The 114667-nt window shown below is 63.4% G+C and carries 100 protein-coding genes and 1 pseudogene (1 of these 101 cut by a window edge); 46 read left to right on the plus strand and 55 right to left on the minus strand.

The genetic code is table 11. From position 1 onward, the window contains the following. The 4 genes from dnaA to NOX35_RS00020 all read left to right on the plus strand — a co-directional run bounded on the left by dnaA (position 1) and on the right by NOX35_RS00020 (position 5924). Complete coding sequence (dnaA, locus tag NOX35_RS00005; protein ID WP_003064795.1) at positions 1–1407, plus strand: chromosomal replication initiator protein DnaA; 1407 nt, start codon at positions 1–3, stop codon at positions 1405–1407. 182 nt (positions 1408–1589) lie between these two features. Continuing rightward, on the plus strand, positions 1590–2711 hold the full coding sequence (dnaN, locus tag NOX35_RS00010; RefSeq protein WP_003064798.1) for a DNA polymerase III subunit beta: 1122 nt from the start codon (positions 1590–1592) through the stop codon (positions 2709–2711). Positions 2712–2859: 148 nt separating this feature from the next. After that, positions 2860–5427: a DNA topoisomerase (ATP-hydrolyzing) subunit B gene (gene gyrB, locus NOX35_RS00015; RefSeq protein ID WP_256495300.1), complete on the plus strand. Its 2568-nt coding sequence runs from the start codon at positions 2860–2862 to the stop codon at positions 5425–5427. A gap of 26 nt (positions 5428–5453) precedes the next feature. Beyond that, on the plus strand, positions 5454–5924 hold the full coding sequence (locus NOX35_RS00020; RefSeq protein ID WP_256495302.1) for a MarR family winged helix-turn-helix transcriptional regulator: 471 nt from the start codon (positions 5454–5456) through the stop codon (positions 5922–5924). Positions 5925–5938: 14 nt separating this feature from the next. Here NOX35_RS00020 and NOX35_RS00025 read toward each other — a convergent pair whose 3' ends face one another. The 14 genes from NOX35_RS00025 to NOX35_RS00090 all read right to left on the minus strand — a co-directional run bounded on the left by NOX35_RS00025 (position 5939) and on the right by NOX35_RS00090 (position 22466). Next, entirely contained in the window at positions 5939–6928 is a 990-nt protein-coding gene (locus NOX35_RS00025) for a tripartite tricarboxylate transporter substrate binding protein (protein ID WP_256495303.1), read from the minus strand. Between the two features lie 22 nt (positions 6929–6950). Beyond that, positions 6951–7679 carry an SDR family oxidoreductase gene (locus tag NOX35_RS00030; RefSeq protein ID WP_256496967.1) on the minus strand — a complete coding sequence of 243 codons (729 nt, stop codon included), beginning with the start codon at positions 7677–7679 and terminating at the stop codon, positions 6951–6953. Next, entirely contained in the window at positions 7676–8482 is an 807-nt protein-coding gene (locus NOX35_RS00035) for a cyclase family protein (RefSeq protein ID WP_256495305.1), read from the minus strand. Before NOX35_RS00035 ends, NOX35_RS00030 begins: the two co-directional genes overlap by 4 nt. Position 8483: 1 nt before the next feature. Next, entirely contained in the window at positions 8484–9737 is a 1254-nt protein-coding gene (locus NOX35_RS00040; protein ID WP_256495310.1) for an SDR family NAD(P)-dependent oxidoreductase, read from the minus strand. A gap of 88 nt (positions 9738–9825) precedes the next feature. Continuing rightward, entirely contained in the window at positions 9826–11004 is a 1179-nt protein-coding gene (locus tag NOX35_RS00045; protein ID WP_256495311.1) for a thiolase family protein, read from the minus strand. A gap of 2 nt (positions 11005–11006) precedes the next feature. Continuing rightward, entirely contained in the window at positions 11007–11984 is a 978-nt protein-coding gene (locus NOX35_RS00050; RefSeq protein ID WP_182285125.1) for a tripartite tricarboxylate transporter substrate binding protein, read from the minus strand. Positions 11985–12000: 16 nt separating this feature from the next. Beyond that, entirely contained in the window at positions 12001–13590 is a 1590-nt protein-coding gene (locus NOX35_RS00055) for an ATP-dependent acyl-CoA ligase (RefSeq protein ID WP_256495313.1), read from the minus strand. 8 nt (positions 13591–13598) lie between these two features. Further along, entirely contained in the window at positions 13599–14087 is a 489-nt protein-coding gene (locus NOX35_RS00060) for an aromatic-ring-hydroxylating dioxygenase subunit beta (protein ID WP_182285127.1), read from the minus strand. Then, positions 14084–15427, minus strand: coding sequence for an aromatic ring-hydroxylating dioxygenase subunit alpha (locus NOX35_RS00065; protein WP_256495315.1), 1344 nt, complete (start codon positions 15425–15427; stop codon positions 14084–14086). Before NOX35_RS00065 ends, NOX35_RS00060 begins: the two co-directional genes overlap by 4 nt. Before the next feature lie 10 nt (positions 15428–15437). Further along, positions 15438–16409 carry a tripartite tricarboxylate transporter substrate binding protein gene (locus tag NOX35_RS00070; protein WP_256495316.1) on the minus strand — a complete coding sequence of 324 codons (972 nt, stop codon included), beginning with the start codon at positions 16407–16409 and terminating at the stop codon, positions 15438–15440. Between the two features lie 55 nt (positions 16410–16464). After that, positions 16465–17454 (minus strand): PDR/VanB family oxidoreductase, encoded by a 990-nt coding sequence (locus tag NOX35_RS00075; RefSeq protein WP_256495317.1) that lies wholly within the window; start codon positions 17452–17454, stop codon positions 16465–16467. 12 nt (positions 17455–17466) lie between these two features. After that, complete coding sequence (locus tag NOX35_RS00080) at positions 17467–18966, minus strand: indolepyruvate oxidoreductase subunit beta family protein (protein ID WP_256495318.1); 1500 nt, start codon at positions 18964–18966, stop codon at positions 17467–17469. 7 nt (positions 18967–18973) lie between these two features. Next, positions 18974–21139, minus strand: coding sequence for an indolepyruvate ferredoxin oxidoreductase subunit alpha (locus NOX35_RS00085; RefSeq protein ID WP_182285132.1), 2166 nt, complete (start codon positions 21137–21139; stop codon positions 18974–18976). Between the two features lie 709 nt (positions 21140–21848). After that, positions 21849–22466 carry a glutathione S-transferase family protein gene (locus NOX35_RS00090; RefSeq protein ID WP_053284041.1) on the minus strand — a complete coding sequence of 206 codons (618 nt, stop codon included), beginning with the start codon at positions 22464–22466 and terminating at the stop codon, positions 21849–21851. A gap of 155 nt (positions 22467–22621) precedes the next feature. On the opposite strand from NOX35_RS00090, the gene NOX35_RS00095 reads away from it, so the two are divergent. After that, positions 22622–23029, plus strand: a complete 408-nt coding sequence (locus tag NOX35_RS00095) for a YkgJ family cysteine cluster protein (RefSeq protein ID WP_003065319.1) — start codon at positions 22622–22624, stop codon at positions 23027–23029. Between the two features lie 18 nt (positions 23030–23047). Here the strand turns inward: NOX35_RS00095 and NOX35_RS00100 are convergent, their stop codons facing one another. The 5 genes from NOX35_RS00100 to NOX35_RS00120 all read right to left on the minus strand — a co-directional run bounded on the left by NOX35_RS00100 (position 23048) and on the right by NOX35_RS00120 (position 30842). Then, positions 23048–24445, minus strand: coding sequence for a HAMP domain-containing sensor histidine kinase (locus tag NOX35_RS00100; protein ID WP_182285145.1), 1398 nt, complete (start codon positions 24443–24445; stop codon positions 23048–23050). Continuing rightward, positions 24445–25149 carry a response regulator transcription factor gene (locus NOX35_RS00105; RefSeq protein WP_003065317.1) on the minus strand — a complete coding sequence of 235 codons (705 nt, stop codon included), beginning with the start codon at positions 25147–25149 and terminating at the stop codon, positions 24445–24447. The genes NOX35_RS00100 and NOX35_RS00105 overlap by 1 nt, the downstream gene beginning before the upstream one ends. A gap of 122 nt (positions 25150–25271) precedes the next feature. Then, positions 25272–26567 (minus strand): TolC family protein, encoded by a 1296-nt coding sequence (locus tag NOX35_RS00110; RefSeq protein ID WP_182285146.1) that lies wholly within the window; start codon positions 26565–26567, stop codon positions 25272–25274. Beyond that, the gene (locus NOX35_RS00115; protein ID WP_256495320.1) at positions 26545–29658 is read right to left on the minus strand and encodes an efflux RND transporter permease subunit; all 3114 of its coding nucleotides are present in this window, start codon (positions 29656–29658) and stop codon (positions 26545–26547) included. Before NOX35_RS00115 ends, NOX35_RS00110 begins: the two co-directional genes overlap by 23 nt. Positions 29659–29678: 20 nt before the next feature. Continuing rightward, complete coding sequence (locus tag NOX35_RS00120; protein WP_256495321.1) at positions 29679–30842, minus strand: efflux RND transporter periplasmic adaptor subunit; 1164 nt, start codon at positions 30840–30842, stop codon at positions 29679–29681. Positions 30843–31866: 1024 nt separating this feature from the next. On the opposite strand from NOX35_RS00120, the gene dinG reads away from it, so the two are divergent. Beyond that, positions 31867–34038: an ATP-dependent DNA helicase DinG gene (gene dinG / locus NOX35_RS00125; protein WP_182285149.1), complete on the plus strand. Its 2172-nt coding sequence runs from the start codon at positions 31867–31869 to the stop codon at positions 34036–34038. A gap of 151 nt (positions 34039–34189) precedes the next feature. Here dinG and NOX35_RS00130 read toward each other — a convergent pair whose 3' ends face one another. From NOX35_RS00130 to NOX35_RS00140, 3 genes are all read right to left on the minus strand, one after another. Then, positions 34190–34321: a hypothetical protein gene (locus NOX35_RS00130; protein ID WP_256495323.1), complete on the minus strand. Its 132-nt coding sequence runs from the start codon at positions 34319–34321 to the stop codon at positions 34190–34192. Positions 34322–35510: 1189 nt separating this feature from the next. Continuing rightward, positions 35511–36074, minus strand: coding sequence for an acyloxyacyl hydrolase (locus NOX35_RS00135; protein WP_182285150.1), 564 nt, complete (start codon positions 36072–36074; stop codon positions 35511–35513). 217 nt (positions 36075–36291) lie between these two features. After that, positions 36292–36846 carry a Spy/CpxP family protein refolding chaperone gene (locus NOX35_RS00140; protein WP_182285151.1) on the minus strand — a complete coding sequence of 185 codons (555 nt, stop codon included), beginning with the start codon at positions 36844–36846 and terminating at the stop codon, positions 36292–36294. A gap of 261 nt (positions 36847–37107) precedes the next feature. On the opposite strand from NOX35_RS00140, the gene NOX35_RS00145 reads away from it, so the two are divergent. Next, entirely contained in the window at positions 37108–38145 is a 1038-nt protein-coding gene (locus NOX35_RS00145) for a recombination-associated protein RdgC (RefSeq protein ID WP_182285152.1), read from the plus strand. Positions 38146–38309: 164 nt separating this feature from the next. On the opposite strand, the gene NOX35_RS00150 is transcribed toward NOX35_RS00145, so the two are convergent. The 3 genes from NOX35_RS00150 to NOX35_RS00160 all read right to left on the minus strand — a co-directional run bounded on the left by NOX35_RS00150 (position 38310) and on the right by NOX35_RS00160 (position 40454). Then, complete coding sequence (locus tag NOX35_RS00150; RefSeq protein WP_034374932.1) at positions 38310–39497, minus strand: acetyl-CoA C-acyltransferase family protein; 1188 nt, start codon at positions 39495–39497, stop codon at positions 38310–38312. A gap of 179 nt (positions 39498–39676) precedes the next feature. Then, complete coding sequence (cueR, locus tag NOX35_RS00155) at positions 39677–40183, minus strand: Cu(I)-responsive transcriptional regulator (RefSeq protein ID WP_182285153.1); 507 nt, start codon at positions 40181–40183, stop codon at positions 39677–39679. A 76-nt stretch (positions 40184–40259) separates the two neighbouring features. Continuing rightward, complete coding sequence (locus NOX35_RS00160; protein ID WP_012836553.1) at positions 40260–40454, minus strand: heavy-metal-associated domain-containing protein; 195 nt, start codon at positions 40452–40454, stop codon at positions 40260–40262. Between the two features lie 272 nt (positions 40455–40726). Between NOX35_RS00160 and NOX35_RS00165 the strand changes: the two genes are divergently transcribed. Next, entirely contained in the window at positions 40727–42415 is a 1689-nt protein-coding gene (locus NOX35_RS00165; protein WP_182285154.1) for a methyl-accepting chemotaxis protein, read from the plus strand. Positions 42416–42548: 133 nt separating this feature from the next. Here NOX35_RS00165 and NOX35_RS00170 read toward each other — a convergent pair whose 3' ends face one another. From NOX35_RS00170 to NOX35_RS00180, 3 genes are all read right to left on the minus strand, one after another. Next, a complete protein-coding gene (locus tag NOX35_RS00170; protein ID WP_256495326.1) occupies positions 42549–43667 on the minus strand; it encodes an alkene reductase in 1119 nt (372 codons plus the stop codon). Between the two features lie 434 nt (positions 43668–44101). Then, positions 44102–44710 carry a glutathione transferase GstA gene (gstA, locus tag NOX35_RS00175; protein WP_179627309.1) on the minus strand — a complete coding sequence of 203 codons (609 nt, stop codon included), beginning with the start codon at positions 44708–44710 and terminating at the stop codon, positions 44102–44104. 105 nt (positions 44711–44815) lie between these two features. Further along, a complete protein-coding gene (locus NOX35_RS00180; protein ID WP_003065289.1) occupies positions 44816–45391 on the minus strand; it encodes an NADPH-dependent FMN reductase in 576 nt (191 codons plus the stop codon). Between the two features lie 256 nt (positions 45392–45647). Between NOX35_RS00180 and mnmG the strand changes: the two genes are divergently transcribed. The 7 genes from mnmG (at position 45648) to NOX35_RS00215 (ending at position 51877) form a co-directional block, all read left to right on the plus strand. Beyond that, on the plus strand, positions 45648–47612 hold the full coding sequence (gene mnmG, locus NOX35_RS00185) for a tRNA uridine-5-carboxymethylaminomethyl(34) synthesis enzyme MnmG (RefSeq protein ID WP_256495328.1): 1965 nt from the start codon (positions 45648–45650) through the stop codon (positions 47610–47612). Next, positions 47609–48271 carry a 16S rRNA (guanine(527)-N(7))-methyltransferase RsmG gene (gene rsmG / locus NOX35_RS00190; RefSeq protein ID WP_256495329.1) on the plus strand — a complete coding sequence of 221 codons (663 nt, stop codon included), beginning with the start codon at positions 47609–47611 and terminating at the stop codon, positions 48269–48271. Before mnmG ends, rsmG begins: the two co-directional genes overlap by 4 nt. A 143-nt stretch (positions 48272–48414) precedes the next feature. Continuing rightward, the gene (locus NOX35_RS00195) at positions 48415–49026 is read left to right on the plus strand and encodes a LysE family translocator (RefSeq protein WP_256495335.1); all 612 of its coding nucleotides are present in this window, start codon (positions 48415–48417) and stop codon (positions 49024–49026) included. Between the two features lie 12 nt (positions 49027–49038). Further along, on the plus strand, positions 49039–49809 hold the full coding sequence (locus NOX35_RS00200; protein ID WP_003059963.1) for a ParA family protein: 771 nt from the start codon (positions 49039–49041) through the stop codon (positions 49807–49809). 45 nt (positions 49810–49854) lie between these two features. Beyond that, positions 49855–50403 carry an alpha/beta hydrolase gene (locus NOX35_RS00205; protein WP_182285158.1) on the plus strand — a complete coding sequence of 183 codons (549 nt, stop codon included), beginning with the start codon at positions 49855–49857 and terminating at the stop codon, positions 50401–50403. Positions 50404–50418: 15 nt separating this feature from the next. Next, positions 50419–51348 carry a ParB/RepB/Spo0J family partition protein gene (locus tag NOX35_RS00210; RefSeq protein ID WP_003072066.1) on the plus strand — a complete coding sequence of 310 codons (930 nt, stop codon included), beginning with the start codon at positions 50419–50421 and terminating at the stop codon, positions 51346–51348. Then, positions 51335–51877, plus strand: a complete 543-nt coding sequence (locus NOX35_RS00215; protein WP_182285159.1) for a GNAT family N-acetyltransferase — start codon at positions 51335–51337, stop codon at positions 51875–51877. The genes NOX35_RS00210 and NOX35_RS00215 overlap by 14 nt, the downstream gene beginning before the upstream one ends. A 54-nt stretch (positions 51878–51931) precedes the next feature. On the opposite strand, the gene NOX35_RS00220 is transcribed toward NOX35_RS00215, so the two are convergent. The 3 genes from NOX35_RS00220 to NOX35_RS00230 all read right to left on the minus strand — a co-directional run bounded on the left by NOX35_RS00220 (position 51932) and on the right by NOX35_RS00230 (position 55736). Next, on the minus strand, positions 51932–52705 hold the full coding sequence (locus NOX35_RS00220) for a class II aldolase/adducin family protein (protein WP_182285160.1): 774 nt from the start codon (positions 52703–52705) through the stop codon (positions 51932–51934). A gap of 252 nt (positions 52706–52957) precedes the next feature. Then, positions 52958–54244, minus strand: a complete 1287-nt coding sequence (locus NOX35_RS00225; RefSeq protein WP_256495336.1) for a M20/M25/M40 family metallo-hydrolase — start codon at positions 54242–54244, stop codon at positions 52958–52960. 214 nt (positions 54245–54458) lie between these two features. Continuing rightward, a complete protein-coding gene (locus NOX35_RS00230; protein ID WP_182285162.1) occupies positions 54459–55736 on the minus strand; it encodes an MFS transporter in 1278 nt (425 codons plus the stop codon). Positions 55737–55814: 78 nt separating this feature from the next. Between NOX35_RS00230 and NOX35_RS00235 the strand changes: the two genes are divergently transcribed. The 5 genes from NOX35_RS00235 (at position 55815) to NOX35_RS00255 (ending at position 59647) form a co-directional block, all read left to right on the plus strand. Continuing rightward, complete coding sequence (locus NOX35_RS00235; RefSeq protein ID WP_256495337.1) at positions 55815–56696, plus strand: helix-turn-helix domain-containing protein; 882 nt, start codon at positions 55815–55817, stop codon at positions 56694–56696. Positions 56697–56814: 118 nt separating this feature from the next. Beyond that, the gene (locus NOX35_RS00240; RefSeq protein ID WP_182285163.1) at positions 56815–57375 is read left to right on the plus strand and encodes an RNA polymerase sigma factor; all 561 of its coding nucleotides are present in this window, start codon (positions 56815–56817) and stop codon (positions 57373–57375) included. After that, positions 57372–57959, plus strand: a complete 588-nt coding sequence (locus tag NOX35_RS00245; protein WP_182285164.1) for a hypothetical protein — start codon at positions 57372–57374, stop codon at positions 57957–57959. Before NOX35_RS00240 ends, NOX35_RS00245 begins: the two co-directional genes overlap by 4 nt. Before the next feature lie 48 nt (positions 57960–58007). Continuing rightward, positions 58008–59219, plus strand: a complete 1212-nt coding sequence (locus tag NOX35_RS00250) for a sulfite oxidase (RefSeq protein ID WP_182285165.1) — start codon at positions 58008–58010, stop codon at positions 59217–59219. Between the two features lie 92 nt (positions 59220–59311). Then, a complete protein-coding gene (locus NOX35_RS00255; protein ID WP_182285166.1) occupies positions 59312–59647 on the plus strand; it encodes a cytochrome c in 336 nt (111 codons plus the stop codon). Positions 59648–59653: 6 nt separating this feature from the next. Here the strand turns inward: NOX35_RS00255 and NOX35_RS00260 are convergent, their stop codons facing one another. Beyond that, positions 59654–60406, minus strand: a complete 753-nt coding sequence (locus NOX35_RS00260; protein WP_256495339.1) for a class I SAM-dependent methyltransferase — start codon at positions 60404–60406, stop codon at positions 59654–59656. A gap of 197 nt (positions 60407–60603) precedes the next feature. Between NOX35_RS00260 and NOX35_RS00265 the strand changes: the two genes are divergently transcribed. Together NOX35_RS00265 and NOX35_RS00270 are read left to right on the plus strand one after the other, a co-directional pair. Then, on the plus strand, positions 60604–61206 hold the full coding sequence (locus NOX35_RS00265) for a tetratricopeptide repeat protein (RefSeq protein ID WP_003065258.1): 603 nt from the start codon (positions 60604–60606) through the stop codon (positions 61204–61206). A 46-nt stretch (positions 61207–61252) separates the two neighbouring features. Continuing rightward, positions 61253–62080 carry a hypothetical protein gene (locus NOX35_RS00270; protein ID WP_046461752.1) on the plus strand — a complete coding sequence of 276 codons (828 nt, stop codon included), beginning with the start codon at positions 61253–61255 and terminating at the stop codon, positions 62078–62080. A gap of 88 nt (positions 62081–62168) precedes the next feature. Here the strand turns inward: NOX35_RS00270 and NOX35_RS00275 are convergent, their stop codons facing one another. Further along, positions 62169–63596, minus strand: coding sequence for an FAD-binding oxidoreductase (locus NOX35_RS00275; protein ID WP_182285168.1), 1428 nt, complete (start codon positions 63594–63596; stop codon positions 62169–62171). A 299-nt stretch (positions 63597–63895) separates the two neighbouring features. On the opposite strand from NOX35_RS00275, the gene NOX35_RS00280 reads away from it, so the two are divergent. Together NOX35_RS00280 and NOX35_RS00285 are read left to right on the plus strand one after the other, a co-directional pair. After that, positions 63896–64894 (plus strand): tripartite tricarboxylate transporter substrate binding protein, encoded by a 999-nt coding sequence (locus NOX35_RS00280; protein WP_256495342.1) that lies wholly within the window; start codon positions 63896–63898, stop codon positions 64892–64894. A gap of 15 nt (positions 64895–64909) precedes the next feature. After that, positions 64910–65881: a BMP family protein gene (locus tag NOX35_RS00285; RefSeq protein ID WP_256495344.1), complete on the plus strand. Its 972-nt coding sequence runs from the start codon at positions 64910–64912 to the stop codon at positions 65879–65881. A gap of 24 nt (positions 65882–65905) precedes the next feature. Here the strand turns inward: NOX35_RS00285 and NOX35_RS00290 are convergent, their stop codons facing one another. Further along, on the minus strand, positions 65906–66274 hold the full coding sequence (locus tag NOX35_RS00290; RefSeq protein WP_182285171.1) for an EF-hand domain-containing protein: 369 nt from the start codon (positions 66272–66274) through the stop codon (positions 65906–65908). A gap of 186 nt (positions 66275–66460) precedes the next feature. Here NOX35_RS00290 and NOX35_RS00295 point away from each other — a divergent pair, with 186 nt between their 5' ends. Next, positions 66461–67027: a cob(I)yrinic acid a,c-diamide adenosyltransferase gene (locus NOX35_RS00295; RefSeq protein ID WP_182285172.1), complete on the plus strand. Its 567-nt coding sequence runs from the start codon at positions 66461–66463 to the stop codon at positions 67025–67027. 21 nt (positions 67028–67048) lie between these two features. Beyond that, positions 67049–67957, plus strand: coding sequence for a LysR substrate-binding domain-containing protein (locus NOX35_RS00300; protein ID WP_256495345.1), 909 nt, complete (start codon positions 67049–67051; stop codon positions 67955–67957). A gap of 12 nt (positions 67958–67969) precedes the next feature. On the opposite strand, the gene NOX35_RS00305 is transcribed toward NOX35_RS00300, so the two are convergent. Beyond that, positions 67970–69193, minus strand: coding sequence for a D-amino acid dehydrogenase (locus NOX35_RS00305; protein WP_256496968.1), 1224 nt, complete (start codon positions 69191–69193; stop codon positions 67970–67972). 270 nt (positions 69194–69463) lie between these two features. Between NOX35_RS00305 and NOX35_RS00310 the strand changes: the two genes are divergently transcribed. Next, entirely contained in the window at positions 69464–70345 is an 882-nt protein-coding gene (locus NOX35_RS00310; RefSeq protein ID WP_256495347.1) for an amino acid ABC transporter substrate-binding protein, read from the plus strand. A 1-nt stretch (position 70346) separates the two neighbouring features. Then, a complete protein-coding gene (locus tag NOX35_RS00315; protein WP_182285174.1) occupies positions 70347–71075 on the plus strand; it encodes an aspartate/glutamate racemase family protein in 729 nt (242 codons plus the stop codon). Between the two features lie 130 nt (positions 71076–71205). On the opposite strand, the gene NOX35_RS00320 is transcribed toward NOX35_RS00315, so the two are convergent. The 4 genes from NOX35_RS00320 to boxC all read right to left on the minus strand — a co-directional run bounded on the left by NOX35_RS00320 (position 71206) and on the right by boxC (position 76631). Then, positions 71206–71808, minus strand: a complete 603-nt coding sequence (locus NOX35_RS00320) for an HD domain-containing protein (RefSeq protein WP_182285175.1) — start codon at positions 71806–71808, stop codon at positions 71206–71208. Positions 71809–71948: 140 nt separating this feature from the next. Further along, positions 71949–73250 (minus strand): benzoyl-CoA 2,3-epoxidase subunit BoxA, encoded by a 1302-nt coding sequence (boxA, locus tag NOX35_RS00325; protein WP_256495348.1) that lies wholly within the window; start codon positions 73248–73250, stop codon positions 71949–71951. 120 nt (positions 73251–73370) lie between these two features. Continuing rightward, positions 73371–74798: a benzoyl-CoA 2,3-epoxidase subunit BoxB gene (boxB, locus tag NOX35_RS00330; protein WP_182285177.1), complete on the minus strand. Its 1428-nt coding sequence runs from the start codon at positions 74796–74798 to the stop codon at positions 73371–73373. A gap of 174 nt (positions 74799–74972) precedes the next feature. Beyond that, a complete protein-coding gene (gene boxC, locus NOX35_RS00335; RefSeq protein WP_256495349.1) occupies positions 74973–76631 on the minus strand; it encodes a 2,3-epoxybenzoyl-CoA dihydrolase in 1659 nt (552 codons plus the stop codon). A 304-nt stretch (positions 76632–76935) separates the two neighbouring features. On the opposite strand from boxC, the gene NOX35_RS00340 reads away from it, so the two are divergent. Continuing rightward, on the plus strand, positions 76936–78135 hold the full coding sequence (locus NOX35_RS00340; protein WP_256495350.1) for a threonine ammonia-lyase: 1200 nt from the start codon (positions 76936–76938) through the stop codon (positions 78133–78135). A 21-nt stretch (positions 78136–78156) separates the two neighbouring features. Here NOX35_RS00340 and NOX35_RS00345 read toward each other — a convergent pair whose 3' ends face one another. Beyond that, positions 78157–78927, minus strand: coding sequence for a slipin family protein (locus NOX35_RS00345; protein WP_003065227.1), 771 nt, complete (start codon positions 78925–78927; stop codon positions 78157–78159). Positions 78928–79231: 304 nt separating this feature from the next. On the opposite strand from NOX35_RS00345, the gene NOX35_RS00350 reads away from it, so the two are divergent. Further along, entirely contained in the window at positions 79232–79369 is a 138-nt protein-coding gene (locus NOX35_RS00350; RefSeq protein WP_003059912.1) for a hypothetical protein, read from the plus strand. A gap of 321 nt (positions 79370–79690) precedes the next feature. Continuing rightward, a complete protein-coding gene (locus tag NOX35_RS00355; RefSeq protein ID WP_182285180.1) occupies positions 79691–81547 on the plus strand; it encodes a phosphoenolpyruvate carboxykinase (GTP) in 1857 nt (618 codons plus the stop codon). Between the two features lie 189 nt (positions 81548–81736). Here NOX35_RS00355 and NOX35_RS00360 read toward each other — a convergent pair whose 3' ends face one another. Continuing rightward, positions 81737–82165 (minus strand): hypothetical protein, encoded by a 429-nt coding sequence (locus tag NOX35_RS00360; RefSeq protein WP_003065220.1) that lies wholly within the window; start codon positions 82163–82165, stop codon positions 81737–81739. 135 nt (positions 82166–82300) lie between these two features. Here NOX35_RS00360 and NOX35_RS00365 point away from each other — a divergent pair, with 135 nt between their 5' ends. Genes NOX35_RS00365 through NOX35_RS00375 form a run of 3 tightly spaced genes read left to right on the plus strand, consistent with a single transcriptional unit; the run spans position 82301 to position 84625 of the window. Continuing rightward, complete coding sequence (locus tag NOX35_RS00365) at positions 82301–83281, plus strand: LysR family transcriptional regulator (RefSeq protein ID WP_182285181.1); 981 nt, start codon at positions 82301–82303, stop codon at positions 83279–83281. A 13-nt stretch (positions 83282–83294) separates the two neighbouring features. After that, a complete protein-coding gene (locus NOX35_RS00370; RefSeq protein WP_012836586.1) occupies positions 83295–84173 on the plus strand; it encodes a metallophosphoesterase in 879 nt (292 codons plus the stop codon). A gap of 29 nt (positions 84174–84202) precedes the next feature. After that, positions 84203–84625 carry a universal stress protein gene (locus NOX35_RS00375; RefSeq protein ID WP_003065214.1) on the plus strand — a complete coding sequence of 141 codons (423 nt, stop codon included), beginning with the start codon at positions 84203–84205 and terminating at the stop codon, positions 84623–84625. A 161-nt stretch (positions 84626–84786) separates the two neighbouring features. Here NOX35_RS00375 and NOX35_RS00380 read toward each other — a convergent pair whose 3' ends face one another. Further along, a complete protein-coding gene (locus NOX35_RS00380; protein ID WP_256495353.1) occupies positions 84787–85701 on the minus strand; it encodes a LysR family transcriptional regulator ArgP in 915 nt (304 codons plus the stop codon). Between the two features lie 42 nt (positions 85702–85743). Between NOX35_RS00380 and NOX35_RS00385 the strand changes: the two genes are divergently transcribed. The 6 genes from NOX35_RS00385 to gorA all read left to right on the plus strand — a co-directional run bounded on the left by NOX35_RS00385 (position 85744) and on the right by gorA (position 91657). Then, on the plus strand, positions 85744–87120 hold the full coding sequence (locus NOX35_RS00385; RefSeq protein WP_256495354.1) for a D-amino acid dehydrogenase: 1377 nt from the start codon (positions 85744–85746) through the stop codon (positions 87118–87120). 119 nt (positions 87121–87239) lie between these two features. Further along, a complete protein-coding gene (hpaR, locus tag NOX35_RS00390) occupies positions 87240–87731 on the plus strand; it encodes a homoprotocatechuate degradation operon regulator HpaR (RefSeq protein WP_182285184.1) in 492 nt (163 codons plus the stop codon). Positions 87732–87757: 26 nt separating this feature from the next. Then, positions 87758–88399, plus strand: coding sequence for a PolC-type DNA polymerase III (locus NOX35_RS00395; protein ID WP_182285185.1), 642 nt, complete (start codon positions 87758–87760; stop codon positions 88397–88399). A 196-nt stretch (positions 88400–88595) separates the two neighbouring features. Next, entirely contained in the window at positions 88596–89120 is a 525-nt protein-coding gene (locus NOX35_RS00400) for a flavin reductase family protein (RefSeq protein ID WP_182285186.1), read from the plus strand. A gap of 131 nt (positions 89121–89251) precedes the next feature. Next, positions 89252–90163, plus strand: a complete 912-nt coding sequence (locus NOX35_RS00405; protein WP_256495357.1) for a TauD/TfdA family dioxygenase — start codon at positions 89252–89254, stop codon at positions 90161–90163. 129 nt (positions 90164–90292) lie between these two features. Next, the gene (gene gorA, locus NOX35_RS00410; RefSeq protein WP_256495358.1) at positions 90293–91657 is read left to right on the plus strand and encodes a glutathione-disulfide reductase; all 1365 of its coding nucleotides are present in this window, start codon (positions 90293–90295) and stop codon (positions 91655–91657) included. A 121-nt stretch (positions 91658–91778) separates the two neighbouring features. On the opposite strand, the gene minE is transcribed toward gorA, so the two are convergent. From minE to minC, 3 genes are read right to left on the minus strand one after another with little or no spacing between them, the layout of a single operon-like run. Continuing rightward, on the minus strand, positions 91779–92045 hold the full coding sequence (minE, locus tag NOX35_RS00415; RefSeq protein ID WP_003071985.1) for a cell division topological specificity factor MinE: 267 nt from the start codon (positions 92043–92045) through the stop codon (positions 91779–91781). A gap of 5 nt (positions 92046–92050) precedes the next feature. Then, positions 92051–92863 carry a septum site-determining protein MinD gene (minD, locus tag NOX35_RS00420; RefSeq protein WP_003069672.1) on the minus strand — a complete coding sequence of 271 codons (813 nt, stop codon included), beginning with the start codon at positions 92861–92863 and terminating at the stop codon, positions 92051–92053. Between the two features lie 58 nt (positions 92864–92921). Next, positions 92922–93656: a septum site-determining protein MinC gene (gene minC, locus NOX35_RS00425; RefSeq protein WP_182285189.1), complete on the minus strand. Its 735-nt coding sequence runs from the start codon at positions 93654–93656 to the stop codon at positions 92922–92924. Positions 93657–93805: 149 nt separating this feature from the next. On the opposite strand from minC, the gene NOX35_RS00430 reads away from it, so the two are divergent. Next, positions 93806–94555: an enoyl-CoA hydratase/isomerase family protein gene (locus NOX35_RS00430; protein WP_256495360.1), complete on the plus strand. Its 750-nt coding sequence runs from the start codon at positions 93806–93808 to the stop codon at positions 94553–94555. Positions 94556–94626: 71 nt separating this feature from the next. Here the strand turns inward: NOX35_RS00430 and NOX35_RS00435 are convergent, their stop codons facing one another. Further along, on the minus strand, positions 94627–96813 hold the full coding sequence (locus NOX35_RS00435; protein ID WP_256495361.1) for an acetoacetate--CoA ligase: 2187 nt from the start codon (positions 96811–96813) through the stop codon (positions 94627–94629). A gap of 174 nt (positions 96814–96987) precedes the next feature. On the opposite strand from NOX35_RS00435, the gene NOX35_RS00440 reads away from it, so the two are divergent. From NOX35_RS00440 to NOX35_RS00455, 4 genes and pseudogenes are all read left to right on the plus strand, one after another. Further along, positions 96988–98898: a radical SAM protein gene (locus NOX35_RS00440; protein WP_182285192.1), complete on the plus strand. Its 1911-nt coding sequence runs from the start codon at positions 96988–96990 to the stop codon at positions 98896–98898. A gap of 232 nt (positions 98899–99130) precedes the next feature. Then, positions 99131–100453, plus strand: a complete 1323-nt coding sequence (locus tag NOX35_RS00445; RefSeq protein ID WP_256495362.1) for a solute carrier family 23 protein — start codon at positions 99131–99133, stop codon at positions 100451–100453. A gap of 237 nt (positions 100454–100690) precedes the next feature. Further along, entirely contained in the window at positions 100691–102205 is a 1515-nt protein-coding gene (locus NOX35_RS00450; protein ID WP_256495363.1) for an acetyl-CoA hydrolase/transferase family protein, read from the plus strand. A 212-nt stretch (positions 102206–102417) separates the two neighbouring features. Next, positions 102418–102818 (plus strand): annotated as a pseudogene (locus NOX35_RS00455) (hotdog fold thioesterase). Positions 102819–103586: 768 nt separating this feature from the next. On the opposite strand, the gene NOX35_RS00460 reads toward NOX35_RS00455, so the two are convergent. The 7 genes from NOX35_RS00460 to NOX35_RS00490 form a co-directional block, all read right to left on the minus strand. Continuing rightward, on the minus strand, positions 103587–104288 hold the full coding sequence (locus NOX35_RS00460; protein ID WP_182287054.1) for an ABC transporter ATP-binding protein: 702 nt from the start codon (positions 104286–104288) through the stop codon (positions 103587–103589). 142 nt (positions 104289–104430) lie between these two features. Then, positions 104431–105201 carry an ABC transporter ATP-binding protein gene (locus NOX35_RS00465; protein WP_182285196.1) on the minus strand — a complete coding sequence of 257 codons (771 nt, stop codon included), beginning with the start codon at positions 105199–105201 and terminating at the stop codon, positions 104431–104433. Continuing rightward, a complete protein-coding gene (locus tag NOX35_RS00470) occupies positions 105194–106288 on the minus strand; it encodes a branched-chain amino acid ABC transporter permease (RefSeq protein WP_256495367.1) in 1095 nt (364 codons plus the stop codon). Before NOX35_RS00470 ends, NOX35_RS00465 begins: the two co-directional genes overlap by 8 nt. Positions 106289–106290: 2 nt before the next feature. After that, complete coding sequence (locus NOX35_RS00475; RefSeq protein ID WP_003071963.1) at positions 106291–107163, minus strand: branched-chain amino acid ABC transporter permease; 873 nt, start codon at positions 107161–107163, stop codon at positions 106291–106293. A 154-nt stretch (positions 107164–107317) separates the two neighbouring features. Further along, positions 107318–108481: an ABC transporter substrate-binding protein gene (locus tag NOX35_RS00480; protein WP_182285198.1), complete on the minus strand. Its 1164-nt coding sequence runs from the start codon at positions 108479–108481 to the stop codon at positions 107318–107320. Positions 108482–108671: 190 nt separating this feature from the next. Then, a complete protein-coding gene (locus tag NOX35_RS00485; RefSeq protein ID WP_256495368.1) occupies positions 108672–110234 on the minus strand; it encodes a benzoate-CoA ligase family protein in 1563 nt (520 codons plus the stop codon). Positions 110235–110237: 3 nt separating this feature from the next. Then, the gene (locus NOX35_RS00490; RefSeq protein ID WP_256495369.1) at positions 110238–111800 is read right to left on the minus strand and encodes a 3,4-dehydroadipyl-CoA semialdehyde dehydrogenase; all 1563 of its coding nucleotides are present in this window, start codon (positions 111798–111800) and stop codon (positions 110238–110240) included. Between the two features lie 167 nt (positions 111801–111967). Between NOX35_RS00490 and NOX35_RS00495 the strand changes: the two genes are divergently transcribed. Then, positions 111968–112870 carry a helix-turn-helix transcriptional regulator gene (locus tag NOX35_RS00495; RefSeq protein WP_256495371.1) on the plus strand — a complete coding sequence of 301 codons (903 nt, stop codon included), beginning with the start codon at positions 111968–111970 and terminating at the stop codon, positions 112868–112870. 6 nt (positions 112871–112876) lie between these two features. Here NOX35_RS00495 and NOX35_RS00500 read toward each other — a convergent pair whose 3' ends face one another. Next, positions 112877–114553 carry an acyl-CoA dehydrogenase family protein gene (locus tag NOX35_RS00500; RefSeq protein ID WP_256495372.1) on the minus strand — a complete coding sequence of 559 codons (1677 nt, stop codon included), beginning with the start codon at positions 114551–114553 and terminating at the stop codon, positions 112877–112879. A 95-nt stretch (positions 114554–114648) separates the two neighbouring features. Continuing rightward, positions 114649–114667, minus strand: partial view of a M48 family metallopeptidase gene (locus tag NOX35_RS00505; protein WP_182285203.1) — the 3' portion only. 815 nt of this gene lie beyond the right edge of the window; only the last 19 of its 834 coding nucleotides appear in the window; the start codon falls outside the window, past its right edge; its stop codon occupies positions 114649–114651.

Genomic DNA, 114667 nt, shown 5'->3' on the forward strand with positions numbered 1-114667 from the left:
ATGACAGAGGAACCAACCAATGATGCAGGCCAGGCCCTGTGGCAGGTCTGCGTTGAGCAACTGGGTCAGGAGCTGCCAGAGCAGCAATTCAACACCTGGATCAAGCCGCTGACGGCACTCGTTGCAGAAGATTTTTCCAAGGTCACCGTCTATGTGGCCAACCGCTTCAAGCTGGACTGGATCCGTGCCCAGTATGCGGGTCGCATCTCCGCCATGCTGGAGTCGCTCTACGGCCAACCCGTCACTCTTGAGTTAGCACTTGCTCAGCGCGAAAGCGTTGTGCGTACTTATGTGCGCCCTCCGTCGTCGACACAGCAGGCTGCACCGCAGACGCACAATGTCGCTGTGCCCACCGTCACCAGCGAAGAGGCCAGCGCACCGGTATTCCGCACCCGGCTGAATCCGGCTCTCACCTTCGAGACGCTGGTCGAAGGTACGGCCAACCGCATGGCGCGCTCGGCCGCCATGCATGTGGCAGGCTCGCCCGGTCATCTCTACAACCCGCTGTTCATCTACGGCGGTGTCGGTCTCGGCAAGACCCACCTGGTGCATGCTGTGGGTAACCAGCTGCTCAAGGACAAGCCCGACGCCAAGATTCTCTACATCCATGCCGAGCAGTTCGTCTCGGATGTGGTCAAGGCCTACCAGCGCCGCACCTTCGACGAGTTCAAGGAACGCTACCACTCGCTCGACCTGCTGCTGATCGACGATGTGCAGTTCTTCGCCAACAAGGACCGCACGCAGGAAGAGTTCTTCAATGCCTTCGAGGCCCTGCTGGCCAAGAAGAGCCATATCGTGATGACGTCCGACACCTATCCCAAGGGTCTGGCCAATATTCACGAGCGCCTGGTCTCGCGCTTCGATTCGGGCCTGACGGTGGCCATCGAGCCGCCCGAGCTGGAAATGCGCGTGGCGATTCTGATCAACAAGGCCCGCGCCGAGAACGCCGACATGCCCGAGGAAGTCGCCTTCTTCGTGGCCAAGAACGTGCGCTCCAACGTGCGTGAGCTCGAAGGCGCGCTGCGCAAGATCCTGGCCTATTCGCGCTTCAACCAGAAGGAAGTGTCGATCCAGCTGGCCCGCGAGGCGCTGCGCGATCTGCTCAGTATTCAGAACCGCCAGATTTCTGTGGAAAACATCCAGAAGACGGTGGCTGACTACTACAAGATCAAGGTGGCCGACATGTACAGCAAGAAGCGCCCGGCCAGCATTGCCCGGCCGCGCCAGATTGCCATGTACCTAGCCAAGGAGCTGACGCAGAAAAGCCTGCCCGAGATCGGCGAGCTGTTCGGCGGCCGCGACCACACCACGGTGCTGCACGCCGTACGCAAGATTGCGGGCGAGCGCCAGACCAACACCGAGTTGAACCAGCAGCTGCATGTGCTGGAACAAACGCTCAAGGGTTAAGAGCGTGTTCACGATCTCCTCGCGCCGACGTAGAGACCTTGAGCACGCTCTAAAAAACTCCCACATGAATGTCACTCACACAGGGCAAAATGGGGAATTCACGCGGCATGAGGGAGCGTCCGCCCTGCCCTGCGGACGCCGCCGCGTCAAAACATATGCGCACTTAAATCACTGAGGTTGACATGATCGTCCTGAAAGCCACACAAGACAAAGTTCTCGCGGTCCTGCAATCGGTGGCCGGCATTGTCGAGCGCCGCCACACGCTGCCCATTCTGGCCAATGTGCTGATCAAGAAGACGGGCAATGCGCTGCAGCTGACAACCAGCGACCTGGAAATCCAGATCCGCACCACGGCCGAGCTGGGCGGCGACGCCGGCGACTTCACCACCACCATCGGTGCCCGCAAGCTGATCGACATCCTGAAGACCATGCCCGGCGACCAGACCGTGAGCCTGGAGACGCAGCAGTCCAAGATGATTCTCAAGGGCGGCAAGAGCCGCTTCACGCTGCAGACCCTGCCCGCCGAAGACTTCCCGCTGGTGCAGGAATCGGCCGCCTTCGGTCCCGCCTTCAGCGTGCCGCAGAAGGTGCTCAAGGACCTGCTGGGCCAGGTCTCCTTTGCCATGGCCGTGCAGGACATCCGCTACTACCTGAACGGCATTCTGTTCGTCGCCGAAGGCAACACCCTGAGCCTGGTGGCCACCGACGGCCACCGCCTGGCCTGGGCCAGCGCCACGCTGGATGTGGAAGTGCCCATCAAGCAGGAAGTGATTCTGCCGCGCAAGACCGTGCTGGAGCTGCAGCGCCTGCTGTCGGACGCCAGCGGCGAGAACCAGCCCGTCATCGAGATGCAGTTTGCCAACAACCAGGCCAAGTTCACCTTTGGCGGCATGGAGTTCGTGACCAAGCTGGTCGAAGGCAAGTTCCCCGACTACAACCGCGTCATCCCGCGCAACCACACCAACAGCGTGACTCTGGGCCGCGCCCCGCTGCTGGCATCGCTGCAGCGCACGGCCATCATGACCAGCGACAAGTTCAAGGGCGTGCGTCTGTCGGTCGAACCCGGCACCCTGCGCGTGGCGTCGAACAACGCCGAGCAGGAAGAGGCCATGGACGAACTCGATATCGACTACGGTGGCGACACCATCGAGATCGGCTTCAACGTGACCTACCTGATCGATGTGCTCACCAATATGAGCCAGGACATGGTCAAGATCGATCTGCAGGACGGCAACAGCTCGGCGCTGGTCACCATCCCCGAGAACGAAAGCTTCAAGTACGTCGTGATGCCCATGCGCATCTGAGTGAACCGAACGCAGCCAGCCATTTCATTGCCTGAAATAACAGGAGCAGCTACTGCTCGTCCTGTAATGATTTCAGGCAAGTATTCATTTGAAAGTTATGCAGGTCAGGCACCAACAGCTCCTGACCTTGTAGCAGCAAGGTAATTTCATGACCGAAGAGAACAAGCCAGACACCCAGACCGCCGCAGATGCAGGCGGCTATGGCGAAGGCGCAATCCAGATCCTGGAAGGCCTGGAAGCCGTGCGCAAGCGCCCAGGCATGTACATCGGTGACACCTCGGACGGCACCGGTCTGCACCACCTGGTCTTCGAGGTCGTGGACAACTCCATCGACGAAGCGCTGGCCGGCTACTGCGACGACATTCTGGTCACCATCCATGCCGACGGCTCGCTGTCCGTCATCGACAACGGCCGCGGCATTCCCACCGGCGTGAAGATGGACGACAAGCACGAGCCCAAGCGCTCGGCTGCCGAAATCGCGCTGACCGAGCTGCACGCCGGCGGCAAGTTCAACCAGAACAGCTACAAGGTCTCGGGCGGTCTGCACGGCGTGGGCGTGTCCTGCGTGAACGCGCTGTCCGTCTGGCTCAAGCTCACCGTCAGCCGCGACGGCCGACGCCACGAAATCGACTTCTCGCGCGGCTTTGTGCAAAACCGCCTGATCGAAGTCGTGGACGGCGCCGAAGTCTCGCCCATGCGCGTGGTCGGCGCCAGCGACAAGCGCGGCACCAAGGTGCACTTTCTGCCCGACCAGGAGATCTTCAAGGAGAACTTCGAGTTCCGCTACGAGATTCTGGCCAAGCGCCTGCGCGAGCTGTCCTTCCTGAACAACGGCGTGCGCATCCGCTTGAAGGACGAGCGCGACGGCAAGGAAGACGATTTCTCGGGCGCCGGCGGCGTCAAGGGCTTTGTGCAGTTCATCAACGGCACCAAGAAGGTTCTGCACCCCACCACCTTCCATGCCAACGGCTCGCGCCCTGCGGAAACCTATGGCGGCATTCCCGGCACCGAAATCGGTGTCGAAGTGTCCATGCAGTGGAACGACAGCTATGCCGAGCAGGTGCTGTGCTTCACCAACAACATTCCCCAGCGTGACGGCGGCACCCATCTGACCGGCCTGCGCGCCGCCATGACCCGCGTGATCGGCAAATACATCGCCGACAACGAAATGGCCAAGAAGGCCAAGGTCGAAGTCTCCGGCGACGACATGCGCGAAGGCCTGTGCGCCGTGCTCAGCGTGAAAGTGCCCGAGCCCAAGTTCTCCAGCCAGACCAAGGACAAGCTGGTCAGCTCGGAAGTGCGCGCGCCCGTGGAAGACATCGTGGCCAAGAGCCTGACCGACTTCCTCGAAGAAAACCCCAACGACGCCAAGATCCTGTGCGGCAAGATCATCGAGGCAGCCCGCGCCCGCGAAGCCGCGCGCAAGGCCCGCGAAATGACGCGCCGCAAGGGCGTGCTGGACGGCATGGGCCTGCCCGGCAAGCTGGCCGACTGCCAGGAAAAAGATCCTGCGCTGTGCGAAATCTACATCGTCGAGGGTGACTCCGCCGGCGGCTCTGCCAAGCAGGGTCGCGACCGTAAATTCCAGGCCATCCTGCCGCTGCGCGGCAAGATCCTGAACGTGGAAAAGGCCCGCTACGAAAAGCTGCTGTCCAGCCAGGAAATCATCACCCTGATCACCGCCCTGGGCACCGGCATCGGCAAGGTCAGCGAAGACTCGGGCAAGAGCAGCAGCGACGACTACAACCCCGACAAGCTGCGCTACCACCGCATCATCATCATGACCGATGCGGACGTGGACGGCGCCCACATCCGTACCCTGCTGCTGACCTTCTTCTACCGCCAGATGCCCGACCTGGTCGAGCGCGGCCATATCTACATCGCCCAGCCGCCGCTGTACAAGGTCAAGAACGGCAAGGAAGAGCTCTACCTCAAGGACGGCCCGGCCCTCAACAAATACCTGCTCAAGATCGCGCTGAACCATGCCAGCGTGAACACCGGCGGCGACAGTCCGCGCACCGTGGAAGGCGAAGAGCTGGCCAAGCTGGCCAACATGCACCTGGCCGCCGAAACCGTCATCGAGCGCCTGTCCAACTTCATGGATGCCGAAGCCCTGCGCGCCATTGCCGACGGCGTGCAGATCAAGCTCGACACCATCGAGGAAGCCCAGGAGTGCGCCCCGATTCTGGAAGCCAAGCTGCGCGAGCTGACCACCACCGGCGTGCCCGCCGATGTGACGGCCGAGATCGACCCCAACAGCGAGCACCCCATCCTGCGCATCAGCCGCCATCACCACGGCAATATCAAGAGCTCCATCCTGACCCAGGAGTTCGTGCGCAGCCATGACTACGCCGCCCTGTCCGACGAAGCGCAGAACTTCGTCGGCCTGCTGGGCGAAGGCGCCAAGGTCACACGCGGCGAAGGCGAGAAGGCCAAGACCGAAAAGGTCGGCGACTTCCGTCAGGCCATGGCCTGGCTGATCTCCGAAGCCGAGCGCACCACGGGCCGCCAGCGCTACAAGGGTCTGGGTGAAATGAACCCCGAGCAGCTGTGGGAAACCACCATGGACCCCAACGTCCGCAGCCTGCTGCAGGTCAAGATCGGCGACGCCATCGAGGCCGACCGCGTCTTCACCATGCTCATGGGCGACGAGGTCGAACCGCGCCGCAACTTCATCGAAGACAACGCGCTGCGGGCGGGGAATATCGACGTGTGATGTCCTCGGGCGACGTGGGTACCAGTATGGATCAGGATTCGCAGGAGGCGCATGCACTGCCTCCCATGCCTTTTGTTGAAGACTATCTGCCGGCGCTGCTAGCGCAGGCCAGCAAGCTAATTTCAGCTGAATTCCATACCGTGGTCGAGGCCGAGGGCTTCTCAATCACCGAGTGGCGAATCCTCGCCTCGCTGACAGGCACCTCCGGCATCAGCACCGGCCGCCTGGCGCAGATCTCGGTCAGCAAGCAACCAACCGTCACACGCCTTCTTGATCGCATGGAAGCCAAGGGCTATGTGGAGCGCTTCGCGCACGACACCGACCGGCGCCTCACCATGGTGCGTATTGCGCCAGCCGGCCAGACTATTGTGGCCGACCTGATCCGCAAGGCCAAGGAGCACGAGCTGCGAGTGCTGCAGCCCTTCGGCCTCAAGCGCGCCGAAGCGCTCAAGGTCACGCTACGGCGCATCATCGAACTACACCTGCCTCCGGGCTGAGAGGCGGATTCACTTCAATCCGCCTTGATGCCCTGCGTCCTCACGATGGGACCGAACAACGCCGCTTCCTCGCCGACCATGGCCGTCAGTTCAGCTGGCGACAGCGTCATTGGTTCGGCTCCGACCTCTGCAAACCGGGCTTTGATGACAGGCTGCGCGAGCAGCCTGTTCAGTTCGCGGTTCATGCGCATCACATGGGCCGCCGGCATCGCTGCTGGCGCATAGACCGCAAACGGCGTGTCCACGTAGACTTTGCCAAAACCCGCCTCCTCAATCGTGGACACATCGGCAGCATAGGATGGCCGGCGTCGGCTTGCCACGGCCAGCAGCTTGAGCTTGCCGGCCTTTACGCTGGGAAATACCGTGCCCGGCACCAGCGCATAGTCGACCTGGCCGGCCATCACGCTTTGGATTGCCGGCGCTGCCCCCCGATAGGGAATGTGCGCCGCGGAGATGCCCGCCGCCTGCTTGAACAGCTCACCGCCCACATGCGGCGTGGTGCCGTTGCCGGCAGATCCGTAGCTGAGCTTGCCGGGGTTGGCCTTCGCATAGGCCACGAATTCGGCCAACGTGTCCGGCGCCAGCGTCGGCCGCGTCACCAAAAACAACTGGGTATTGGCCAGTAGCGCCACATGCTGCAGGTCCTTAGCAGGCTGGATCGGCATACGCTCGAACATCAACGGATTGACCGATTCCAGCGTGGTCACGTTGACCAGGAAGGTGCGTCCATCGCTGCCGTTGCGTGCCACCTCCACTGCGGCGACATTACCGCTGGCACCGCTACGGTTGTCGATAATCACAGGCTGACCCAGCGCTTCGCTCAGTTGAGGCACCAGCAGGCGCATCAGCACATCAGCCAACCCTCCCGGAGGAAAAGCCACAACAAAGCGTACGGGCTTGCCGGGCCAGGCAGCCTGGGCCAGCGCCGGAGTGCCGACCATGGTCATGGCCCCCGCCAAGGCCAGCAGATCTCGGCGGCGCGGATAGTGAAAACGTGAGGCCATCAATATGCTCCTGGAAATGGTCCTACAGCGCCAGGCTGCCGATGCTGGTGCCGCCGCAGACGTAGAGCACCTGGCCGGTCACGAAGCTGTTGGCCGCATCGGCAAAGAAGCCGACGGCGCGCGCCACGTCGGCCGACTCGCCTAGCCGGCGTACGGGCACCGAGGCGGCGAGCTGGCGCTCGCGGTCGCTGCCCTGCTCCACCACGTCGTAGAACATGTCGGTGCGGATGGGCCCCGGCGCGACCACGTTGACGGTGATGCCCTCGGGCGCCAGCTCCAGCGCCCAGGTACGCGCCATGCCCTGCATGCCGGCCTTGGTGGCCGAGTAGCTGGTGCGCGTGGCCAGGCCCAGCGCGGCGCGCGAGGACAGCAGCACGACGCGGCCGAACCGACGCGCGCGCATGGCCGGCAGCGCCGCCTGCAGCATCTGCACAGCGCAGCCCAGGTGCAGGTCGACCAGCGCATCCAGGTCGCCGAGCTTGACCTCGGGCAGCAGCGCGGCGCGGATCACACCGGCGTTGTGCACGATGGTGGTGACCTCGTGCCGCCGCACCATGGCCTGCACGGCCTCGGCCGTGGCGGCGCGGTCGGCCAGGTCGACCTCGATACTGTGCAGCCGGGGGTGGTCGATCTCGGTGCGCCGCCGCGCCAGCGAGACGACTTCGTAGCCCTGCTCCAGCAGTTGTTCACAGATGACCTTTCCGATGCCGGCGCTGCCGCCCGTCACCGCCGCAACCTTGTTGGGTTTCATGTCTTTCCCTCCACCAGTGCCAGCACGCGCAGCGGGCTGCCGCTGCCGTTCTCGATCTTCAGCGGTGCCGCCACCACCAGCGCGCCGGTGGGCGGCAACTGGTCGAGATTGGTAAGGCACTGCAGGCCGTACTTGCCGGCGCCGTGCATCAGCGAATGGCAGGGGTACGGCGGGCGCAGGTGGTAGCCCTGGCCGGCGTCCGTGCCTATGGATTCGGTGCCGAAGCCCAGCACGCCGCGCTGCTCGACCAGGAAGCGCACGGCCTCTGTGTCCGGCCCCGGCGTGTGCTGGCCGCTGGCGTCGAAGTTCTGGAAGGCCTCGGCATCGCGCGCCTGCGACCAGCGCCGCGCCCAGTCGGTGCGCATCAGCACCCAGTGGCCCTCGGGGATGCGGCCGTGCGCGGCCTCGAAGCGCTCGATGTCGGCCACGCCCATCAGGTAGTCGGGGTCGGCCGACGCCTGGGCGCTGCAGTCGATCACGCAGGCCGGCGCGATGAAGTGCTGCGGCGGGATGTTGTCCACCGCGTTGTTGGGCAGGTCGCGGCCCGAGATCCAGTGGATGGGCGCGTCGAAGTGCGTGCCCGTGTGCTCGCCGCAGGAGAAGTTGTTCCAGTACCAGCCGGGGCCGCGCTCGTCGTAGGCCGAGATCTGCTCGATGCGGAAGGGCTGGCACTGGCCCATCTCGGGCGGCAGCGCGATGGCGGGGAAGTCCGGGCTCAGCGTCTGCGTCAGGTCGACGATGCGGATGCGGCCAGTGGCGATGGCAAGCGCCATGCCGCCGAGGAGTTCGAGGGGGGTCTGCATGTCAATATCCTCCGGCGGCGATTTCGCGCTCCAGTACCTTGGGGTTGTGGCGCCAGCGTTCCAGCCATTCCTGGGCAACGTCGCCGGGGTAGATGTCTTCCACGCCGTCCTTCAGCGCCTTCACGATGGCCGAGGCCAGCGCGGCCGGCGCCAGCTTCGGCGGCGGCAGGTTCTGGTTCCATTCGTCGTCGATGGGGCCGGGAAAGACGTTGACCACGCGGATGCCCGCGGGCCGCATCTCGGCGCGCAGGCACTGCGCCAGCGACAGCGCCGCAGCCTTGGAGGCCGAGAAGGTGCCGTGGGGCGGGAAGTTGGCCAGCGCATAGATCGACAGCAGGTTGACCCAGGCCGTGGCATGCGTAGCGCCGTCGGCCGCGCGGCCCTTGAGCCCCGGGCCGAAGCACTGCGCCAGCCGCAGCAGGCCGATGTAGTTGACCTCCATCTCGGCCTTGGCCACGTCGGTGCCGCGCCGCGCCGCGATGCCGAAGCCGCGGTGCAGCTCGGCGGTGTTGACCACGATGTCGACCTTGCCGCCGATCTGGCCGGCCAGGGTGCTGACCGAGCGCTCGTCGGTCACGTCCAGCGGCACCAGCGCGACCTGCGGCAGGGCTGCCAGCTCCGCCAGGCCCGGTAGCTTTTTCCAGGGCTCGGCGTGGCCCACCCAGACGAGGTCGGCACCGGCCTTGACCATGGCATGGGCCACGGCCTGGCCGGTGGCGGACTTGCCGTCCGTCACCAGCACCTTGCGGTACTTGGGGTCGCTGGCCATCTCGCGCAGCATGGGGTCGTCAGCCATGTTCTCCGTTCCTTTCTCGGGGTATCCGATCAGCACCGCCTGGCCGGCGCGGTCGAGCCGCGCGCCGACACGCACGCGCGCCGGGGCCTCGCCCACCTCGCCATGCAGGTGCACCATGACGCTGGGGCCTGCGTCGAGCCGCACCATGCCCAGGCGCCAGGGCAGGCGCTCGCGGAAATACAGGTCGTTGCTGTGGGCCAGCGTGGTCATGGCCAGCAGCTCGCCTGCGCCGCTTTGCGGCCGCCACGGCAGATCGGGCGACAGGCAGCGGTGGCAGGCCTCGCGCGGCGGGTATTGCACGGCACCGCAGTCGGCGCAGACCTGCAGCGCGAAGCGGCCTTCGGCCGCCGCAGCGGTGAGGCCCAGCGCCACACGGCCGCGCGCGGCTGGCGGCAGGTTGATCTGCGGGGTGCGCAGCACCGGGTTCTTGCGCGGGGGCTTGATGAAGGGCATGGTCATGGCGCCTCCGCCGGGCCGCCCCAAGGAGAGCGCCGCACCCCCTCGTGGGGCAGCGACCACACGGAGTGGGGAGCGTGGGGGTCATTTTTCATTCGCTTGTCTCCAGGATCACCGCCCCAGTGCACAGGCAGCGGTCGTAGGTCACCATGCCGAGGCCTCCCACCAACCCGGTGCGCGCGCCCGCCACGCCGCGCTCGCCGGCCTGGCCGGTGAGCTGGCGCAGAGTCTCCGTCATGCCGAGAAAGCCGCCGGCCGCACCCGCCTGGCCGCAGGAGAGCTGGCCGCCGCTGGTGTTGTGCGGAAAGTCGCCGGCATGGGTCAGGTCGTGCTCGCGCACGAAGGCCGGGCCCTCGCCCTTGTCGCAGAAGCCCAGGTCCTCTATCTGCATCATCGCGATCACCGGGTAGTCGTCGTAGGTCTGCAGCAGGTCGATGTCCTGCGGCGCGAAGCCGGCCTGGGCATACAGATCGGCGCAGTCCACGCGCCAGCCGCCGCGCAGCATCACCGGGTCGTCGGCATAGGCGTTGTGGCGCTCGATCGCGCCGCGCAGCAGCACGTGAGGCAGCCCCAGGTCGCGCGCTCGCTCGGGCGCCATCACCAGGAAGGCCTCGGCGCCGGCGCAGGGCATGACGCAGTCGAACAGGTGTATGGGATCGGAGATCGGCCGCGCCGCCATGTACTCATCGAGAGTCAGCGGCTTCTTGAACAGTGCGTTGGGGTTGCGCAGCGCGTTCGCCCGCTGGGCCACCGCGATGCGGCCGAAATCCTCGCGCTGCGCGCCGTAGCGGCGCATATAGCTCGCGGTGATGAAGGCGAACATGGAGTTCGGCCCACCTGCGCCGTAGGGGTAGCTCGCGTCGCGGGCGAAGTCGCTGAACGCGCCCAGCGTCTGGCGGAACGAATCCACATGGTTGGTGTCGGCCGCCACGCAGGCCACCACCTCGGCGTCACCGCACTGCACGGCGCGGGCCGCGCGCCGCAGCGCCATCACGCCCGAGGCGCCGCCGGTGGGGATGTGGTCCAGCCAGCGCGGCGACAGGCCCAGGTGCTGGGTCACGCCCACGGCCGTGTCGGGCGCCAGCGAGAAGCTGCTGACCGTGAGGCCGTCGATCTGCTCCTTGGCCAGCCCGCTGCCCTGCAGCAGGCCACGCACGGCCTGGCCCAGGAACCAGTGCGCGCCCCGGATGGAGTAGCGCTCGTAGGGCACGGTGACGGGCACGGCCAGCGCCACGCCCTCGTAGCCCCTGCGTCGGATGTATGCGGTCATGTTCAGTCCAGCCTGATGCCGGCCGCGCGGATGATGCGACCGAATTTCTGGGTGTCGCCCTGGATGGTCTGCGCGAACTGCTCGGGTGTGCCGGCCACCACCGTCATGCCCACGCCGGACAACAGCTCGCGCGTCTGCGGCATCTGCAGGATGCTGGCCAATTCCTGGTGCAGCTTGGCTATGACGGGCTGGGGCGTGCCGGCCGGCACCACGAAGCCGATCCAGGTCAGCAGATCGACGCCGGGAACGCCGGATTCGGCCAGCGTGGGGACGTCGGGCAGCAGCGGGTTGCGCTGCGCGCTAGTCACCGCCAGCGCCCGCACCTTGCCGCCCTTGATGTAGGGCATGGCCGGGCCCAGCGCATCGAAGATCAGCGGCACCTGGCCGCCCACCGTATCCGTCATCGCTGGCGCGCCGCCCTTGTAGGGCACGGCCAGCAGGTCCGCGCCGGTGGCGCTCTTGAAGACCTCACCCGCCACCTGCGCCGGCATGGCGCCATGCGCATAGGCCAGCTTGCCGGGCTGTGCGCGCGCCGCCACCAGCAACTCGGACACCGTGCGCGCACTGACCGACGGGTGCGCCGCCAGCACCATGGGCATGGTGATGGCCAGCGTCACCGGCGCGAAGCTCCTGGCCGGGTCGTAGGGCAGCTTGCCGTACAGGCTCTGGTTCATGGCCAGCGTGGAATCGATGGCCACGAACAGCGTGTAGCCGTCGGGCGCCGCCTTGGCGGCCGCCTCGGCAGCGATGATGGTGTTGCCGCCGGGCTTGTTGTCCACCATGACGGGCACCTTCCAGCGCTCACCGAGGCGCGCCGCCACGGCGCGGGCCACCAGGTCGCTGCCGCCGCCGGGCGGAAAGGGCACGATGATGCGGATAGGCTTGCCGGGATAGGCATCCTGCGCCGCCACGCCGCAGACCAGGCAGGCGCTGCACAGCAGCAGGGCCAAAGATCGTTTCAGGAAGGGCAAAACTCGCATGGAAGCTCCTTCGGGGTCAGCGCTTGAGCTGGATGCCGGCCGCATCGCGGTCCCAGGTCTGCTCGGTGATGCCGCGCTCGCGCAGCTTGAACTTCTGCACCTTGCCGTTCTCGGTGGCGGGCAGCACGGCCATGAATTCGAGGTAGCGCGGCACCGCGAAATACGCCATGCGCGGCTCGCAGAAACGCACCAGATCCACCGGATCCAGCGCGGCGCCTTCGCGCGGCACGATGGCGGCCATGACCTCGTCCTCGGCCAGCTCGCTCTTCACCGGAAACACCGCCGCCACGGCCACGGCCGGGTGGCTGAGCAGCACCTGCTCCACTTCGTAGGATGAAATGTTCTCGCCGCGGCGGCGGATAGCGTCCTTGAGCCGGTCGAGGAAGGTGAAGAAGCCGTCGGCATCGCGCACCACGCGGTCGCCCGTGTGGAACCACAGGTTGCGCCAGGCTTCCACGGTCTTGTCTGCCATGCCGAAATAGCCGGTGGCGAAGGCGAAAGGCTCGTCGGCGCGCAGCAGCAGCTCGCCGGGCGTGCCAGTCGGCACGTCCTCGTCGTGCTCGTCGGCCACCCGGGCGGTGAAGCCCGGCACGATGCGGCCCATGCTGCCGGGGCGCTGCTCGGCATCAAGGCCGATGACGAAGTTGCTCTCGGTGGAGCCATAGCCGTCGAGCAGGCGCATGCCGAAGCGCTCGCTGAACTGCGCATGGAAGCGCGGCGGCACGCCGGGCGCCAATGCAATGCGCACACGGTGCGCGCGGTCGTGCGGCGTCGCGTCCTTGGACAGCAGGATGGGCACCATCGCGCCCAGCACATAGGTGGCCGTGGCCTGGTGCCGCACCAGCGCGGCCCAGAAGCCCGAGGCCGAGAAGCGTTTCTCGACCACCAGCGTGGAGCCGGTCAGCAGCGCCTGGAAGAAGGCGTTCATCGCGTTGGTGTGGAACAGCGGCAGCGTGGTCAGCAGCACCTCGCCATCACCCAACTCCAGCAGCTCGGCGGTATGCCGGCCCCACCAGTAGAACTGCGCATGCGGGCAGCACACGCCCTTCGAGAGACCCGTCGTGCCCGAGGTGTAGAGGATGGCCAGCGTGTCACCAGGCTGCACTGATGCGGCATCCACCAGCGCATCGCCCGGCGCAGGGAAAGGCTCGGTGCCGGGTTCCTGCGGCGCGTCTATGCGCCATACGCGCTCCAGTGGCAGACCATCACGGTCTTCCAACCCGCGCAGCGCCGCCAGCCCTTCGGCCTCGGCCACGAACAGCCGGGCGCCCGAGTTGGCCAGGATGTGCCGCAGCGTGGCACCGCGCGCGGCGGTGTTGACCGGCACGGTGACGGCGCCGATCCAGGCGCAGCCCAGGAAGACCTGCAGGAACTCGGCACGGTTGCCGCACATCAGCGCCACGCGGTCGCCGGCACGGATGCCGGCGGCCTGCAGCACCGCGCCCATAGCCTGGGCGGTGCGCAGCGCGTCGGCGTAGCGCCAGCGGGCATCGCCTGCGACGAGCAGCGTGCGCTCCGCAAATCGCTGGCACTGGTGCGCCAGCATCGCCGGCAGCGTACGTCCTGCGGGCGCGAAGGTTTCTATGGCGGAAATGGCAGCAGGCATCGCGGGCCTCACATGAAGAGTTGCATGTTGCCGAAAGCGGCATCGCAGTTCACCAGGTCCACGCGCTTGAGCCGCATACGCAGCGCGCCGTCGGCCTGCCGCACCAGCTCGTGGCTGGCCCAGCCGGCGTACAGCGTCTGCTCGTCCTGGCGTGTCTCGATGTAGTGGAACGCCGTGCGGCAGGTATAGGTGCCGGCCGCATCGTCGCGCGCCGTCACGCGTGGCGTCTGCAGCAGGTGGTGGCAGCGGCTGATGGGCTGCTGCGAGAAGGTGCGCGCGCCGCGAAGGCGCTCTATGCGCACCTGCAGCAGCAGCCGGTCCTCGTACAGCAGCGAGGCATGCAGCCGCGGATCGGTCTGGCCGTGGGCCAGCGGCATCCAGTAGTGGCCGTCCTCGGTGAACAGGGCCAGCCAGTCGCCCCAGCGCTGCTCGTCGAGCAGGGCCGCCTCGTCGAGCACGAAGTCGATGAGCTGCGGGTCGGTGGGTACGTTGCTCATGCCTGGGCTCCTTCGCGCATGCCGGCCGTCATGAAACGCGCCCAGGCACGCATCTGACTGCGCATCTGCCATTCGTTGGTGCCATTGGTCACGGCCCCTTCCTGCCCGTCTTCCCGGGCCTTTTCGGCGGGATCGAACAGCCGGCCCACGTTCACCCATTGCGAGCCGCGCGAGGCCAGGCCCTGCTGGGCGCGCTCGTACATCTCCAGGTCGTCGTGGCCGACCACCGAGGTGGGCGCATTGACCAGGCGGTTGTACATCAGCGTGCGCTCCAGCAGCAGGTCCGGCGCGCCCACGAGGCGGAAGGTCCAGCTCTCCACCAGCGTGCGATCGGCCGCCAGCGGGCGGAAGATGCGCAGCGTCTGGATAGGGCCCTTGACCATGATGTTGGGGAAGTACACGGTGTTGTGGCGCACGTCGCTCAGGATGGCGTTGGCGCGCTCCTCGCCATAGGTGGCGACCATGCTCTCCCGGTAGCCGGGCGCGGGCGAATAGGCCGCGTGGATGGAGTCGCTGACGCCGGTGTGGCCGTGGCCGTTTGGCCAGACGCGGATGCCCATGTTCTCGAAGAACTCGTAGGGATTTACGAAAGGCGCGAACAGCTCCACCGCCATGGGCTTGGGCGTGCCCTCCGGCGCGCTCTCCCAGACCTTGACGGCCGTGCCGGCCGAGGACTCGTGCGCGACCATGGGGTGGCAGGTGTCGGTCTGGTTGTCGACCAGCATCTTCCAGTTGCAGCGGTGCAGGTAGCGCATCACGCCGCCGGCCACCTCGAGCTGACCCTCGGGGGAGCGGTCGACCATGTTGTCCAACGTGGACAGCGAAGGGCCGAAGAATTCCTCGAAGCCCATGCCCTCGGGGCTCAGCCGGCAGAAGACGAAGTCGCGGTACACCTGCACCGCGCCCACGGCGGCCAGGCCCTTGCTGGCCTCGCAGCTTTCCAGGCCGGTGTTCTCGTAGCCCTTCTTCAGCGGGATGGACAACAGCTGGCCGTCGGTGCGGTAGGTCCAGGCGTGGTAGGGGCAGCGGAAAAACTTGCCCGTGCTGCCGCAGCCATCGGGCGCCACCTTCACTCCCTTGTGCGCGCAGCGGTTGTACAACACCTTGATGCTCTGGTCGGTGTGGCGCACCATGACCACTGGCTGGTCTCCCACGGTGGTCGCGAAATAGTCCCCCGGCTGGGGCACCTGGCTGGCGTGGCCGACGTAGATCCAGGTGTTGGTGAACAGTTGCTCCATCTCCAGCGCAAAGATCTCGGGATGGATGTAGCAGTCCTTGTGCACTTCGGTGTCGCGCACCAGGGCGCGGATGGCTGCCGGGTTGTCGCGGTATTCGGACATTGCGCCTCCCTCAGTCCAGCTTGATGTTGGCTTCGCGCACCACGCGGCCCCAGCGCTCGCGCTCCTGGGCCGCGAAGCGGGCCAGCTCCTGCGGCGTGCCGGGCAGCGGCTCGATGCCCAGCGTCTGCATGCGGGCGCGGATGTCGGTGGAGTTCAGCACGTCCACCAGGTGCTTGTTCAGCGTCTTCACCGTCGCGGCGCTGACGCCGGCAGGCGCCACCAGTGCCTGCCAGGCCGAGGCCTCGAAGCCGGACAGGCCCTGCTCGGACAGCGTGGGGATGTCAGGCATGGTAGCCAGGCGCTTGGCGCTGGCCACGCCGATGGCACGCACTTTGCCGGAGGTGATGAAGGCGCCGCCGCTGGAGGTGTCGACGAACATGAAGGGCAGCTGCCCGCCAACCACGTCGGCGATGGCCGGCGCGGCGCCGCGGTAGGGGACATGCGTCAGCGTCAGGCCAATCTGCTGGCGGAACAGCTCAGTCGCCAGGTGGTGCGGGCTGCCGGTGCCGGGGCTACCGTAGCTCATGCCCGCAGGATCGCTGCGCACCCAGGCCAGGAAGTCCTTGAGGTTACGGGGCTTGGCGTTCGGATGCACGACCAGCACGAGCGGGAAGCGGGCGATGGTGCCCACCGGCGCGAAGTCCTTCTCCGCGTTGTAGGTCAGCTTGCTGTAGAGGAAAGGGTTGGCGGCGATCACGGCCGAGTCCCCGGTGAACACCATGTGCTCGGCATCGCGCGACTTGGCCACGTAGTCGCCCGCGATGTTCGAGCCAGCGCCGGGCTTGTTGATGACGATGATGGACTGGCCCATAGACCGGCTCATGGCTTCGGCCAGCATGCGCGCCACGGCGTCGGAGCCACCGCCAGGAGCGTAGCCGACCACCCATTCGATGGGCTTGCCATCGGCCAGGGCCAGCGAGGGCGCCACGGCCATCGGCAGCAGAGAAAGCACTTGGCGACGGGACAGCATGGTGGATTTCATCGCGGGACTCCTGGAAGCGGGTCGGTGGGGAGGAAGGAAAGGAAAGGGCGCGGGCTCAGAGGTCGAGCACCAGCCGCGCACTGCGGGCGCGCGAGACACAGATCTGCATCACCTTGCCGCCGGCGCGCTCGGCGGCGCTGAGCACGGCATCGCGGTGGTCGATCTCGCCCTCGATCACCCCTGCGGCACAGACGCCGCATTCGCCGCGCTTGCAGTCGAACAGCGGGTCGCAGCCGTGCTCGATCAGGCAGTCGAGGATGGACTGGCTTGCCGGCACCCTGAGCTGCTTGCCACTCTGCGCCAGCACCAGGTCGATGGCCTGGTCGCCCACGGCTGCGACCGGCGCGGTGAACAGCTCGAAATGCACGCGCTCGCGCGGCCAGCCGCGCGCATCGGTGGCCGCCAGCACGGCGTCGAGCATCACGCGGGGGCCGCAGACGTAGAGCTGGTCCTCGCCGGCGCAGCCGTCCAGCAGCGCCGCCACGTCCAGCGGCGCGCCCTGGTCTTCGTCGGCGTGCAGGGCCAGCGACTCGCCCAATAGGACCTGCAGCTCTGGCAGGAAGGCCATCAGCCCCCGACTGCGGCCCGCATACAGCATGCGCACCGGCAGGCCGGCGGCACGGCGTGCAGCCGCCATGCTGGCCAGCGGCGTGATGCCGATGCCGCAGGCCACCAGCACCGCGCAGCCGGCATGCGCGCCGAGCGGAAAATCGTTCTTCGGCGGCTCGATCGCGATGCACTGGCCCGGCTGCAGCCCATGCATCCAGCGCGAGCCTCCACGGCCCTCGTCCTCGCGGCGCACCGCGATGGTGTAGTGCGGCTGCGGCAGGCCGGTATCGGCGCTGGCATCGGTGTTCACCAGCGAGTAGTGGCGCCAGTCCCGCACCTCACCCTGAGCCTTGCCCGGCAGCCCTACCTGCACACGCACATGGGCGCCTGCGGCAAAGCCCGGCAGCGGGCTGCCATCCGCCGCGCGCAACGTGAAACGGCGGATCAGCGGATTCAGTTGGTCGGCGGCGACGACTTCGACAGCAATCGTTTCCATGGAGGTTCTCCTTCAAGCCAGCGCATGGCGCGCGAGTGCGTCATGCAATGCCTTGCCATGCTCATCGGCCAGCGCGGCCTCGCGCAGTTCGCGCAGCGTGGCCGGAGCCAGGCGCTGGCCCGCACCGCGCACTGCATCCATCAGCCGCAGGTAGTTGGACAGGCCACGCGCATGCGTGTCGCTGTAGCCCTTGACGAGGCGCTGGCACTGCGCCACCTCCACGGCAAGGGCCGGGTTGTGACCGGCCGCCGTTTCGATGTGCGCCAGCCACTGCTCGATGTTCGCGCTCTCCATCTGGTAGCGCAGCGTACTGCGCCGGATGCCGCGCAGGCGCGACAAGCCCCACAGCAGCAGATAGCCGCGCAGCGAGCTGGTGGTGACCACTCGGCCCTCCCGCGTGAAGCGCGCCAACAGGCGGTGCACTGCATGCGGGCGCGCCAGCCAGCGGCCCAGACCGGTGGGCAGGGTTTCGCAAATTTCCTCGATGCGCGGATGCATGAATTCATTGATCGCGAGCTGCTGGCCCTGCTGCACGCCCACCTCGGACTGCACGCGGGCAAAGCGGCTGGCGCGCGTCTTCAGGTCGGCCACGCGGATGGTGTCCTCGTAGCTCATCCACAGCGCGAGATGGCGCGCCGTCTCGCGCAGCAGCAGGCCGGAGCCTTCGGCCAGCGCCTGCACCCGCGCCAGGCGGTCAAGGTACAGCGCGGCATAGCCCGGGTCCTGGTAGTCGAGCATGCGGCGCACGCCCTCGATGATCACCGGGCGAGCGTCGACCGCAAAGCCCTGCTCCACGCGCTGCAGCAGCGCCGCCACCCGGGGATCGCGCGGCGTGGCCACGGCGGCTGCGGCTGTTGCCGTTGCAGGCGATGCGCTGTCCGCCTGCTGCGCCTGATCGCAGGCACCGCCGAAAGCCTTGAGGCTGGCCTTGACGCCCACGCCACCGCGCTCGATCGTGGCCTCGAACTGCGTGCGGCTGAAGGGCAGTACGCCGGTGCCGGCCAGCGCGCCGAACAGCACGGCGCTGACCACGCTGCCGCTGGCCTGCGCGGCCTCGGCCATATCGAAGCGCACGAAGCGCTTGGAGGCACGCTCGGCATGGGCCAGCAGGCTGGCGTCATCCACGCGGCCGTCGCCCATGGCCGTCTTCTCGGCGATGGCATAGACGCGGTGCGTGGAGGAGATCAGCGTGGTGCGGTCCGCGGTGACCAGGCCGCGCTGCACGGCGCGGCCTGCCTCCATCAGCTCGGAGGCCAGCACCACGTCCACGTCGCCCGGCAGCGGCATCAGCGCCAGCACCGGCTGCGCCCCGTCGCGGCGCGACAGCGAAGCCGGGAATAGCTCGACGTAGTAGATGGTGGCGCCGGTGCGTTGCGCCACACCGGGCACCGACGTGGTCTGGGCGATGTAGTCGTTGTGCTCCGCGAGGTCGACGATCCAGTCGGCCAGCACGCCGCCGCCCTCGCCGCCCATGGCGAGGATCGCAATCTTGATGGGTTGGATGGTTTTCATGACGGTGTCAGAAAGCATGGCGCTCGAGACGGCGCTGGTCGCGGCTCTGCAACCAGCCGATGACGGCGCTACGCAGGCACTGGCGCAAGCGATCCCAGCGCGTGGGGTTGCTCACGATCTGCGCGCGGTAGAACGAGGGGCAGAGCACGGCAGCATGCGAAACCTCGCCGCACAGGCCGCAGCCCACGCAGCTGTCGATGACGGTCGCCACCGGGTCTGTGCGCAGCGGATCGGGGTTGGGCTTGATGGACAGCGAGGGGCAGCCCGAGAGCCGGATGCACGAGTGGTCTCCCGTACAGGTGTCAGAGTCGACGCCGAAGCGCTCGCGCACCACGCGCTCGCCGCGTGCCACGGCGGCGCGTTGCTGCGGCTTGATGCGGCGCTGCTTGTTGAGCATGCACTCGCTCTGCGCCACCAGCACCTTGGGCCCCTGCTCCTTGGTGGTCAGTGCTTCGCGCAACGTGCCGACCATGGCCTTCAGGTCGTAAGTGCGGCACACCGTCTTGACCCAGTTCACGCCCACGCCACGCACCGCCTTCTCTATCGCATGGTTGGTGCTGCGCGTGGGGTTTTGCGCCGCCGACGAGAGGATGTCCTGCCCGCCCGTGGCCGAGGTGTAGCTGTTGTCGACGACGATGGTCAGGTTGTCGCTCTGGTTGAACACCGCATTGGCAATGCCGCTGGTCAGGCCGTTGTGCCAGAAGCCGCCGTCGCCCATGACCGAGATCACGCGCTTGCCGCCCTCCTGCTGCTTCGGAGGGTTGAAGGCCGCCGCGCCCGCAGCACCCAGGCCATAGCCCATCGTGGTGTTGCCCAGGTTGAAAGGCGGCAGGATGGAGAACAGATGGCAGCCGATGTCGGCGCTGACATGGTGTTCGCCCAGCTCACGCTCAACCAGCTTCATCGCGGTGAAGATGGGCCGCTCGGGGCAGCCGGTGCAAAAGCCCGGCGGGCGCGCCTGCACGCTGGCCTCAATGGGGTGCTCCGGTTCGGGCGGCACGGGTGTCAGCGGAATGATCTTGCGCGCAGCGGGCTGCGGCTGCAGCTTGCCATGCATCTCGAGGAAGGCGCGCAGACCCTTGAGCAAAGCGGCCGTGGTGTATTCGCCTGCGACCGGCAGCACATCCTTGCCGTGCAGCTGGGTGGCCGAGCTGGCCTGGCGCAGGATGGTCGCCACGTTCTGCTCGACGAAGTTGGGCTGGCCCTCCTCCACCACCAGCAGGGCACGCTTGCCTTCGCTGAAACGCAGCAGCTCGTTGTCCACCAGCGGGTAAGCCACGTTCATCACATACAGCGGAATCTGCGTGTTGCCGTAAGCATCGGCCAGGTCGAGCTGCTGCAGCGCCCGGATCAGGGTGTTGTAGCTGCCGCCCTGGCAGGCGATGCCGACGTCGCCGGCACCCTCGGCGAAGAACTCGTTGAGGCCGCGCTCCTCAATGAAGCGCACGGCAGCGGGCCAGCGCTGCTTGACCTTCTCCTGCTCGTGCAGGAAGCTGGCCGGCGGCAGCACGATGCGGTCCACATCGCGCTGCGGCCGGGCCATGGCCTGCTCGATGGTGTAGGAGGGGCGGCGGTTGTCGCTGGCAGTGAACCGGCCATGCACGTGGCAGGCGCGGATGCGCAGCTGCAGCATCACCGGCGTGTTGCTGGCCTCGGACAGCTCGAAGCCGTCCTTCACCGCCTGCACAATGCTCGGCAGGTTGGGGCGCGGATCGAGCATCCAGATCTGCGACTTCATCGCAAAGGCGTGGCTGCGCTCCTGCATGATGGACGAGCCCTCGCCGTAGTCCTCGCCCACGATGACCAGCGCCCCGCCCTTGACGCCGCCCGAGGCCAGGTTGGCCAGCGCATCGGAGGCCACGTTCGTGCCCACCGTGGCCTTGAAGGTCACCGCGCCGCGCAGCGGGTAGTTGACCGACGCGGCCAGCGTCGCGGCGGCCGTGGCCTCGCTGGCGCTGTTCTCGAAGCGGATGCCATGCTCGATCAGGATGTCCTGGGCATCGGCCAGCACGTCCATCAAATGCGAGATAGGTGCGCCCTGGTAGCCCGCGACGTAGTTCACGCCGGACTCCAGCAGCGCCTTGGTCACTGCCAGGATGCCTTCACCGTGGAATACCTCGCCGGCACCCAGACGGAGCTTCTTGACCTCTTCGACAAACGAGCGTTCTGCCATCGCAAGATCCTTCACAGGGCCCGCGTGGGAACGGGCGTTTATGATTTTGGATGAATATGGCACGCATTACTTTAAAAATAAATATATCCAAAATCATAGTTTTCCCTAGCCCCAAATGGGGATGAGAAGTACCGTGTCACGGATAAAAAGCAGTGTGAAAATGTCTAGCGCACGCAATGGCTCATGCATTTGCGCCAAGGGGAGTGTGGTTCTTGAGACCCCGGGAAGGTCAAGGACCAGGCATACGCCTGCCACTATGGCCGGCGCTAAGAGCGCCAAGCCCATGGATCTGATAGCGCGGTTAGCGGCTACCAGGAGATCGCTTGATCAGCATCTGATCTTCCAACAACAGGCCCTTGCGCACACCACTGACATCCAGAAGTTGGTCGCCGTCGTTCAATTCGACCTCAAACGGGCCATTCACCTTTTCGATGATTTCTGCCGAATAGGCTTTTTTCCTTTTCCGGCACCGGTCCACTACCCATGGCCTGGACCCTGTAGGTGCCAGCCTGGCTCAGACCCATGATCTCCTGGCCTACTTTTTTGAGCGAGTGATCGCGCTATCGCGTACCGCGAAGAGAGCCTATGGCCCTCTCCCATTGGGACGCAATCAGGCCTGCCACAGCCCTCGTCACAAGCGCTATGGCAATTCACCGATACGCTGGCATGCGTATTTCTTATCCCTTCACGTCAGACATTTGAAATACTGTCAGCCCAGCCTCTGCACCGAAGCCCTGGCCTTCACGCGCTCGAAATGGGCCGCCACGCGCGGGAACTCGGCAATGTCCACTCCGTCGCCCTTGAGCCAGCCGGCCACGGTGTAGAGATAGCCGTCGGCCACGGTGAACTGCTCGCCCATCACCCAGGTCTTGTCGCCCAGATAGTGCTGTTCGATCACCGCAAAGCATTCGCGCATGTTCTGCGGCACCTTGGCGCGCATGGCGGCCTGGGCGGCCTCGTCGTCGGCCCAGCGCGAGGCGCGCGGGCGATGGGCGTGAGCGATGTGCGCGGTCGATGCCAGATAGGCATTGAATTCCTGCATCTGCGCCAGCGCGAAGGGATCATCGAGCGGCGCCAGCCTTGCCTGCGGATGGGTCTGCGCCACATACAGCAGCAGCGCGGGAGTCTCGGTCAGCACGCCGCGCTCCGTGGCCAGCGCGGGCACTCTGCCCTTGGGATTGATGCTCAGGTATTCTGGGCTGCGCTGCTCGTTGTCGGCAAAGCTCAGCGTCTTGAGCGTGAACTGGGCATCGGCCTCATAAAGCGCAATCAGTACGGCCTGCGCGCAGGTGCCAGCTGCGTAGTAAAGCGTGGTTTGGCTTGCCAAAATCGTTCTCCCGTGGATGGTGATATGCCTGTGCAGTGTAGGCTGCTGCGCAACCGGCTCAATCCCATGAGCCGGGTCTGCTCATAGCAATGACGCAAGGCAGACATCGACATCTCATGGCAGCATCGCGCTTCTCCCAGAAGTGCCCACCCGAAATGAAATCCTCCATCCGCATTGTTGACGTCGACCGCCTGGAAACCTGGAGCAAGTACAAGGCCGGCATGTGTGACAGCTGCGCGGCCAATTGCTGCACCATGCCGCTGGAGGTACGCCTGCCGGATCTGGTGCGCCTGGAGCTGGTGGACCCGTTCGAGGTCGAAAACATCGAACCCAAGCTGATCGCCAAGCGGCTGCTGAAGATGCGCCTGATCGACCACTTCAACCCCAAGCACGAGATCTTCACCATGGCCCGCCGGGCAGGCGGCGACTGCAATTTCCTGGACAAGAACACGCGCCGCTGCACGGTCTATGAAAAGCGCCCGGAGACCTGCAGATTGCATCCCAAGAAGGGGCCCAAACCTGGGTTCTGTGCCTACGGCAACAAGGCGCTTTCGCAGATCTGAAAGCGTCGCGGCAGCGCTTCAGACATCAGCCACTGCAGGCAGCCAGATGCGCGCCACCATGCCTGGATGGGCGTTGTGAAAACTGAGCCTGCCGCCATGCAGCTGGACAATGGCCAGCACGCTGGCCAGACCCAGTCCGTAGCCCGGACGATCCGATTCTGCGCGATAGAAACGGGTGGTCATTTTCTCCAGCGTCTGAGGATCTGCGCCCGGTCCCTGGTCCTGCACGGTGATTTCCACCCCCCATGCTCCATCGCTGCCCTGCTCCTGCGCTGGGGCGGCACGCAGCAGCACGTCAGCACCATGAACATCATCGGATGATGCTCCGTATTTGATAGCATTATCAACAAGATTGGCAACGGCACTGGCCAACAGGTCGCCATCGCCCAGGGCCTGCACACCTTGCTGCACATCCAGCCTGAGAATGCCGCCAGCGTCCTCCACCAGCGGCTCGTAAAAGTCCACCACATCGACCAGCAAGGCCTGCAGGTCAACCGGTGCAAAGCTCTTGCGGCTGGCCCCGCTTTCCACTTCGGCAATCTGCAAGAGCTTCTCGAACACCACACCGAGTTCAGCGACTTCTTCGGCCACCAGCGCCAGCGTGGCGGACTGCATTTCGGGGCTGGCCTGCTGTGCGTTTCGCAGGCGCAGCAATATGCGCGTCAGCGGCGTTCTGAGGTTGTGCGCAATGCTGTTGGAGACATGGCGTATGCCTTCCATCAACTGTTCGAGCCGATCGAGCATGGTGTTGATATCACGGTTGAGCAGCGTGAATTCATCACCGCGCTGATCGACCGGAATGCGCTGGCGCAAATCGCCCGCCGCAACGCGCGACATAGTGTTGCGAATGGCGGCCGCGCGCTCATCCACCACACGCCTGAAGACCATGGCACCTATCAGGGCCATGATGCAGGCCGCGACGGCTGCCAGCAAGCTGGCCTGACCGAACAGCTCTTCCATATCACGCTGCAGCTGCATGTCGCTGCCCACGGCCAGCAGATTGCCATTGGGCATTTCGACCACGGCAACCCGGCCCACCATCAGCCGCCCGTTGCGCTTCACGGTCAGCTCGCGCACGCCCATGATGCTGAGCTTGCGCGGAGGATAGACCTCGGCATTGCTGACAATGGTCTCGCCTTGCGGGTTCATGAGAATGAGGATTTCCGTGTCGGTATTCACTCCGTCACGAATGGTCTGCAGTATCTCGCTCTCCAGCGCTCCGGGGCCGTATTTGGCCGAGTGCTCGGTCAGTCTGCGCACATGGTTTTCGGCCTGCTTGTCGAGCCTCACCCGCACCACGCCCACGGTCTGCACATAGAAGACGGCCAGCACAATGGCCATGGTCAGAACCAGGAGGCCGCCATAGCTGAGTGCCAGTCTGAAGGCCAGCGAACTCCAGGGTCTGGAGCGCATCATCAGACCACCTCGGGCAGGTCTTGCGGCTGGTCCGAAAGGCTGTAGCCCACACCGCGCACGGTATGGATGAGAGGCGTGGCAAAGCCTTTGTCCACCTTGCTGCGCAGGCGGCTGATGTGCACATCGATCACATTGGTCTGCGGATCGAAGCGGTAATCCCAGACCGACTCCAGCAACATGGTGCGCGTGACGATCTGGTGCGCATGCTGCATGAGAAACGCCAGCAGACGGAACTCGCGCGGCTGCAGCGAAAGCGGCTGGCCGGCACGCTCGGCACTGCGTGAAATCAGGTTGACGCGCAGATCGGCCACCTGCATCTCGCGCGTGGGAGCCGGGATCTGCGCGCGACGCACCAGGGCTTCGAGCCTTGCCGATAGCTCGGAAAATGCAAAAGGCTTGGTCAGATAGTCATCGCAGCCGGCCTTGAGCCCGCGCACTCTCTCGTCCGTGGCAGACAAGGCACTGAGCACCAGCACCGGCGTCTGTTTGCCCATGGAGCGCAGTGTCTGCAGAATCTGCAGCCCGTCAAAGCCATTGGGCAACATGCGGTCGAGGATGATGACATCCCAGTTCTCGCCAACGGCCTGTGCAATGCCTTGAACGCCGTCACCGCAGACGCTGACATGCGCGCCTTGCTGGCGCAAACCTTCAGCGATGTAACGCGCATTGAGCGCATCGTCTTCGATGATGAGGTAGCGGTACATGCTGAGTCTGTCTCTGGCCGTTGGTGGACAGACACTATAAGCCGTTGCCTCCACCTTCGCAGCCGGAGACGCAGCGGCATCAGGAGGTGGTACAGGGGTTTGTGCCATCTCCCTCGCCTCGCTCAAGGCTGCACCTGTGGCAGATCGCCGCTGGCCTGGCGCACTTCCCACTCGGCATCCAGCATGTCCTTGACCAGCTCCAGATGCTCCAGCCTGTGCTCGGTAATCGAGCCCAGCGCATCGATCAGCTCCAGAATCGTACCCTTGCCCAGCTTGTAGGCGTCTTGTGCCATCTGGTGCAGTGGCGCAATCTGCGCCAGCCCTTCCTTCTCGTAATCGCGCACGGCCGTTCGACGCAGCGACAGCTGCTGCAGGGCACGCTGCAATTCGGACTGAGCGGCAAGCACGACCGCATCACGGCGCAGTTCGGCCTGATCGGCCTCAACCTTGGCGCGCTCGATAGGGCCCTGGCGACGGTCGAACAGCGGGATCTCCACGCTCACGCCCACCTGGTTGAAGCTGCCATCCACGCTGTTGCGGATGCGGGAGAGACCAAAGGATGGCGTGGGCAATGCTTCACGCTGCTCCAGCTTGATTTTCTGACGCGATCTGTCGAGCTCGGCCTGCGCGGCACGCAGGCTCGGCAACTGGGTCTGCGCCAGGTTCCACAGCTGCTCGTAGCTGGCTGCCTTGCGAATGTCAGTGGCCTGCAGGCTGCCTTCCACACGCACCTGCCATTGCGGCAAGGCCGCAATGCTGGCCACGCGCGATGCGGCATCCCGCAATGCGGCCTGAGCCTTGCTGACCTGCATGCTCATCTGGGCCTGCTGCAGGTTAAGGCGCGCGCCGTCATAGCGGCTGCGCGTGCCGGCTTCGATCTGGCCCTTGACGATATTGCCTGCCTTCTCCAGCTCATCACGGGCAGCCAACCACACCTGATAGCGCTGCTGTGCCACCAGCAGCTCATTGAAGGCATGGGCTGCATCGCTCATGGTGACGGCGACTGCCACATCGGCATTGGCCGCAGCGGCCTTCTCGCCCAGCCTGGCATTCTCGATGCGCATGCCGCGCTGGCCGAAGATGGGGATGGCCTGCTCCACACCCCATTCCTTTTCTCCGCGCTTGCTGGAGTAGTGCATGGCGGGATTGGGTATGGTGGCAGCCGTCTTGCTGTCTGCCTTGGCCAGATCCAGCTGCATGCGATCTGCCGCCAGATTGGGCTGGTTCTGCACGACGATGCGCAGATATTCCTGCAGGGTCACAGGCTGTGCAGGGGCCGCCATACGGCCCGCTGCAGCATTGCCCTGCGCGGCTGCATCCATAGTCTCGGCAGCATGGCCTGTGCCGCTGAAAGCACCGCAGCACAGTGCAGCGGCCATGGCCAGAGAGTGCCACTTATTCATCTTGAGCGCTTTCATCACGTTCTTCCTGCGTCAACATGTTCTTGGGGCCCAGCAAGGCATACAGCACCGGCAGCAGCACCAGTGCCACCAGAGGCAGCACCACCATGCCGCCGACGATGACCGAGGCAAAGGGGCGCTGGGTTTCGCTACCCACGCCGGTAGACAGTGCCATGGGCAGCAGGCCCAGCAGCGCCAGCAACGCCACCAGAATGATGGAGCGCATGCGCTCGGCTGCACCTTCGATCAGCGCCTGCATCAAGGGCATGCCCTGGCGGCGCAAATCCTCGACCGCAGAGACCACCAGCAAGCCCGCCAGGGCCACCTGACCCAGCAAGGCGATAAAGCCGATGGCCGCGCTGATGGACAGCTCGATGTGTGCCAGATGCAAAGCGGCGATGCCGCCCACCATGGCGAACGGCGCGCACAGCAGGATGATGCCGGCACTGCGGGCCTGGCCCAGCGCGCCAAACAGCAGGGCGTAGACGATGACCAGAGACAGCGGCACCACCACCTTCAGGCGTGCAGCCGCACGCTGCTGGTTCTCCCACTCACCGCCCCAGACGGCCTGGTAGCCTTCGGGCAGCTTCACGTTCTGCTTGAAGGTGGCCAGCGTGTCCTTCACCACCGAGCCGATGTCGCGGCCTTCCACGTTGAACTTGAGCGCCATGTAGCGCGCATTGCCTTCGCGGAAGATGGAGGAGTTGCCGATCTTCATGCTGACCGTACCTACCGATCCCAGGGGGACCGAACCACCATCGGGCAGCGGTATGGCGATGTTGCGAATGCGCTCCTCGTCCATGCGGTCCACATAGGGCAGACGCACGCGCACCGGCACGGGGAATTCACCCTCCCACAGAGTGGTGGCCACATTGCCTGCCAAGGCCACTTCCAGCGTCTTTTGCGCGTCTTCCATGGCAATGCCCTGGCGCGCCAGTGCCTGGCGATCGAACTGCACATGCACCTGAGGTGCCGGAGCATCGCGGTACAGGTCCAGGTCAACCACTCCGTCGATGCCTTTCACCAGCGACTTGGTCTGCTGAAGAATGCCACGCAGCGTGGGAATATCGGGGCCGAACAGCTTGAGTACCACCTGACCACGCGCGCCCGATGTGGACTCTTCCACGCTGTCGCGAATAGGCTGTGCGAAGTTGAAGGCCACACCGGGAATTTCACCCAGCGTCGCACGCATTTCCTCGATCAGCGCGGGCTTGGTCAGGCCCTTGCGCCATTCGCCATGGGGCTTGAGGCGCACCAGCACCTTGGCCAGATTGAGCGTCTCGTTGTCGGTGCCCGATTCGGGGCGTCCCTGCTCCGTGGTGACGGTGATCACCTCGGGGAACACCTTGAGGCGCAGACGCACATCGCGCAGCACTTCCTGGCCTTTTTCCAGCGAGATGGAGGCAGGCATCTGCACCAGCACATAGGCATCGCCCTCATCGAGCTCGGGCAGGAACTCGGTGCCCAGCCATTTGGCTGAAACCCCGGCCACCACCAGCACGCTCACGAACACGGCGATCACCGCAGTGCGGCGCTTGGCTGCACCCAGCACCTTGGCGATCCAGTGCTGGTAGCCATGATGCGCGCGGTCGAAGATCTTGGGCTCTTCCACCATCACATGCTTGGGCTTGAGCATCAGGGCGCACAGCGCAGGCACCAGTCCCATGGCAAACACCAGCGCACCCAGCAGAGCAAAGCTGTAGGTCATGGCCAGCGGACGGAAGATGCGGCCTTCGATGCTCTGCAGCGAGAACACGGGAATCAGCGCCGCAATCACGATGGCCATGGCGAACAGCGTGGGCTTGGCCACGGCAACTGCCGAATCCACAATGATGTGGCGCATGTCATTGGCCGTCTGCGGCTTGCGCTGGCGTGCGTTGCGGATGATGTTCTCGGCCAGCACCACGGCACCGTCCACCATGATGCCGAAGTCGATGGCACCCATGGAGATCAGATTGGCAGGCATGCCCAGCCAGTGCAGGCCGATGAAAGCCACCAGCAGCGACAGCGGAATCACTGTGGCCACGATCAGCGAGCCACGCAGGCTGCGCAGGAACAGCCACAGCACGGCCACGATCAGCGTGGCCCCGAACAGCAGGTTGTGCTGCACGGTCTTGAGCGTATGGCCCACCAGATCGGAGCGGTCATAGTTGGTGACCATGTGCATGCCTTCAGGCAGGCCGCCACTGTTGAGCTCCTCGACCTTGGCATGAATGTCATCCAGCACGATGGAGGGGTTGGCGCCGCGCTTGAGCAGCACAATGCCCTGCACCACATCGTTCTGGTCGTCCATGCCCACCGAGCCCTGACGCGGCGTATGCGACTGCGCGACACGCGCCACGTCACCGATGGTCACGGGGGCCTTGCCACGCATGGCAACGACCACATCCTGAATCTCCTGCGGATTGCGCAACAGGCCGATACCGCGAATGATGAAGGACTGCTCGCCGCGGCGCATCAGGCCACCGCCGACGTTGCGGTTGGACTTGGACAGCGCATCGCTCACATCATCCAGCGACAGGCCCAGGCTGTAGAGCTTCTCGGGGTCCACTTCAACGTGGAACTCCTTGACGAAGCCGCCAATGCTGACCACGTCGGCCACGCCCTGCACCTGCTTGAGCACGCGCACCACATGCCATTCCTGCTCGGTGCGCAGCTGCGCCAGGGTGTGCCTGTCGCTTTGCAGGCGATAGTAGAAAATCTTGCCCAGCGGCGTGTAGTCGGGCGCCATTTCAGGCGTCACGCCGTTGGGCAGATCTGCCTGTGGCAGACGCTGCGAAACCTCGGCGCGCGCAATGAAGCTCTTCGCGTCGTCGTTGAAGACCAGGTTGATCATGGAGAGACCGAAATAGCTCTCCGAGCGCAGCGATATCAGACCCGGCGTGCCGTTGAGCTCGCGCTCCAGCGGCTGGGTGATCTGGCGCTCCACCTCTTCAGGAGCCAGGCCCGGTGCCTGGGTGATCACCCCGACCTGCACATTGGTCACGTCAGGGTAGGCTTCGATGGCCGTCTGCAGATAGGCATAGACGCCATAGATGGCAATCGCCAGCGTGGCGCACAGCGCCAGCAGCCGGCGATGGACGACAAATGCAATAAATGAACGCAGCATGGTTCAGACTCCTGCCGGGACTACAGCAGCTGACTGGCCGCGCCGTCGAGCAGCAGGCCACCACGCACCACGATCTTCTCACCGACCTTGAGGCCGCTGATCACCGGCACCATGCCGCGCGATGGACGCCCCAGCGTCACTACGCGAGCTTCGAACTGGTTGTTCTCATGCTGCACATAGACCACGCTGCGACTTTCATCCTTGATGAGCACGGCAGTGACGGGAATCAGCATCTCCTGCAGATTCGACAACTGCACGCCCACCTTGGCCTGCATGCCGGGACGCAGCACCGGGTTCTGTTCGCTCAGCTCCACCACCACGGCAGCGCGGCGCGACTCCTTGTCCAGCGTGGCTCCCAGATGACGGACCGTGCCCTTGAGAGGTTTGGGCAGTTGCGGTACCTCCACCTGTACGGAACTGCCCAGACGAATGCCGGGCAGATCGGACTCGAACACCTCTGCGACCACATTCATGGCCTGGGGGTCGCCAATCATGAACAGCGCCGCTCCCGGCTCAGCAGCAGTCCCCACCACGGCCTTGCGCTCGGCCACAATGCCGGCACGCGGTGCGCGCAGCTCGATCCGATCACCGCTACCGGAGCCCAGCAGCGCTGCCGTGCCCTGTGCACGGCCCAACTCCTGCGAGGTCTCACGCAGCTTGGCCTGCGCGGCACGCAGATCGACCTCGACACCCACGCCCTTGTCCACCATGGTCTGCTGGCGCTGGGCTTCCACCACAGCCACGTCGTGTGCGGTCTTGGCCGCAGCCACGTCATAGCGGGTGCGCAGTGCATCGGGGCTGACCAGCGTCGCCAGCAAATCACCGGCCTTGACCATATCGCCCACATGCGCATTGACAGCCACGACACGCGCCGACAACGGCACTGAGACCGAGGCCACACGATCCTCGACAAACGCCACATGCGCAGGAGCCCAGGCCATCTGCACCCCTTGCGGATCGGCCACAGGCGCGATCTCCAGCATCTTCACGGATTCTGGCTTGACCTGAATGAAGCCTTTGGGCAGCTGTGCAACCGGTTTCTTCGCTTCCTCGGTGGACTTGGAGGCATCACAGCCACCCAACAGAGCCGCCACGGCAATGGCCGCAGCCACCACCGGCAGTCTTGCCCACGTCCAGTTTGGTAAATGTGCCGCTCCCGGCAGTCCCACAAGGCTTTTGTTCATCGTTCACCCTTTTGCATGGCTGGCAAGTGACGAGCTGGTCCGCGGCTTCACTTGCAGTGATGCCTCCATGCTAGGAACAGCCCCCAGCAGCGTGGATGACACACGCATTACGGTTTGGTAAGACCGGGCACGGACTGGAACGGGGCCGCAGAGCAAGCCAGACCCCGCTGATGGCCTGACACCAGGAAATCAGCCTTCAGACAGGCCGCATTGCCCGTTTTTCAGGCAATTCACGCATACCTTCTGCAATTTGCTCAAAAAACAGGCATTTTTCATGTATTTTTTCATACATGAGTATCAAAAGCATCATTACTTCATGATCAAAGGCCGATCCATGCCTTGCCTCTGAATTTCAGAGAAAACACGATCAATCGATTGATAGTCAATGGATATCTACTATCAAAAGATGAGCTTTGAAGTTATCCACGCGGTGGATAGCTTTCGCCCTCTTCCTCCTTCGCACACAGATTTCAACAGAAACCGGCGCTCTTGCATACAAAGCAGAGAGACGAGCATTGCCGGTGAGTAATCTTCCGCCCACAGCTGCGCGCCATTGCCTTCGACAAACTTGTGGATAAATTTGCAGCTTCACCACCTGCAAGAGCGAAGAAAACCATGAACAACCTTACCCACAGCACTTGAAAACCATGCCATTTCTGCAGAATTCCAGCAAAGCGAGAATCTAGAAAAATCTTTTTATTCATAAAAATTTAACAACCATATCCACAGGGATAAATACATGGTTGTCTCCAGGATATGTACAGGCCGATTTTCGGCTATTTCTGTGGATAAGTTTCTTGGTAACTGCACCCAGCAGAATCCACAACTACAATGAACAAGTCATATACAAGTAGTGGAAAAGTTCTACCTGCCGACTCCCTCGGATACGGCTGTAGAACATACAAACCACCCTGATTTGTATGCCGTATTGCATAAGAAATTCAATCTTATTTGATACATATCTCTGTACGAATACTTATAAGTCGCAAAAGCACAGCGTCTTTGCGTCTCAAAAAACGCTGAAATGCATGAAAAAAAGTGGGCTGAAGAGGCCCTGAATTCCTTTGATGCCGTGGTCGGGGCCATGCCGGGATTTCGCAGTCGTGATGGGCAGCGAAAAATGGCGGCCCAGATCGCGCAAACGCTGAGCCAGGCCCAGCTCGGAAAAATCGATGAAGGCGAGCCGGAACCACGTCGTGCCATCGCTGTCGTGCAGGCCGGAACCGGGGTCGGAAAATCGCTGGCCTACAGCATTCCGGCCATTCGCATGGCGCTGTCGCGCGGCACGCGCGTGCTGATCTCCACAGCCACGGTGGCGCTGCAGGAACAGCTGGTGAACAAGGATTTGCCGGCCCTGGCACAAAAGCTGGACCAACCTTTCAAGTTCGCCCTGGCCAAGGGACGTGGCCGCTTTGTCTGCAAGCTCAAGCTGGAACGTCTGGCGAGTACGGGGGAAGCACAGGACGAGATGGACGATCTGTTTGGCGATGAGCAGGGCCAGACCAAGTTCAGCCGTCCTCAGCATGAGCTGCAGGCCCGCATGCAGTTCTACAAATCCATGGCCGATGCGCTGGCCACGGAGGCCTGGAACGGCGACCGCGATTCGCTGGAGACCCCGCCCGAGGCCGAGGCCTGGAGCCCCGTGGCAGCCGAGTCCTCTTCATGCACGGGAAAGCACTGCCCGGCCTTCGGCAACTGCGTCTATTACGAGCGCCGCAAAGACCTGGTGGCAGCGCAAGTCATTGTCGCCAATCATGATTTGCTGCTTTCATCGCTGGGCTCCAAGCTGCTGCCCGAGCTGGACAACTGTCTGCTGGTGCTCGATGAAGCCCACCACCTGCCCTCCACGGCTCTGGACCAGTTTGCCGGCGAGATGGATCTGAGCCGCCTGGGCTGGATCGACAAGCTGGCCAGCCGTGCGCTGCGCGTGAACCAGGTCGCCGAAGTCGAGGAGCTGGCCGACGTGCCCAAGCATGCGGGTCAGCTGCGCCAGCAGATGCAGGAGCTGGCGCGACTGGTCATGGAGCACTACGGAGAGACGCTCAAATCGCAGAAAGACAGCTATGGGCCAGCCAGGGTGCGGGCACCCCGCGGAATGCTGCCTGAGGCGCTTCTGGAGCCCCTGGGACAGATTGCGCACCATGCCGACGGCTTTCTGGATGCGCTGCGTGCCGTCTCCAAGGCCCTGCGTGCCGAAATCAAGGAGCAACCCGAACAAGCGCAGCGCCTGTCCACCGTCTATGCGCAGGTTGGCGCCCTGGCGCCCAGGCTGGAAGCCATTTTCAACACCACGCAATTGCTGCTGCAGAACAACGAGAGCGATGGCGACGGCAAGATGGTGCCCCATGCCAAGTGGTTCACGCTGGAGATGGACGGTGAGTTCATCGTGGTCAAGGCCCATGCCAGCCCGATACAGCCCGGCTCCACCCTGCGCCAGCACCTGTGGTCGCAGGTGCGCGGCGCGGTACTGACATCCGCCACGCTGACCAGTTGCGGCCATTTCGACTTCTTTCTGCGCGAAGCGGGGCTGGCCAATGACGACTGTGTCACCACGCTGGAAGTGCCAAGCCCATTCGACTATGCGCGCCAGGGCACGCTGGTGGCCCGTGAAACGGTCTCAGACCCGCGTGAAGCCGCCCGCTTTACCGAGGAGATGGTCGAGGCCCTGCTGAACGATCTGAGCCGCATAGAGGCCGGCGCACTGGTCTTGTTCACATCCCGCGAGCAGATGCGCCAGGCCGTGGATGCGCTTTCCACCAGCATGCGCAACCAGGTGCTGGTGCAGACCGCCCTGCCCCGCCAGACACTGCTGGCACGCCACCGCGAGGCCGTGGCCATGGGCGAGCCCTCCATCATCTTCGGCATGCAGTCCTTTGGCGAAGGACTGGACCTGCCCGGAGCGCTATGCGAGTCCCTGTTCATCACCAAGCTCCCCTTTGCGCCACCCGATGACCCCGTTGGCGAAGCCCGAGCGGAATGGCTGCGCAGCAGCGGCCGCAACCCTTTCAACGAGCTGGTGGTGCCGGCCACGGCCATTCGCCTGGCCCAGTGGGTGGGCCGCGCTATCCGGACCGAGGAAGACCAGGCCCATGTGTATTGCTATGACCGCCGCCTGACGGGCACCAGCTACGGCCAATTGCTCATCAAAGGCCTGCCGCCCTTCACGCTGCAACGGCGCCCTGTTTCAATGTCCTGAAGTCCTGAACGAAGCGCGCCTTTCACGCAGGTGATCCAAGGCCGTTTCGCAGCTCTTTTGCATCATTCCTGAGGCTGGTTTTCAGCGCTCCAGAGCTTCGCAGCATGGCTGTTTTCTGCACTGCTGCTGCGCCCTTCCTGCGCACTTTCACTCAGTCCCGGCGCACTCCGCGCATTTGTAATTTTTCTAACAGTTGCTCGGCATTGCGAGCAGCATCCAGCCTTGCCTGGCTGCCGACCCGCAAGGTCTTGCCTGAAGCAATACCGCCGGGCTTGTGCACCATTGATCACCACGACTCGTTGGCAACTCCCGGTGCTCGTGGTTTCCGTCCCATCGACGGATGGCTGCACTTTCCCAGAGCTTGCCGTATCCGCTCAGGTTTCTGCTCCAGGCAGAAGCAAAAAATTCTTTGAAAACAATGACCTATAGATCATTGAATTTTTTTGAATGAACAAGGCGGAATCCGGGCAGCTATCGCTGGCGCGCATCCCCGGACAGTTTCCCCCAGCTGTTCATAACATTCTGTGGATAACCAACGTCTCAAAGACTCCTCAATGGGAATTTATCCCCACCTCCAATCATTGAGGAGGCGCATCTTACGCCAATTTTTCGAGATCTGGCGCGTCAATTTGGCCAAAGTCCTTTTTTTCTGGACTTCCCTCTGAATCAAAGGGATTGGAGCACCTGATCAACCGCAATTTTGCATGGGTTCGACTCTTTCCCGTGGCTTCACCTTCAGTTGTTCTTTAGAAGTTTTATAAAAATATAGTCGTAGTAGTAAGACTTGGCCCCTGCTGTTGATAACTTCCAAAACCCAAGGTAAATCAAGCATCTTGTGTGATGACAAACATGGAGACAAATGGCGGTTGCTGCTGTCCTTGATCCATGAACAACTTTGGCTGCTTCCGTATTTTTGTGGAAAACATGAAAGTTGATAGGTTGTTATCCACAGAAATCCATTTATTCGTCTATATCCATTAAATACTCTGTATACATTGATATATAAGAGTTTTTAGCTACTATTTTTATAGTGAACAACTGGTGAAGCCGTGCTTGGGCACATCAGATTTCGAGGGTGTGATGTAGCAAGAACTTCTTGAAGTCGATCTGATCGGCCTCTTTTTTTATTCAGTCCATGTCCGATTGCTGTGTAAACTTCGACCAAAGTTGTTATTTCTAGTCTTATCTTTTTACTTAGTAGTAATAGTAAGTAGTCCACTTAATTGTTGATAAGTAGGTAATTTCAATAAAAATCAACAACTTACAGTTTCACAAAGTCTGTGCCCTGACATGGGCTGCCGATGTCCTTGATTTGGGAACAACTTTCCAGAAGCCAGCCGGCCTGTGGAAAACCGAAAATTTCCTTGGCCTTTATCACCATGTTTATTCACAGATCGTGCGACTGCTGCAAAGCATGAAAAAAGCCGCCCGTTGGGCGGCCTTGTCGATACAGATTGCGCTGGCCCGGGAATTCAGAAGTGACGTGCGTATCGCAGCTGAAGAAAGTTCTCTCCCGGATTGGGGCGCTTGATACCTGCATTGGACTGGTGCTCGAAGCGCAGGCTGATCTCGTTTTTCATTTGCTCGCCAAACAGGTAGCCGATGCCTATATGGCTGGCAAAGTTGTAGCGGGTCGAAAATTCCTTGTGATCGGTGATGAAACGGTGGTTGGTGGCATAGCTCATGCCCAGGCCGGCTTGCAGGAACCAGGGCGACTGGCCTTGAGAGGGGCGCCAGCGTAATGTGGGTTGTGCTCCCAGAACCCAGGTTGAACGATTGCTGCCCTGATAGTCGGCCGACCAGCGGCTGATGGAGAGATCCCAGAAACCTGTCATCCGTCCCGAGCCAAGGGCGTAGCTCCAGTTCCAGGGGAGGATGACGCCACCTGTCCAGCTGTCGGTGCTGTGCTCTGCCGAGCCGTACTGCAGATAGATCGCTGCTGTCGATGCTTGCACAGGCTGTGCATGAAGCATGGGGCTGCCCAGGCTGACCAGCATCGGGATTACGAGATTCGTTGTCAATTGCAGTTTTTTCATGTCAATTGCCATCTAAATGTTTTGAATCTGGTCGCGATATCGATGCTCTGACAATGCCTTGATTTCGCTCCCTCTGTGGATATGAATCTAGAAGCTTGTGAATAATTGTTCTGTCGGCAAGCGCTTGCGTTGGTAGTCAGCCAATTGATATCGAAATGAAAAAAGCCCCCGGTCATGACGACCGGGGGCTTTTATGGAGAAGGCGATTGGGCTCGGCTTACTTTGCTGCAGGGGCCGGAGCTGCGGGACGCTCCTGGCCGGGTTTGCCGCCATGCTGGCCATGATGATGCTCACCGCGCTGGTGATGCATGTGCAGGGTGGCTGCATCGAAGGTCTTTTTCTGCTCGGCATTGAGCTGGGCGTAGAAGGCCTTGGTGGCTTCGGCACGGCGGTCCATTTCCGCCATGCGCTTGTTGCGCATTTCACGCATCTTGTCGATGCGCTCGGGCGTGGTCAGCTTGGCAAAGGCTTCGCGGTCGCCGGGGGCAGGGCGCTCACCGGGTTTCATGGCTTGCGTGTAGGTGGTCCAGGCAGCTTGCTGCGCAGGCGTCAGCTTCAGATCGGCCTTGAGTTTTTCCATGCGCTGCTTCATATGCTCCATGCGGTCGCCGCGCTTGTCACCACGCTGGTGCTGGTGCGGCTCAGGTGCTTTTTGAGCTGCAGCAGGCTGCTCAGCGGGGGGCGTAGTCTGGGCAAAGCTGGGCAGGCTCAGCGAGGCGAGCAGGGCGGTTGCAACAGCAGCGCCGGTCAATGTCTGGCGAAAGCGGTTCATGTCTGTTTCCTTTTCGGTTGAAGTGGAAGTGGTGGCCGCCTGGTCTTGCTCCTGAATGGGCATTCGGTAGCGGATGACTGAAGTGTGGACCTCCCATGTTTCTGAGACGTGAGGTTTTGCAGCCGCTCTGTAAAGTATTGATAAGTTTGAGTGGCTCCGACTGCGCAACAATGGATGCATGGGCTGCTTTGGCGGCCGATTTTTTCCGCGAGGTCCAGCTGCAGGAGCTGGCGACGATTGAAGGTTTAGCAAAGGTTTTTGATGTTCAAGAACATGATTGTTTATCGCATTGCCGAGAGCTGGCAGGGCGATCTGCAGCTGCTGGAAGATGCGCTGCAAAAGACGGTGTTTGAGGAGTGCGGCGCGACCCAGGAACGTTCCGTGGGCTGGGTGCCGCCGCGCGGCGAGCCGCATGGCCCGCTGGCGGAAAGCGTGGCCGGCCAGTGGGTGATGCGCTTCATGAGCGAGTCCAAGATGCTGCCGGCCAGCGTGCTCAACCGCAAGGTCAACGAGAAGGCCGAGCACATCGAAAAGACCGAGGGCCGCAAGCCTGGCAAGAAGGAGAAAAAAGAGCTCAAGGACGAGGCCAAGCTGGACCTGCTGCCCATGGCCTTCACCAAGCAGGGCAGCATGTGGGTCTGGATCGATCCGCAGGCGCGCACGCTGGTGCTCGATACCAGTGCGCAAGGTCGTGCCGACGAGATCGTGACTCTGCTGGTCGAAGGCCTGCCAGGCTTTGCGGTGGCGTTGCTGGACACGCAGACCAGTCCGCAGGCCGCCATGGCGCACTGGCTGATGACGCAGGAGCCTCCCGCAGGTTTTTCCATCGACCGCGAGTGCGAGCTCAAGGCCGCCGATGAGTCCAAGGCCGTGGTGCGTTATGCGCGCCACCCACTCGATATCGACGAGGTGCGCCAGCATATCGAGCATGGCAAGTTGCCGACCAAGCTGGCCATGACCTGGGATGACCGCGTGAGCTTTGTGCTCAGCGAAGGCCTGCAGATCAAGAAGATCGCGTTGCTCGATGCAGTGATGGATGGCAACAGCCAGGACGATGGCGGTTTCGATACCGATGTGGCGATTGCCACGGGCGAGCTGTCGCGCCTGATTCCCGATCTGATCGAGGCTCTGGGCGGGGAGGGGCGCACGGGTCTGGGCGAAGGCCTGCCTGCATCGCTGTCGTCGGCGCCTGCCGCAGAAACTCTGCCCGTGCGCCTGGCACAGGGGCGCAGCCAGGGAACGGTCACCGGGCCGGCCACAGCTCCCGCCGACACTGCTCCTGAAGAGGCTCCATTCTGAAGCTATGGATGATGTAGCGGTCTACGCTTGCCAGGCAATGAATTCAGTATTTATTGATGCTGAAATTAAGTACTAGCAGGCGCAAGAAGCTATCAAAAAGGCCTGCCAGATTACTCTGGCAGGCCTTTTTTCATGGACGTTTCAGGTGCTCTGAAACGCGTGGATCAGACGCGTTCGAAAATCGCGGCAATGCCCTGACCGCCGCCGATGCACATGGTCACCAGCGCGTAGCGGCCTCCGGTACGCTGCAGCTCATACAGGGCCTTGGTGGTGATGATGGCGCCGGTGGCACCCACGGGGTGGCCCAGTGAGATGCCGGAGCCATTGGGGTTGACCTTGGCAGGGTCCAGAGCCAGCTCCTGGATCACGGCGCAGGCCTGGGCGGCGAAGGCTTCGTTGGCTTCGATCACGTCCATCTGCTCGATCTTCAGACCGGTGCGTGCCAGCACCTTCTGCGTGGCCGGGACCGGGCCGATGCCCATGTATGCGGGATCGACGCCGGCGTGGGCGTAACCGACCAGGCGGGCAATGGGCTTGGCGCCGGAAGACTTCAGGGCCTGCTCGCTCATCATCAGCACGGCAGCTGCGCCGTCGTTGATGCCGGAGGCGTTGCCGGCCGTGACCGTGCCGCCTTCCTTCTTGAACGCGGGCTTCATGCCGGCCAGGGTGTCCAGCGTGGTGGCGGCGCGCACATGTTCGTCGGTGTCGAACAGCACCACGCCCTTGCGGCTGGCAATTTCCACGGGAACGATCTGCTCCTTGAAACGGCCTGCCTCGATGGCGGCCGCGGCGCGCTGCTGGCTGATGACGGCCAGCTCGTCCTGCATCACGCGGCTGATCTTGTAGCGCTCTGCCACGTTTTCAGCAGTGATGCCCATATGCATTTTTTGCCAGGGATCGTGCAGGATGCCCAGCATGTAGTCGATGCTCTTGGCATCGCCCATGCGTGCGCCCCAGCGCGCGGACATGTCGAAGTAGGGACCGCGGCTCATGGATTCGGAGCCGGCGCCAATGGCCACTTCGCAGTCGCCCAGCGCAATCGATTGCGCTGCCGAGACGATGGCCTGCAGGCCTGAGCCGCACAGGCGGTTGACGTTGTAGGCCGGGGTTTCGATGGAGCAGCCGGCGTCCACGGCCGCCACGCGGGACAGGTAGGCGTCGCGCGTGTCGGTGGGGATGACGTTGCCCATCACCACATGACCCACGGTGTCGGCAGCGATGCCGGCACGCGCAATGGCGGCCTTGACCACGGTGGTGGCCAGCTGGGCGTTGGGAACGTCCTTGAGGCTGCCGCCAAAAGTGCCGATGGCCGTGCGCGCGGCGCTGACAACGAAGATGTCTCTGGTGCTCATGGTTTGTCTCCTGCATCGCGTCGGCAATGCTTGTGCTTGAATGATTTGAAAGGATGAATGAGAGCAACCGCATTCATCGCACAGAGTATTCTGCAGTATTTGCTGCAGTGCAACATGTCTCGTTGTTGACGCTGCCCTGCGTGGGTGGCGATGGTTTCACGTGAAACCCATGAGCCGCCTCAGGCTGCTGTCCTGCGCCTGCTTCTCGGAGTGGGGGCCCTGGGTTCGTGATGGGCCGGCGTCAGGTCGGTGTCCGCGCTGGCCAGGTCGTCGAGGATGGGGCAGTCCGGCCTGTCATCGCCATGGCAGCAATGCACCAGAGTCTGCAGCGTGCGCTGCATGGACTGCATGGCGGCGATGCGTTCGGCCAGCGTGGTGATGTGCTTTTGCGCGATGGCCTTGACCTGGCTGCTGGCGCGGCCCTGGTCCTGCCACAGGCCGAGCAGGGTGGCGATCTCGTCCATGGAAAAGCCCAGATCGCGCCCGCGGCGGATGAAGCGCAGCGCATGCACATCGGCTTCGGTGTACTGGCGATAGCCGCTGTCGGTACGGTGCACGGGTGGCAGCAGGCCCAGTGACTCGTAGTGACGCACCATGCGCGCAGAAACCCCGGCGCGGCGTGCGGCCTCGCCGATGACGACAGGCCAGTTCTGAGCGATTTTTTGTGTCGATGCTTGTTTGGGCATGGGCGGTCCTGAAAAAACGCGCCAGCGGCCTTCCGATGCCTTGCATGAGGTGCTGGCGCGGTGGTAGAGGCTGCGTTTAGGCTACCTTGTAGCCCTCTTCGGCAATGGCGGCTGCCACGGCTTCGCGACTGGCGCCGGTTTCGACTTCCACGCGGTTGGCAGCGCGGTCGATCTTGATCTGTGCCTGGGCATCGACGCCCTGGATGGCATTGGTGACGGCACGTTCGCAGTGGCCGCAGGTCATGCCTTGAACTTCAAAAACTTGTTGCATGGATGGCTCCTTCAGAAAGTGAGTCGACCGGACTGGCGGACTCCATGTCTTGAATGGTCAACCCTAACATCATGGCAAGGTCAAGCCTTTGACAAGACATGCAGCCGGCAGGGTTGATAAGCCGCAAAGACTGCCGATAAGAACTTGTCATATTGCAGATCGCCATGGCTTGGGCATCGGAGTCATGGGTTTTTCTCTGTGTCGGTGACAATCTGAAACAATTTGCAAGTTCTGGCTCGACAATGCCAGTCGTTCAAAGTGGAGAGGGATTCATGAGTCTTTTGGAAATGATGCGGGGCTTCACCATCCGCACGCGCATGCTGGGCGCCATTGGTGTGGTGATGGTATTGCTGGGTCTGCTGGGAGGCGCCGGGATGTTGGGCATGTTCCGCATTCAGGACATGAGTCAGGAGTTTCTGAGCAACGCCTTTGTCAAATCGGGCCATATGGCGCAGTTGCGCATGGAGCTGGGCGGCATTCGTTCCAGCGAGAAGGACATGGTCATCCAGTACGAAAAGCCCGAAGAGGTGCGCAAGGCCTATCAGCAATGGGTCATGTTCATCGACAAATCCAAGGTGACATTGGGCAAGTTTGTGACCGACCAGAACGCGCAGGACGCACAGCTGACCAAGAGCATCATTGGGCACATCGACGCTTATCGAAAGCTCTTCGAGCCTGTTGCGCGTCAGCTGGAAGCCGGTGGCTATGACTCGGCCACCACGGCCAACCGCATGAGCGGCAAGGCTCTGGCCGAAGTCATGGAGGCCGACAAGCTGCTGGCGCAGCTGGACAACTTGCTGCGTGAGCAGGCCAATGCGCTGGCCGCCGCCGAGCGTGATGTGGGCGACCAAACGCGCTGGATGTTTGTGGCGGCCGTGATCCTGGCGCTGGTGGTGGTGATTCCGCTGACTTTGCTGAACATGCTGTCCATCTGCCGTCCGCTGGAAGTGGCTCGCCAGATGGCTCTGACGATTGCCGGCGGCGATCTGTCGCACAAGGCCGAGGTCAGCGGCAAGGACGAGCTGACGGATCTGCAGCGTGCTCTGGACCAGATGCAGCAATCGCTGAGCACCACGGTGGCCCAGGTGCGCGATGCCAGCGGCAATATCGCCACGGCCAGCCAGGAAATTGCCACGGGCAACCAGGATCTGTCGGCCCGTACCGAACAGACCGCCAGCAATCTTCAGGAAACCGTCGCATCGCTGGCTCAGCTGACGGCCACGGTGCAGCAGACCGCATCGTCTTCGCAGCTGGCCAACCAGCTGGCTGCCTCGGCCTCTTCGACGGCCGTGCAGGGCGGCGAGATCGTCGGCCAGGCCGTCAACAGCATGCAGGAGATTTCGGCCTCCAGCCGCAAGATCGGCGACATCATCGGCCTGATTGATTCCATCGCTTTCCAGACCAATATCCTGGCGCTGAATGCCGCCGTGGAAGCGGCCCGTGCCGGCGAACAGGGCCGTGGTTTTGCCGTGGTGGCGGCCGAGGTGCGCAGCCTTGCCCAGCGTTCGGCCCAGGCCGCAAACGAGATCAAGTCGTTGATCAACACCAGCGTGCAGACCGTGGACGTGGGCGCGCGCCAGGTGGAGAGCGCAGGCAAGGCCATGCAGGAGACCGTGGACAGCGCACAGCGAGTGGGCGACATCATCGGCGAGATTACGGCGGCGTCCAGCGAGCAGTCGCTGGGCATCAGCCAGGTCAACCAGGCCGTGGGTGATATCGACCGCATGACCCAGCAGAATGCGGCACTGGTGGAAGAGTCTGCCGCTGCCGCAGAATCGCTGCGCGAGCAGGCGGCGCGACTGGCACAACTGGTCAGCCAGTTCAAGCTGGCCGGCGGCGCGATGCATGCAGTCATGCGCAGCCCCAGAGGCACAGCCCATCCCGGCATGGCACCGGCGGTGCCTGCAACCGCTCAGACCGCCTTGCCTGGTCAGAAGGCGCAATTGCTGGAACATGCCTAAGTCCCGAGCGGCTCATCCCTGAGCGGCTCGTTCCATGAAAAAAGCCCGGTTGCAGTGATGCACCGGGCTTTTTGTTTTCCTCCCAATGACTGCCGGCGCAATCGGAAAAGGGCCGGAGCCGGATGGACGGTGCTTACTGGCTGGCGAGTGCCGGGTAGTCGGTATAGCCATCGGCACCGCCCCCGTAGAAGCGTTCACTTTTCCAGGCATTGAGCGGCAGATCGTCGCGCAGACGGTGCACCAGATCGGGGTTGGAGATATAGGCCTTGCCGAAGGCCACGACATCGGCATAGCCGCTTTCCACTGCCTGCATGGCCAGTTGGCGGTCATAGCCGTTGTTGACCATCCAGGCTCCCTTGCCTCCTGCACAGCGATAGGCCTGCTTGAGTGCCTGGTAGTCGAAGGGACGATCCGCCAGCTCGCGCGGACCGCCTGTTGCGCCTTCGATCACATGGATATAGGACAGGCCCAGAGGGGCGAGCTGGCGCACCAGATATTCGAACAGCACCTGCGGGTTTTCGTCCACGATGTCATTGGCGGGAGTGACCGGAGAGATGCGGATGCCGACCTTTCCGGCACCGATGGCATCGGCCACGGAGCGTACGCATTCCAGCACCAGACGGGCCCGGTTTTCGATGCTGCCGCCGTAGTCGTCGCTGCGCTGGTTGGTACCGGTCTTGAGGAATTGATCGAGCAGATAGCCGTTGGCTGCATGCAGCTCCACGCCATCGAAGCCCGCCGACTGTACGGCTTCGCGCGCGGCGGTGGCGAAACTGTGAACAATGCCCGGCAGCTCCTGTTGCCTGAGTGCGCGCGGTGCCGAGGTGGCGACAAACTGGCCTTGCCCCGACTGCTTGTCGATCACATAGGTCTTGGAGCGGGCCGTCAGCGCGGAGGGCGCGACCGGAGACTGGCTGTCTGGCTGCAGCACGTTGTGGGAGATGCGACCCACATGCCAGAGCTGGGTGACGATGCGGCCGCCCTTGGCATGCACGGCATCGGTGACTTTTTTCCAGGCCCGCAGCTGCTCTTCGCCATAAAGACCGGGCACATCGGCATAGCCCTGTCCCTGGTGGCTGATGGCCGTGCCTTCGCTGATCAGCAGACCGGCAGAGGCGCGCTGAACGTAGTAGGTTTGCATCAGCGGCGTGGGTATCGCGTCGGGAGCGCGGTTGCGCGTCAGCGGTGCCATGGCAATGCGGTTGGGCAGACGCAGGCTGCCTGCTTCAATCGGTTCGAACAATGAGGTCATGCAGAACTCCAGATGAAAAAAGCTCGGTGGGTACCGAGCTCCTAGAACGTGTTGACGATCTCCTCGCGCCGCGACAGAGGCTTTGCGGGATGGGATGCAAGGGGGCGGCCCCCCGCGCGCGATACCGCAGCAATAGCCGTGCTATTGCGAGGATTGGCGCGGCCGGCGAGGCAACGCCGCAGACCGCCCCTGACCGGGCGTCCCTGACCGGGCGTCCCTGACCGGGCGTCCCTGACCGGGCGTCCCTGACCGGGCGTCCGCAAAGACACTGTCCCGAAGGGTTGGAGCGAAATCGGGCGATTTCTGTGCGCTGTCTCTTTCTTGCACCCCGGTGCAAGCGGCGAGCCATCGCTTCGAGCTCATCCCGATTGCGCTCCAACGCGGCTGCGTAGAGATCGTAAATACGTTCTCAGTGTGCATGGGTGTCGAAAAACTTACTTGAGCAAGCCTTCTGCCTTCATGGCGGCCTGCACTGCGGGGCGCGCCAGAATGCGCTCGCGATAAGCCTGAAGGTGCTGCAGTTCAGAGATGTCCAGGCCCACAAATTGGGCCCAGCCTGTGACCGTGAAAAAGTAGGCATCGGCCACGGTGAACTGATCACCCATCAGATAGGACTTGTTGGCGAGCTGCTCGTTGACCCAGCTCAGGCGCTTGAGCAGATTGCCGCGCAGCACAGTTTTGAAGTCTTCGGGCGTTGTGGGGCTGAACAAGGGGCTGAATCCCTTGTGCACCTCGGTGCTGATGAAGTTCAGCCATTCCTGCAGGTGGTAGCGGGCCACGGTGCCGTTGGCCGGCGCCAGGTTCTTTTCGGGGGCCAGGTCGGCGAGGTACTGAACAATGGCCGGACCTTCGTGCAAGGTGTCGCCGTTGTCCAGCACCAGAAAGGGCACATAGCCCAGCGGATTGATGCCGTAGTAATCCGTTCCGTCCTGGAGCTTGTGGCTCTTGGTGCTGACCATCACGGTTTCATGCGGCAGGCCTGCTTCATGCAGCACGATGTGCGGAGACATGGAGCAAGCGCCGGGGCTGTAGTAAAGCTTCATGGTGAGTGGCTCTCTATGCAATGAAAAGACAAGCGTCCATGCTAAACCGGTTGCACTTCATATGCATGCGCAGCCGGCAGAAGTCCGGATCGGAGAGGAGATTGCTCAGCCCAGGCGCCCTGCAGCCCACAGCACCTGCTGCACAAGAGCCTCCATGCCTTGCTGGTTCTGCGCGCGCAGCAGATGACCCTGGGCATCGAAAGCCTCTGCCGCATGGCTCACGGCATGGCTGCGCGGTGCTACCCAGCATTCCAGATTCAATAGCAGCGCAGCGAGGTGAGACTGGGCTCTTAGGCCGCCAAGACCGCCAGGCGAGGCACTGGCCATGCCGACGACCTTGTTGCGAAAGGGCAGGACACCGTCGGACCACTGCGCATCGCCCTTGACCGGGCTGGAGGCCCAGTCAATCGCGTTCTTGAGCAGGGCCGGGTAGCTGCCGTTGTACTCGGGGCTGCAGACAATCCAGGCTGCATGGCTGTGCATGGCCTGCTTGAGGCGAATGACGTCGGCAGGCGTTCCCTGGGCCTCGAGGTCGGCGTTGTAGAGCGGAATGTCGTAGTCCGACAATTCCAGCAAGCTGGGCTGTGCACCCTGTTGTTCCGCGATGGAAGCAGCCACCTTGGCCAGCTTGCGGTTGTACGAGTCCTGGCGGGTACTGCCCGCAAAAATGAGAATTTGCATGCAGTGGATTGCAGCACAGAGCGATTGCATTTTTCATGCATAGACGGGGCTATCAGGGCAAACATCTAGGCTGCACTTCAGACCGCCATGTTTCACGTGAAACCCCCCTGGCAAGGCATTGTTGCGCCAATGGTGGGAAAATTGCAGGTTCCCCAGCAGGGATGACATGGCGCGAGAACATGTCCGCCTGCCGTGAGAGCCGAGGCATGGTTGCTTCGTGCAGGGGCAAGGGCCGGGCTCGGCCCGGAGCAGGAATATGTTGTACCCACAGGAATTTGATGTGATCGTGGTCGGTGGCGGCCACGCCGGCACCGAGGCTGCGTTGGCCGCTGCACGCATGGGCAGCAAGACATTGCTGCTGACCCACAATATCGAAACCCTGGGGCAGATGAGCTGCAACCCCAGCATCGGCGGTATCGGCAAGGGCCATCTGGTCAAGGAAGTCGATGCCCTGGGTGGCGCCATGGCCCTGGCTACGGACAAGGGCGGCATCCAGTTCCGCATCCTGAACAGCTCCAAGGGTCCGGCGGTACGCGCCACGCGTGCCCAGGCCGACCGCATTCTGTACAAGGCCGCGATTCGCGAGATGCTGGAAAACCAGCCCAATCTCTGGCTCTTCCAGCAGGCCGTGGATGACCTGATGGTGGAGGGCGACCGCGTGGTCGGTGCCGTCACCCAGGTTGGTCTCAAGTTCCGCAGCCGCACCGTGGTGTTGACCGCGGGTACCTTCCTCGATGGCAAGATTCACGTGGGCCTGAACAACTATGCGGCAGGCCGTGCGGGCGATCCTCCGGCCGTGAGCCTGTCGGCGCGCCTGAAGGAGCTCAAGCTGCCGCAGGGGCGCCTGAAGACCGGCACGCCCCCGCGCATCGACGGCCGCAGCATCGACTTCAGCCAGTGCGAGGAACAACCCGGCGACGGCATGCCAGGCGGCGTGAACGAGGGCGAAGTGCCCGTCTTCAGCTTCATGGGCAACCGTGCCATGCATCCCCGGCAGATGCCTTGCTGGATCACGCACACCAATGCGCGCACCCACGAGATCATTCGCAGCGGTTTTGACCGCAGTCCCATGTTCACCGGCAAGATCGAGGGCGTGGGTCCGCGTTACTGCCCCAGCGTGGAAGACAAGATCAACCGTTTTGCGGACAAGGAAAGCCACCAGATCTTCCTTGAGCCCGAAGGCCTGACCACGCACGAGTTCTACCCCAACGGGATCTCCACCAGCCTGCCGTTCGACATTCAGTACGAACTGGTGCGCAGCATGAAGGGGCTGGAGAATGCCCACATCCTGCGCCCAGGCTATGCCATCGAGTACGACTACTTCGATCCGCGCTCGCTCAAGAGCAGCTTCGAGACCAAGCAGATCCAGGGTCTGTTCTTTGCTGGCCAGATCAATGGCACGACCGGCTATGAAGAGGCGGCTGCCCAGGGCCTGTTCGCCGGCCTGAACGCAGCGCTGCAGTGCCGTGGCGAAGGCCCCTGGATGCCGCGTCGTGACGAGGCCTATCTGGGCGTGCTGGTCGACGATCTGATCACCAAGGGCGTGACCGAGCCCTATCGCATGTTCACCAGCCGCGCCGAGTTCCGCCTGCAGCTGCGCGAAGACAATGCCGATATGCGCCTGACCGAAGCGGGCCGCCAGATGGGTCTGGTCGATGATGCGCGCTGGGACTCCTTCAGCCGCAAGCGCGATGCTGTTTCACGTGAAACAGAGCGCCTCAAGTCCACCTGGGTGAACCCGCGTGTCGTGGCTGCGGAAGAGTCCGAACGCGTGCTGGGCAAGGCCATGGAGCGCGAATACAACCTGTTCGACCTGCTGCGCCGCCCCGATGTGGATTACGACAAGCTCATGGGAATGAACCAGGGCAAGTACGCCTGCGCCGATGTGCAGCCCGAGGCGCTGGGCGAACTCAGCGCTCCTGTGATCGAGCAGGTGGAAATCGCTGCCAAGTACTCTGGCTATATCGACCGCCAGAAGGATGAAGTCGAACGCGCTGCGCATTTCGAGCGTTTGCGTCTGCCGCTGGACTTCGACTATATGCAGGTGGCTGCGCTGTCCTTCGAGGTGCGCCAGAAGCTGCAAAAGCACAGGCCCGAAACCCTGGGCCAGGCTTCGCGTATTTCGGGAGTGACGCCTGCAGCCATCTCGCTGCTCATGGTGCATCTGAAAAAAGGCGGCTTCAAGGGCTTTGCCACTCAGAACGAAGAGGCTTCCGCATGAGTCAGGTTTTGCGTACCCAGCTGGAGCAAGGCGTCCGGGCACTGAAGCTGGAACTGGCCCCGGCCCAGATCGATCTGCTGATGTCCTTCATGGATCTGCTGCAGAAGTGGAACAAGGTCTACAACCTGACGTCGGTGCGTGATCCCCAGGAGATGCTGACGCATCACCTGCTCGACAGCCTGGCCGCCGTGCCCGCCTTGCTGCGGCATGTGAGCCGCCTGCCGGTGGAAGAGGGCAAGCGCCTGCCGCTGCTGGATGTGGGCTCCGGCGGTGGTTTGCCCGGTGTGGTGTTTGCCATCTGCTGCCCGCAGATCGATGTGAACTGCGTGGATACCGTGGGCAAGAAGGCTGCTTTCATCCAGCAGGTGGCTGCATCCTTGCGCCTGCCCAATCTGCGCGGTATTCATGACCGGGTGGAAAACCTCAAGACCCGGTATCCGGTCATCAGCTGCCGAGCCTTTGCGTCCTTGGTGGACTTCACCACCTGGTCGCGCAAGGCTCTGGCAGAGGACGGCATCTGGTTTGCCATGAAGGGCAAGCACCCCGAAGAGGAAATTGCTGCGCTGCCTGCTGATGTGAAAGTGTTTCACGTGGAACCATTACAGGTTCCCGGCCTGGATGCCGAGCGCTGCGTGATCTGGTTGAAGCTGGCTTCTTGATCGGTAAAGCTTGGTCGGGCACTTTGTTTCCAAGGGGGACAAAGTGCCTTTTTACATACTGTGTCAGGCAACATCTGTGCAATGCAGATGCACCTGCCATGGCCCTCGCATAAACTTGCTGTTTTCCATCGCGCAGGGTTTGAATGTTTGGCATCTCTGATTACGGCGCTTTTGCAGCCGCCGTTACCGTTTTCTTGCTGATCCCTGGACCAGGCAATCTGGCCTTGATTACCTCCACGGGCAAGGGCGGATGGAGAGCGGGCCTTGCATGCTGCCTGGGTGTGATGGCCGCCGATCAGGTGCTGATATGGCTGGCCGTGGCAGGCGTGGCGGCGGTGCTGGCTGCCTATCCGGCGGCCTTCCATGCCGTGCAATGGGTGGGGGCGGCCTATCTGGCCTGGCTGGGCTACAAGCTGCTCACGGCCAGGCCCGGCGATGCGCCGGCCATTGAAATCCAGCCGCGCCAGTATTTCCGCCAGGGTGCCCTGATCACCCTGATGAACCCCAAGGCCATTGTGTTCTACATGGCGTTCTTTCCCATGTTCGTGGACCCGGCCCGGCATCAGGGCGCCATCACCTTTGGAGTGATGGCTGCCACGGTGGCGGCAATTACCTTTATCTACAGCGTCATCGTGGTGACGCTGACCACGGTGCTGGCCGAGCGCTTGCGTGCCAACCCGGCTGTGGTGAAGTGGCTGGAAAAAACAGCCGGTGTGTTTCTGATCGGTTTTGGCCTCAAGCTGGCCGCCAACTAAAAGAGAAGTTCAATGGCCAAAATTTTCTGCGTTGCCAATCAAAAAGGTGGAGTGGGCAAGACCACGACCACGGTCAATCTTGCCGCTGGTCTGGCCAAGGTCGGCCAGCGTGTGTTGCTGATCGACCTGGACCCTCAGGGCAATGCCACCATGGGTTCCGGCGTGGACAAGCGCGCGCTGGAGCTGACGGTCTACGACGTGCTGCTGGAAAACGCCAGCGTCAAGGAAGTGGCCCAGAAGTCCGAGCAGGTCGGCTATGACGTGCTGGGCGCCAACCGCGAGCTGTCGGGTGCCGAGATCGAGCTGGTCTCGCTGGAGCGCCGCAACGAGCGCCTCAAGACCGCTCTGCAGGCCGTGGCCGCCGATTACGACTTCGTGCTGATCGACTGCCCGCCTTCGCTGTCCATGCTGACCCTGAACGGTCTGTGCTCGGCGCATGGCGTGATCGTGCCCATGCAGTGCGAGTACTTTGCACTGGAAGGCCTGACCGATCTGGTCAACACCATCAAGCAGGTGCATGCCAATATGAATCCCGACCTGCAGATCATCGGTCTGTTGCGCGTGATGTTCGATCCGCGCACCACGCTGCAGCAGCAGGTCAGCGACCAGCTCAAGGAGCATTTCGGCGACAAGGTGTTCGATACCGTGATCCCGCGCAATGTGCGCCTGGCCGAAGCCCCCAGCTACGGCCTGCCTGGCGTGGTGTTCGACGCCTCGGCCAAGGGTAGCAAGGCCTTTGTCGAGTTCGCCGAAGAGATGGTGCGCCGCATCAAGAAAATGTGAGTGTTTCACGTGAAACAGCTCCCCATCCAGCCATCGCCAACGCCCATGACCTCTGAAGCACTGAACCCGCAGCATGTCTGGCTGCTGCCCGGCTGGCAGAACTCCGACCCTGGCCACTGGCAGAGTCTGTGGCAGGACCGGTTCGGCTACCAGCGGCTGGAGCAGCATAGCTGGCAGCATCCGCTGCGCGGTGACTGGAGCATTCGCCTGCAGGAGACCGTGCTCGACGCTCCCGCCCCCGTGACGCTGGTGGCGCACAGCCTGGGCTGCGTGCTGGTGGCATGGTGGGCGGCGCATTCTCAGGTCGCGAAAACCAAGGTGCGCGGCGCTGTGCTGGTGGCCCCCGGCGACACCGAGCAGGAGAGTCTGCGCGGCGTCCTGCCGGGCTGGTCGCCCGTGCTGCTGCAAAAGCTGCCCTTCCCGTCGATACTGGTGGGCAGCGAGAACGACCCCAACTGCTCTGTAGCACGCGCACAGGCCATGGCACAGGGCTGGGGCAGCCGCTTCGTGAACGCGGGTGCCGCAGGCCATATCAACACGGCCAGCGGACTGGGACTGTGGGAAGCCGGGCATGAGCTGCTGCTCTCCCTTTAAAGAAAGAATTCAGCAATGGTGACTAAGAAACCCAAGGGCCTGGGACGTGGTCTGGAAGCCCTGCTGGGCCCCAAGGTCAGTGAAGCAGAGCAGGCCGCTGCGAGCGGGTCTCAGGCCAATCTGCCGAGCACCCTGGCACTCAATGTGATGGTGGCCGGCCAGTACCAGCCGCGCACCCGCATGGACGAAGGTGCCCTGTACGAGCTGGCCGAGAGCATCAAGGCCCAGGGCATCATGCAGCCGATTCTGGTGCGCCAGCTCTCCCGGGGCGACAACGCCGGCAAGTACGAAATCATTGCCGGCGAGCGGCGCTTCCGTGCCGCGCATATCGCGGGTCTGTCCGAGGTTCCGGTGCTGGTGCGCGAAGTGCCCGACGAGGCGGCGGCGGCCATGGCACTGATCGAGAACATTCAGCGCGAAGACCTGAATCCGCTGGAAGAGGCGCAGGGTCTGGCCCGTCTGGTCAAGGAATTCGGTCTGACCCACGAGCAGACCGCGCAGGCCGTGGGCCGCTCGCGCAGCGCCGCCACCAATCTGCTGCGTCTGCTGAATCTGGCCGAGCCCGTGCAGACCATGCTGATGGCCGGCGATATCGACATGGGTCATGCGCGGGCGCTGCTGACCCTGGACCGTGCCACCCAGATCACGGCAGGCAACCAGATCGCAGCCAAGAAGATGTCGGTGCGCGAGGCCGAGTCGCTGGTCAAGAAGATCGGTGCCGAGTTCAATCTGACGCGCCAGAAGGCCAAGAAGGATGGCAAGTCGCGCGACGTGAAACGCATCGAGGAAGAGCTGTCCGACCTGCTCACGGCCGATGTCGAGGTGCGCATCAAGAAGACCGTGCGCCGCCATGGCAAGCAGCAGGAAATGGGCGAGATCGCCATCCAGTTCGGCTCGCTTGACGAGCTCAACGGCATCATCGAAAAGCTGCGTGGTGAAGCCTGAGTGCCTGACCACCCCAAGGCTGATTCTGCGGCAATGGACGCCGCAGGATTTGCCGGAGTTTGCCGCGCTCAATGCGGACACGGAAGTCATGCGCTACTTCCCAAGCGTGCTGGACAGGCAGGCCAGCGATGCCCTGGCCGCCAAGGCCGAGGCTTTGATTGCCGAGCGTGGCTGGGGATTCTGGGTTGCGCAGGATAGAGCCACCGGGCACTTGGCAGGAATGATTGGCTTGCACACTCCTGCAGCAGAGCTACCGTTTTCACCCTGCGTGGAGGTAGGCTGGCGGCTGGCCCGGCCATACTGGGGCAAAGGTCTGGCGACAGAGGGCGCAAAAGCTGCGCTGGATTTTGCGTGGAATGAGCTGCAGCTGGATGAAGTTGTGGCGTTCACGGCGGTGCCGAACAAGCCCTCGCAGGCCGTAATGCAGCGTCTGGGAATGCAGCCCGATGCGCAGACATTCATGCACCCTGATCTGCCATCCGACCATGCTCTGGCTGAGCACTGTCTCTACCGTATTCGCCGCAGCTGATGCTGCAAAAAAGGGCATCCCTCTGGATGCCCTTTTTGATTCCGGTGCGGTGTTCTAGCTGCGGTAGCCGGGGTCGATTCTGTCGAGCTTGCGCAGCAGGGCGGGCCAGGCAAACTGGCCGCCCATGCCGCCGGTCTGTACCTTCATGGCATGGGCGATGCCTTGCAGAATCTGCGGGTCGACCTCGGTGAGCTCGGTGCCGCCGGACTGGGCTGCGATCTGTATCTGGCAGGCGGACTCGAAGACGTACATGGACAAAAAGGCATCGGCAATGGTGAGGCCGCAGGTCAGCAGGCCGTGGTTGCGCAGCATGAGGAAGTTGGCCTCGCCCATGTCGGCCAGCAGGCGCGGCTTCTCGTCCTCGCGAAAGGCCACGCCCTCGTAGACGTGATAGGCCAGGGACCCCAGGACGAAGGTGCTTTGCTGGCTGATGGGCAGCAGCCCCTGCTTCTGGGCCGCCACGGCCACGCCGGCGCGCGTGTGGGTATGGATCACGCATTGTGCATCGGCACGCGCCTCGTGCACGGCGCTGTGGATGACGAAGCCGGCCGGGTTCACGGGGAAGGGCGACTCCATGAGCTTGTTGCAGCCCAGGTCCACCTTGATCAGCGAGGAGGCAGTGATCTCGTCAAACATCAGCCCGTAGGGGTTGATGAGGAAGTGATGCCCGGGGCCCGGCAGCCGCGCGCTGATGTGGGTGAAGACCAGATCGCTCCAGCCGTACAGCGCCACCAGCCGGTAGCAGGCGGCCAGGTCCACGCGCAGCTGCCATTCCTCGGGGCTGACCAGATGCTGCACGCTGGGGATGTTCAAGGGCTCTTGGCTCACGGGCGGCTCTCCTTCATCGTTGATCCGATGAATGTAGACACTCGTGCGCCGGCGGTCTGTTGGCTAGGCGACAGAACCCTGGAAACGCGGGCGAGGCCGGTTTGGATCAGGCGCGGTGGAAATGCCCGTGGTGCATGTCGGTTCGGGTCAGGGAAATGAAAAAGGAGCTTGCAGCGCAAGCTCCTGTTGATTTTCAGATCGCTTCTATACGTAAACCGAAGCAGATCAAGCGAAAGCAGCTATCAAAAGCGCTTACTTGATCTGGCCTCGCGACAGGTCCTGGATCATGCGGGCGGCCAGATACAGGCGCGGTGCGATGGTGTTGATGTGCACGTATTCGGCATCGTTGGAGTGTGCGCCATAGCCCGACAGGCCGAAGCCCTCGATCACGCCGCCCTTGGCCTTGAGGGCCGCGAAAGCCGCATCCGTGCCACCGCCCGTGGCCTTGTCCATGACCTTCATGGGCAGCTTCAGCTCCTGCTCATAAATTCCCTGGGCATGGGCCGCCAGCTTGCGCGCCGTGGCATTGGCCTCCAGCGGCGGGCGGCGCACTTCGAATTTCAGCTCCACCTTGCTGGCGGGGAGCAGCTTGTTGCCGATCTTGTCCTGCATGGCTTTTTCCAGCGCCGTGAAGTCGGCCACGCGCAGCGCGCGGGCATCGGCCTGGGCCGTGGCTTCGGCAGGAATCACATTGCGGTTGGTGCCGGCCTTGGACACCGTCCAGTTGAGCTTGAGGCCGTCCTGGGGCTGGGACAGATCCTTCATCTGCAGCAGCTGATGCGACAGCTCGTACAGCGCGTTCACGCCGTCTTCGGGCTTGGCGCCCGCATGCGATGCCTTGCCCGTGACCTTGAGGTAGGCGGCGCCGATGCCGCTGGTGGCCAGGCGCAGGCTGCCGTCGGTGCCGCCGCCTTCAAAGCTGAACACGGCGTCCTGCTCGGCCCCCAGGCGGGTGATGGTGCTGCGTGCTCCGGGCGAGCTGATTTCCTCGTCGCCGTTGATCAGCACGGTCAGCGTGCCGTAGTCCTCGATGCCCAGCTTCTTGAGCAGGGGCACGATATGCATGATCAGGGCCACGCCCTGCTTGTCGTCGGCAATGCCCAGGCCATAGGCCTTGTCGCCGTCGACACGGAAGGGCTGGTCCTTGAGCATGCCGGGCAGATAGACGGTGTCCATGTGCGCGATCAGCATGATGCGGCTGCTGCCCTTGCCCTTGAATTCGGCATGCACCATGGGGCCGACCTTCTCGGGCGTGTCATCGAGGCGGTAGATGTCGCTGGGCTCGATCACCTCGACCTTGCCACCCTGCGCGCGCAGCTTGCCGGCAATGTATTCGGCAATCTTCTTCACGCCCGCCACATCCTTGCTGCCGGACTCGATATGCACCAGATCGCGCAGCGTATCCAGATAGGGCTGCTGCTCCTTTTTCGCATGCTCCAGCCATTCGGCCTGAGGGGCAGCCTGGGCAGAGCCGAAGGCCAGCACCAGGGCCAGGGGCAGGGCGCGCAGCAAAGGGGCAGAGGGCGTGTTCCAACGCATAGAAATTCTCCTTGAGGGGGGCGGGCCGCTCCCGGATAGGGCCGCGGCAGGAAAGGCGGCGTGATGCACCGCTCAGGGAATTCAGCTTAGCAGCCGTGTTTGTGGCCTCGGCGCTGACAGACTAGGGATAAATACCAGGACAACTTGATCTCCCGCGCCGACAAAAAAGCCCTGCAGCTTGCACGGGCAGGGCTTGGTGGGGTGTGCCGGTTGCTCAGGCCGCCGCCAGATGGGATTTGGTCTTTTTGCTCACACCGTCGCCGACGATGACCGCCGAGACCACAGACAGCACCAGCGCAATTGCCGAGCCATAGAACACTGCGTTGGTCATCTGGTGGTCCAGCATGTAGCCGAAGACCGGCGCGGCCAGGCAGAAGCCCAGATCCAGGCCCGAATACACCGTGCCGTAGACACGGCCCGTGGCGCCGGGGGGCGCTGCGCGCTTGATCAGCATGTCGCGCGAGGGGCCGGCCAGGCCCGTGCCCAGACCGGCGACTGAGGCCACGACCACCGCCACCATGCCGGGCAGCCAGCCCGTGCCGACGACAAACAGCAACAGGCCCGAGCCCAGCATGCAGATGGAGATCACCTTCTCCAGCCGCTGCACGCGGCCGACCAGAAAGCCGCCCACGACCATGCCGGCAGCGCCGCACAGCATATAGCCGGTGACGATCAGCGCCGTCACGGAAAGCGGCAGGCCGTACATGGATTGCAGGGCCGGGCTGGCAAAGCTCTGGATGGCGCTGAGCGCGCAGGTGCTCCAGAAGAAGAAGGAAAAGCACAGCCACACCGATGGCAGCTTCATGAAGGCCATCGGGTGTTCCTGAGGTGCAGCAATGGCTCCGGCAGCCGGCTTGGCGGCAGCACCGGCGGATTCGGCGCGATCATCGAGCGCATCGCGGTTGAAGACCATGATGGCCAGCACCACGGCTGCGCAGAGGGCGCCGCCCAAGCAGGCCAGACGCCAGGAGCCCGTGGCCGTGGTGATGCCCGCCATGAACAGCGGCGCCAGCGCCCAGCCCAGATTGCCGGACAGGCCATGCACCGAGAAGGCATGGCCTATGCGCTGCTGCGACACGCGCTTGTTGAGGATGGTGAAGTCCACGGGGTGGAAGGGCGCATTGCCCAGGCCCGCAAAAAAGGCGGCGGCCAGCAGCATGCTGTAGCCCTGTGCCGTGCTCGCAATCAGGCCTGCGACCACAAAGCTGCCAAGGGCGGCAAACAGAATCGGACGTGCGCCAAAGCGGTCCACCGCAAAGCCGGCCAGTGCCTGGCCGGTGCCGGAGACAATGAAGAACAGCGAGACCATGACGCTGAGCTCGGCATAGCTGTAGCCGAAGTCCTTGATCAGCCAGGGAAACAACGGCGGCAGCAGCAGATGGAAAAAGTGCGACGAGCCATGGGCCAGGCCGATGAGGCCGATGGTGCGCGCGTCACTGCGCAGTGTCTCTGGCGCCTGGTTTTGAGGTGTTGTGGAGGCAGGGCGGTTCATATGTCGCATCTTAGGCAGACTGCTCGCGTCTTGTATGCGATAGTCTGCCAATTGCTATCGCAAGCCAGCCAAACCATCATGTCCAGCCTCCACGATCCCGAGCCCCTGCGTGCAGGCAAGGCCAGCGCCTATGTGGAGACGCTGACGCCCCATCTCTACATACCCACGGCACAGCGCCCGGTGCGGGCCAAATGCCGCTGGCTGGAGGCCGATACCCAGGTCAAGCCGCACCGTCATCCCTGGGGGCAACTGGCCATCTCCACCACGGGCACCATACGCCTGACGGTAGCGCAGGGCACCTATATCGTGCCGCCGTCCCGCGTGCTGTGGGTGCCGCCGGGCATGGAGCATGCCGTGACCATGGTGGAAAGCGCCGATCTGCGCACCTTGTACTTCTTTCAGACCCAGGGGCGTTGCGGCCCCGATGTGGTCCCCGGCGAAGAGGCGGCCTGGCGCCAGTGCCGGGTGCTCAATGCCTCGGATCTGCTGCGCGCCGTGGTGCGCGAACTGCCCACGCTGCCCGATGACAGCCAGCAGCTTTGCGAGCAGGACAGGGCACGCGAGCACCATCTGAGCCAGCTGCTGCTCGACGAGCTGCGCCGTGCCAGTGCCGTGCAGCTGGGTGTGAACCTGCCCCAGGACAAGCGCTTGCGCCAGCTCTGCGAGGCCGTGCTGGCCGACCCCACGCGCAACGAGACGCTGGAGGACTGGGCGCGCGATACCGGGGCCAGTCCGCGCACCGTGGCGCGACTGTTTCGCCAGCAGCTGGAATGCAGTTTTACCCAGTGGCGCCAGCAGGTGGTGCTGGCCCATGCCGTGAGTTTGGCGGCGCGCAACTGGCCGATCCAGCGCATTGCGGCCGAGCTGGACTACAGTCCCAGCGCCTTCAGCGCCATGGTGCGCCGCACGGTGGGTATGCCCCCTGCACAATTTTTCGGCATGCATGCACAAAATGTATAGCTGCTAGCTCTTTGTGCAAAAGGGTTTGAGGCTGTTTTTGTTATTTTGAGGGGTGGAGCCTCAAACAATATTTGCAGCGGCATGGAATGAAAGCTGCAAACCTGCGCTCTTTATCACCATGATCTTCTCCGCCGAGTCGCGCTACAACCAGTGGGTGCGCGAGCACTACCGCTTTTTGCTGCGCAGCGCCTGGGCGCTGACGGGCTCGCGTGCGACAGCCGAGGATGTGGTGCAGGATTGCTTCACCAGCGCCTGGCGCTTTCGCCACCAGCTGCGCGACCAGAGCATGGCCAGGGCCTGGCTGTTCCAGATCATGCGCCGTCATGCCTTCAGGCACTTCGATCCTGTGCAATCGCAGGCCGAGTCTCTGGATGAAGCCTGCGAGCAGGGCGTGAATCACCACGATGCACTCGATGCGCAGCTGGACGTGGTCAAGGCGCTGAGCCGCATTGCCCCCATCCATCGTGAAGTGCTGGTGCTTTACTACTTTGACGACATGCCCACGGCCCAGATGGCCGAGGCGCTGGATATTGCACCAGGCACCGTGCTCTCTCGCCTGGCGCGGGCCCGTGAGGCGCTCAAGACGGCACTGCAGGAGCCTGCGCGCCGTCCCGCCAAGGCTGCCACCGAATCTTTCGCAGCTGTCGGCGTGATACCGCTGAGAAAGCGCGCACCATGAAACATCAAGACCGCCCCGAAGACACCGATTTCGACCTGCGTGCCCGTGCCGAGCTGGCACTGGCTTTCGAGCCCGGCGAGCCTCCGACCCATTTGCTGCGCCACACGCCCTGGTACGCCCGTCGTGGCCTGCATGCGCTGTGTGCAGCCGTGATGGTCGGCAGCGTCGCTGCGGGCAGCGTGCTGAGCCTGCGACCGCCGCAGATGGTGCGCTCGGCCATAGAGCATGAGTATTACGAGCGCACGCTGCGCGGCCAGTTCATACCCGAGGCCGAGATTGCCAGACATATGGACTGGCCTGTCGACCAGAAGCTGCCTGGCTATACCCAGCTCATGCGGCCCTGCGATATCGACGGCAGTCGCGCCTATCACCTGACCACTTTTTTTGAAAAAGGCGGCATCGTCACGGTGCTGGCCTTCGAGCAGCCCCAGCGGATTGCCGACGGCCAGGGCTGGTGGGCCAACAGCTACTGGCAGGTGGTGCGCTCGCGCGAAGGCCGTCCGCTGGTGCTGATCGCACAGAAGAAACAGGCTCTGGCCGTGGCATCACGCGCTCTGGGGGCCCCTGAGAAAGTCGATGGCTGAACCGGATTTTTCGCGCTGATCATTCACCACAACTACCAAGGAGACACCATGCAACAACCTACATCCCTGCCGCGTCGTCGCCTGCTCGCCGGTAGCGCCAGCGCGCTGGCTGCGGCCGGTCTGGCCAGCTTTCAGAGCCAGGCCATGGCGCAGGCCGCTGCACCCGCAGCCAAGCCTCTACCCGGCTATGCCGGCTTCAAGAATGCCGATGCCGTGATCGTGCACAGCTCCACCACCATCGAGACCAGGCGCAGCGCGTTTGGCTCCAGCGTGGTCACGCCCACCAACCAGCTCTATGTGCGCAACAACCTGCCCACGCCGCCAGAGTCCATCGTGGCCGATCGCGATGCATGGGCGGTGCAGATTGATGGCGTGAAGAAGCCCGCCAAGCTGACCGTTGGCGAGCTCAAGAAGCTGGGCCTGGAAACTGTGACCATGGTGCTGCAATGCTCGGGCAATGGCCGCGCCTTCTTCCCCACCAAGCCCAGCGGCACGCAATGGACCGTAGGCGCAGCAGGCTGCGTGGTCTGGAGCGGCGTGCCAGTGCGTGAGGTGGTCAAGGCCCTGGGCGGCATGGCCGACGGCATGGTCTACATGACGGGAACGGGCGGAGAGGTGCTGCCCGCAGGACTGGACCCCAAGAGCGTGCTGGTGGAGCGTTCCGTGCCTCTGTCGGCCATGGAGGACGCGCTGCTGGCCTGGGAGATGAACGGCGAGCCCGTGCCTTTGGCCCATGGCGGCCCGCTGCGCCTGATCGTGCCCGGCTACACCGGCGTGAACAACATCAAGTACATCAAGCAGCTGGCCTTTACCGTCAAGGAAAGCGAAGCGCACATCATGTCCCACGGCTACCGCATCTCTCCCCCCGGCAGCAAGGGCGACCCCAGCCAGCCTTCGGTACAGGAAATGAGCGTCAAGTCCTGGATCAACAGCCCCATCCCCGAAGACGGCAACCAGGCCTCCGGCCTGGTGCAGATTCAGGGCGTGGCCTTCGGCGGCATGAACGCCGTCAAGGGGGTGGAAGTCTCCATCGACGGCGGCAAGACCTGGAAGCAGGCCCGTCTGGTAGGCCCCGATATGGGCAAGTACGCCTGGCGCCAGTTCGTGCTGCAGGCACAGCTGCCCAAGGGTACCTACACCCTGGCCAGCCGCGCTACCGACGTCAAGGGCAATGCGCAGCCTGAAACGCGGGGTGAGAACCAGAGCGGCTACAACAACACCAGCTGGGCCGACCACGCCGTGACTGTCACCGTGGCCTGAGCGCCGCACTCGCTACCCATGCCGGGTGCCGAAGAAGGGGCGCCGGGCGATGGGTATCAAAACCCCCGATGCATCGCATTTCTCAAAGAACAATGATGAAGACAAACCACACCCTTGCCGCCCTGCTCTTGACCGCCTTTGCGGGCACTGCAGCCCACGCCGATCAGGCTGCCCAGATGGCACGTGGCAAAGAGCTGTTCACCACTGCTGCAGTCCCTGCCTGCGCGGTGTGCCATACCCTCAAGGACGCCGGTACCGAGGGTGCCATAGGCCCGGTGCTGGACGAGTTGCAGCCCGATGCGGCCCGCGTGGCGCGTGCTCTGAAGGATGGCATCGGCTCCATGCCCTCCTTCAAGGCCACAATGAGCGAAGCCGATATCGCTGCCGTTGCTCTCTACGTGAGCAAGGCCAGTGGCGGGGCCAAATAAAACGCCTCAGCTGCGTTCTGCGCCATCCAGCGGAATGGCGTAGATCCATGCCTTGTGGCGGCTATTGCCTTGCAGGCAGGCCGTCGCCTCCACGCCGGGCAGCTGGAAGTCCAGACTGACCAGCCAGCTGCCGGGCTGCATCTCGGTGGCTGCCTTGACGGCAGCGCGGCCCATGCTTTCGGGCCGCTGGAACAGATAGACCAGCTGATAGCGGCTCCAGTCGGTCAGCCAGATATCGCCACGCCGTACGCGTGCCCAGGGGCAACGCAAGGCGCTGGCAATCGCCAGTGGCCAGCTCCATTCCAGACCATTGAGGCGGGCCTGCGGCAGCGCGCGGTGCAGCGCTCGCAAGCCATCGCCCATGCCGCAGCCGGCGTCCAGCACCAGCGCCTGCTCCGGCAACTGCACGACCTCTGCCAGTCCTTTGAGCGCATTTAACGGCGTTGGAAAGACGGGGGCATCACGCCAGGCATTGAGCGGGTAGATCAGCAGCAGCAAGGCCAGGGGCAGCAGCCAGCCCCAGGCGGGCAACTGGCTGGCGCTGAGCACCAGAAACGACAGCGGAAACCCGGCCGCAATGATGAGCCGGCGCCACCAGTTGGGCCCGTAGAGACTGGCCGCCGTGCTGAAGCCGCCTCCGACCAGCAGGGCCAGCCACCAGGGCAGCAGGCGCGCCAGACCCGCAAAAATCAGCCAGGCCAGCAGCCAGACGAGCAATGCAGGCAGAGGCCAGGTCGAGTCAAGCCATTTTTTTGTCATGAGTTTTGAAATGTATCCGTCATACACAGGCTTCACGACACCGAAGTGCAGGCAAGGCCTTGTCGGAATTTTGCATTTTGTGCGGGATACCCCTCTTTGGTGGGGTATGCGTGTAGTCAACTCGTCGTAAAAATTACCGATTTTTGCTTATGTATACTTTTCGGCTTTCAGCGGCTGAGAATTCAGAGGAGACATCCATGCGCCTGCTCGCCCCCACCTTTTCATTGGCGGCTCTTGCATTGACAGCATGCGCGGTACAGACACCGCAGGAGCAGTTGGCACCTGCTTCGCCCACCGTGCGCCTGTGCGAAGGCAATAACTGTTCCGAGCTGCCGCGCAATGTCGCGACTTTCCGTGGCGAGCCCGTCAATCCCGAGGCGGAGCGCCGCCTGGCGGCACTGGTGCAAAAAGCCGAAGCCGATCCTCGCGCAGCCTATGACCTGGGGCTGCGCTATCTGCGCGGCGATGGCGTGGAGCGCAACAGCTATCAGGCCATCGAGTGGATGCGCAAGGCCGGCGATGCCGGTAACGGTCAGGCCCAGTTTGCGCTGGGTCGTCTGTATCTGCTGGGCTTTGAAGAGATGGGCCCGGACCCCGCCGAAGCCGAGGCATGGTTGTCGCGTGCTGCAGCCAAGGGCTTCAAGGAAGCCAAGCGCCTGCTGCCCCAGGCGCAAGCTGCCAAACAGAATGCTCATGCACGCTATCAGGCCATCGAGGACGAGCGCAAGTCCTGGAACGGCTGGTATGTGGGCGCGCCCTACTACATGGTGTGGGGCTCGTCGGGTTGGTATTACCGCTGAGGCGCTGTGAGCGCTGCAGCATTTTTTATTTTTTGAAAGCATCACTATGTCCAAGAAGACAACGCTGCGTCTGGCAGCCATCGCATCGGCCCTGGCACTGGGCGGTTGCGTGACCCCCGGCGGCGGCACCATTTCCACGGGTACGGCTCCCACGGCTGCCACCGGCGCAGCGGGCGGCGCAACCAGCGTGAATGCGAACCCTACGCTCGAGCGTTGCGATGCTCCTCTGGGTACGCTGGCCGTGGACGACGGTCGCGGCAAGGAGTGGTATGCCAGCTTTGGCGCTGCCACCAAGATCACGACCATCGAGCCCCTGATCCGTCTGGCCGTGCAGCAGTCCAACTGCTTTGTGATCACCTCCATCGGCAACAACCGCACCGAAAGCAAGATGTCGGCGATCACCGACAAGCAGCGCAACTCCGGTGAATTCCGCGCCGGCTCCAAGCAGCAAAAGGGCCAGCGCGTGGCGGCCGATTACTACATGGAGCCTTCCATCATCATCGACAACGATGCAACCGGTCAGCTGGCAGCGGGCGTGGGCGGTCTGTTCGGCAATGTGGGTACGCTGATCGGCGGCGCCATGCAGAGCAAGGCTTCGGTGGTGACTCTGAGCATGTTCGACATCCGTTCTGGCGTGCAGATCTCCATCTCCGAAGGCAACTCCACAGCCACCAACTTCGGCGCAGCCATGGGCGCGTTCGGCGGTGGCGTGGGTGGCGGTCTGGGCGGCTTCTCGCGCTCACCCGAAGGCAAGGCCACGGTGGCCGCCTTCATGGATGCCTACAACAACATGGTGATCTCGCTGCGCAACTACAAGGCACAGGAAGTCAAGGGCGGCCTGGGTCGCGGCGGTCAGCTCAAGGTCGGCAAGTAAAGCTCCGATCCGGAAACAGAAAAGGGCCTGCAGCTGCAGGCCCTTTTTTCATGGTTTGCGCGTCTTCAGCAAGCGCCGCGAGCGCTGCTTACTGCAGCTGAAAGATCTTGCCCGGGTTCAGGATGTTCTTGGGGTCCAATGCCTGCTTGATGGCGCGCATCATCTGCACCGCACCGGCTCCTGCCTCTTCGAGCAAAAATCCCTGCTTGTGGATGCCGATGCCGTGCTCGCCCGTGCAGGTGCCGCCCAGCGCAATCGCACGTGCCACCAGCGTGTGGTTGAGCTGCTCGGCCTGCTGGCGCTGGGCGTCGTTGTCGGGGTCGATCAGATAGCCGAAGTGGAAGTTGCCGTCGCCCACGTGGCCGACCAGGAAGTAGGGGATGCCACTGGCATCGGCTTCGGTCACGCATTCCAGCAGCGCATCGGCCAGACGGCTGATGGGCACACAGGCATCGGTGGTGATGCAGCGGCAGCCGGGCACGCTGGAGACGGCCGCGAAATAGGCGTTGTGGCGCGCGGTGAACAGACGCGTACGGTCTTCGGGGCGCTCGGCCCATTCAAAGGCATTGCCGCCGAATTCATGGGCAATGTCCTGAACCATCTCGGCCTGCTCCTTGACGCCCGTGGGCGAGCCGTGGAACTCCATCAGCAGCATGGGCTCTTCACGCAGGGACAGCTTGCTGTAGGCATTGACCATGCGCACCGAATTCACATCGACCAGTTCCACGCGTGCGATGGGAATGCCCATCTGGATGGTCTGGATCACCGTGTGTACGGCGCTCTCGATGCTGGAAAAAGAGCAGATGGCTGCGCTCACCGCCTCGGGCAGGGGATAGATGCGCAGCGTGATCTCGGTGAAGATGCCCAGCGTGCCTTCGCTGCCCACCAGCAGGCGGGTCAGGTCGTAGCCGGCAGCGCTCTTCTTGGCGCGGTTGCCGGTGCGCACCACTTCGCCGCTGGCCGTCACCACCTCCAGGGCCAGCACGTTCTCGCGCATGGTGCCGTAGCGCACGGCATTGGTGCCGCTGGCGCGGGTCGAGGTCATGCCGCCAATCGAAGCGTCGGCGCCGGGGTCGATGGGAAAGAAGAAGCCGGTGTCCTTGATGGCCTCGTTCAATGCCTTGCGCGTGATGCCGGGCTGCACGGTGATGGTCAGGTCTTCGGTGTTGACCGAGAGCACACGGTTCATGCGGCTGACGTCGATGGTGATGCCGCCCTGCACGGCCAGCAGATGACCTTCCAGCGACGATCCTGCGCCGTAGGCAATCACGGGCACGCCGTACTGGTCGCAGAGCGTGACGGCATCCTGCACGTCCCGGGTGGATTCGGCAAACACCACTGCAGCCGGAGGGGGCGCAGAAATCGCGCCTTCGTCGCGGCCATGCTGCTCGCGCACGGCCAAAGCCGTGGAGCACTGGCCGCCGAAACGTGTTTGCAGAGCCTGCAGAAATTCTTCGGGGATGGGGCGCTGCACGAAATCGGGCTGCAGCGAGGTATGGGCAACAGGTGCGTTCATCGGGGGCTCCAGAGGAGAAAAAGAATACCACCTGACCCGATCCAGACATGTACGTATTGGGTACTAGGCCATGGCGCTCAAGGTCGCAATCGCTGCGCTGGTACATGCCCATTGGAGCTGGCAGAGCTCGTGGCTTTCGTCGTGGTGCAGCCATCTGCTGCGAGCACATAGATAAGTTTCGCCCTAACTAATGAAAATTCAGTGTTTAGGGTTTGTGCCTGGTGTGCCTATATTGGCAAGCCTCATGGCGTGCGCTGCAGAGCTCGCTTCAAACCAAAAGCAGTTCGGAGGGCGGAGCTATGCGCGATACGGATCGCAGATCATTCATTCAGGGGCTGGCCGGGGTGTCGGCGGCAGGTATGCTGGGCGCGGCATGGCAGGTGCGTGCAGCGCAGACGCAGGCCTGGCCGGCGCGGCCCATCAAACTGGTCGTGACCTTTCCGCCCGGCGGCTCCAGCGATATCGTGGCGCGGGTGCTGGCTCCCGCGCTGGCCGAGAAGCTGGGCCAGAGCGTGGTCATAGACAACAAGCCCGGTGCGGGCTCGTCGATTGGTGCGCAGATCGTGGCGCACAGCGCCAATGACGGCTACACGCTGCTGGTATCCAATTCTGCGGCGCTGTCGATAGCGCCATCGCTGCTGCAAAGCCCTGGCTACGATCCCTTGCGCAGCTTCGAACATCTGGCCTACATCGGCGCCGTGCCCACGGTGTTTGCGGTACATCCTTCGGTGCCCGCCAACAGCCTGAGCGAGCTGGTGAGCTGGATCAAGGAGCAGCCTGCTCCCGTGGCCTTTGGCAGCGGCGGCGCCGCCTCGGTGGGACATCTGGTGGGCGAGCAGTTTGCACAGACGCTCAAGCTGTCCATGGAGCATGTCCCTTATCGCGGTGCCGGCCCCATGCGTGCGGATCTGCTCAGCGGCCATGTCAAGCTGGCGTTCGATGCCTTGCCGCAGAACATCGCGCTGCACAAGCAGGGCCGGCTCAAGCTGCTGGCGCTGACATCGCCACGCCGCGTAGCGCAGGCACCGGCGGTGCCCAGCGTGGCCGAGCTGGGGCTGGCACAGCTGGTCTCCGAAAACTTCGTCGGCATTTCGGCACCCGCTGGCCTGCCCAGGGCGCTGGCCGAAAAAATCGCCGGCGCGGTTCGGCAGATCAGCGCGCGTCCCGAGTTTGCGCAGACGCTCGAAGCCCAGGGATTCGTGACCCGGGATATGGAATCCAAAGCCTTCGCCCAGCTGATTGCAGACCAGCATCTGGCCTGGGGAGATATCGCGAAAAAGACCGGCGCAAAGCTTTAACCAGTCAGGACAACGATGAGCAGCGAGAAACTGTATTCACCCCGTAAGCCGCGCTATGCCGTGGTGCTGTTTGGCCCCGAAGGGCAGGGCAGTTTCAACGATTCGGGACTGCGCGGAGCCTATAGGGCCAGAGAGGCCGGCCATGAGGTCGATATGCTCTGGGTGGCCGGCCAGTCGGCCGAGCAGCGCGCCGCCGAAATGTCCGCATTGTGCGGCGGCCGCTATGCGCTGATTCTTGCGCATGGCGGTCAGGGGGACGGTCCGGTGCAGATCCTGGCCGGGCGCTGGCCCGAGCAGGCCTTTGCGGTCACGCAGGGCAGCTGGGCGGCACCCAATGTGGCGCGTTACGAGGTGCTGCAGGAGCAGTCGGCATTCCTCGCCGGCGTGCTGGCCAGCCAGTGGAGCAAGACGGGCAAGGTGGGGCATTTCTCGGGCGAGAAGGTGCCGCCGGGTCTGCGTGGTCGGGCGGCCTATGCGGACGGTCTCAGGCGCGCCGGTTTTGAGGGGCAACTCGTCACCCAGTTCTGCGGTCACCAGCATCGTCCGGACTGGGCCCGCACCTGTGTCTCGGCGATGGTCGAGCAGACGGATCTGGACATTGTGTTTGCCATGCTCGATGGTGGCCGCCCCGGTGTGACGCAGGCTTGCCGGGCGCATGGCGTGGCGCAGATCGGCAATGTGCTGAACTGGGTGGAGCGCGACCCCGAGGTGTTTGTGGCCTCGGCGATCTGCGATTCAGGCGAGGCCTTGTTTCGCGCCGTCGAGGACCATGCCAGGGGCCTGCTGCCGCTGGGTGGCTATCGAGCCTTCGGCCTCGAAGAGCCGAGTCTGGTGCGGCTGGAAATGGGGGCCGGGGTGAGTGCTGCGCAGCGCAGCCTGGTCGAAGACTGGGCGCAGCGCCTGCTGCGCCGCGAGTTCGAGATTCACCTGGACTATGCCGGGGCCGAGTTCGCCTTGCCGCAGGAGGAAATCAGCGCTGCGGCATGATCAGGCAAGGGCCGGGGCAAGGACTCAGTACTGCTGCGCGCCCTTGTCGAATTCGGCGCGTGACAGCTGGCCGTTGCGGTCGCTGTCGATCTCTTCGAAGCGCTGGGAGATGACTGGCAACTGGCGTGCTTCCTGCGCACTGAGCTGACCGTCGCGATTGGCATCGGCACGCTCGAATGCCGCTTGCACGCTGCTTTTTGCCGCTGGTGCCTGCTGCACGCCGGTGGCGGAACCCGACTGCACGATGCGCGCAGGCTCCTTGTTGTTGCCGACATTGCCGCCGCCGGTTTGTGCAAAAGCCATGCCTCCACCCAGGGTGAGCGCAGAAAACAGCACCACGCTGACGACTTCGAATGACGAGACCTTGCAATTGAGCAGATTCTTCTTGTTCATGAATGGCATTCCTTCTCTATGCGATAACAGGAGTGCATTGCACCCTGTGAGGCGTCAAAGGGCCAGCATTTTTGCCTGCTGTTGCCTCAGACTACATTTGCCTGCGGGCTGTAACGCACAATGGCGGCCATATCTGCGGGCCGCGCCGGCCCTGGAAAAACTCGCAGCTTTGACAAGGGATGACCCATGGGCAATCGCCTCACGCAAATCGCCACCCGCACCGGAGATGACGGAACCACCGGCCTGGGAGACAACACCCGCGTTTCCAAGAACAGCGGCCGCCCGCATGCCATGGGCGATGTGGATGAACTGAACTCGCATATCGGCCTGCTGCTGTGCGAGCCAATGCCCCAGGATGTGCGCGACCTGCTGATCGACATCCAGCACCAGCTGTTCAACCTGGGCGGCGAGCTGTCCATGCCGGGCTATGAGCTGCTCAAGGACGATGCGCTGCTGCAGCTCGACAACGCGCTGGCCCACTACAACGCAGAGTTGCCGCGCCTGCAGGAGTTCATCCTGCCTGCCGGCACGCGTGCTGCCGCGCAGGCCCATGTATGTCGCACCGTGGCGCGCCGTGCAGAGCGCCAGGTGGTGGCGCTGGAGCAGGCCGAGACCATGCGAGCCGCGCCGCGCCAGTATCTGAACCGCCTGTCCGATCTGCTGTTCGTGCTGGCCCGCGTGCTCAACCGCATCGACGGCGGCGACGATGTGTACTGGAAGAGCGAACGCCTGGCGCGCGCACAGTCCGAGTGAGGCGGAGGCAGGAGGCCGGGCATGCGTCTGCGACATATCGAAGTCTTCAATGCCGTGATGCAGACCGGCAGCGTCAGCGCGGCCGCGCGCCTCATCAACGTCACCCAGCCCGCGGTCAGCCGCACGCTGCAGCATGCCGAGCTGCAGATGGGCTTTGCGCTGTTCCAGCGCGCGCGGGGGCGGCTGACGCCGACCAATGAAGCGCTGGCCCTGTTTCCGCATATCGAGAAGCTGTTCGAGCAGCTCGACGAGGTGCAGCGCCTGGCAGCCAATCTGCGTCACGGCCAGTCGGCCGACCGGCTCAATGTGCTGACGGTGTTCGCGCTCAGCCGCGAGGTACTGCCGCGCGCCGTGGCGGGCTTCAGGCGCCGCCATCCGCAGGTCCAGGTGCACGTGCAGGCGCTGCACACGCCGCAGGTGGTGTCGGCCCTGCTGCTGCAGGAGGCCGATGTGGGCTTTGTGATCAGCTCCGCGGGCCAGCCCGCGCTGGAGCACGAACTGCTGGCCGAGGTGGACATGTTCTGTGTGCTGCCCAAGGGACTGCTGCCGCCTTCGCGCGTGCGCGCCGAAGGCATGGAACTCAAGGATCTGGCCGATCTGCCGGTGGTCGCGCTCGATGCGCGAGACCCGCTGGGCATGCGCCTGGGCCAGGCCTGCCGCGAGCATGGCGTGGGGCTGTCGCCCGTGGTGACGGTGCAGACCTACCATGCGGCGCTGTCCATGGCCGAATACGGGCTGGGCGCGGCCATCATGGACGGCTGCACGGCACTGGCGGCCGACCGGCGCCGCGTGCACGTGGTGCCGCTGCTGCCGCGCATCACCGTGGGCGTGAACGCGCTGAGCCTGCCCCAGCGCCCGGGATCGGTGCTGGCGCGCGCCATGACCCAGGAAATGCGCAAGGCCCTGCAGGAGCTTCTGGGCGCCTCCTGAGCAGATCCGTGTTCAGGCAGCGCGCATCTGTGCAGCCAGTCGCTGCGCCGAGCCGAAGGCCAGCGTCAGGCCCAGCGCACCATGGCCGGTCTGCAGCCACAGATTGCGCGGGCCTCCGCGCTGGCGGCCGGTGATGGGCAGGCCCGTGGGTGTGGCCGGGCGCATGCCGCTCCAGGGATGCAGCGAGCCCTGTAGCGGTAGCTGGGCGAAGACCTGCTGAGTGGAGCGGCGCAGGCTGTCGATGCGGGCTGGATCGATGCGTGTGTCGCGACCGATGATCTCCACCATGCCGGCCACGCGCAGGCGCTCGCCCAGGCGCGCGAACACCACCTTGCGCGCGGTGTCGGTCACGCTCACGCGCGGCGCGGCATGGGTGTGGCTTGACGGTATGTCCACGGTGATGCTGTAGCCCTTGAGCGGATAGACGGGAATGCGCAGGCCCAGCAGGCGCGCATGGGCCGGGCTTTCCCAGCCGCTGGCCAGCACATAGTGCTCGGCCTGCAGCAGGCCGGCGGCGGTGCGCAGGCCGGTGACGGCGTCGCTCTGGCGCTCGAAGCCCAGCACCTCGGTGTCATAGCGCAACTCGGCGCCGCGCACGGCCAGCAGCGCTGCCAGCTGCTCGCACAGCTGGCGGCAGTCGGCGGCACTTTCACTGGGGGTGTGAACGGCGCCCGCCATGCGGCCCGCGTAGCCGGCCAGCGCGGGCTCCAGGCGCACGGCGGCGGTGGCATCCACCACCTGCTGGCTGGCGCCGCCAAGGCGCGATTGCAGGGCCACCTGCCGGGCCGCGGCATCCAGGCCCTGCTGCGTCTCGTACAGCACCAGCTTGCCCGGCGTGTGCAGTGCGCAGCTCAGGGACTCCTGCGCCTGCAGGCTCTCGAAAGCCTGCCGGCTTTCGGCGGCCAGCCTCAGCAGCGCCTGCGTACCGGCCATGGAGGCGCGGGCATTGCAGGCGCCCAGAAAGCGCAGTCCCCAGGCCCATTGGGCGGGATCGGCACGCAGGCGCAGGGCCAGCGGCGAGTCCTTTTCCAGCAGCAGCTGCGGCAGCATCTTCCAGATGCCGGGATCGGCCAGCGGCTGTACGTAGGAATAGCTGAGCTGCGCGCCGTTGCCGCCGCTGGCGCCCGCTGCCGGGCCGGGCCCGCGCTCCAGAACGGTGACCCGGCAGCCCGCGCTCTGCAGCGCATAGGCAGTGGCCAGGCCGACGATGCCGGCGCCCACGATGCAGACATGCATTGATCGTTTCTCCATGCTGCCGCACTGTAGGCCCGTACGGGGCCGGGCAGCCATGGCATTTGGCATGCAGGGTATGCGCCCAGGTTATGGGCTGCCCGCGCGCTGCGTGCGCCCGGGCGGCCCTTTGTCGCGGTGTTTACCCGGAGCATGGCTGTGCCTGCGCTGCCACCCATAAACCAGGGGCATGGAACAGCCCGATATTGTCATCCCCCGGAGCCGGGCGCGCTTTCTACACTGGCGGCACATCCACCACCGAAGAGGAGACACCGCATGCAACTTCACTCCACCGTGCTTTGCGCGGCACTGGGCCTGGGTTTTCTGGGCGCTGCCCATGCCGATACCCTGGCCAAGGTGCGCGACAGCGGACGCATCACGCTGGCTTACCGCGAGTCCTCCGTGCCCTTCAGCTACCTGGACAACGGCAAGCCCATCGGCATGACCGTGGAGCTTTCGCAGGCGGTGGCCGACGCCGTGAAGAAGGTGCTGAACCAGCCCGCGCTGGAGGTGCGCTGGCAGGCCGTGACCTCGCAGAACCGCATGCCGCTGCTGGCCAACGGCACCATAGACCTGGAGTGCGGATCGACCACCAACAACACGGTACGGGCCAAGGAGGTGGGCTTTGCCATCAATCACTTCTACACCGGAACGCGGCTGCTGGTGAAGAAGAGCTCGGGCATCCAGAACTATGCCGACCTCAAGGGCAAGACCGCGGCCATCACCACCGGCACCACCAATCTGCAGGTGCTGCGCAAGGCCAATGCCGAGCAGGGCTGGGGCATGAACATCGTCATGGCCAAGGACCATGCCGACGGCTTTCTGCTGGTCGAGAACGACCGCGCCGCGGCCTTCGGCATGGACGACATCCTGCTCTACGGCCTGATCGCCAACGCCAAGAATCCCAAGGATTTCCACGTCGTGGCCGATGCGCTGCAGGTCGAGCCCTATGCCTGCATGCTGCGCAAGGACGACCCGCAGTTCAAGCAGCTGGTGGATGGCGTGATCGGCGACATGATGAAGTCGGGCGCCTTCGCCAGGCTCTACGACAAATGGTTCATGCAGCCCATCCCGCCCAAGAATGCGGCCCTGGGTCTGCCCATGAGCGAGCAGCTGCAGCGCAACGTGCAGGAGCGCGGCGACAAGCCGGCGTTCTGAGATGCAGGCTGTGGGCATTCTCGGCGGCATGGGGCCTGCAGCGGGCGCGGATTTCGTGCGCCTGTTCGTGCAGGCCTGCACCCGGCACCTGCAGGACCGGGGACTGCCCGTGCGCGACCAGGCCTATCCCGAGCACTGGCTGGTGCAGCTGCCCATGCCCGATCGCACGCAGGCGCTGCGCAGCGATCCGCAGTCCCCTGCGGGCCCGGCACCGCATCTGCTGCAGGGCGCGGGCCGGCTCGCGGCCCTGGGCGTGCGCAGCGTGGCCCTGGCCTGCAACACGGCCCATGCCTGGCATGGGCAGATACAGGGGCTTTTTCCGCAACTGCGCGTGCTGCACATCGCGCAGCAGACGGCGCTGTACCTGAAGGCAGGCGGCGCGCGCCAGGCCCTGGTGCTGGCCACGGACGGAACCTATGACAGCGGGCTCTACGACGCGGCGCTGGCCGAGTGCGGCATTGCCGCGCTGCGGCCCGGACCGGCGGGCCGGGACCGGCTCATGCAAGGTATCTACGAGGGCGTGAAACAGGGCGATATGCCGCTGGCCGTGCAATGCTTCGGCGAGGCGCTGGCACCGCTGCTGCAGCGCCACGGTGCCGTGCCCGTGATCATGGGCTGCACCGAAATCCCGCTGGCCCTGCCGCAGGCGCCGCAGGCCCGCGGCGCCGAGCTGGTGGACCCGGCGTGGATACTGGCCTGTGCGCTGGCGCAGGATGCATACGCGCACTAACGGCGACGGAGGAGCAGAGATTTATAAAAAGATGAGCTGCAATCGCTTGTCAAAAAACAGATATGTATCGAATCAAGGCCAGATCTGTTGATGGGTCAGCGGTACCAGCTCATCTTTTAACGATGGTTTGCTAAGACTTCCGGGCGTCCTGCATCTCCGAGTCCATGGCGGCCTTGTAGATGCTTTGCCGGGGGCGCTGCATCAGGCGGCGCAGCATGGGCTCGAATTCACCGAGGGGCAGGGTCTCGGCCCGGGGATCGAAAGCGGGGTTGTCATAGAGTTCGCAGAACTCGGCCGTGCGCGTGTAGTGCGGATGCTCCCGGAACTGCTCGCGCATATCCCTGTCCAGGCCGATGTGATGGAAGAAATAGTGGCCCTGGAAGATGCCGTGATGCTTGACCATCCAGTGGTTGGCTTCGCTCACAAAGGGCTGGAGAACCGCGGCGGCAATGTCGGGGTGGTTGAAGGACCCGAGGGTATCGCCAATGTCATGCAGCAGGGCGCACACCACATACTCCTCGTCGCGGCCGTCGCGCAGCGCGCGCGTGGCGGTTTGCAGGGAGTGGGTATAGCGGTCCACCGGAAAGCCGCCATAGTCGCCCTCCAGCAGCCTCAGATGGGCCATCACCCTGTCGGGCAGACCCTGTGTGAACTGTGCAAACTCGCCGCCGATCACCTGCCAGTCTTCACGCGTGCTGTCTTGCATGCGCAGAAAATTCGCCCGTGCATTCATGCCATGTCTTTCGTGGGTTATGGTCGTTGCACTGTAGGGCGCTGGCAGGGGCTGAGCTGTCAAGGGCATGACATGCAGCCGCTGCCTTGATGTGCGAGCGAATCGTGCTTGCCGCAGACGGTGTGCGAGGACTGCAGGCGTCAGTAGGTTTCCAGGTGCAGACGTCCTTCGCGCTTGAGTCTTGCGCCAAGCTCCTCCCACCCTAGTCCTGCTTGCTGGGCCACGTCACGCAGGGCCAGCACGACGCCGTCCTCCATGCTTTTGAGACCGCAGACATAGATATGCGTGTTGTCGTCGCGCAGCAGCTCCATGAGGTCGGCCGAGCGCTCGCGCATGGCGTCCTGCACATAGCGCCTGGGCTGGCCGGCCACGCGCGAGAAGGCGAAATTGATGTCGATGAAATCCTTGGGCAGGTTCTGCAAGGGGCCGAAATAGGGCAGTTCCTGAGGCGTTCGCGCACCGAAGAACAGCAGCAGTTTGCCGCTGTCGAACTTGCCGCTCTTGCGCAGGCGGCGGCGCCACTCCGTCATGGCGCGCATGGGTGCGCTGCCCGTGCCGGTGCAGATCATCACGATGTGCGAGCGCGGGTGATTGGGCATGAGAAAGCTGCTGCCAAACGGGCCTATCACCTGCACCTTGTCACCCACCTGCAGATCACAGAGATAGTTGCTGGCCACGCCGCGCACGGGCTGACCCTGGTGATCCTCGACCACGCGTTTCACGGTCAAGGCCAGATTGTTGTAGCCGGGGCGCTCGCCGTTGCGGGCGCTGGCAATCGAGTACTGACGCGCCACATGGGGCTTGCCGCCGGCATCCACACCCGGCGGAACAATGCCCAGCGACTGGCCTTCGAGCACCGGGAAAGGCATGGCGCCGAAGTCCAGCACGATATGGTGGGTCTCGTTGTCGAAGCCGGCTTCCGTGCAGTTCAGATTGCCCACCACCGTGGCCGTCACCGCAGCCTTGGGACCATGCAGATTGGTGTAGGCATGGGCGGCAGACCAGGGCGGTGTGGTGGCGCCATAGCTGGCTGCGCGAAAGACTTCCGCAGTGCCGCTTTCGGCCAGGCCGGCAGCGGCCGCGATCACGGCCTGAGCCTGGCTCAGATCATCCACATCGCCGGCATTCTCGGTCGTCTGCGCGGCGGCCAGCACATCGGCGCAAAGCTCTTCGGGCAGGCTCTCCCAGCCCAGCTGCTCGGCAACGCTGTAGGGCTTGCTTGCCGACACCAGCCGCCAGTTGTCGATGGAGCCGGTAGGGCAGGGCGAGATGCAGTCCATGCAGCCGTTGCACTTGTCCGCCATGACCACATAGTTGTTGTCGTCATGCGTGATGGCGTCCACGGGGCAGGTCGCCTCGCAGGTGTTGCAGCGAATGCAGATTTCCGGGTCTATCAGATGCTGCTTCAGGATGCCGTTTTCAATCAGCGTGATGGTGCTCATTTCTTTCTCCCAACTGGCATGGCCTAAAACTGACACTGCACCAAGTGAGAGGTGCCGAGCAAGAGCCGCCTCGCGGCGAAGGCACCGTCCCCTTGGGGAAGCCGCGTAGCGGCTCAGGGGTCACCCAAACTTCACATACTCGAAGTCCACGGGCTGGCGATTGATACCCATGACCGGGGGGGCAATCCAGCCGGCAAACTTGCCGGGCTCCAGGCATTGCTTCATCAGCGATGCGACAAAGCTGCGGTCGTCGTCGCTGGCCAGCCACTCGTTCTTCCTGGACAGCCATTCCTGCTCGCTCACAGGGCGGCCGTCGGGGCTGATGCGCACGCCTGCCAGCGCGCCGATCTGACGGTTGAAGGCCTTGTGCGGCACCGTCAGGCGAAAGTCGATGCCGGCCTTTTCCATCACCTTGTTCCAGCGGCCCACACCGGCATTGCTGTCCTTGATGTAGTCATCGCGCAGCACCTCGTTCAAGGCGTTGAGCATGGGCACTTCCTTTTCCTGCAACTTGCCGTCCACTACTTCCAGCACTTTGTAGTTCTGGTCGTGCAGCTTGTGGTCGTCCTCGCGCTTGCCCTCTTCGTAACGGCCCTTGAGGCCCGAGCTGTAGAAGGTGGCGGCATTGCTCGACTGGTCGGCGCCGAAAAGGTCGATGGTCACGCTGTAGTGGAAGTTCAGATAGCGCTGGATCGTGGGCAGGTCGATGACGCCCGCGTTGCGCAGCTTGTTCACATCGTCGGTCTTGAGTTCGTTCATGACCTGGCAGGTGCGGGCCAGAACGCGCGAGACGCCGGACTCGCCGACGAACATGTGATGCGCCTCTTCGGTCAGCATGAATTTGGTGGTGCGTGCCAGCGGATCGAACGCGGATTCGGCCAGCGCTGCGAGCTGGAATTTCCCGTCTCTGTCGGTGAAGTAGGTGAACATGAAGAACGCCAGCCAGTCCGGCGTTTTTTCATTGAAGGCGCCCAGAATGCGCGGGTTGTTTTCATCGCCGCTCTGGCGCTCCAGCAAGGCCTCTGCTTCCTCCCGTCCATCACGTCCGAAATGCTTGTGCAGCAGATAGACCATGGCCCAGAGATGGCGGCCTTCTTCCACATTGACCTGGAACAGATTGCGCAGGTCGTACATGGATGGCGCGGTCAGGCCCAGATGGCGCTGCTGCTCCACCGAAGCGGGCTCGGTATCGCCTTGTGTGACGATGATGCGACGCAGGTTGGCGCGGTGCTCGCCGGGCACATCCTGCCAGGCTTTCTCACCCTTGTGATCGCCAAAATGAATGCTGCGTTCCTGATCAGCCGGGTTCAGGAAGATGCCCCAGCGATAGTCACGCATCTTGACGTAGCCGAACTGCGCCCAGCCCTGCGGATCCACGCTCACCGCGGTACGCAGATAGACATCGTAGTTGGTCGATCCTTCGGGGCCCACATCATCCCACCAGCGGATGAAGCTGGGCTGCCAGCTCTCCAGCGCACGCTGCAGCGTGCGGTCGCCGCTGAGGTCCACGTTGTTGGGAATCTTCTGGCTGTAGTCGATGCTGCTCATGGGGAGTCTCCTGTGATGTTTTGCCGATTCATGAAGCCGTGCAGTCGCTTCGAAACTGGTGCAGCCCAGGCGAGTAACGCCGAGCAAGGGCCGCCCCGCTGCGAGGGCGTTGTCCCCCTCCGGCACGCAGTGCCAGAGAGGGGGAAGCGGCATAGCCGCTCAGGGGGAGTTTCCTCATACCCTGTTGAAATCGAAGCCGGCTTTCTGTCCGGTGCCGTAGAGCTTCAAAGCGCCTTTTTCACCGACCGCATTGGGGCGGTTGAAGATCCAGTTCTGCCAGGCCGACAGACGCCCGAAGATGCGCGTGACCATGTTTTCCTGGCTGGCGAAACGCAGATTGGCTTCGAGGCCCGTGAGCGCATCGGGCGACATGGCGGCGCGCTCTTCCATGGCGATGCGGATCTCGTCTTCCCAGTCGATATCGTCAAGCGCGGCGGTGACCAGTCCCAGCTGTTGCGCGGCATCGCCGTTGAGCGGCTTGCCCATCGCCGCGCGCGCGGCTTCCAGGGGCCCGGACTCCTCATAGAAGCGCCGCTGCAGACGGCTTTGGTCGTTGACCAGCGGCAGCAGGCCGAAGTTGAATTCATCGAGCTCGATCACGGGCTCGCGCTTGGGCTCGTCGGGCAGCACCAGCATGTAGGCGCGATCGGCGCAGAAGACCAGCTCGGCCAGCATGCCGGCAAAGCAGGAGCCGGGCTCGATCAAGGCGAACAGCGAACGCGACGACACATCGAGGCGTGCAAAGGTGCGGCGCAGCAGGCCCAGGGTTTGCTGCACCAGCCAGTGATCCTTGTGCGCCATCAGAGACTGGTCTGCCGCCAGCACGGCGCGTGCATCGCCCTCGGTCTTGAGAATCCAGGTGCCCACATCGAGCTCGTTGGTGCGCAGATGCAGTATGGCGTCGTCGAGCTCGCGGCCCATGGCCAGCGGCCACCAGGCAGCACCTGCGTTTTCAATGGCTTCGATGCTGCCGGGCTGTTCGCCCCTGGGGGCCTTGACCGTAATGGTGGCGCTGCGCTTGCTGCGATCGATCTGCACGCTGACGTGGCGATAGTGCAGGCCGTCCGGGCTCTCCTCGCGCTGCAGCCTGGTGAGCTGTATGCCTTTGGCGGACGCCGGGCGCGGGCTGCTCTCGCCCAGCGCCGTGGCACGTTGCTGCACCACCTCGGCAAACTGCGCGGGCTTGGCGATCGCATCCACCAGTCGCCAGTCCACGGCGCGCTGGCCGCGCACGCCTTCCACGCTGGTGCAGAAGATGTCGGCCAGGTCGTGGCGCACATGGCGCTTGTCGGTCACGCGCGTCAGCCCGCCGGTGCCGGGCAGCACGCCCAGCAGCGGAACCTCGGGCAGCGATACCGAGGAAGATCGGTCGTCGATCAGCACGATGTCGTCGCAGGCCAGAGCCAGCTCGTAGCCGCCGCCCGCGCAGGCGCCGTTGACGGCGGCAACGAACTTGAGTCCGTCGTGCCGGGAGCTGTCCTCCATGCCGTTGCGCGTCTCGTTGGTGAACTTGCAGAAGTTCACCTTCCAGGCGTGGGACGAGACTCCGAGCATGAAGATATTTGCGCCCGAGCAGAAGATGCGTTCCTTGCCGCTGGTGACGATCACGGAGCGAACCTGCGGGTGTTCAAAACGGATGCGGTTGAGGGCATCGTGCAGTTCCACATCCACGCCCAGGTCATAGCTGTTGAGCTTGAGCTTGTAGCCGGGGCGTATGCCTCCGTCTTCGGCGATGTCCAGCTTGAGCCGGGCGATATTGCCATCCACTTCAAACGACCAGTGCCGGTACTGGCTGGGCTCGGTGCGGTAATCGACGTTGGTTTGCTGCTGCATGCTCGGCTCCTGCTGAGATGAAAGATAGTGCAGTTACTGACTTGGTGTTGGCACAATTATGCAGATTCATCGGAAAAAAGCACGTATATTTAGGCACTATGTTGCATGTTTTGCTAAAACCAAGGGAAATCCATAGGCGCTGCCAGTTCGCAGAACTGCGCCAGGATTGATGTGTTTTGATGGCTATCCCCTTACTCATGAAGGGTGGGCAGCTAGCAATTACGGAGCAAGTGATCCGGATGGCCTTGATTCGCAAACCCAGCACTGGCGCGGGGTGATGAGCTGCTTGCAAAATGGATCCACCATGCTGACCTTTGCAGATATCCAAGCCGCCGCTGCGCGCCTGAATGGCGCCGTCCTTCAAACCCCTTTTGTGGAATCACGCACGCTCTCGCAGATCACGGGGGCACAGGTCTACCTCAAATTCGAGAACCTGCAGTTCACTGCATCCTTCAAGGAGCGTGGCGCGCTGAACAAGCTGCTCATGCTCAGCGATGCCGAGCGCGCGCGCGGCGTGGTCGCCATGAGTGCGGGCAATCATGCCCAGGGCGTGGCCTATCACGCTCAAAGGCTGGGTTTGCGAGCCGTCATCGTCATGCCGCGTTTCACTCCCGGTGTGAAGGTGGAGCGCACGCGTGGCTTCGGTGCCGAGGTAGTGCTGCATGGCGACACATTGGCCGAGGCGCGTGCCCATGCCTATCATCTGGCGCAGGAGCAGCAGCTGACCTTTGTCCATCCCTATGACGATGAAGCGATTGCTGCCGGCCAGGGCACACTGGCGCTGGAAATCCTGCAGGCACAGCCCGATCTGGATGCGCTGGTCATTGCCATTGGCGGCGGCGGTCTGATTGCGGGCATTGCCACGGCGGCCAAGGCCATCAAGCCCGAGATGGAGATCGTGGGTGTGCAGACACAGCGCTTTCCTTCCATGGTCAATGCGTTGCGCCACACCGACCTTCCCATGGGGACTTCGACGATCGCCGAGGGCATTGCGGTGACCCAGCCCGGCATCATCACCCAGGAGGTGGTGCAGCGTTGCGTGGACGATTTGTTGCTGGTGGACGAAGGAGATATAGAGCAGGCCGTGCTCATGCTGCTGGAGATCGAGAAGACCTTGGTCGAAGGTGCGGGGGCGGCGGGTCTTGCGGCCTTGCTGCGCTATCCCGCTCGCTTCAAGGGCCGGAAAACAGGCCTGGTGCTGTCGGGTGGCAATATCGACCCCATGCTGCTGGCTGCCATCATCGAGCGTGGCATGGTGCGCTCCGGTCGTCTGGCGCGTGTGCGCGTCAGTGCGCGCGACGTACCAGGCGTGCTGGCCCAGATCACGGCCACGGTGGCCGGAGCCGGCGCGAATATCGAGGAGGTCCATCACCAGCGTGCTTTCACCATGCTGGCTGCGCAGAATGTGGAGATCGAGTTCGTGCTGCAGACACGTGGCCACGCCCATGTGGGCGAGGTTCTGGAGCAACTGCGCCGCGCAGGCATGGAGGCGGCTCTGGTGTGACGCTGGAGCCGCAGGCCTTGCTCAGGCCTGCAGGGGCGTGATCTTCTTGATCAGCGGAGTCACCAGGTCCATGGGCAAGGGGAACACCACGGTGGTGTTCCTGTCCGCGCCGATCACGGTCAGCGTCTCCAGGTAGCGCAGCAAGATGGCCTGAGGCTCCTGCGCCAGAACTTTCGCGGCCTGAGACAGCTTTTCCGAAGCCTGCAACTCGCCTTCGGCGTGAATCACCTTGGCGCGGCGTTCGCGCTCGGCCTCGGCCTGCCGCGCGATGGCCCGGATCATGGATTCGGTCAGATCGACCTGCTTGATCTCCACGTTCGAAACCTTGATGCCCCAGGTGTCGGTTTGCGCATCCAGCGCCTGCTGGATGTCCAGGTTCAGCGATTCACGCTCTGCCAGCATCTCGTCGAGCTGATGCTTGCCCAGTACGGAGCGCAGCATGGTCTGCGCGAGCTGACTGGTGGCCTCCAGATAATTGACCACCTGGATCACCGCCTTCTCTGCATCCACCACGCGCAGATAGATCACGGCATTGACCTTGACCGAGACGTTGTCGCGCGAGATCACATCCTGCGCCGGGACCTCCAGGACCACGGTGCGCAGATCCACCCGGACCACCTGCTGAATGGCGGGAATGATGAAGATCAGTCCCGGCCCCTTGACCTTCCAGAAGCGCCCCAGCGTGAAGACCACGCCGCGCTCATACTCGCGAAAAATCCGGATCGACGCCGTCCCCAGGCCAATCACCAGCATCAGCAGGATTAGCCAGAACAAGAAAGAAGCGCTAACCATAGAAGCCATCCTTTCAGCGAGGAACTTCGGCGCTGCGATCTGACGTTGAACGGTGTACATCGATTTCGCAATCGGCGCAGGGTCGTCCGCAAGCCCAGCATATGCTGTTGCACTCCGGGTGCGCACTTATCCGCGCATGGTCGACATCGAAGAAGTGCTGTTCGCCATTGCCGGCGCATGAGATGGGGGTCTGGGCTGCCGGAGCGGCTATGGCTTTCCCTGAGCCATGTCGCCAGGGCTGTGCCTAGAATGGCTGCAGCGCTTGCTTGTTTCACCGCCTGCTTTCAGGAGGAGCATTGATCACATGTCAGATGATTCCGCAGTGAACCACGAGGCACAGGATGCGGCCGAAGCCGTTGTGCCCTATATTCCCATCATCATCCCCGCCGCTGGCGCCGTGATGATGTTCCTGCTGGCCTTTATTGCCGTGAACATGGCCTAGGCATTCCAACCTTCTCGAGCCCAACCCCGCGACGCGGGGTTTTTTTACGTCTGTGCAGGTTATGAATGAATGATCTATGCATATTGTGATGCACAAAATGCATAGATATTGCCCGTGATTTGCTGACAAATTCAAGGCCCCTACCTAAAATCGATCTCCCGCTGCTATTCAAAACAAGGTTGTTTTGACTATTTCAGACGGATTTCAGGCGCCAACAAGCGCTAGGGAAAGCACGCGAGACACCTTCAAAAGCCTTTTTTCAAAGACGCAGCCGAGGATGCTTCTTTGAAAAACTGGTTTTTTAATTGAAGGACTTCCCCCATGAACGCCGCTGTGCAAAGCCTGAACATCCAGGCTCCCGACTACGTCAAAAATCCCAAGCTCGTTGCCTGGGTCGCCGAAATGGCCGCGCTGTGCAAGCCTGCCCAGATCCACTGGTGCGACGGCTCGCAAGCCGAATACGACGCGCTGTGCCAGCAGCTGGTGGACGCAGGCACCTTCAAGCCCCTGGCCAAGCGCCCCGGCTCCTTCCTGGCCTGGACCGATCCTTCGGACGTGGCTCGCGTGGAAGACCGCACCTATATCTGCTCCGCCAAGAAGGAAGACGCAGGCCCCACCAACAACTGGATGGAACCTGCGGAAATGCGCGCCACGCTGAACCCGCTGTTCGACGGCTGCATGGCTGGCCGCACCATGTACGTGGTGCCCTTCTCCATGGGCCCGCTGGGTTCGCCCATCGCCCACGTGGGTATCGAGCTGTCCGACAGCCCCTATGTGGCCGTCAACATGAAGATCATGACCCGCATGGGCAAGGCCGTGTATGACGTGATCGGCACCAGCGGCGAGTTCGTGCCCTGCGTGCACACCATCGGCGCCCCTCTGGCCGCAGGCCAGAAGGACGAGACCACCTGGCCTTGCAGCAAGACCAAGTACATCGTTCACTATCCCGAAACCCGCGAAATCTGGTCCTACGGTTCGGGCTACGGCGGCAATGCGCTGCTGGGCAAGAAGTGCTTTGCGCTGCGTATCGCCTCCACCATGGGCCGCGACCAGGGCTGGCTGGCCGAGCACATGCTGATCCTGGGCGTCACCAACCCCGAAGGCAAGAAGTACCACGTGGCTGCCGCCTTCCCCTCGGCCTGTGGCAAGACCAATTTCTCCATGCTGGTGCCGCCCAAGGCCTTCGACGGCTGGAAGGTCACGACCATCGGTGACGACATCGCCTGGATCAAGCCCCAGGCCGACGGCTCGCTGCGCGCCATCAACCCCGAGGCCGGTTACTTCGGCGTGGCTCCCGGCACCAATATGCTCACGAACCCGAACTGCATGTTGAGCCTGGACAAGAACGTGATCTTCACCAACGTGGCCCTGACCGATGACGGCGACGTGTGGTGGGAAGGCCTGGAAAAGGATCAGGGCAAGCTGCCCGATCACCTGATCGACTGGCAAGGCAAGGACTGGACGCCCCAGATCGCCAAGGAAACCGGTGCCAAGGCCGCTCACCCCAATGCCCGCTTCACCGTGGCTGCCACCAACAACCCCGCGCTGGACGAAGCCTGGGACGATCCCGCCGGCGTGAAGATCGATGCCATGATCTTCGGCGGCCGCCGCTCCACCACCGTGCCTCTGGTGACCGAAGCCCGCGACTGGACCGAAGGCGTTTACATGGCAGCGACCATGGGCTCCGAAACCACGGCCGCCGCCTTTGGCGCGCAAGGCGTGGTGCGCCGTGATCCCTTCGCCATGCTGCCTTTTGCCGGCTACAACATGAGCGACTATTTCCAGCACTGGCTGGACCTGGGCGCCAAGATCGAAGGCCAGGGCGCAACCCTGCCCAAGATCTTCACCACCAACTGGTTCCGCAAGAACGCCGAAGGCAAGTTCGTCTGGCCCGGCTACGGTGAGAACATGCGCGTTCTGAAGTGGATGATCGACCGTCTGGAAGGCCAGGTCCAAGGCCAGGAAACCGCCTTCGGTATTGCTCCCCAGTACGCTGAAATCAACTGGACCGGTCTGGACTTCGACGCCGCCCAGTTCGACAGCGTGACCAATATCGACAAGGCTGCCTGGGCCGAGGAAATGAAGCTGCACGGCGAGCATTTCGACAAGCTGGCCTACAACCTGCCTAAGGCCATGCTGGACACCAAGGCCAAGCTCGAAGAGCGCCTGTCCGCCTAAGCCTTTGATGGAATAGAAAAGCCCTGCAGGCCGCTGGCCGCAGGGCTTTTCTTTTTGAACCGTTGTTTTGATAGCTGTTGGCGCTTGCCGGACAAGGGGTGGACGCTCATTTCATGAAGCGTCGAGAGGGCATGAAAAAAGCCGCTGGCCTTGTGGGCAGCGGCTTTTCGAGGGAAGCGGTCCGGGCGCTTAGCGGCTCTGGCGATCCATGGCACGGGCCAGATCGGCCATCAGGCGGGCATCTTGCAGCGCAGCGTTCCAGACGCGTTCATCGGCAGCAGCTTGCTGGCGGCTCTTGACCCAGGCGCGGTAGCCGGTGCGCACCAGATTGATGGCACGGCGTGCGGGAGTGGAGAAGAGGGCAATGCTGGCAAAAGCCATGGCCCACAGAACCATCCAGGCGGCCATCATATGACCGTCGCTCCAGGTCTCGGTAGCCTGGAAGACGCCAGCGGCCAGGGCGGCCAGGACCACAGCCAGCACCATCCAGTAGGACCTGGACTGGGATTGCGCCTCGTGCTCGGCAGCAATGGCGGCCATGCGTTCATCGCTGGCTTGATAGATACGCACCACACCAGGGTGCTCGACACAGTAGGAGTTGTAAATAAAGTTGCTCATGGCAGTTAACCCTTTGACCCACGCTTTTGGCGAATTGCCCGGGGAATAGGTGTAACTATAGGGATTACCCTAGGTATGTTCAAATTTATATTTTGAATCTGTAGCATTCACAGCAGTGATGTATTGGGTGATGCCATGTCTTTGAACTTTCGTTCTCTGGATCTCAATCTGCTGCGCGTCTTCGACGAGGTCATGTCCGAGCGCAGCCTCACGCGCGCGGCGCACAAGCTCAGCATCACCCAGCCGGCGGTCAGCAATGCCATGCGCCGGCTGCGCGAGGTCCTGGGCGACGAGCTGCTGGTGCGCCAGGGACAGGGCGTGGAGCCTACGCCGCGTGCCCAGGCCCTGTGGCCGGTGATACGCGAGGCCTTGCAGCATCTGGAGGGTGCACTCGCACCCGATGAGTTCGATCCCGAGACGGCCGCCACCACGTTCGTGATCGCCATGGCCGATGCCACGGCTGCCACGCTGATTCCGCCGCTGTACCCGATTCTGGCGCGCGAGGCTCCGGGCCTGGGCATACGCCTGCTGCCGCTGACCACGCGCGATCCAAGACCCTTGCTCGATGATGGCGAGGCCGATATGGCCGTGGGCTATTTTCCCGCCGTACTGGCCGATCTGACGGCGCGTGCGCAGGCCGGCGGTCTGGTGGCGTTTGACAGCCGCCGCCTGTACGAGGGCGAGTACCTGTGCGTGATGCGCAAAGGCCATCCGCTGGCGCATGTGCCGCTGACGCTGGACAACTACTGCGCGGCCCGCCATATGCTGGTCAGCTTCTCGGGCCGCTCCTTCGGCTTCATCGACGAGGCCCTGGCCTCGCTGGGGCGTTCGCGCGAAGTGGTGCTCACCGTCAACCAGTTCTTCACCGCGGCGCGCGTGGTGATCAACTCCGATCTGCTGACCATCTTGCCGCGCCATTTTGTGCCCGTGACCGGCATGAGCGACCAGCTGGAGCTGCGCGATCTGCCCTTCGATGTCACGCCCGTGCATGTGGATGCACTGTGGCGTCGGCGCGGCCCGCACCCGCAGGCCTATGACTGGCTGCTGAAAACGCTGACGCGCTCGGCCGAGATCACCTTTGCCAACGGTTCGGCCCAGGTCACTCACCATGGTTGACTAAACTAGTCACATGAAGATCCAGCTGCTGTCCGACCTGCACCTCGAAGTCCACCCCCAATTCGTGGCCCAGCCTGCCGCGGGCGCCGATGTGCTGGTGCTGGCCGGCGACATCGGCTCCTACCAGAGCAGCACCCAGGTCGACGGCGAGAACTTCGGGCTGGAGCGTTTCTCGCCGCTGCCGCAATACGCCAACTGGCCCACGCCCGTGCTGTTCGTGCCCGGCAATCACGAATACGACATGCAGGACTTCGACGAGGCACGGCTGCGCCTGCAGCGTGTGTGCGACAGGCTGGGACTGATCTGGCTCGATCGTGAAACCGTGGTCATGGACGGGGTGCGTTTCATCGGCACCACGCTGTGGAGCGATTTCGACGCCATGGCCATGCATGAAGGCGTGAGCGATGCCACGCGCTTGCACAAGCTGCGCGAGAAGGCCTTTCGCGCCGCCAATTTCTATCTGCAAAAGACCGGCGGCAGTCGCCAGGGCGAGCCGTTTCTGGCCGCGCCCATGCGCGAGGAAAGCCTGCTTTGCCAGGACTGGCTACGCGCCGCGCTGCAGCAGCCTTTTGACGGACCCACGGTGGCCGTGACCCACTTTGCGCCCAGCCTGCGCAGTGCCGATCCGCGCTACGGGCTGGTGCCCGGTACGGCCGGTTTCTGCAATGTGATGGACGACTTTCTGCCCCATGCCCAGCTCTGGCTGCACGGCCATCTGCATTGCGCCAGCGACTACATCGCGTGCGGCCAGCGCGAGGACGGCAGCGAATGGCAATGCCGTGTGGTGGCCAATCCCCTGGGCTATGCCCGCAAGGGAGAGCAGGATGACTTTCTGCCGGCATCGACAATTGACTTGAGCCAAGTCAAGATGCTGACTGTCCCCAGCCCTTAGGCTTGAGACATCAACAAGGAGAAATTGGTATGAAGATCTTGCTCGCCGTGGACGGCAGTGCCTACACCCAGAAAATGCTGGCCTATCTGACCTCGCATCAGGAGATGCTGGGCACGGGCCATGAGTACACCATCATCACCGTGCAGCCGCTGCTGCCGCCTCGTGCACGCGCTGCGCTGGGCAAGGAAGTGGTGGAGCAGTACTACGACGAAGAATCCGCCAAGATCCTGCAGCCCGTGCTGGAGTTCCTGAAGGGGCGTGGCGTCGAGGCGCAAAGCATCGCCAAGGTCGGTCCCATTGCCGACACCATCATCCATGCCGCCCAGGACGGCAAGTTCGACCTGATCGCCATGGGCACACACGGCCACGGTGCGCTGGGCCGTCTGGTCATGGGCTCGGTCAGCTCGCAGGTGCTGGCGGGCTGCACCATTCCCGTGCTGCTGATTCGCTGATTTTCATAGCTGCTTGCGCTTGATTTACATGCGTATCAGGCTTGAATCAGCTTCAAATCAAGGTTAGATGAGCGTCCACAGCTACAAAAACCAAGGTACCTCCGTTTGACATCAAGCTCTCAAGGCCGCGCTGCAAAGCACGGCCTTTTTTCTTGTCTGCATCAAACCGCTTGCAGCACTTGCCGGGCCTTGCCCAGCAAGGCCTGGCTGACACGGGCCAGCACGCGTGACTCCAGATTCCAGCAATGCCAGAACAGCGCGATGGACAGCACATGGCCTGTTGCCACGTCGATCAGTTCACCGGCATCCAGCGCAGGCTGCACCAGCAACTGCGGCAGCACGCCCACGCCCCAGCCGGCACGCACGGCACGTACCTGCGCCTCGCAACTGGGCAGCAGAATCTGATGCTGCAGCGACACATTGCGCAGACCCAGGCAACGCGCCACAAATTCGGCCTGCATATCGTCCTTGCGGTTGAAGGACAGATAGGGCAGCTGGTTGAAGTTCTTGCGCGTCAGCCCCTGCGGCAGTCTTTGCTGCGCAAATTCGCTAGAGGCCACGGCCACATAGCGCATGGCGCCCAGGGGCTGCACGGCGCAGCCGCGCAGGGCCTGACTCAGCGTGGTGACGCAGCCCATGACCTGGCCCGAGCGCAGAAGCTCCTGCGTGAAGTCCTGATCGTCGACCACCACCTCCAGCGGCAGGCCGCTCTTTACCAGCTCGTCGAGAGCCGTCATGGCCCAGGTGGCAATGCTGTCGGCATTGATGGCGATGGAGACGATTTCTCCGGCCAGACTCTGCCCGGTCTGCGGTGCCAGCTCCTGCAGCTCATGCGCGAGATCGGCGCGCAGCAGGCGTAGCTGTTTGGCATGCTTGAGCAGCAGCCGCCCGGCGCTGGTAGGTTTGACGGGGCGCGTGCGCTCCACCAGCACCGAACCCACCTGAGCCTCCAGTGCACGCAGGCGCTGGGATACGGCCGACTGGGTGATGTGCAGCTTTTGCGCCGCGCGCTCGAAGCCGCCTTCCTCCACGATGGCGGCCAGACATTCAAGCGCAGCAGGGTCCCAGGAACTCATGGCAATTTCATTAGCTTTTCTGATGAAACTGCTGAAAATTTAATGCTGCTTTTGTTTGTCCGCAAGAGTGCAGACACTGGCCGCATGAACATCATCGTCCTGGGCGCCGGCATCATCGGCATCAGCACCGCCTGGCATCTGCGCGAGCGCGGTCATCAAGTCACCGTGGTGGATCGTCAGAGCGGTCCGGCCCTGGAAACCAGCTATGCCAATGGTGGCCAGATCTCGGTCAGCTACTGCGAGCCCTGGGCGAATCGCCAGGCGCCCTGGAAGGCGCTCAAATGGATGTTCGACAAAGAGGCTCCGCTGCTGTTCAGGCCCCAGGCCGACAGCGCGCAATGGCGCTGGTGCCTGCAGTTCCTGGCCCAGTGCAATGACCGGGCGTTCGCGCGCAATGTGCAGCAGATCGTGGCGCTGGGCGCCTACAGCCATCTGGCGCTCAAGGACATGGTCCAGAAGACCGGTATCGAGTTCGAGCGGCTGGAGCGTGGCATTGCCCATTTCTACAGCAGCCCGCAGGCGTTTGCCGAGGCCGCCGAAGGCGTGGAGCTGATGCGGCAATACGGCGTGCAGCGTCGTCTGGTCAGCCGCGACGAGCTGCTGGCCATCGAGCCAGCATTCACGCCCTACGCGGCGCAGATTGCGGGCGGCACCTTCACTGCCACCGATGAGTCCGGTGATGCGCGTCTGTTCACCGAAAAGCTGGCCGGTCTCTGTGCCCAGGCCGGTGTGCAATTCCTCTACGGCCACGACATCCTGAGCCTGCAGCCAGCGCGCCGGGGCAAGCCTGCCCAGGTGCAGATTCGCGACGGCAGCGATGGAGCCCCGCGCATGCTGAGCGCGGATGCCGTGGTGGTCGCCTGCGGCTCCTACACGCCGTTGCTGCTCAGGCCTCTGGGCGTGCATGTGCCCATCTATCCGGGCAAGGGTTATAGCGCCACCTTGCCGCTGCTGCGGCCCGAAAAAGCCCCCATGGTCTCCACCATCGACGACAGCCGCAAGGTCGCCATGAGCCGTTTGGGCAACCGACTGCGGGTAGCCGGCACCATAGAGCTGGGAGGCTTCGATCTGAGTCTGGACACGCCCACGGCCAGGGCGCGCTGCGAGATGCTGGTCAGGCGCGTGGAGGAGCTGTTGCCCGGCGTCTGCGACACGCGCCTGCCCGAGCAGGGTGGCGATCCGCAGTTCTGGTGCGGCCTGCGGCCCGCCACGCCCAGCAATATTCCCTGCATCGGTGCCACGCAGGCAAGAGGCATCTGGGTCAATGCCGGGCATGGCACCCTGGGCTGGACGCATGGTGCAGGCTCGGGCAAGGCCATGGCGGCCCTGATGAGCGGCGAGCGCCCGGCGCTGGATTTCCGGTTCTGGGATGAGCCGGCACACGACGTCGCACGCGGCGCGCGGATTGCGTCGGCCTGAGCCTGACACAGGGCATAGGACTGCAGGACGAGTACGGGCTGGCTGACTCTTTTGCCCGGATTGACGGTATCGCTGCGTGGGGCTCTTACATACAATCACGCCAGCAACTCGTCCATGCCATGATCCAGCACGACATCACTCCTGCCCTTGAAACCTCACGTTCCTTTGCGCGCTCATTGCCCATGGCTTTGCTCAAGGCCCGCGAGGCGGTCATGGTGCGCTTTCGTCCCTCGCTGCGTGCGCATGGCCTGACCGAGCAGCAATGGCGCGTGCTGCGCATCATGTGGGTGGCCGACAAGCGCCTGCGTCCCATGGAGCTGTCGCAGCTGACCTTCATCAGCATGCCCAGTCTCTCGCGCCTGCTCAAGACGCTGGAAGGACGCCTGCTCATCAAGCGCGGCCGCCATGTAGCCGATCTGCGGGGCTCCGAGTTTGCCCTCACGCCAGCCGGCCAGGAGATGGTGGCCCAGATCGTGCCGCACTTCGAGACCATCTACACCGAGATCGAGGCGCAACTGGGCAGCGCCGAGAGCGAGCAGCTGTTCCGCATCCTCGAGCATGTGGTGCAAAGCCTGGGCCTGCCCGGCGAAGACGAGCTGGGCCAGGACTGAGGCGCCGGCCACGGCACAATGCAGTCATGAGTGCTGCGATCGCCGTCATCGACTTTGAAACCACGGGCATGACGCCCGCCCAGGGCGCCAGGGCCACCGAGGTGGCCATCGTGCTGCTGGAGCAGGGTCGCGTGGTGGACCGTTTCCAGAGCCTGATGCAGACCGGGGCCTGGGTCTCGCCCTTCATCACCGAACTCACCGGTATCACCAACGCCATGCTGCGCACGGCGCCGCCCGCCGCCGAGGTGATGCGCGATGCGGCCCGCTTTGTGGGCGGCGCGCCCATGGTGGCCCACAACGCATCGTTCGACAGCAAGTTCTGGCAGGCCGAGCTGGCGCTGGCGGGCGAAGCCGCCCCCCAGCTGTTTGCCTGCACCGTGCTGCTGTCGCGCCGCATCTATCCCCAGGCGCCCAGTCACAGCCTGGGCAATCTGGCGCGTTATCTGCACCTGCCTTCCACGGGGCGTGCCCACCGGGCGCTGGCCGATGCCGAGATGGCGGCGGCCCTGCTGGCCCGCATGCAGCAGGACCTGTGCGAGCGCCATGCCCTGCCCTGGCCCGAACATGCGCTGCTGATGCAGCTGCAACGCTGCAGCAAGGCCAAGGTCGGCGGCTGGCTGGCGCAGCAAGCCGGTCAGGGGCTGCTGGCAGCCCAGACCCAGGATTGATGAAGATTTGGCCTGCAGGCCTTTTCAATCCTGCGTCAGAAGCTATCAAAATTGAAGACTCTGGCCTTAAGCCCTTACGGATTGTGACCGGCAAGGTTCAAGTTGATAATTGATCAAGTCCTGCAGATGCTCCTTGTATCTGCTGATCTTGAACCGTGGCGCGCCGTTGTGGTCGCTGACTTGAGCCCTGAATTTCGTGAACTCCGCCTTGCCTACCTCCGTCCTGCGTTCGGCCTTGCCTTTCTCGCAGCGCGAATTTCGCGATGCGCTGGGGCAATTTGCCACCGGCGTGACCATCATCACGGCGCGCAGTGCAGAGGGCCATGCGGTGGGCTCCACGGTCAGCTCCTTCAACGCACTGTCGTTGGCGCCCTCGCTGGTGTTATGGAGCCTGGGTCTGAAGGCCAACTCACTGCCCGTGTTCCGGCACTGCACGCATTACGCGATCCATGTGCTGGCGGCTTCGCAAAAGCCGCTGGCCGAGCTGTTTGCGCGCAAGGGTGCGGACCGTTTCAGCCATACGCCGCATCATGACTCCGAGCATGGCGTGCCGCTGCTGGAGGGCTGCAGCGCGGTCTTCGAGTGCCGCAATCTGCGCCAGCATGAGGAGGGCGATCATCTGCTCTTCATTGGCGAGGTGGATCGCTGCGAGCACCATACCGACCGCGCACCGCTGCTCTACCACTCTGGCCATATGCACGCCCACGGCTTCGTCAAATGAAGCCGGATGCCGACTGGGAGCCCTACCTAGTCGGCTTGAACGATACCGATCTCCAAGGCTCGCCCTAGATTGCCCCCAGACCTGAGTGCGTCAGGTCAGAGGACAGTGTTGCAACGCTTTGGAGACAGATCATGATCGATTGCGAAGACAGGCCGGCCCATACCCAGCTCAAGGTGGCCACGGCAAGCGGGACGGGGATCGAGCTCAGGCGCATCTCTCCCGCCATAGGCGTGGAGGTCTCGGGCATAGACCTGCGCCAGCCCGTGAGCGAGGAGCAGGCGCGCGAGCTGCGTCAGGCACTGGTGGCACACAAGGTGCTGGTGTTTCGCGAGCAGAACATCACGCCTGCCCAGCATGTGGCATTTGCGCGCCGCTTCGGCGAGCTGGAGCTGCATCCGGTATTTCCCCATCACCCCGACCACGCCGAGCTGGTGCTGCTGGGCGGCAACAGCAAGATCCCGGGCACCGAGAACGTCTATCACACCGATGTCTCCTGGCGCGAGACACCCTCCATGGCTTCGGTGCTGCGCTGCGTGGAATGCCCCGAGGTCGGCGGCGACACGGTCTGGATCAATATGGAGCAGGCCTACGAGCAGCTGCCCGAGACGCGCAAGCAGCAGATCGCCGGCCTGTATGCCGTGCATGACATCCTGCCCTCGTTCGGTGCGCGCATGACGCCCGCCGAGCAGGCCCAGGCCCGCGGCAAATACCCGCCCGTGGTGCACCCGGTGGTGCGCACCCACCCCGAAAGCGGCAAGAAGATTCTCTACGTCAACGAAACCTTCGTCACGCACTTTGCCAACTTCAGCTCGAACTTTGCCAGCTTCCGCTCGGCCAACGAAATTCATGCCCAGCAACAGGACCTGATGAACTATCTGCTGCGCCAGCCCGCGATTCCGGAATACCAGATGCGTCTGCACTGGGAGCCCAACACCATTGCCATGTGGGACAACCGCTCCACCCAGCATTACGCGATTCAGGACTATTTCCCGGCGGTGCGCCGCATGCATCGCGCCACGGTCGTGGGCGACAAACCGTTCTGAGGCGCCCGCCGATCAAACTGGGTCGTGCAGGTGGTTTAACGCTGCGTTAAACCACCTGCGGCAGTCTTGTCTTGTAGAGTTCAAAGCAGCAAGCATCTGCTTTGAACCTCCCAAACAGCGAGACAGAACATGCAGCAACAAGACTTTGATTACGACTTTCTGGTCATAGGCGGTGGCTCTGGCGGCGTGCGCGCCAGCCGTGTGGCAGCCGGTCTGGGGGCCCGTGTGGCTGTGGTGGAGGCAGCCCGGCTGGGCGGTACCTGCGTCAACGTGGGCTGCATTCCCAAGAAGCTGCTCAGCCATGCAGCGCATTTCAGCCAGCTGGCCGAGGAGGCCCGGGGCTTTGGCTGGCAGCTGGCGCAGCCCCAGTTCGACTGGCCCACGCTGATTGCCAACAAGGACCGCGAAATCGAGCGCCTGAACAGCGTCTACGGCCGCATGCTGGCTGGGGCAGGCATTACCCTTGTCCACGGTCGTGCGGCGCTCTCGGGGCCGCATAGCGTGCTGGTGAATGGCCAGACCATCCATGCCCGCCATATCCTGATTGCAACGGGCGGAACGCCCAGCATGCCCGATATTCCAGGCGTGGAGCATGCCATCAGCTCCGACGAGGCCTTCCATCTGCCGCATCTGCCCAGGCGAGTGGTGGTCGTGGGCGGAGGCTATATCGCCGTGGAGTTCGCCTCCATCTTCAACGGCCTGGGCGCCGAGACGACCCTGCTGCACCGCCGTCAGCAACTGCTGCGCGGCTTTGATGCAGACCTGGGTCTGCATCTGGGCCAGGAGATGGCTCAGCTGGGTGTGAGCTTTCGCTGGGGTGAAGAAATCCAGGCCATCAGCAAGCAGGCGGACGGCCTGCATCTGCAGCTCAAGAGCGGCGAGCAACTGGTCGTGGACTGCGTGATGTACGCCACGGGTCGCGTGCCCCTGATCGAAGGGCTGGGGCTGGAGGCTGCGGGTGTCAAGGTCAACGACAGGGGCGCCATCGAAGTGGACCAGCATTTCTGCAGCAATGTGCCCTCCATCCATGCCGTGGGCGATGTGGTCGATCGCATGGCTCTGACACCCGTGGCGCTGGCTGAGGGGACGGTGCTTGCCCATCATCTGTTCGGCCAGGGCGGCAAGAGTGCTCCCGACTACGAACTGGTGCCGACGGCGGTGTTTTCCCATCCGCAGGTGGGCACCGTGGGCCTGTCGGAGGAGGTGGCGCGCGAGCGCTTCGGTGCGGTGCAGGTTTTCCAGTCCGGCTTCAGGCCGCTGACCAACCGCATGGGGGCCGAGCCCGAGAACGTCTTCCTCAAGCTCATCGTCTCCACGGACGACCAGCGCGTGCGTGGCGTGCATATGGTGGGCGAGGGCGCGGGCGAGCTGATGCAGGGCTTTGCCGTGGCGCTGCAATGCGGCGCGACCAAGCAGCAGTTCGATTCGACCATAGGCATACACCCGACCGTGGCCGAGGAGCTGGTGACCATGCGGGAGCCGGTGCGGGAATGAGAAACGCCCCCCGCGCGTTCGCTCTGTGGGGCGCGCAGGGCGAAACCGCAATGAAAAATGGGCCTTTTCAGGCCCATTTCTTATCCATCAAGCGTCATACGCTTGAAAGAGCGGGTCGGCTTCAGCCGCGTGCGGCATCCGGCAGCTCGATCTTGACTTCCAGAACCTCAAGGTTTTCCTGGCGCTCCAGCTGTACCTTGATGTCATTGGGGTTGATGTCCACATACTTGGAAATCACGGCCATCAGCTCTTTTTGCAGAGCCGGAAGATAGTCGGGCTTGCCGCTTTCGCCGCCAACGCGCTCGCGCGCGAGAATGATCTGCAGACGCTCCTTGGCGACCGAAGCGGACTTCTTCTTCTCCCCGAGCAGAAACGACAACATGGACATCAGGCTTACCTCCCGCCAAACATGCGCTTGAAGAAACCGGGTTTGACGGCTTCGGTAAAGCGCATGGGTTTTTCTTCGCCCAGGAATCGGGCCACCACATCCTGATAGGCCTCGGCCACATCCGTGCCTTGCATATGCACGGCGGGAATGCCTTGGTTGGAGGCCTGGAGCACGGTTTCGGATTCGGGGATCACGCCGATCAGCTCGATGCGCAGAATGTCCTGGATGTCCTCCAGCGACAGCATCTGGCCATCTTCCACGCGATTGGGGTTGTAGCGCGTGATCAGCAGATGTTCCTTGATGCGCTCGCCCTTGACCGCACGCTCCGTCTTGGAGCTGAGCATGCCCAGAATACGGTCGGAGTCACGCACCGACGAGACTTCGGGGTTGGTCACCACCAGGGCCTCTTCGGCATAGTGCATGGCCATCAGTGCACCGCTTTCAATGCCGGCGGGCGAGTCGCAGATGATGAACTCGAAGTCCATGGCGGACAGATCGTCCAGCACCTTCTTCACGCCTTCCTGCGTGAGGGCTTCCTTGTCTCGGGTCTGCGAAGCAGCCAGCACGAACAGGTTTTCGCACTGCTTGTCCTTGATCAGGGCCTGGTTCAGATTGGCCTCGCCCTGGATGACATTGATGAGGTCATAGACCACGCGGCGTTCGCAGCCCATGATCAGATCGAGATTGCGCAGACCCACATCGAAGTCAATCACTGCGGTCTTGTGGCCGCGCAGTGCGAGGCCGGATGCGAAGCTGGCGCTGGTGGTGGTCTTGCCGACACCGCCTTTGCCAGAGGTCACGACGACGATTTTGGCCATGTTTGCACGATTCCTTTAAGACAAATGGGGCAGGTTGATAGGGTGTCCGGTGTGTCTCTCATACCGGCTCGATGACGATTTTTTCTCCTTCCAGACGCACCTTGGCAGCTTTGCCGGCGACTTCTTTGGGGAGATCGGTTTCAATTGTGCGGTAGATACCTGCGATGGAAAGCAGTTGCGCCTCCATGCAAGTGCTAAAAATTCTTGCGCTGGTATTGCCGCTGGCCCCGGCCACGGCGCGGCCGCGCAGCGGCGCATAGACATGGACGTTGCCGTCTGCAATCACCTCGGCACCATAGCTGACCATGTCCAGAACCACAATGTCGGTGCCTTTGGCATAGACGCGCTGACCTGAGCGCAGCGGCCGGTCCACGATGACGGCATCGGCCAGCGGAGCAGGCACCTCGACCTCCACTTCGCGAATGATTTCGTGGATTTCCGGCTCGGCGCGGCGCGTCGGCATGGCATCGGGGGCTGCACTCAGACCAAGGGCCCTGGCTGCTTCCATCTGGGCCTCGCTGCCGCTGCGCACGGCAACGGGCACGGTGCGGTGGTTGCGCAGGGCCTCGATCAGGGCCGGGAAGTCGATTTCTTCCTCTGCTTCGCGCACCTGGCTGAGGTCGATCAGCACGGGGTCGTTATCGAAGAAGTCCGGGTCGTCGGCAAGACGGCGTGCCAGATCCTGGGCCAGCGCCTGCATGTCGGTGCTGCGAAGTACCACGGAAAGCACCGGCAGTTGTGCGCTCTTGAGGTCAAAGCTGGGGCGCTCGGCGCCGGTCGATTCAACAGACATGGATGGGATCAGCGCACATCAGGTGCTCTATGAGGACGACAAAGTGTACCTGCCTACCGGCAAAAGATATGGTCACCGAGTGTTTGCACTGCAACACTTGATGCACCTCAGAGGCCTCTGTTTGTGCAGGTCTGGATGAAAATACAGTCATGTCTCCAGAGCTTTTGATCCAGGGCGCCTGTGCCAGCATCACCTTGCGCCGTCCCGAAGTTGCCAACAAACTGCTGCCCGAAGACCTGATCGTGCTGCGCCGTCAGATCGATGAGGTCAACGCCAGCCCTGCGGTGCTGGTGCTGACGCTGCAGGCGGTGGGCAGGCATTTCTGCAGCGGCTACGACATTGGCGAGATTGCCAACAGCCAGAACGAGGGAAGCTCCTTCGGCGAGATGGTGGACGCCATAGAGAGCTGCCGCGCCGTGACGATTGCCGCCATCCAGGGCGGGGTGTTTGGCGGCGCCACCGATATGGCGCTGGCCTGCGATTTCCGCGTCGGCGGTGCCAACAGCCAGATGTTCATGCCCGCCGCGCGGCTGGGCCTGCATTTCTACCTCTCGGGCCTGGAGCGCTATGTGACCCGGCTGGGCCTGGATACGGCCAAGCGCCTGTTTCTGACCTGCGAGAAGCTGCAGGCCCAGGCGATGAAGGACTGCGGCTTTCTGACCGATCTGGTGGACGGCACAGATATCGGCGAGCGCGTGGTGCAGCTGCAGTCCACGCTGTCCGGCATGGCGCCGCTGGCCTTGCTGGGCATGAAGAAACACCTCAACGCCATTGCCCGCGGCGTGCATGACAAGGCCGGCATCGATGCTGCCGTGCAGGCCACCATAGAGTCGGCCGATCTGAAGGAGGGCGGCGCGGCCTGGCGCGAAAAAAGAGCCGCCCGCTTTCAGGGGCACTGAGCCCCAAGAAGGGACGGCATTCCTTTGCAAAGCGGTGGGGCCGCCCAGGCCCTTGCTCCGCGCCTGCCGCGTCAGGACACCGCGCCTGCTTCGACCCTGGCCAGGTATTCCCTGGCAAAGCCCTCGTACCAGTCCAGGCAGCCGGGGTTGGCCATGGCGTCCTTGTTGACCACCTTGGCCAGGGGCTGTCCCAGCAGCAGCTTCTTGATGGGCAGCTCCTGCTTCTTGCCGCTGAGCGTGCGCGGTATCTCGGCCACGGCAAAGATATCGTCGGGCACAAAGCGCGGCGACAGCGCCGAGCGTATGGCCTTGTTGATGCGCTCGCGCAGCGCCGCATCGAGTTCCACGCCGGGGCGCAGGGCGACAAACAGCGGCATATAGCTGTCCTTGCCCAGGTATTCCAGGTCCACCACCATGCTGTCCAGCACCTCGGGCAGGGCTTCTACGGCGCTGTAGATCTCGCTGGTACCCATGCGCAGGCCGTGGCGGTTGATGGTCGCATCGCTGCGGCCGTAGATGATGCAGCCGCCCTCGCCGAGCAGCTTGATCCAGTCGCCATGACGCCAGACAGGTCCCATCTCGGCCGGGCCGTCACCGCCGCCGGGTTGGCGGCCATGACCGGCGGGATACATGTCGAAATAGCTGGACAGGTATCTTTTCCCGAATGGGTCGCCCCCACGCTCCCCCACTGCGTGTGGGTCGCTGTCCCTAAGCCGGGCGCCCCCCGAGGGGGCCTTCGCACCTTGAGGCGGCTCGGCGGTGCTCACGTCTCCCCACAGGAACAGCGGCATGGACGGAATGGGCTGGGTACAGACCAGCTCGCCGACCTCGTCCATCACGGGCTGGCCCTCTTCGTTCCAGGCCTCGACGGCCGCGCCCAGCTGGCGGCATTGCATGACGCCGGGCACCAGCGGCAGATCGCGGTTGCCACCGATAAAGGCACCGGCAAAATCTGTCCCTCCAGACAGGTTGTTCCACCAAATGTCAGGGCGTCCAAGCTTGGCAAACTGCTCCGTCCCCCACTGCTGCACTTCGGCAGACAGCGGCGAGCCCGTGCTGCCCAGCCCGCGTATGCGTGACAGATCGCCGCAGGCGGACAGATCGACACCGGCCTTCATGCAGTTGGCGTAGAAGGCCGCGCCTGAGCCAAAGCTGGTCACGCCGGTCTCGGCCGCGAAGCGCCACAGCGTGCCCCAGTCGGGCCTGTCCTTGCTGCCGCCGGGGCTGCCGTCGAAGATCACGCAGGTTGTGCCGCCCAGCAGGCCCGAGACCTGGGCATTCCACATCACCCAGCCCGTGGAGCTGTACCAGTGGTAGCGCTCGCCCCAGCTGTTGGGCTCGTAGCTGCAGCCGATGTCGTTGTGCAGGCCCTTGAGCTGCAGGGCCACCAGCACCATGCCGCCATGACCGTGGACTATGGGCTTGGGCAGGCCGGTGGTGCCGCTGGAGTAGACGATCCACAGCGGGTGGTCGAACGCCAGCCATTCTGGTTCAAAGGCTGCAGTATCAGCATCATTTCTCGCTGTAACGCTGGTGTAGTCTGCGGTGTCAGCTATCTTTATCGAGGTATCCAGATTGGGCACCAGCACCACGTGCTGCACGCTGGGCAGGCCGCTGCGCAGCTCCTGCAGGACCTCGCGCCGGTCTATGTCCTTGCCTGCGTAATGCACGCCGTCCACGGCGATCAGCGCCTTGGGCGCTATCTGCCTGAAGCGGTCGAGCACGGCATGGGTGCCCATGTCGGGTGCGCAGATGCTCCAGATGGCGCCCAGGCTGGCGCAGGCCAGAAAGGCGACCATGGCCTCGGGAATATTGGGCAGGTAGGCCGCGACGCGGTCGCCCTTGGCGACGCCCTGGGCTCGCAGATGCAGGGCCAGGGCCGCCACCTGACGCTGCAGCTCGGGCCAGCTCAGCTCGCGCTGCAGGCCCTGCTCGTTGCGGCTGATGACGGCCGGCATGCCGGCGGCATGTGCCGGCTGGACATGGCGCAGCACCTGCTGCACATAGTTCACCTGTGCGCCCGGGAACCATTGCGCACCGGGCATGGTGTTGCTGGCCAGCACCGCGCTGTGCGACGTTGGCGACTGCAGGTCGAAGTAATCCCAGATGCTTTGCCAGAAGGCATCGAGATCGCTGGTCGACCAGCGCCACAGCGCGTCATAGTCGGCGAAGCTCAGGCCGCGCGTTTCACGCAGCCAGTTCTGGTACAGCCGGATCTGGGGAATGTAGGGGGCGGGGTGTTGGGGGGCACAGGACATGGCTTCAGCCTAGCGCTGCAGTCCTTGCAAGTCATTGGTGGTGGCCCCTTGGCCTGTCACCTGCGCAGCAGCGCGGTCGGCTGTATGGGCGCACACCAGCACAGCTCAGCGGTCAAACCGATAATCGGGGCCTGTCTACACCGTCAACGGCGCATGCCGGCGACCCGCACCCCCATGTCCGCTTTGCCCACCCGCGTGCTGGCCGTCATTCCGCCGATGACGCAGCTCAACACTCCCTACCCCTCCACGGCCTATCTGACCGGCTTTCTGCGCTCGCGTGGCATCACCGCCATGCAGGAAGACCTGGCACTGGCCCTGGTGCTGCAGCTGCTCTCGCCCGATGGCCTGCGCGCCGTGGCCGAGCGCATCCGGAGCCTGCCGGTCGGCAAGCACACGCCTGCCGTCCAGTCCTTTGTCGCGCAACAGGAGCGCTATCTGGCCACGATTGCGCCCACGATTGCGTTTTTGCAGGGGCGAGACTCCACGCTGGCCCATCGCATCGTGGGGCGCCACTTTCTGCCCGAAGGACCACGCTTTTCCACGCTGGACGTGTATGAGGACGAGGAAGGCGGCGATCCGCTGGGCTGGGCTTTCGGGGCCCTGGGACTGCAGGACAAGGCCAAGCATCTGGCCACGCTGTACCTCAACGATCTGGCCGATGTGCTGCGCGATGCCGTGGACGAGCGCTTCGAGTTCGTGCGCTATGCCGAGTCGCTGGCCGGCAGCCAGCCCAGCTTCGATCCGCTGGCCAGCGCACTGGCGGCAGAGCCCAATCTGGTAGACGAGGTGCTGGAGCGCCTGACGCTGGAGGCCGTGGAGCGCCACCAGCCCACGGTGGTGCTGCTGTCCGTGCCCTTTCCGGGCTCGGCCTATGCGGCGTTTCGCATTGCCCAGACCATCAAGCGGCGCTTCCCGCAGATTGCCACGGTGCTGGGCGGCGGCTTTGTCAACACCGAGCTGCGCGAGCTGGCCGAGCCGCGCGTGTTCGACTACTTTGACTTCGTGACGCTGGATGCGGGCGAACGCCCGCTGCTGGCGCTGCTCGAGCATCTGCGTGGCGAGCGCGGCAGATCGCGTCTGGTGCGCAGCTTTGTGCGGGCCGACGACGGCAAGGTCCAGTACGTGAACATGATGGAGTCCGACATCGCGTTTGCCGAGGTCGGCACGCCCACCTGGGACGGCCTGCCGCTGGACAGATACCTGTCGCTGCTGGACATGCTCAACCCCATGCACCGTCTGTGGAGCGACGGGCGCTGGAACAAGCTGACTGTGGCCCATGGCTGCTACTGGAAGAAGTGCAGCTTCTGCGATGTGAGCCTGGACTATATCGGTCGCTACGAAGGCGCCAGCGCCGCCGTGCTGGCCGACCGCATCGAGGCCATCGTCGCCGAGACCGGCCAGACCGGCTTTCACTTTGTCGATGAAGCCGCACCGCCCAAGGCGCTCAAGGCGCTGTCGCAGGAGCTGATTGCGCGCAACGCCGGCATCTCCTGGTGGGGCAATGTGCGCTTCGAGAAGACCTTCACGCCCGAGCTGGCCGAGCTGATGGCCGACAGCGGCTGCATCGCCATCTCCGGCGGTCTGGAAGTGGCATCCGACCGGCTGCTGGCGCTGATGAAAAAGGGCGTGACCGTGGACCAGGTGGCACGCGTGACCAAGGCGTTCTCGGAGGCCGGCATTCTGGTCCACGCCTATCTGATGTACGGCTTTCCGACGCAGACCGTGCAGGACACGGTGGACGCGCTCGAGTATGTGCGCCAGCTGTTCCTCAACGGCTGCATTCAAAGCGGCTTCTTTCACCGCTTCAGCTGCACCGTGCACTCGCCCGTGGGCCTCAACCCCGAGGAATACGGCATCGAGCTGCCGCCGCTGCCCGAGGGCAACTTTGCCAAGAACGACCGCCCCTTCATCGACCCTACGGGCGTCGATCACGACGCATTGGGCGCGGCGCTCAAGAAGGCCATCTACAACTTCATGCATGGCATAGCGCTGGAGGAGGATGTGCGCATGTGGTTCCCGTTCAAGGTGCCCAAGCCCACGGTCAAGCGCGACCGCATTGCGCGTGCGCTGCAGCAGAAGCAGTGAATTTGATAGCTGTTAGCGCTTGCTGATAAACAACTTTAGATTTGTTTATTGATTAATTCATTGACGGTTTTGCGCTGCAAGCTATGTATTTGATAGTTTGCCCTTGTGCAGCCGTTTTCCCGCGTGTGCGAGAGACCACAGTCCCTGGTTTACCAGTGCTTGCACGGCCCCAGCGGGCAAGCACTGCTTGCCATAATCTGCTCCGTTTTTGATATCTCCAAGGAGCGATGGGATGGGAATGTTTCAATGGACGGAGCGATCGTCCGATGTCTTGCAGGGCGGTGGCGTCATCGGCCCCGATGAGCGACTGCCCTGGACACAGACCGGTTTGATGGGTATCCAGCACGTGATCGCCATGTTTGGCTCCACCGTGCTGGCCCCCATCCTCATGGGTTTTGATCCCAATCTGGCGGTGTTGATGAGCGGCGTCGGCACGCTGATCTTCTTTCTCATCACCGGCGGCAAGGTACCCAGCTATCTGGGCTCTTCCTTTGCCTTCATCGGCGTGGTCAACATCGCCACCGGCTATGTGGCCAGCCAGGGACCTGCCAACGCCAATATCGGCGTGGCGCTGGGCGGCATCATTGCCTGCGGCTTTGTCTACATGCTGGTCGGCCTGCTGGTGCAGATGGTGGGAACGGCCTGGATCGAACGCTTCATGCCGCCCGTGGTGACGGGCGCCGTGGTGGCCATCATCGGCCTGAACCTGGCCGCGATTCCCATCAAGAACATGGCGTCCAACAACTTCGAGTCCTGGATGCAGGCGCTGACCTTTGTCTCCGTGGCGCTGGTGGCCGTGTTCACGCGCGGCATGCTGCAGCGCCTGCTGATCCTGATCGGACTGATCATTGCCAGCGTGCTCTATGCCGTCTTCACCAACGGCCTGGGCTGGGGCAAGCCCGTGGATCTGAGCGGCGTGCTCAATGCCGCCTGGTTCGGCATTCCCAGCTTCCATGCCCCGGTGTTCACCAGCAATGCCATGCTGCTGATCGTGCCCGTGGTCATCATCCTGGTGGCAGAGAACCTGGGCCATATCAAGGCCGTGACGGCCATGACGGGCAAGAACCTGGACCAGTACATGGGCCGGGCCTTCATCGGTGACGGCGTGGCCACCATGGTCTCCGGCGCAGCCGGCGGCACGGGAGTGACCACCTATGCCGAAAACATCGGCGTGATGGCTGCCACCCGCATCTACTCCACGGCCGTGTTCTTTGTGGCGGCCCTGCTGGCCGTTCTGCTGGGCTTCTCGCCCAAGTTCGGTGCGCTGATCCAGGCCATTCCCCTGCCCGTGATGGGCGGTGTCTCCATCGTGGTGTTCGGCCTGATCGCCATTGCCGGCGCCAAGATCTGGGTGGACAACAAGGTGGACTTTTCCGACACCAAGAATCTGATCGTGGCTGCCATCACCCTGATTCTGGGCACCGGAGAATTCACGCTGAGGTTCGGCGAATTCGCGCTGGGCGGCATCGGCTGCGCCACCTTTGGCGCCATCATCCTGTATGCGCTGCTGACCATGGGCGAGCGCAAATCTGAAACCAAGGTACAGGCCAAGTGAGTGCCAACATGTAATCGGGGAACATTCCCTTGACAGCAGCGCGGGGCCTTTGCCGAGAATTCCGGTGTTAATGTTCCGCGCTGGTAACATTTCTCTCTGGAGATATGCCGCCCTACCCGGGCGGTTTTTTTTAGAGGTGCCAGCCCGAGCGCCGAGCATGAGCCGCAAAAATAGCCAGCGCGTTGGCACCGGTCAGGCTCGCGTGGCGGGCTGGGGCCTCTGAGTTTGGAGCATGCAATGTCCATCGCAGATCGCGTACGTTACCCAGAATTCCTCTCGCGCGTCATGACGGCCGAAGAGGCCGCCGCCCTCATTCCCCACGGTGTCAATGTCGGCATGAGCGGCTTTACCGGAGCCGGTTACCCCAAGGCATTGCCCCAGGCCATAGCGGCCCGTGCCAAGGCCGAGCATGCCCAGGGCAAGCCCTACAAGATCAATGTCTGGACCGGCGCGTCCACCGCCGCTGAATGCGACGGCGTGATGGCCGAAGCCCATGCACTGGGTCAGCGCCTGCCCTTCAACACCGACCCCATCGCGCGCAAGGCCGTGAACTCGGGCGAGATCGACTTCATCGACATGCATCTGTCCCATGTGGCGCAGCATGCCTGGTTCGGCTTTCTGGGCCATATGAACATCGCCGTGATCGAGGTGCTGGGCGTGACCGCCGACGGCCTGCTGATTCCGTCGACCGCCGTGGGCAACAACAAGACCTGGCTGGAGATCGCCGACAAGGTGATTCTGGAGGTCAACACCAAGCCGCCCGCCCGGATGGAGGGCATGCACGACATCTACTACGGCACGGCCATCCCGCCGCGCCGCATGCCCATCAACATGACGCATGCCGACGACCGTATCGGCGATGCCTACCTGAAGGTGGATCCCGCCAAGGTTGTCGCCGTGGTCGAGACCCACAAGGGCGACCGCGACAATGTGTTTGCCACACCGGACGAAAACTCCCAAAAAATAGCCGGCTACATCATCGACTTCCTGGCCCACGAGATGAAGATGGGCCGCCTGCCCAAGGAAATGCTGCCCATCCAGTCGGGCGTGGGCAATGTGGCCAATGCCGTGCTGGCCGGGCTGCTGACCGGCCCGTTCGAGAACCTGCTGGGCTTTACCGAAGTGCTGCAGGACGGCATGCTGGATCTGCTGCGCGCGGGCAAGATGAGCAAGGCCTCGGCCACATCGATCTCGCTGTCTGCCGCGGCCTACAAGGACTTCGAGGACAACATCGACTTCTACCGCGAGCGCATCATCCTGCGCCCGCAGGAAATCTCCAACCACCCCGAGCTGGTGCGCCGCCTGGGCATCATCGCCATGAACTCGATGATCGAAGCCGACATCTACGGCAACATCAACTCCACCCATGTCATGGGCACGGGCATGATGAACGGCATCGGCGGATCGGGAGACTTTGCACGCAACGGCTATCTGTCTTTCTTCGTCACGCCCTCGGTGGCCAAGGACGGCAAGATCAGCTGCATCGTGCCCATGTGCTCGCATGTGGACCACACCGAGCATGACACCCAGATCGTCGTCACCGAGCAAGGTCTGGCCGATCTGCGCGGCCTGTCGCCCAAGCAGCGTGCGCAAGTCATCATCGACAAGTGTGCCCATCCGGACTATCGCGCCCAGCTGCAGGATTATTTCGACCGCTCACGCCAGCAGGGTGCACAGCACACGCCGCATATCCTGACCGAGGCACTGTCCTGGCATCAGCGCTTCATGGACAAGGGCGATATGCGCGCTTGAACAGGTTCCCCCTGAGGCGCTTCGGGGGACGACACCATTGCTGCGGGGCGGCGGGGCCGCCCAGGCCCTTGCTTGGTGTCTCTGACATGGAGTGTGGAGGGGGTGAAAGCTGTGCCTAGTCCGCTTGGTGCTGGCGTCTGCTGCTCCAAGTCCTTAGCATCGAAGGACGCTCTGCAAGGAGCGTCCTTTTTTCATGCACCACAAGGACTGGTATGGCGATCTGGACCCGAGAGCTCGATCTGAAAGCGCTGAACGCAGGCAGCGCAAACACTGCAATCTCCCACCTGGGCATTGAGTTCACCGAATACGGCGACGACTATGTGCGCGCCCGCATCCATGTGGATGAACGCACCTGCCAGCCCTATGGCATCTTGCACGGCGGCGTCAGCGTGGTGCTGGCCGAGACGCTGGGTTCGATGGCCGCAAGGGCAGCTGGATCACCGCCACGGCGCGGCCCACGCACCTCGGGCGCACCACGCATGTCTGGGCGGTGGAGCTGCGCGATGAAGAGGGCAAGCTGACCTGCAACTCCAGCCTGACGATGGCGATCCTGCCGCCTGAGGCAGCCAGGAATGCGCGGCTGGATGCGGCTTCGTTGGGCGGGGTTCAGTAGGTTTTGGTTTGCGAGACCGCTTTGTTTTGGGGATATAGGCCGGGTTTCGCCCGGCTGGCGACCTACTTTCTTCGCAAGAAAGTAGGCAAAGAGCAGGCCCCTACTGCCCACGTCCCTCCGGCTTCGCCTGTGGGCAACCTGCGCCGACAACCTCTTGTGGCTGTACGGCAAAACTCACTTCGAGCTTCGCTCTTCGTTCAAACACATTGCCGTAAAAGTGATGACGATGCGGCTGCACTCTACGGTGCAGCCGCGCGTCACAAGAGGCTGCCGTCGCAGGCGTGGGCACAAGGGGCAATACCAGAGACAGGATAGCTCCGAGATAAATTTGATAGCTGCCACCGCAATTCATGTAAGCGCTTGAGCCTGATTTCGCCACAAGTCTTGCAGGCTGTCCGCTCCCACCCGTCTGGCTGTGCCTGCGGCACGCGGTTCAGGCTGCGGGCAATGCTGCCGCAGGACAGCATTGCTTTGTGAACTGACTTGCCGCCGTTTGTCTGAGCGCAGCGGCATGCCGCGCAGCGAGTTGGGCGGCACCGTAGGCTGAATTGTGTGACGCAGGTTTACCCGGAGCGAAGCGCAGGGACACAGGCAATCGGATAGCGCTCTTTGCCTACTTTCTAGCGCGCTAGAAAGTAGGTCGCCAGCCGGGGCGAGTCCCGGCCTCTGTCCATAAATCAGGTATCCAGTTTCACTCCAAACATCAAACAGAGCAGGTTTCAAACGCTTATCTATCAGGCCTGAACAGCTATCGAAACAAGATGAGAGTCAAACTCCCAGCAACGCCGACAACTTCTCCGGCTGCTGCAGCAGATCCGCAGACTCAGCCTGCAGCGCAAGCCGGCCCTTCTCCATCACCGCCGCATAGTCGGTATGCGCCAGCACCTTCTTGTAGTCTCGGTCCACGATCAGCGTGGAGATGCCGGTTTCACGAATCTGGGCAATCACGCGCCAGATTTCGGCCACCACCAGCGGAGCCAGACCCTCGGTGGCTTCATCCAGGATCATGAGGCGCGGGTTGGTCATCAGCGCGCGGCCGATGGAGACCATCTGCTGCTCGCCGCCCGAGAGCTGGTCGCCGCCGTTGGACAGGCGCTCCTTGAGGCGTGGAAAGGTCTCCAGAACGCGCTCGTAGGTCCAGCTACTGCTGCCATCAAGGCCGGCTCTGGCGCTCATCAAGAGGTTTTCCTTGACGGAGAGATTGGGGAATACGCCACGTCCTTCGGGGACATAGCCAATGCCGAGACGTGCCATTCGTTCGGGGGCGGAATTCGTCACTTCCTTGCCATCGGCAAACACCCGGCCCGAGCGCGCCGCCACATAGCCCATCAGCGTGCGGATCAACGTGGTCTTGCCCATGCCGTTGCGGCCCAGCAGGCCCACGGCCTGGCCCTGGGGCAGATCCAGCGAGATGCCGTGCAGGATATGGCTGTCGCCGTAAAAGCTGTGTACCTCCTGCACGCTGAACATGGCATGGTTCGAGGGCCCGGAACGTGGGCGCGTGCCTGTGCCAGAGGCACCAAGCAAGGGCCGCCCCACAGCGATGGTGCCGTCCCCCTCCTGCGCAGCGAGAGAGGGGGACGCGGCAGAGCCGCTCAGGGGGGGCTTTGTTTCAAGCATGCTCTTCCTCTCCCAGGTAGGCGGTGCGCACCACCGGGTCGTTGCGAATCTGATCGGGCGTACCTGTGGCGACCACGCTGCCGTTGACCATGACGGTGATGCGATCGGCAATGCGGAAAACGGCATCCATATCGTGTTCCACCAGCAGTACGGCATGCGCGGATTTGAGCTCCTGCAGCAGCTCCAGCATGCGCTCGGTCTCTTCTGCCCCCATGCCTGCCAGAGGCTCGTCCAGCAGCAGCACGCGCGGCGCAGTGGCAAGGCACATGGCGACTTCCAGCTGACGCTTGGCGCCGTGGCTCAGGCTGCCGGCAAGGCGCTCGGCATGCTGGGCAAGACCGGCGCGCTGCAGCGCAGATTCCGCGCGCAGCATGCTGGCCGCGCAATGCTGTGCCGACTCCCAGATGCGCCAGGGTCTGGGCAGCGCCTGGGCCTGTGCCGTGAGCCGGCAGTTCTCCAGTACTGTGAATTCAGGGAAGATGGTGGTGCGCTGGTAGCTGCGCCCGATGCCGGCCTTGGCGCGCTGCGGCTGCGGCATCTGCGTGACGTCCCGTCCTTCAAGCGCGATGCTGCCGCTGCTGGCTGCTATCTCGCCCGAGAGCATATTGATCAGCGTGGACTTGCCTGCGCCGTTGGTGCCGATGACGGCATGGACCTCGCCCTGGTGCAGATCCAGGTCCACATTGTTCACTGCCACCAGCCCGCCAAAGCGCCGCGTCAGGCCGCGCACGGACATCTTGGGAGCCTTGCCTGCATCAGCCATGATCCGCTCCTTGCTCGACAGCTTCCGGCGACCTGCCGGTCCGCGCCGCAGCCTTCTTCTGCCATTTGTCGTTGATGCCGACCAGCCCCTTGGGCAGCAGCGCTACCAGCGCGATGATGGCGATGCCCAGCGTCAGCTGCCAATGGTCCGCGGCATTGCCAACGATGGCATGCGTGCTCAGAAGCTCCTTGAGCAGCACAAAGGCGATGGTGCCCAGCACCGCACCGCGCAGCGAACCCACGCCGCCCAGAATCAGCATCAGCAGGACCTCGCCGGAGTGGTGCCAGGCCAGCAGCTCGGGGTTGACCACGGCATCGCGTGCGGCAAGCAGAAAGCCCGCCAGACCCGCCAGCGCACCGGCAATCACAAAGCCTGCGAGCTTGTAGCCGTAGGTGGCAAAGCCGGCAGCACGCATGCGTTGCTCGTTGACGCGAATGCCGGCCAGCGCGTGGCCGAAGCGCGAGTGACGCAGCATGGCAATGAAGGCGTAGACCAGCACCAGCGCGACCAGCACCACGTAGTACTGCGTGGAGGTGCTCTCCATGTCCAAGGCTCCAATGGCCGGTCGCTGCATCAGGTAGATGCCGTCGCTGCCGCCAAAGTAGCCCACGTCGTGCACGACAAAAAACGCCAGTTGCGCGAACGCCAGCGTGACCATGATGAAGTACACGCCCTTGGTACGCAGACTCAGGGCGCCCACCACCAGCGCATACAGGCCCGAGACGCCGACTGCGGCGCCCAGCATGACGAGAAAGTTGCTGCCGTCCTGGCCGGCGGCCTTCACCGCCGCATAGGCACCCAGGCCGAAGTAGGCGGCATGGCCCAGGCTGACCAGCCCTGCGCCGCCCACCAGGATATGCAGGCTGAGAGCAAAGATGGACAGGATCATGATCTTGACCACCAGATCGGAAAGATAGGCCGACCAGAAGGGCTGGGCGGCCGCCAGCAGCACTGCGGCGGCCAGCGGCAGCGCCGTGCTCACCCAAGGGCTTCTGGAGCGTATGGGGCGGCTCTGGTTGGTGACTGCGGGAGCCTCGGCGTAAGCCTGGTTGGTATTGGGCAAGGGCGTGGAGGATGTATTGCTCATGTTCAGCTCCGTTTTCCGAGCAAACCCTCAGGTCGCCATACGAGGATCACGGCCATGAGCAGATAGATGCTCATGCCGCTGAGCTCCTGAAAGAACACCTTGCCGAAGGTATCCACAAAGCCCACCAGCAGCGAGGCAATCAGCGCGCCGGTAATCGAGCCTATGCCGCCGATGACCACCACCACAAAGCAGATGATGAGCACGCTGGAGCCCATATTGGGGTAAACCGAACTCATGGGCGCCGCGATCATTCCGGCCAGGGCCGCCAGGGCCACGCCCACGGCAAAGACGATGCGGTACAGGCGCTTGATGTTGATGCCCAGGCCACGCACCATGTCGCGGTTGCTGGCACCGGCACGAATCATCATGCCCAGACGCGTGCGGTTGACGGTGTAGTACATCAGCAGCGCCACCAGCAGGCAGGCAGCGGCTGCAAACACGTTGTACCAGGGGTACTGCATCATGCCCATCAAAGGGAAGCTGCCGGCCAGCCAGGCAGGCTTTTCCACGCCATGCACATCGTTGCCCACGAGGATGGCGCGCAGGCCTTCAAACACCAGAATCAGGCCATAGGTCATCAGCACCTGCTGCAGGTGATCGCGTTCGTAGAGAAAGCTGAAAAATGCCCATTCGAGAAAATAGCCCAGCACCACGGCCAGCACCACGCCGACCAGCAGCATGGCGATGAAATGCTGGCCCAGATACGGTGCGAGCGAGAACGCCACATAGGCACCGATCATGTAGAAGCTGCCATGGGCGAGGTTGATCACCCCCATGATGCCGAAGATCAGCGTCAGGCCAGAGGCCAGCAGAAACAGAAGCAGTCCGTACTGAACTGAGTTCAGACACTGCACCAGAAAAGTGGCGAGATCCACGGCAATCCTTGTTGAAGCAGAAGGCTGCAAAGCGGGGCATACAGCCCGGCGAATCGTCGATTCGTGCTGGAGACGAGGCGCTCTGTCGCAGGCGGCACCGAAGGCGCGGCAGGACAGAGCAACCAGGTATCGAGGGCGGTATGGCTCGCGTCTATTACATGCGGCAGCCGCGGGCTGGGTCCGCCAGAGCCTTCACTGCCACGCTGATCTTCTTGTTCTCCTTGCCGTCGACCTTGCGCAGATAGATGTCCTGCACGGGATTGTGTGCCTTGCTCAAGGTGAAGTCGCCGCGCGGGCTGGCAATAGTGGCTTTCTCGATGGCGGTGCGGAAGACGTCTTTCTTGCTGATGTCGCCGCCGGCGGCCTTCAGGCCCACGGCCAGCATCTGTGCGGCGTCATAGCCTTGCACGGCATAGACATCGGGCTGCAGCTTGTAGTTCTTGGCGTAATTGGTGCGGAAGGCCTGATCGCGCGCCGTACCCAGTTCGTCGGCATAGTGCAGCGTGGTCAGCATGCCCTGGGCGGCCTCGCCCTGAGCGTCCAGCGTGCCGTCGGTCAGAAAACCCGGTCCGTAGAGCGGAATGGTCTTGGACAGGCCCGAGGCGTGATAGTCCTTGACGAATTTCACGGCACCTGCGCCCGCGAAGAAGGAGAACACCGCATCGGGCTTGGCCGCTGCGATCTCGGTCAGCAGAGCCTGGAATTCGACGTTGGGGAAGGGCAGGGTCAATTGCTTGCTGACCTTGCCGCCGCTTTTCTCGAAGCCTTCCTTGAAGCCGTTGACGGCCTCTTCACCGGCAGCGTACTTCCAGGTCAGGGTCATGGCATTTTTCTTGCCTTCCTTGGCTGCGACCACGCCCATGGGGTAGGCCGTCTGCCAGTTGGAGAAGGAGCTGCGGAAGATATTGGGAGCGCACATGGGACCGGTGACGGCATCGGCTCCTGCATTGGGCACGATGAGCACGGTGCCGCTTTCCTTGGCGGCCTTGGCCATGGCCATGGCCACGCCGGAGTGCACGGTGCCGATGATCACATCGACCTTGTCGCGCTTGATGAGGCGGTTGACGTTGTCCGTTGCCTTTGCGGGATCTGACTCATCGTCGACCTTGAAGTATTCGATCTCGCGCCCTCCCAGCTTGCCGCCTTGCTCGGTGACCTGCATGCGAAAGCCGTTCTCGATCGCCACGCCCAGGGCAGCATAAGTGCCGCTGAAAGGCAGCATGAAGCCGACCTTGATCTTTTCCTGCGCGATTGCGCTGCTGCCGCCTGCGGCGGCAGCCAGTGCGATTGCGCTCCATATTGCCCATTGCTTGCTCATGCTTGTCTCCTGCTGGTTGATGGACGAATGCCGGCTTACTCTCAGATCAACGGTTGTGACTGGCTGTGGTGCTGGGGTTGGCACTGATGCACGAGCGCACTCTAACAACTTTAGGTTTAAAGCAATACCAGCGATTGCCCTAGTTTGTGACTACTGTTTTGATAGCTTCTTGCAACCTTGCGATAAGCAATCAACGCGGCTTGGATTCCAGCTCACGCAAACGAAAGCGCTGGATCTTTCCTGTCGCGGTCTTTGGCAGCTCATCGACAAATTCAATGAAGCGCGGGTATTTGTAGGCGGCCAGCCGATTCTTCACAAAGGCCTTGAGTTCGGCCTCGCTGGCGCTCTGTCCGGGCTTGCACACCACATAGGATTTGGTCTTGGTCAGGCCCTGTTCGTCGGTCACGCCGATCACGGCAGCCTCCAGTACGGCTGGGTGCTGCTGCAGCGTGGATTCGACCTCGAAGGGCGATACATAGATGCCGCTGACCTTGAGCATGTCGTCGCTGCGGCCTGCATAGGTGTAGTAGCCCTCGGCATCGCGCACATATTTGTCGCCGCTCTTGAGCCAGACGCCCTGGAAGGTGTCGCGTGTCTTGTCACGGTTGGCCCAGTACATCAGGGCGGCGCTCGGGCCCTTGATGTAGAGGTCGCCAATCTCGCCATCGGCCACGGGCTGGCCGTCCTCGCCGCGCAACTCCACCACATAGCCTGGTACAGGCTTTCCCGTGCTGCCGTAGCGTATGTCGTCCGGGCGGTTGGAGATGAAGATGTGCAGCATTTCGGTGGAGCCGATGCCGTCCACGATATCGGCGCCGAAGTGGGTCTTGAAGCGCTGGGCAATCTCGGCCGGCAAGGCTTCGCCCGCCGAGGAGCACATGCGCAGGCTGACCTGCTCGCGAGCAGGCAAGGCGGGGTGAGCCAGCATGCCCGCAAAGCCCGTAGGCGCACCGAAAAACACCGTGGGCCGGTGTTCGGTCCAGCGCCTGAAAGTGGCTTCCGGCGTGGGGCGCTCGGCCATCAGCAGCACGCTGGCGCCCACGCTCAAGGGGAATGTCAGGGCGTTGCCAAGACCGTAGGCGAAGTAAAGCTTGGCGGCAGAAAAGCAGACATCGTTCTCGCTCAGGCCCAGCACCGGCTTGCCATAGAGCTCGGCCGTCCAGTAAGGGTTGGCGTGGGTATGCACTGCACCCTTGGGCTTGCCGGTGGAGCCCGAGGAATAAAGCCAGAAGCCGGGGTCGTCGCCCATGGTTCTGGCGGCATGGGCCAGCGGCGTTTGCTGCTGCAGCCAGGGCTGCAGCGGCTCAAAGGCCGGCGGCAGTCCTTGCGGTGCCTGCTCGGGCCTGGCGACCCAGATATGGTTGACCTCATGTTGCGCCTGTTCCAGGGCCTGCTTCACCACGGGAACCAGCGCGCCATTGGTCAGAATTGCCTGGGCACGGCAATGCTCGAGCATATAGGCGTAGTCGGCAGCAGTGAGCAAGGTGTTGACCGCCACCGGCACCACGCCTGCGTACATGGCTCCGAGAAAGGAGATCACCCACTCGCGCATATCGTGCATGACCAGCAGCACGCGCTCCTCGCGATGGATGCCGGCTGCGAGCAGGCCATGGGCCAGGCGGCGGGCCTGCTCCTGCAACTGCGCATAGCTGAGCGTGCCCTGGTCATCGGTGTAGGCGTTCTTGTCACCCCGGCCCTGGTTGAGATCGAACAGATGCTGGGCAAAGTTGAAGGCTTGGCTGAAGTCGGCCATGGCTCATGCTCCCGTCGTTTCGGCCAGCGCCTGCAGAACCTGTGGTGCGGCTTGTATGGCGCTTTTGCGATGATAGAAATCCAGTGCCCGCAGGCCGCCGAGTTCGGAGCCTCCGCCTGCGCGGCCCGGACCGCCATGCTGGGACTGGGGCATGACATTGCCGTGGCCCGTATGCAGCTTGGCGACAGCGGGGGTGACCACATGCACGCGACCGTGGCTGGCTGCGAGATCGGTGGCGGCTGCGGCCAGTGCCTTGTCGTCATCGCCGTAGATCGAGCAGACCAGCGAGCCCTGGCCGCGATGTGCAAGTGCCAGGCCATGGGCCAGATCGCGGTAGGGCATGAGCGTGACCACGGGGCCAAAGACTTCCATGTCATGCACGAGTGCACTGCCATCGGGGTCCTGTGCCCCCAACAGCACGGGTTGGGCGCAGGCGGCAATCGCGGGGTCGGCATCGATCAGTGTGTTGCGTCTGCCGTCATGCAGGGCCGTGGTGTGCTCCAGCAAACGCCCCAGGCCCTGCTGGACGCTGTTGTACTGCTCGCGGCTGACCAGAGACCCCATCCGCACAGCCTCGTTGCGCGGGTTGCCTACGGTGATTTTGGCCAGTTGTGCACCGATGGCTTGGGCCACACCGTCGTACAGAGGTTGCGGTACCAGCACGCGGCGTATGGCCGTGCATTTCTGGCCGGATTTGACCGTCATTTCGCGCACCACTTCACGCGTCAGCAAGGCAGTGGCTTCGCTGTCCATGCCATGGCCGGGCAGCAGCAGCGCGCAGTTCACGCTGTCGGCTTCGATATTGCTGCGCACTGATTGGCGGGTGATGGCTGCGTGAGAGCGGATGGTCGCTGCCGTGTCCGCAGACCCTGTGAAGGAGACCACATCCATGGGCTGAAGCTGATCCAGCAATCCGGCGGCACTGCCGCAGACGATGGACAGCGCGCCCGGCGGCAATATGCCGGCATCGATCACATCCCTGACCATGCGCTGGGTCAGCCAGGCGGTGGCGGTGGCCGGCTTGACGATGACGGGCACGCCCGAGAGCAGGGCCGGTGCCGCCTTTTCCCACAGCCCCCAGGCAGGGAAGTTGAAGGCGTTGATGAACAGCGCCACGCCGCGCGCCGGAACCTGGATATGGCGGGACAGAAAGGCTGCGTCCTTGGCCAGCGCCACGGCTTCGCCGTCGCTCAGATGCCTGGCCTCGCCCAGTGTTGCGCCCCATCTGGCGTATTGGTTCAGAGTGTAGATGCCTCCGTCCACATCGACGGCGGTGTCGTTTCTGACGGTGCCGCTATTGGCGGTGGATATCTCGTAATACGCGTCGCGCCGGCTTTGCAGCACGGCGGCAATATCGGTCAGCAGGCTGGCTCGCCGGGCGTAGCTCAGGGAACGCAAGGCCCTGCCGCCGGTGTCGCGTGCAAAGGCAAAGGCGGCGCCCAGATCAAGCCCTGTGGCGTCGACACGCACCAGCTCGGTCCCCAGTACCGGATCTCGTAACAAACTGCCCGGGCCGCCGCCGGTTTGCCAGCGGCCTGCCATATGGTTGGCCAGTAACTCGGTCATGGGGGTCTCCTGAAGTGCTGATCTGAGCAGCATCAAATCTTTGATAGAACATGCAATATTGTGCGTGCAATCAAAAGATAAATACGAGACAATGCAGTGTCAAGCAATATATTGCATGATTCGCGTTAACCCCGACTGTTTATCATTCACGGCCTCTGAGGAGCTTTATGGATCAGTTAGACATGGCATCCGCGTCGGTTGCGGAAGGGGATGAAGCGGGCAAAAGCCCGCTGTTGCAGGCCTTGGGCGAGAGGGTGCGCAATCTGCGTGCGCGCCGCGGTCTCACGCGCCGTGGACTGGCTTCGGCGGCCGTGGTGTCGGAGCGCCATCTGGCCAATCTCGAATACGGCACGGGCAATGTCTCCATCCTGGTGCTGCAGCAGATAGCAAATGCACTTCAGTGCAGCATGGCCGAGTTGTTGGGCGATGTGACGACTGTCAGTGCTGAATGGCTGTTGCTGCGCGAGCTGCTGGAAGGCCGCAGCGAAGCCGACTTGAAGCGCGTGCGACTGGCGGCCGGAGAGATTCTGGGAACGGCGCCCATGGGCGATCCCCACCGGGCTTCGCGCATTGCCCTGATAGGTCTGCGTGGCGCTGGCAAGTCCACGTTGGGACGTATGCTGGCGGAGCAGTTGAATGTGCCGTTTCTCGAGCTGAACCAGGAGATCGAGCGCGTGGCCGGTTGCAGCGTGCGCGAGATCTACGACCTCTATGGCGCGGGCGCCTATCGTCGCTACGAGCGCCGCGCGCTCGAAGAGGCCGTGCAGATCTACAGCGATGTGGTGATTGCCACCCCGGGCGGAATCGTGTCAGACCCCGCAACCTTCAACGAACTGCTCAGCCACTGCACCACGGTCTGGCTGCAGGCCCAGCCCGATGAGCATATGAGCCGTGTCGTGGCTCAGGGCGACACGCGGCCCATGGCCGCCAACCCCGAGGCCATGGATGATTTGCGCCGGATCCTGGACGGTCGATCGGCCTTCTATTCCAAGGCCGACCATGTGCTGGACACCAGCGGCAAGAGCTTGCCACAAAGCTTCAGGCAGCTGAAGGCGCTGGTTGCCGCCTGACCGGATTCAGACGGGCAGGGCGCGCTGAAGTATGGCAGCAATGTCCAGCCCTGCCGGGTCGAATGCTCCTACCACCATGGCTCCGTTCTGCGCGCCGAGGCGGGTGTGGATGAAGCCATCAGCCACGGGGGCGGGCGCATGCCTGCGCATCAGGCAGGCCTGGGCCAGCAGACACAAGTCCTGCACCAGTCGGCGGGCCTGAGGCTCCAGTGCATCGGGGGCTGCATACAGGCGCCTGGCCAGCGATTGCGCCATCGCCGTCAGCAGGGGCTGGCCGGCAGCCATATCATCCAGATCCTGCAACAGCAGGCGCGCGGCTTCAGGCTCGCGGCCCATGGCACGCAGCACGTCGAGGCACATCACATTGCCCGAGCCTTCCCAGATGGAGTTGACCGGCGCTTCACGGAACAGGCGCGAGACGATGCTGTCCTGCACATAGCCGTTGCCGCCAAAGACCTCCATGGCTTCGCCCGTGATCTCCACCGAGCGCTTGCAGACCCAGAACTTGGCGGCCGGAGTCATGATGCGCTTCCAGGCACGAGCCAGCAGATCGCCTTCGGCCTCCAGCTCATAGGCCTGCGCCAGATGCATGGCGAGCTGCATGGAGGCTTCGCTTTCGAGGGTCAGGTCCGCGAGCACGGTGGCCATCAGCGGCTGATCCGCGAGATGTTTGCCAAAGGCCGATCGCTGACGCGCATAGGCAATCGACTGCACGGTGGCGCTGCGCACAATGGCCGCGCTGCCCAGCACGCAGTTCAGTCGCGTGTAGCTGGCCATCTCGATGATGGTGGGAATGCCGCGCCCTTCCTCGCCCATGAGAATGCCCCAGGCGTCCTGCAGCTCCACTTCCGAGCTGGAGTTGCTGCGGTTGCCGACCTTGTCCTTGAGGCGTTGCACACGCACCGGGTTCTTGCTGCCATCAGGGCGCCAGCGCGGCACGAAAAAACAGGCATGACCGCCGAGCTCACCGCTTGCCGTGGCCATGCGCGCCACCACCAGATGGGCGTCGCACATGGGGGCCGAGAAAAACCATTTATGGCCGCGCAGCAGATACTCGCCGCCGCGGCCGCCCTCATGGACCGGTCGGGCCACCGTGGTGTTGGCGCGCACGTCCGAGCCGCCTTGTTTCTCCGTCATGCCCATGCCTATCCAGATGGATTTTTTCTGACTCAAGGGCAGGTCGCGCGCGTCGTACACGTGGCTGAACAACTGGGCCTGCAACTGGCGCCAGAGCGCTGGCTCTTTTTGCAGCACGGGGATGGCCGCTGTGGTCATGGTGGCCGGGCATAGCGTGCCTTGCTCCACCTGGCCGTGCAGGTAAAAGCCGGCGGCCCAGGCGCTCCAGCGACCGCGGCCCTGGCTCTCGAAGGGCAAGGAGATCAGACCTTGCGCGCGATACAGCTGCATGAGGCGATGCCAGCTGGGGTGGAATTCCACGGCATCGAGCACACGCCCGCGCGCGTCGAAGCGCTGCAGCTCGGGCGTATGGCGGTTGGCGAGTTCGGCATGCTCCCAGTTGTGCTTCTCGCCAAGCTGTTGCGCAAAGCGGCTCAGGGCCGGAACAAAGCTCTGGGCCTGCTGGCGCTGCAGCACTTCCTGCAAGGCCGTGTCAGCCTGCAGCAGGTTGACGTCGGTCAACTCGTCGAACTGGTTGAAGACTTCATGGGTGTCCAGGGCCTGCATGCGATCACTCCTGTGGCTGTGCGCTCGTCACAGGCCAATATAGAGCGCGTCATGGCTGACGCAAAGCGGGTTTTCAACCGCCTTGTGACCGGTGCTCAGCGCCTGCGTGCCTGC

This window comes from Comamonas sp. C11, assembly GCF_024496285.1.
Lineage (GTDB): Bacteria > Pseudomonadota > Gammaproteobacteria > Burkholderiales > Burkholderiaceae_C > Comamonas > Comamonas testosteroni_F.

Coding starts and splice junctions, on each gene's coding strand:
- NOX35_RS00085 (WP_182285132.1), bottom strand. CDS start 21,139: ATGGCAGAACGCTCGTTTGTCGAAGAGGTCAAGAAGCTCCGTCTGGGT.
- NOX35_RS00365 (WP_182285181.1), top strand. CDS start 82,301: ATGTCTTTGAACTTTCGTTCTCTGGATCTCAATCTGCTGCGCGTCTTC.
- NOX35_RS00050 (WP_182285125.1), bottom strand. CDS start 11,984: ATGCGAGTTTTGCCCTTCCTGAAACGATCTTTGGCCCTGCTGCTGTGC.
- NOX35_RS00350 (WP_003059912.1), top strand. CDS start 79,232: ATGTCAGATGATTCCGCAGTGAACCACGAGGCACAGGATGCGGCCGAA.
- dnaN (WP_003064798.1), top strand. CDS start 1,590: ATGATCGTCCTGAAAGCCACACAAGACAAAGTTCTCGCGGTCCTGCAA.
- gorA (WP_256495358.1), top strand. CDS start 90,293: ATGCAGCAACAAGACTTTGATTACGACTTTCTGGTCATAGGCGGTGGC.
- boxC (WP_256495349.1), bottom strand. CDS start 76,631: ATGCAGCAGCAAACCAACGTCGATTACCGCACCGAGCCCAGCCAGTAC.
- NOX35_RS00295 (WP_182285172.1), top strand. CDS start 66,461: ATGGGCAATCGCCTCACGCAAATCGCCACCCGCACCGGAGATGACGGA.
- gyrB (WP_256495300.1), top strand. CDS start 2,860: ATGACCGAAGAGAACAAGCCAGACACCCAGACCGCCGCAGATGCAGGC.
- NOX35_RS00060 (WP_182285127.1), bottom strand. CDS start 14,087: ATGAGCAACGTACCCACCGACCCGCAGCTCATCGACTTCGTGCTCGAC.
- NOX35_RS00180 (WP_003065289.1), bottom strand. CDS start 45,391: ATGCAAATTCTCATTTTTGCGGGCAGTACCCGCCAGGACTCGTACAAC.
- NOX35_RS00285 (WP_256495344.1), top strand. CDS start 64,910: ATGAGCAGCGAGAAACTGTATTCACCCCGTAAGCCGCGCTATGCCGTG.
- NOX35_RS00430 (WP_256495360.1), top strand. CDS start 93,806: ATGTCTCCAGAGCTTTTGATCCAGGGCGCCTGTGCCAGCATCACCTTG.
- NOX35_RS00205 (WP_182285158.1), top strand. CDS start 49,855: ATGACCTCTGAAGCACTGAACCCGCAGCATGTCTGGCTGCTGCCCGGC.
- NOX35_RS00300 (WP_256495345.1), top strand. CDS start 67,049: ATGCGTCTGCGACATATCGAAGTCTTCAATGCCGTGATGCAGACCGGC.
- NOX35_RS00485 (WP_256495368.1), bottom strand. CDS start 110,234: ATGGCCGACTTCAGCCAAGCCTTCAACTTTGCCCAGCATCTGTTCGAT.
- NOX35_RS00120 (WP_256495321.1), bottom strand. CDS start 30,842: ATGAACAAAAGCCTTGTGGGACTGCCGGGAGCGGCACATTTACCAAAC.
- NOX35_RS00095 (WP_003065319.1), top strand. CDS start 22,622: ATGAAATCCTCCATCCGCATTGTTGACGTCGACCGCCTGGAAACCTGG.
- NOX35_RS00250 (WP_182285165.1), top strand. CDS start 58,008: ATGCAACAACCTACATCCCTGCCGCGTCGTCGCCTGCTCGCCGGTAGC.
- boxB (WP_182285177.1), bottom strand. CDS start 74,798: ATGAGCAGCATCGACTACAGCCAGAAGATTCCCAACAACGTGGACCTC.
- NOX35_RS00260 (WP_256495339.1), bottom strand. CDS start 60,406: ATGACAAAAAAATGGCTTGACTCGACCTGGCCTCTGCCTGCATTGCTC.
- NOX35_RS00105 (WP_003065317.1), bottom strand. CDS start 25,149: ATGTACCGCTACCTCATCATCGAAGACGATGCGCTCAATGCGCGTTAC.
- NOX35_RS00265 (WP_003065258.1), top strand. CDS start 60,604: ATGCGCCTGCTCGCCCCCACCTTTTCATTGGCGGCTCTTGCATTGACA.
- NOX35_RS00500 (WP_256495372.1), bottom strand. CDS start 114,553: ATGCAGGCCCTGGACACCCATGAAGTCTTCAACCAGTTCGACGAGTTG.
- NOX35_RS00040 (WP_256495310.1), bottom strand. CDS start 9,737: ATGACCATGCCCTTCATCAAGCCCCCGCGCAAGAACCCGGTGCTGCGC.
- NOX35_RS00080 (WP_256495318.1), bottom strand. CDS start 18,966: ATGAAAACCATCCAACCCATCAAGATTGCGATCCTCGCCATGGGCGGC.
- NOX35_RS00225 (WP_256495336.1), bottom strand. CDS start 54,244: ATGCGTTGGAACACGCCCTCTGCCCCTTTGCTGCGCGCCCTGCCCCTG.
- dnaA (WP_003064795.1), top strand. CDS start 1: ATGACAGAGGAACCAACCAATGATGCAGGCCAGGCCCTGTGGCAGGTC.
- NOX35_RS00135 (WP_182285150.1), bottom strand. CDS start 36,074: ATGAAAAAACTGCAATTGACAACGAATCTCGTAATCCCGATGCTGGTC.
- NOX35_RS00440 (WP_182285192.1), top strand. CDS start 96,988: ATGTCCGCTTTGCCCACCCGCGTGCTGGCCGTCATTCCGCCGATGACG.
- NOX35_RS00340 (WP_256495350.1), top strand. CDS start 76,936: ATGCTGACCTTTGCAGATATCCAAGCCGCCGCTGCGCGCCTGAATGGC.
- NOX35_RS00385 (WP_256495354.1), top strand. CDS start 85,744: ATGCTGCTTTTGTTTGTCCGCAAGAGTGCAGACACTGGCCGCATGAAC.
- NOX35_RS00280 (WP_256495342.1), top strand. CDS start 63,896: ATGCGCGATACGGATCGCAGATCATTCATTCAGGGGCTGGCCGGGGTG.
- NOX35_RS00435 (WP_256495361.1), bottom strand. CDS start 96,813: ATGTCCTGTGCCCCCCAACACCCCGCCCCCTACATTCCCCAGATCCGG.
- NOX35_RS00460 (WP_182287054.1), bottom strand. CDS start 104,288: ATGTTCAGCGTGCAGGAGGTACACAGCTTTTACGGCGACAGCCATATC.
- NOX35_RS00310 (WP_256495347.1), top strand. CDS start 69,464: ATGCAACTTCACTCCACCGTGCTTTGCGCGGCACTGGGCCTGGGTTTT.
- NOX35_RS00470 (WP_256495367.1), bottom strand. CDS start 106,288: ATGAGCAATACATCCTCCACGCCCTTGCCCAATACCAACCAGGCTTAC.
- NOX35_RS00360 (WP_003065220.1), bottom strand. CDS start 82,165: ATGAGCAACTTTATTTACAACTCCTACTGTGTCGAGCACCCTGGTGTG.
- NOX35_RS00025 (WP_256495303.1), bottom strand. CDS start 6,928: ATGGCCTCACGTTTTCACTATCCGCGCCGCCGAGATCTGCTGGCCTTG.
- NOX35_RS00165 (WP_182285154.1), top strand. CDS start 40,727: ATGAGTCTTTTGGAAATGATGCGGGGCTTCACCATCCGCACGCGCATG.
- NOX35_RS00035 (WP_256495305.1), bottom strand. CDS start 8,482: ATGCAGACCCCCCTCGAACTCCTCGGCGGCATGGCGCTTGCCATCGCC.
- NOX35_RS00395 (WP_182285185.1), top strand. CDS start 87,758: ATGAGTGCTGCGATCGCCGTCATCGACTTTGAAACCACGGGCATGACG.
- NOX35_RS00170 (WP_256495326.1), bottom strand. CDS start 43,667: ATGACCTCATTGTTCGAACCGATTGAAGCAGGCAGCCTGCGTCTGCCC.
- NOX35_RS00240 (WP_182285163.1), top strand. CDS start 56,815: ATGATCTTCTCCGCCGAGTCGCGCTACAACCAGTGGGTGCGCGAGCAC.
- NOX35_RS00345 (WP_003065227.1), bottom strand. CDS start 78,927: ATGGTTAGCGCTTCTTTCTTGTTCTGGCTAATCCTGCTGATGCTGGTG.
- NOX35_RS00495 (WP_256495371.1), top strand. CDS start 111,968: ATGGATCAGTTAGACATGGCATCCGCGTCGGTTGCGGAAGGGGATGAA.
- NOX35_RS00370 (WP_012836586.1), top strand. CDS start 83,295: ATGAAGATCCAGCTGCTGTCCGACCTGCACCTCGAAGTCCACCCCCAA.
- NOX35_RS00045 (WP_256495311.1), bottom strand. CDS start 11,004: ATGACCGCATACATCCGACGCAGGGGCTACGAGGGCGTGGCGCTGGCC.
- dinG (WP_182285149.1), top strand. CDS start 31,867: ATGCATGAAAAAAAGTGGGCTGAAGAGGCCCTGAATTCCTTTGATGCC.
- NOX35_RS00065 (WP_256495315.1), bottom strand. CDS start 15,427: ATGTCCGAATACCGCGACAACCCGGCAGCCATCCGCGCCCTGGTGCGC.
- NOX35_RS00480 (WP_182285198.1), bottom strand. CDS start 108,481: ATGAGCAAGCAATGGGCAATATGGAGCGCAATCGCACTGGCTGCCGCC.
- NOX35_RS00070 (WP_256495316.1), bottom strand. CDS start 16,409: ATGAAATCCACCATGCTGTCCCGTCGCCAAGTGCTTTCTCTGCTGCCG.
- NOX35_RS00270 (WP_046461752.1), top strand. CDS start 61,253: ATGTCCAAGAAGACAACGCTGCGTCTGGCAGCCATCGCATCGGCCCTG.
- minC (WP_182285189.1), bottom strand. CDS start 93,656: ATGTCTGTTGAATCGACCGGCGCCGAGCGCCCCAGCTTTGACCTCAAG.
- NOX35_RS00140 (WP_182285151.1), bottom strand. CDS start 36,846: ATGAACCGCTTTCGCCAGACATTGACCGGCGCTGCTGTTGCAACCGCC.
- NOX35_RS00075 (WP_256495317.1), bottom strand. CDS start 17,454: ATGGAAACGATTGCTGTCGAAGTCGTCGCCGCCGACCAACTGAATCCG.
- NOX35_RS00145 (WP_182285152.1), top strand. CDS start 37,108: ATGTTCAAGAACATGATTGTTTATCGCATTGCCGAGAGCTGGCAGGGC.
- NOX35_RS00210 (WP_003072066.1), top strand. CDS start 50,419: ATGGTGACTAAGAAACCCAAGGGCCTGGGACGTGGTCTGGAAGCCCTG.
- NOX35_RS00235 (WP_256495337.1), top strand. CDS start 55,815: ATGTCCAGCCTCCACGATCCCGAGCCCCTGCGTGCAGGCAAGGCCAGC.
- NOX35_RS00305 (WP_256496968.1), bottom strand. CDS start 69,193: ATGCATGTCTGCATCGTGGGCGCCGGCATCGTCGGCCTGGCCACTGCC.
- rsmG (WP_256495329.1), top strand. CDS start 47,609: ATGAGTCAGGTTTTGCGTACCCAGCTGGAGCAAGGCGTCCGGGCACTG.
- NOX35_RS00230 (WP_182285162.1), bottom strand. CDS start 55,736: ATGAACCGCCCTGCCTCCACAACACCTCAAAACCAGGCGCCAGAGACA.
- NOX35_RS00405 (WP_256495357.1), top strand. CDS start 89,252: ATGATCGATTGCGAAGACAGGCCGGCCCATACCCAGCTCAAGGTGGCC.
- NOX35_RS00055 (WP_256495313.1), bottom strand. CDS start 13,590: ATGCCTGCTGCCATTTCCGCCATAGAAACCTTCGCGCCCGCAGGACGT.
- NOX35_RS00380 (WP_256495353.1), bottom strand. CDS start 85,701: ATGAGTTCCTGGGACCCTGCTGCGCTTGAATGTCTGGCCGCCATCGTG.
- NOX35_RS00315 (WP_182285174.1), top strand. CDS start 70,347: ATGCAGGCTGTGGGCATTCTCGGCGGCATGGGGCCTGCAGCGGGCGCG.
- NOX35_RS00375 (WP_003065214.1), top strand. CDS start 84,203: ATGAAGATCTTGCTCGCCGTGGACGGCAGTGCCTACACCCAGAAAATG.
- NOX35_RS00445 (WP_256495362.1), top strand. CDS start 99,131: ATGGGAATGTTTCAATGGACGGAGCGATCGTCCGATGTCTTGCAGGGC.
- NOX35_RS00290 (WP_182285171.1), bottom strand. CDS start 66,274: ATGAACAAGAAGAATCTGCTCAATTGCAAGGTCTCGTCATTCGAAGTC.
- NOX35_RS00195 (WP_256495335.1), top strand. CDS start 48,415: ATGTTTGGCATCTCTGATTACGGCGCTTTTGCAGCCGCCGTTACCGTT.
- NOX35_RS00030 (WP_256496967.1), bottom strand. CDS start 7,679: ATGAAACCCAACAAGGTTGCGGCGGTGACGGGCGGCAGCGCCGGCATC.
- boxA (WP_256495348.1), bottom strand. CDS start 73,250: ATGAGCACCATCACGCTGATTGAAAACGGCATCCTGAAGCAGCATCTG.
- NOX35_RS00200 (WP_003059963.1), top strand. CDS start 49,039: ATGGCCAAAATTTTCTGCGTTGCCAATCAAAAAGGTGGAGTGGGCAAG.
- NOX35_RS00130 (WP_256495323.1), bottom strand. CDS start 34,321: ATGGTGCACAAGCCCGGCGGTATTGCTTCAGGCAAGACCTTGCGGGTC.
- NOX35_RS00110 (WP_182285146.1), bottom strand. CDS start 26,567: ATGAAAGCGCTCAAGATGAATAAGTGGCACTCTCTGGCCATGGCCGCT.
- minD (WP_003069672.1), bottom strand. CDS start 92,863: ATGGCCAAAATCGTCGTCGTGACCTCTGGCAAAGGCGGTGTCGGCAAG.
- NOX35_RS00150 (WP_034374932.1), bottom strand. CDS start 39,497: ATGAGCACCAGAGACATCTTCGTTGTCAGCGCCGCGCGCACGGCCATC.
- minE (WP_003071985.1), bottom strand. CDS start 92,045: ATGTCCATGTTGTCGTTTCTGCTCGGGGAGAAGAAGAAGTCCGCTTCG.
- NOX35_RS00320 (WP_182285175.1), bottom strand. CDS start 71,808: ATGAATGCACGGGCGAATTTTCTGCGCATGCAAGACAGCACGCGTGAA.
- NOX35_RS00245 (WP_182285164.1), top strand. CDS start 57,372: ATGAAACATCAAGACCGCCCCGAAGACACCGATTTCGACCTGCGTGCC.
- NOX35_RS00020 (WP_256495302.1), top strand. CDS start 5,454: ATGGATCAGGATTCGCAGGAGGCGCATGCACTGCCTCCCATGCCTTTT.
- hpaR (WP_182285184.1), top strand. CDS start 87,240: ATGATCCAGCACGACATCACTCCTGCCCTTGAAACCTCACGTTCCTTT.
- NOX35_RS00355 (WP_182285180.1), top strand. CDS start 79,691: ATGAACGCCGCTGTGCAAAGCCTGAACATCCAGGCTCCCGACTACGTC.
- gstA (WP_179627309.1), bottom strand. CDS start 44,710: ATGAAGCTTTACTACAGCCCCGGCGCTTGCTCCATGTCTCCGCACATC.
- cueR (WP_182285153.1), bottom strand. CDS start 40,183: ATGCCCAAACAAGCATCGACACAAAAAATCGCTCAGAACTGGCCTGTC.
- NOX35_RS00115 (WP_256495320.1), bottom strand. CDS start 29,658: ATGCTGCGTTCATTTATTGCATTTGTCGTCCATCGCCGGCTGCTGGCG.
- NOX35_RS00275 (WP_182285168.1), bottom strand. CDS start 63,596: ATGAACGCACCTGTTGCCCATACCTCGCTGCAGCCCGATTTCGTGCAG.
- NOX35_RS00255 (WP_182285166.1), top strand. CDS start 59,312: ATGATGAAGACAAACCACACCCTTGCCGCCCTGCTCTTGACCGCCTTT.
- NOX35_RS00490 (WP_256495369.1), bottom strand. CDS start 111,800: ATGACCGAGTTACTGGCCAACCATATGGCAGGCCGCTGGCAAACCGGC.
- NOX35_RS00160 (WP_012836553.1), bottom strand. CDS start 40,454: ATGCAACAAGTTTTTGAAGTTCAAGGCATGACCTGCGGCCACTGCGAA.
- NOX35_RS00100 (WP_182285145.1), bottom strand. CDS start 24,445: ATGATGCGCTCCAGACCCTGGAGTTCGCTGGCCTTCAGACTGGCACTC.
- NOX35_RS00450 (WP_256495363.1), top strand. CDS start 100,691: ATGTCCATCGCAGATCGCGTACGTTACCCAGAATTCCTCTCGCGCGTC.
- NOX35_RS00465 (WP_182285196.1), bottom strand. CDS start 105,201: ATGGCTGATGCAGGCAAGGCTCCCAAGATGTCCGTGCGCGGCCTGACG.
- mnmG (WP_256495328.1), top strand. CDS start 45,648: ATGTTGTACCCACAGGAATTTGATGTGATCGTGGTCGGTGGCGGCCAC.